At 58.9% G+C, this 115343-nt stretch carries 108 protein-coding genes, 7 tRNA genes and 1 pseudogene (1 of these 116 running past the window's edge); 46 read left to right on the top strand and 70 right to left on the bottom strand.

Annotation, left to right across the window (positions count from 1 at the left end):
• The 9 genes from M5J09_RS03865 to ruvC all read right to left on the bottom strand — a co-directional run.
• Positions 1 to 2156 carry the 5' portion of a bifunctional (p)ppGpp synthetase/guanosine-3',5'-bis(diphosphate) 3'-pyrophosphohydrolase gene (locus M5J09_RS03865; RefSeq protein ID WP_257157010.1) on the bottom strand. The gene continues 139 nt to the left of window position 1, outside the view, so only the first 2156 of its 2295 coding nucleotides appear in the window; it begins with the start codon at positions 2154 to 2156; its stop codon lies beyond the left edge, outside the window.
• Positions 2157 to 2191: 35 nt separating this feature from the next.
• Positions 2192 to 2746 (bottom strand): adenine phosphoribosyltransferase, encoded by a 555-nt coding sequence (locus tag M5J09_RS03860; RefSeq protein WP_257157009.1) that lies wholly within the window; start codon positions 2744 to 2746, stop codon positions 2192 to 2194.
• Positions 2743 to 4356, bottom strand: a complete 1614-nt coding sequence (locus tag M5J09_RS03855; protein WP_257157008.1) for an ABC transporter substrate-binding protein — start codon at positions 4354 to 4356, stop codon at positions 2743 to 2745. Before M5J09_RS03855 ends, M5J09_RS03860 begins: the two co-directional genes overlap by 4 nt.
• 3 nt (positions 4357 to 4359) lie before the next feature.
• Positions 4360 to 5496: a protein translocase subunit SecF gene (gene secF, locus M5J09_RS03850; RefSeq protein WP_042531105.1), complete on the bottom strand. Its 1137-nt coding sequence runs from the start codon at positions 5494 to 5496 to the stop codon at positions 4360 to 4362.
• Between the two features lie 3 nt (positions 5497 to 5499).
• Positions 5500 to 7401 carry a protein translocase subunit SecD gene (gene secD, locus M5J09_RS03845; protein ID WP_042531107.1) on the bottom strand — a complete coding sequence of 634 codons (1902 nt, stop codon included), beginning with the start codon at positions 7399 to 7401 and terminating at the stop codon, positions 5500 to 5502.
• A gap of 186 nt (positions 7402 to 7587) precedes the next feature.
• Positions 7588 to 7920: a preprotein translocase subunit YajC gene (gene yajC, locus M5J09_RS03840; RefSeq protein ID WP_257157007.1), complete on the bottom strand. Its 333-nt coding sequence runs from the start codon at positions 7918 to 7920 to the stop codon at positions 7588 to 7590.
• Between the two features lie 39 nt (positions 7921 to 7959).
• The gene (gene ruvB, locus M5J09_RS03835) at positions 7960 to 9045 is read right to left on the bottom strand and encodes a Holliday junction branch migration DNA helicase RuvB (protein WP_070537174.1); all 1086 of its coding nucleotides are present in this window, start codon (positions 9043 to 9045) and stop codon (positions 7960 to 7962) included.
• 13 nt (positions 9046 to 9058) lie between these two features.
• The gene (gene ruvA, locus M5J09_RS03830; RefSeq protein ID WP_257157006.1) at positions 9059 to 9667 is read right to left on the bottom strand and encodes a Holliday junction branch migration protein RuvA; all 609 of its coding nucleotides are present in this window, start codon (positions 9665 to 9667) and stop codon (positions 9059 to 9061) included.
• 9 nt (positions 9668 to 9676) lie between these two features.
• Entirely contained in the window at positions 9677 to 10291 is a 615-nt protein-coding gene (ruvC, locus tag M5J09_RS03825; protein WP_257157005.1) for a crossover junction endodeoxyribonuclease RuvC, read from the bottom strand.
• A gap of 136 nt (positions 10292 to 10427) precedes the next feature.
• Between ruvC and M5J09_RS03820 the strand changes: the two genes are divergently transcribed.
• Positions 10428 to 10556: a nitroreductase family protein gene (locus tag M5J09_RS03820; RefSeq protein WP_257157004.1), complete on the top strand. Its 129-nt coding sequence runs from the start codon at positions 10428 to 10430 to the stop codon at positions 10554 to 10556.
• Between the two features lie 103 nt (positions 10557 to 10659).
• Positions 10660 to 10815: a hypothetical protein gene (locus M5J09_RS03815; protein ID WP_257157003.1), complete on the top strand. Its 156-nt coding sequence runs from the start codon at positions 10660 to 10662 to the stop codon at positions 10813 to 10815.
• Between the two features lie 13 nt (positions 10816 to 10828).
• Here M5J09_RS03815 and M5J09_RS03810 read toward each other — a convergent pair whose 3' ends face one another.
• The gene (locus M5J09_RS03810) at positions 10829 to 11584 is read right to left on the bottom strand and encodes a YebC/PmpR family DNA-binding transcriptional regulator (protein ID WP_042531118.1); all 756 of its coding nucleotides are present in this window, start codon (positions 11582 to 11584) and stop codon (positions 10829 to 10831) included.
• Between the two features lie 84 nt (positions 11585 to 11668).
• The gene (locus M5J09_RS03805; protein WP_257157002.1) at positions 11669 to 12532 is read right to left on the bottom strand and encodes an acyl-CoA thioesterase II; all 864 of its coding nucleotides are present in this window, start codon (positions 12530 to 12532) and stop codon (positions 11669 to 11671) included.
• Between the two features lie 103 nt (positions 12533 to 12635).
• Between M5J09_RS03805 and M5J09_RS03800 the strand changes: the two genes are divergently transcribed.
• On the top strand, positions 12636 to 13118 hold the full coding sequence (locus tag M5J09_RS03800; RefSeq protein ID WP_257157001.1) for a DUF3817 domain-containing protein: 483 nt from the start codon (positions 12636 to 12638) through the stop codon (positions 13116 to 13118).
• The gene (locus M5J09_RS03795) at positions 13102 to 14367 is read left to right on the top strand and encodes a glycosyltransferase 87 family protein (RefSeq protein ID WP_257157000.1); all 1266 of its coding nucleotides are present in this window, start codon (positions 13102 to 13104) and stop codon (positions 14365 to 14367) included. The genes M5J09_RS03800 and M5J09_RS03795 overlap by 17 nt, the downstream gene beginning before the upstream one ends.
• Here M5J09_RS03795 and M5J09_RS03790 read toward each other — a convergent pair.
• From M5J09_RS03790 to M5J09_RS03715, 16 genes are all read right to left on the bottom strand, one after another.
• Positions 14364 to 14822, bottom strand: coding sequence for a hypothetical protein (locus M5J09_RS03790; RefSeq protein WP_070537179.1), 459 nt, complete (start codon positions 14820 to 14822; stop codon positions 14364 to 14366). The two genes, M5J09_RS03795 and M5J09_RS03790, sit on opposite strands and share 4 nt — an antisense overlap.
• Entirely contained in the window at positions 14823 to 15938 is a 1116-nt protein-coding gene (locus M5J09_RS03785) for a glycosyltransferase family 4 protein (protein WP_257156999.1), read from the bottom strand.
• A gap of 15 nt (positions 15939 to 15953) precedes the next feature.
• Entirely contained in the window at positions 15954 to 16883 is a 930-nt protein-coding gene (locus M5J09_RS03780) for a phosphatidylinositol mannoside acyltransferase (RefSeq protein ID WP_257156998.1), read from the bottom strand.
• A 32-nt stretch (positions 16884 to 16915) separates the two neighbouring features.
• Entirely contained in the window at positions 16916 to 17542 is a 627-nt protein-coding gene (pgsA, locus tag M5J09_RS03775; protein WP_042531131.1) for a phosphatidylinositol phosphate synthase, read from the bottom strand.
• Complete coding sequence (locus M5J09_RS03770) at positions 17535 to 18113, bottom strand: HIT domain-containing protein (RefSeq protein WP_257156997.1); 579 nt, start codon at positions 18111 to 18113, stop codon at positions 17535 to 17537. The genes pgsA (M5J09_RS03775) and M5J09_RS03770 overlap by 8 nt, the downstream gene beginning before the upstream one ends.
• 54 nt (positions 18114 to 18167) lie before the next feature.
• Positions 18168 to 20231, bottom strand: a complete 2064-nt coding sequence (thrS, locus tag M5J09_RS03765) for a threonine--tRNA ligase (RefSeq protein ID WP_042531135.1) — start codon at positions 20229 to 20231, stop codon at positions 18168 to 18170.
• A gap of 93 nt (positions 20232 to 20324) precedes the next feature.
• Entirely contained in the window at positions 20325 to 21590 is a 1266-nt protein-coding gene (locus M5J09_RS03760) for a Dyp-type peroxidase (RefSeq protein WP_257156996.1), read from the bottom strand.
• Between the two features lie 62 nt (positions 21591 to 21652).
• Positions 21653 to 22357, bottom strand: coding sequence for a copper chaperone PCu(A)C (locus tag M5J09_RS03755; protein ID WP_257156995.1), 705 nt, complete (start codon positions 22355 to 22357; stop codon positions 21653 to 21655).
• Positions 22358 to 22425: 68 nt separating this feature from the next.
• Positions 22426 to 23028 carry a copper resistance protein CopC gene (locus M5J09_RS03750; RefSeq protein ID WP_257156994.1) on the bottom strand — a complete coding sequence of 201 codons (603 nt, stop codon included), beginning with the start codon at positions 23026 to 23028 and terminating at the stop codon, positions 22426 to 22428.
• Between the two features lie 198 nt (positions 23029 to 23226).
• Positions 23227 to 25311, bottom strand: a complete 2085-nt coding sequence (locus M5J09_RS03745) for a VWA domain-containing protein (RefSeq protein WP_257156993.1) — start codon at positions 25309 to 25311, stop codon at positions 23227 to 23229.
• A gap of 163 nt (positions 25312 to 25474) precedes the next feature.
• Positions 25475 to 25550, bottom strand: a tRNA-Gly gene (locus M5J09_RS03740).
• Between the two features lie 44 nt (positions 25551 to 25594).
• A tRNA-Val gene (locus M5J09_RS03735) sits at positions 25595 to 25666 on the bottom strand.
• A 33-nt stretch (positions 25667 to 25699) separates the two neighbouring features.
• Positions 25700 to 25770: transfer RNA gene (locus tag M5J09_RS03730), tRNA-Cys, on the bottom strand.
• A gap of 31 nt (positions 25771 to 25801) precedes the next feature.
• Positions 25802 to 25877: transfer RNA gene (locus M5J09_RS03725), tRNA-Gly, on the bottom strand.
• A gap of 38 nt (positions 25878 to 25915) precedes the next feature.
• Positions 25916 to 25987, bottom strand: a tRNA-Val gene (locus M5J09_RS03720).
• A 39-nt stretch (positions 25988 to 26026) separates the two neighbouring features.
• A tRNA-Gly gene (locus tag M5J09_RS03715) sits at positions 26027 to 26102 on the bottom strand.
• A 306-nt stretch (positions 26103 to 26408) separates the two neighbouring features.
• Between M5J09_RS03715 and M5J09_RS03710 the strand changes: the two genes are divergently transcribed.
• The 4 genes from M5J09_RS03710 to msrB all read left to right on the top strand — a co-directional run bounded on the left by M5J09_RS03710 (position 26409) and on the right by msrB (position 28848).
• Positions 26409 to 26480: transfer RNA gene (locus tag M5J09_RS03710), tRNA-Val, on the top strand.
• A gap of 99 nt (positions 26481 to 26579) precedes the next feature.
• Positions 26580 to 27230: a dihydrofolate reductase family protein gene (locus M5J09_RS03705; RefSeq protein ID WP_257156992.1), complete on the top strand. Its 651-nt coding sequence runs from the start codon at positions 26580 to 26582 to the stop codon at positions 27228 to 27230.
• A gap of 11 nt (positions 27231 to 27241) precedes the next feature.
• Positions 27242 to 28438 carry a glycosyltransferase family 87 protein gene (locus tag M5J09_RS03700; RefSeq protein ID WP_257156991.1) on the top strand — a complete coding sequence of 399 codons (1197 nt, stop codon included), beginning with the start codon at positions 27242 to 27244 and terminating at the stop codon, positions 28436 to 28438.
• A complete protein-coding gene (gene msrB, locus M5J09_RS03695; protein ID WP_042531146.1) occupies positions 28435 to 28848 on the top strand; it encodes a peptide-methionine (R)-S-oxide reductase MsrB in 414 nt (137 codons plus the stop codon). The genes M5J09_RS03700 and msrB overlap by 4 nt, the downstream gene beginning before the upstream one ends.
• Positions 28849 to 28885: 37 nt before the next feature.
• On the opposite strand, the gene hemQ is transcribed toward msrB, so the two are convergent.
• Complete coding sequence (gene hemQ, locus M5J09_RS03690; protein WP_239178799.1) at positions 28886 to 29587, bottom strand: hydrogen peroxide-dependent heme synthase; 702 nt, start codon at positions 29585 to 29587, stop codon at positions 28886 to 28888.
• Positions 29588 to 29764: 177 nt separating this feature from the next.
• Between hemQ and M5J09_RS03685 the strand changes: the two genes are divergently transcribed.
• Positions 29765 to 30379 (top strand): DUF3000 domain-containing protein, encoded by a 615-nt coding sequence (locus M5J09_RS03685; RefSeq protein ID WP_042533289.1) that lies wholly within the window; start codon positions 29765 to 29767, stop codon positions 30377 to 30379.
• 39 nt (positions 30380 to 30418) lie between these two features.
• Entirely contained in the window at positions 30419 to 31651 is a 1233-nt protein-coding gene (locus tag M5J09_RS03680) for an HRDC domain-containing protein (RefSeq protein ID WP_257156990.1), read from the top strand.
• 15 nt (positions 31652 to 31666) lie between these two features.
• Here the strand turns inward: M5J09_RS03680 and dxs are convergent, their stop codons facing one another.
• The 5 genes from dxs to dut all read right to left on the bottom strand — a co-directional run bounded on the left by dxs (position 31667) and on the right by dut (position 37326).
• A complete protein-coding gene (gene dxs, locus M5J09_RS03675; RefSeq protein WP_257156989.1) occupies positions 31667 to 33619 on the bottom strand; it encodes a 1-deoxy-D-xylulose-5-phosphate synthase in 1953 nt (650 codons plus the stop codon).
• 100 nt (positions 33620 to 33719) lie between these two features.
• Positions 33720 to 34985: a class I SAM-dependent RNA methyltransferase gene (locus tag M5J09_RS03670; RefSeq protein WP_257156988.1), complete on the bottom strand. Its 1266-nt coding sequence runs from the start codon at positions 34983 to 34985 to the stop codon at positions 33720 to 33722.
• A complete protein-coding gene (locus M5J09_RS03665; RefSeq protein WP_374982098.1) occupies positions 34978 to 35646 on the bottom strand; it encodes a DUF3159 domain-containing protein in 669 nt (222 codons plus the stop codon). The genes M5J09_RS03670 and M5J09_RS03665 overlap by 8 nt, the downstream gene beginning before the upstream one ends.
• A gap of 198 nt (positions 35647 to 35844) precedes the next feature.
• The gene (locus M5J09_RS03660; RefSeq protein WP_257156987.1) at positions 35845 to 36783 is read right to left on the bottom strand and encodes a DUF3710 domain-containing protein; all 939 of its coding nucleotides are present in this window, start codon (positions 36781 to 36783) and stop codon (positions 35845 to 35847) included.
• A gap of 66 nt (positions 36784 to 36849) precedes the next feature.
• Positions 36850 to 37326 carry a dUTP diphosphatase gene (dut, locus tag M5J09_RS03655; protein ID WP_257156986.1) on the bottom strand — a complete coding sequence of 159 codons (477 nt, stop codon included), beginning with the start codon at positions 37324 to 37326 and terminating at the stop codon, positions 36850 to 36852.
• 148 nt (positions 37327 to 37474) lie between these two features.
• Here dut and M5J09_RS03650 point away from each other — a divergent pair, with 148 nt between their 5' ends.
• Complete coding sequence (locus M5J09_RS03650) at positions 37475 to 38005, top strand: DUF3093 domain-containing protein (RefSeq protein WP_070535578.1); 531 nt, start codon at positions 37475 to 37477, stop codon at positions 38003 to 38005.
• A gap of 84 nt (positions 38006 to 38089) precedes the next feature.
• Here the strand turns inward: M5J09_RS03650 and M5J09_RS03645 are convergent, their stop codons facing one another.
• Positions 38090 to 38380: a DUF4193 domain-containing protein gene (locus tag M5J09_RS03645; RefSeq protein WP_042531163.1), complete on the bottom strand. Its 291-nt coding sequence runs from the start codon at positions 38378 to 38380 to the stop codon at positions 38090 to 38092.
• 325 nt (positions 38381 to 38705) lie between these two features.
• On the opposite strand from M5J09_RS03645, the gene ppgK reads away from it, so the two are divergent.
• On the top strand, positions 38706 to 39491 hold the full coding sequence (gene ppgK / locus M5J09_RS03640) for a polyphosphate--glucose phosphotransferase (protein ID WP_042531165.1): 786 nt from the start codon (positions 38706 to 38708) through the stop codon (positions 39489 to 39491).
• Positions 39492 to 39692: 201 nt separating this feature from the next.
• Positions 39693 to 41171, top strand: a complete 1479-nt coding sequence (locus tag M5J09_RS03635) for an RNA polymerase sigma factor (RefSeq protein WP_257156985.1) — start codon at positions 39693 to 39695, stop codon at positions 41169 to 41171.
• A gap of 107 nt (positions 41172 to 41278) precedes the next feature.
• On the opposite strand, the gene M5J09_RS03630 is transcribed toward M5J09_RS03635, so the two are convergent.
• Positions 41279 to 41425, bottom strand: a complete 147-nt coding sequence (locus M5J09_RS03630) for a hypothetical protein (RefSeq protein ID WP_257156984.1) — start codon at positions 41423 to 41425, stop codon at positions 41279 to 41281.
• An 87-nt stretch (positions 41426 to 41512) separates the two neighbouring features.
• On the opposite strand from M5J09_RS03630, the gene M5J09_RS03625 reads away from it, so the two are divergent.
• Positions 41513 to 41635 (top strand): hypothetical protein, encoded by a 123-nt coding sequence (locus M5J09_RS03625; protein WP_257156983.1) that lies wholly within the window; start codon positions 41513 to 41515, stop codon positions 41633 to 41635.
• Between the two features lie 87 nt (positions 41636 to 41722).
• Here M5J09_RS03625 and dhaM read toward each other — a convergent pair whose 3' ends face one another.
• From dhaM to M5J09_RS03600, 5 genes are all read right to left on the bottom strand, one after another.
• Complete coding sequence (gene dhaM, locus M5J09_RS03620; protein WP_257156982.1) at positions 41723 to 42433, bottom strand: dihydroxyacetone kinase phosphoryl donor subunit DhaM; 711 nt, start codon at positions 42431 to 42433, stop codon at positions 41723 to 41725.
• Positions 42434 to 42435: 2 nt separating this feature from the next.
• Positions 42436 to 43092, bottom strand: coding sequence for a dihydroxyacetone kinase subunit DhaL (gene dhaL / locus M5J09_RS03615; protein WP_257156981.1), 657 nt, complete (start codon positions 43090 to 43092; stop codon positions 42436 to 42438).
• Between the two features lie 2 nt (positions 43093 to 43094).
• Entirely contained in the window at positions 43095 to 44096 is a 1002-nt protein-coding gene (dhaK, locus tag M5J09_RS03610; protein WP_239178777.1) for a dihydroxyacetone kinase subunit DhaK, read from the bottom strand.
• Between the two features lie 141 nt (positions 44097 to 44237).
• A complete protein-coding gene (locus tag M5J09_RS03605; RefSeq protein ID WP_257156980.1) occupies positions 44238 to 46043 on the bottom strand; it encodes a DEAD/DEAH box helicase in 1806 nt (601 codons plus the stop codon).
• Positions 46044 to 46194: 151 nt separating this feature from the next.
• A complete protein-coding gene (locus M5J09_RS03600) occupies positions 46195 to 46446 on the bottom strand; it encodes a DUF3039 domain-containing protein (protein ID WP_042531177.1) in 252 nt (83 codons plus the stop codon).
• A gap of 48 nt (positions 46447 to 46494) precedes the next feature.
• Between M5J09_RS03600 and M5J09_RS03595 the strand changes: the two genes are divergently transcribed.
• The 6 genes from M5J09_RS03595 (at position 46495) to galE (ending at position 52259) form a co-directional block, all read left to right on the top strand.
• The gene (locus tag M5J09_RS03595; protein ID WP_186302083.1) at positions 46495 to 46947 is read left to right on the top strand and encodes a DUF3099 domain-containing protein; all 453 of its coding nucleotides are present in this window, start codon (positions 46495 to 46497) and stop codon (positions 46945 to 46947) included.
• 66 nt (positions 46948 to 47013) lie between these two features.
• Positions 47014 to 48555, top strand: coding sequence for a class I SAM-dependent methyltransferase (locus tag M5J09_RS03590; protein WP_257157052.1), 1542 nt, complete (start codon positions 47014 to 47016; stop codon positions 48553 to 48555).
• Positions 48556 to 48599: 44 nt separating this feature from the next.
• Positions 48600 to 49073: a D-aminoacyl-tRNA deacylase gene (gene dtd, locus M5J09_RS03585; protein WP_042531183.1), complete on the top strand. Its 474-nt coding sequence runs from the start codon at positions 48600 to 48602 to the stop codon at positions 49071 to 49073.
• Positions 49074 to 49193: 120 nt separating this feature from the next.
• Complete coding sequence (locus M5J09_RS03580; RefSeq protein ID WP_042531184.1) at positions 49194 to 50198, top strand: sigma-70 family RNA polymerase sigma factor; 1005 nt, start codon at positions 49194 to 49196, stop codon at positions 50196 to 50198.
• Between the two features lie 394 nt (positions 50199 to 50592).
• Positions 50593 to 51273, top strand: a complete 681-nt coding sequence (locus M5J09_RS03575) for a metal-dependent transcriptional regulator (RefSeq protein WP_042531186.1) — start codon at positions 50593 to 50595, stop codon at positions 51271 to 51273.
• A 2-nt stretch (positions 51274 to 51275) separates the two neighbouring features.
• Positions 51276 to 52259 carry a UDP-glucose 4-epimerase GalE gene (gene galE, locus M5J09_RS03570; protein WP_042531188.1) on the top strand — a complete coding sequence of 328 codons (984 nt, stop codon included), beginning with the start codon at positions 51276 to 51278 and terminating at the stop codon, positions 52257 to 52259.
• Here galE and M5J09_RS03565 read toward each other — a convergent pair.
• Positions 52216 to 53391 (bottom strand): DUF4192 domain-containing protein, encoded by a 1176-nt coding sequence (locus tag M5J09_RS03565; protein WP_257156979.1) that lies wholly within the window; start codon positions 53389 to 53391, stop codon positions 52216 to 52218. The genes galE and M5J09_RS03565 overlap by 44 nt on opposite strands.
• Positions 53392 to 53770: 379 nt before the next feature.
• Between M5J09_RS03565 and M5J09_RS03560 the strand changes: the two genes are divergently transcribed.
• The 5 genes from M5J09_RS03560 to M5J09_RS03540 all read left to right on the top strand — a co-directional run bounded on the left by M5J09_RS03560 (position 53771) and on the right by M5J09_RS03540 (position 59903).
• On the top strand, positions 53771 to 54796 hold the full coding sequence (locus tag M5J09_RS03560; RefSeq protein ID WP_257156978.1) for a PAC2 family protein: 1026 nt from the start codon (positions 53771 to 53773) through the stop codon (positions 54794 to 54796).
• Between the two features lie 81 nt (positions 54797 to 54877).
• Positions 54878 to 57439 carry an RNA helicase gene (locus tag M5J09_RS03555; RefSeq protein ID WP_257156977.1) on the top strand — a complete coding sequence of 854 codons (2562 nt, stop codon included), beginning with the start codon at positions 54878 to 54880 and terminating at the stop codon, positions 57437 to 57439.
• Between the two features lie 182 nt (positions 57440 to 57621).
• Positions 57622 to 58647, top strand: a complete 1026-nt coding sequence (locus tag M5J09_RS03550; RefSeq protein WP_374982097.1) for a PTS sugar transporter subunit IIC — start codon at positions 57622 to 57624, stop codon at positions 58645 to 58647.
• 20 nt (positions 58648 to 58667) lie between these two features.
• Positions 58668 to 59045 carry a hypothetical protein gene (locus M5J09_RS03545; protein WP_042531195.1) on the top strand — a complete coding sequence of 126 codons (378 nt, stop codon included), beginning with the start codon at positions 58668 to 58670 and terminating at the stop codon, positions 59043 to 59045.
• Positions 59046 to 59192: 147 nt separating this feature from the next.
• Positions 59193 to 59903: a VIT family protein gene (locus M5J09_RS03540; protein WP_042531197.1), complete on the top strand. Its 711-nt coding sequence runs from the start codon at positions 59193 to 59195 to the stop codon at positions 59901 to 59903.
• 92 nt (positions 59904 to 59995) lie between these two features.
• On the opposite strand, the gene M5J09_RS03535 is transcribed toward M5J09_RS03540, so the two are convergent.
• Positions 59996 to 60526 (bottom strand): carboxymuconolactone decarboxylase family protein, encoded by a 531-nt coding sequence (locus tag M5J09_RS03535; protein WP_257156975.1) that lies wholly within the window; start codon positions 60524 to 60526, stop codon positions 59996 to 59998.
• 46 nt (positions 60527 to 60572) lie between these two features.
• Positions 60573 to 61166: a peroxiredoxin gene (locus M5J09_RS03530; protein ID WP_042531202.1), complete on the bottom strand. Its 594-nt coding sequence runs from the start codon at positions 61164 to 61166 to the stop codon at positions 60573 to 60575.
• Between the two features lie 159 nt (positions 61167 to 61325).
• Here M5J09_RS03530 and M5J09_RS03525 point away from each other — a divergent pair, with 159 nt between their 5' ends.
• Positions 61326 to 62285 (top strand): hydrogen peroxide-inducible genes activator, encoded by a 960-nt coding sequence (locus M5J09_RS03525; RefSeq protein WP_257156974.1) that lies wholly within the window; start codon positions 61326 to 61328, stop codon positions 62283 to 62285.
• A 90-nt stretch (positions 62286 to 62375) separates the two neighbouring features.
• On the opposite strand, the gene M5J09_RS03520 is transcribed toward M5J09_RS03525, so the two are convergent.
• A complete protein-coding gene (locus M5J09_RS03520; protein ID WP_257156973.1) occupies positions 62376 to 63470 on the bottom strand; it encodes a hypothetical protein in 1095 nt (364 codons plus the stop codon).
• A 94-nt stretch (positions 63471 to 63564) separates the two neighbouring features.
• On the opposite strand from M5J09_RS03520, the gene hrpA reads away from it, so the two are divergent.
• The gene (gene hrpA, locus M5J09_RS03515; protein ID WP_257156972.1) at positions 63565 to 67440 is read left to right on the top strand and encodes an ATP-dependent RNA helicase HrpA; all 3876 of its coding nucleotides are present in this window, start codon (positions 63565 to 63567) and stop codon (positions 67438 to 67440) included.
• Here hrpA and nrdR read toward each other — a convergent pair.
• The gene (gene nrdR, locus M5J09_RS03510) at positions 67437 to 67895 is read right to left on the bottom strand and encodes a transcriptional regulator NrdR (protein ID WP_042531210.1); all 459 of its coding nucleotides are present in this window, start codon (positions 67893 to 67895) and stop codon (positions 67437 to 67439) included. The genes hrpA and nrdR overlap by 4 nt on opposite strands.
• An 835-nt stretch (positions 67896 to 68730) precedes the next feature.
• On the opposite strand from nrdR, the gene lexA reads away from it, so the two are divergent.
• Positions 68731 to 69453 carry a transcriptional repressor LexA gene (lexA, locus tag M5J09_RS03505; protein ID WP_257156971.1) on the top strand — a complete coding sequence of 241 codons (723 nt, stop codon included), beginning with the start codon at positions 68731 to 68733 and terminating at the stop codon, positions 69451 to 69453.
• 375 nt (positions 69454 to 69828) lie between these two features.
• Positions 69829 to 70611 carry a DeoR/GlpR family DNA-binding transcription regulator gene (locus M5J09_RS03500; protein ID WP_042531214.1) on the top strand — a complete coding sequence of 261 codons (783 nt, stop codon included), beginning with the start codon at positions 69829 to 69831 and terminating at the stop codon, positions 70609 to 70611.
• A gap of 103 nt (positions 70612 to 70714) precedes the next feature.
• On the opposite strand, the gene ptsP is transcribed toward M5J09_RS03500, so the two are convergent.
• Positions 70715 to 72400, bottom strand: coding sequence for a phosphoenolpyruvate--protein phosphotransferase (gene ptsP / locus M5J09_RS03495; protein WP_257156970.1), 1686 nt, complete (start codon positions 72398 to 72400; stop codon positions 70715 to 70717).
• A gap of 233 nt (positions 72401 to 72633) precedes the next feature.
• On the opposite strand from ptsP, the gene pfkB reads away from it, so the two are divergent.
• From pfkB to M5J09_RS03480, 3 genes are all read left to right on the top strand, one after another.
• On the top strand, positions 72634 to 73605 hold the full coding sequence (gene pfkB, locus M5J09_RS03490) for a 1-phosphofructokinase (protein ID WP_257156969.1): 972 nt from the start codon (positions 72634 to 72636) through the stop codon (positions 73603 to 73605).
• Between the two features lie 22 nt (positions 73606 to 73627).
• Positions 73628 to 75748, top strand: a complete 2121-nt coding sequence (locus M5J09_RS03485; protein WP_257156968.1) for a fructose-specific PTS transporter subunit EIIC — start codon at positions 73628 to 73630, stop codon at positions 75746 to 75748.
• 73 nt (positions 75749 to 75821) lie between these two features.
• Entirely contained in the window at positions 75822 to 76091 is a 270-nt protein-coding gene (locus M5J09_RS03480) for an HPr family phosphocarrier protein (protein WP_239178749.1), read from the top strand.
• Between the two features lie 98 nt (positions 76092 to 76189).
• Here M5J09_RS03480 and M5J09_RS03475 read toward each other — a convergent pair whose 3' ends face one another.
• The 4 genes from M5J09_RS03475 to hflX form a co-directional block, all read right to left on the bottom strand.
• Positions 76190 to 77932, bottom strand: a complete 1743-nt coding sequence (locus M5J09_RS03475) for an FtsX-like permease family protein (RefSeq protein ID WP_257156967.1) — start codon at positions 77930 to 77932, stop codon at positions 76190 to 76192.
• 3 nt (positions 77933 to 77935) lie between these two features.
• Complete coding sequence (locus M5J09_RS03470) at positions 77936 to 78577, bottom strand: ATP-binding cassette domain-containing protein (RefSeq protein WP_257156966.1); 642 nt, start codon at positions 78575 to 78577, stop codon at positions 77936 to 77938.
• A 108-nt stretch (positions 78578 to 78685) separates the two neighbouring features.
• A complete protein-coding gene (locus M5J09_RS03465) occupies positions 78686 to 79966 on the bottom strand; it encodes a uracil-xanthine permease family protein (RefSeq protein ID WP_257156965.1) in 1281 nt (426 codons plus the stop codon).
• A gap of 44 nt (positions 79967 to 80010) precedes the next feature.
• The gene (gene hflX / locus M5J09_RS03460; protein WP_257156964.1) at positions 80011 to 81489 is read right to left on the bottom strand and encodes a GTPase HflX; all 1479 of its coding nucleotides are present in this window, start codon (positions 81487 to 81489) and stop codon (positions 80011 to 80013) included.
• A gap of 110 nt (positions 81490 to 81599) precedes the next feature.
• Here hflX and M5J09_RS03455 point away from each other — a divergent pair, with 110 nt between their 5' ends.
• Both M5J09_RS03455 and M5J09_RS03450 read left to right on the top strand, forming a co-directional pair.
• Complete coding sequence (locus tag M5J09_RS03455) at positions 81600 to 82388, top strand: hypothetical protein (RefSeq protein ID WP_257157051.1); 789 nt, start codon at positions 81600 to 81602, stop codon at positions 82386 to 82388.
• 52 nt (positions 82389 to 82440) lie between these two features.
• The gene (locus M5J09_RS03450; protein WP_042531230.1) at positions 82441 to 82959 is read left to right on the top strand and encodes a hypothetical protein; all 519 of its coding nucleotides are present in this window, start codon (positions 82441 to 82443) and stop codon (positions 82957 to 82959) included.
• Positions 82960 to 82996: 37 nt separating this feature from the next.
• Here M5J09_RS03450 and dapF read toward each other — a convergent pair whose 3' ends face one another.
• Genes dapF through M5J09_RS03435 form a run of 3 tightly spaced genes read right to left on the bottom strand, consistent with a single transcriptional unit; the run spans position 82997 to position 85388 of the window.
• A complete protein-coding gene (dapF, locus tag M5J09_RS03445; protein WP_042531232.1) occupies positions 82997 to 83833 on the bottom strand; it encodes a diaminopimelate epimerase in 837 nt (278 codons plus the stop codon).
• Positions 83834 to 83844: 11 nt separating this feature from the next.
• Positions 83845 to 84762: a tRNA (adenosine(37)-N6)-dimethylallyltransferase MiaA gene (gene miaA, locus M5J09_RS03440; protein ID WP_070535651.1), complete on the bottom strand. Its 918-nt coding sequence runs from the start codon at positions 84760 to 84762 to the stop codon at positions 83845 to 83847.
• Positions 84762 to 85388, bottom strand: coding sequence for a hypothetical protein (locus M5J09_RS03435; RefSeq protein ID WP_042533298.1), 627 nt, complete (start codon positions 85386 to 85388; stop codon positions 84762 to 84764). Before M5J09_RS03435 ends, miaA begins: the two co-directional genes overlap by 1 nt.
• Positions 85389 to 85519: 131 nt before the next feature.
• Here M5J09_RS03435 and M5J09_RS03430 point away from each other — a divergent pair, with 131 nt between their 5' ends.
• A complete protein-coding gene (locus M5J09_RS03430) occupies positions 85520 to 86836 on the top strand; it encodes a DUF349 domain-containing protein (RefSeq protein WP_070535654.1) in 1317 nt (438 codons plus the stop codon).
• A gap of 24 nt (positions 86837 to 86860) precedes the next feature.
• Positions 86861 to 87937 carry a GNAT family N-acetyltransferase gene (locus M5J09_RS03425; RefSeq protein ID WP_070535657.1) on the top strand — a complete coding sequence of 359 codons (1077 nt, stop codon included), beginning with the start codon at positions 86861 to 86863 and terminating at the stop codon, positions 87935 to 87937.
• Here the strand turns inward: M5J09_RS03425 and M5J09_RS03420 are convergent.
• The 3 genes and pseudogenes from M5J09_RS03420 to miaB form a co-directional block, all read right to left on the bottom strand.
• Positions 87919 to 89007 (bottom strand): annotated as a pseudogene (locus tag M5J09_RS03420) (alkene reductase). The gene M5J09_RS03425 and the pseudogene M5J09_RS03420 overlap by 19 nt on opposite strands.
• 40 nt (positions 89008 to 89047) lie before the next feature.
• Positions 89048 to 89701: a hypothetical protein gene (locus M5J09_RS03415; protein WP_070535658.1), complete on the bottom strand. Its 654-nt coding sequence runs from the start codon at positions 89699 to 89701 to the stop codon at positions 89048 to 89050.
• A gap of 21 nt (positions 89702 to 89722) precedes the next feature.
• On the bottom strand, positions 89723 to 91294 hold the full coding sequence (miaB, locus tag M5J09_RS03410; protein ID WP_144790184.1) for a tRNA (N6-isopentenyl adenosine(37)-C2)-methylthiotransferase MiaB: 1572 nt from the start codon (positions 91292 to 91294) through the stop codon (positions 89723 to 89725).
• A gap of 139 nt (positions 91295 to 91433) precedes the next feature.
• On the opposite strand from miaB, the gene gluA reads away from it, so the two are divergent.
• From gluA to M5J09_RS03390, 4 genes are all read left to right on the top strand, one after another.
• Positions 91434 to 92162, top strand: coding sequence for a glutamate ABC transporter ATP-binding protein GluA (gluA, locus tag M5J09_RS03405; RefSeq protein WP_168162169.1), 729 nt, complete (start codon positions 91434 to 91436; stop codon positions 92160 to 92162).
• 63 nt (positions 92163 to 92225) lie between these two features.
• Positions 92226 to 93113 (top strand): glutamate ABC transporter substrate-binding protein, encoded by an 888-nt coding sequence (locus tag M5J09_RS03400; protein WP_257156963.1) that lies wholly within the window; start codon positions 92226 to 92228, stop codon positions 93111 to 93113.
• Positions 93114 to 93196: 83 nt separating this feature from the next.
• Positions 93197 to 93883 (top strand): glutamate ABC transporter permease GluC, encoded by a 687-nt coding sequence (gene gluC / locus M5J09_RS03395; RefSeq protein ID WP_042531246.1) that lies wholly within the window; start codon positions 93197 to 93199, stop codon positions 93881 to 93883.
• Complete coding sequence (locus tag M5J09_RS03390) at positions 93883 to 94821, top strand: amino acid ABC transporter permease (RefSeq protein ID WP_257156962.1); 939 nt, start codon at positions 93883 to 93885, stop codon at positions 94819 to 94821. Before gluC ends, M5J09_RS03390 begins: the two co-directional genes overlap by 1 nt.
• Before the next feature lie 35 nt (positions 94822 to 94856).
• On the opposite strand, the gene recX is transcribed toward M5J09_RS03390, so the two are convergent.
• From recX to M5J09_RS03375, 3 genes are all read right to left on the bottom strand, one after another.
• Positions 94857 to 95450: a recombination regulator RecX gene (recX, locus tag M5J09_RS03385; protein WP_070535664.1), complete on the bottom strand. Its 594-nt coding sequence runs from the start codon at positions 95448 to 95450 to the stop codon at positions 94857 to 94859.
• A 14-nt stretch (positions 95451 to 95464) separates the two neighbouring features.
• A complete protein-coding gene (recA, locus tag M5J09_RS03380; protein ID WP_144790193.1) occupies positions 95465 to 96598 on the bottom strand; it encodes a recombinase RecA in 1134 nt (377 codons plus the stop codon).
• 248 nt (positions 96599 to 96846) lie between these two features.
• On the bottom strand, positions 96847 to 97335 hold the full coding sequence (locus M5J09_RS03375) for a hypothetical protein (RefSeq protein ID WP_257156961.1): 489 nt from the start codon (positions 97333 to 97335) through the stop codon (positions 96847 to 96849).
• A 111-nt stretch (positions 97336 to 97446) separates the two neighbouring features.
• Between M5J09_RS03375 and M5J09_RS03370 the strand changes: the two genes are divergently transcribed.
• The 3 genes from M5J09_RS03370 to M5J09_RS03360 are packed head-to-tail and all read left to right on the top strand — an operon-like array spanning position 97447 to position 99346.
• Positions 97447 to 98025, top strand: coding sequence for a biotin transporter BioY (locus tag M5J09_RS03370; protein ID WP_239178713.1), 579 nt, complete (start codon positions 97447 to 97449; stop codon positions 98023 to 98025).
• 9 nt (positions 98026 to 98034) lie between these two features.
• Positions 98035 to 98727, top strand: coding sequence for an ABC transporter ATP-binding protein (locus M5J09_RS03365; protein ID WP_257156960.1), 693 nt, complete (start codon positions 98035 to 98037; stop codon positions 98725 to 98727).
• A gap of 4 nt (positions 98728 to 98731) precedes the next feature.
• The gene (locus M5J09_RS03360) at positions 98732 to 99346 is read left to right on the top strand and encodes an energy-coupling factor transporter transmembrane protein EcfT (protein WP_257156959.1); all 615 of its coding nucleotides are present in this window, start codon (positions 98732 to 98734) and stop codon (positions 99344 to 99346) included.
• Between the two features lie 15 nt (positions 99347 to 99361).
• On the opposite strand, the gene M5J09_RS03355 is transcribed toward M5J09_RS03360, so the two are convergent.
• From M5J09_RS03355 to pgsA (M5J09_RS03340), 4 genes are all read right to left on the bottom strand, one after another.
• Complete coding sequence (locus M5J09_RS03355) at positions 99362 to 100198, bottom strand: PspA/IM30 family protein (protein WP_070535681.1); 837 nt, start codon at positions 100196 to 100198, stop codon at positions 99362 to 99364.
• 142 nt (positions 100199 to 100340) lie between these two features.
• Positions 100341 to 100691: a helix-turn-helix domain-containing protein gene (locus M5J09_RS03350; protein WP_070535683.1), complete on the bottom strand. Its 351-nt coding sequence runs from the start codon at positions 100689 to 100691 to the stop codon at positions 100341 to 100343.
• Between the two features lie 45 nt (positions 100692 to 100736).
• On the bottom strand, positions 100737 to 101213 hold the full coding sequence (locus M5J09_RS03345; protein ID WP_257156958.1) for a nicotinamide-nucleotide amidohydrolase family protein: 477 nt from the start codon (positions 101211 to 101213) through the stop codon (positions 100737 to 100739).
• Positions 101210 to 101800, bottom strand: a complete 591-nt coding sequence (pgsA, locus tag M5J09_RS03340; RefSeq protein WP_144790205.1) for a CDP-diacylglycerol--glycerol-3-phosphate 3-phosphatidyltransferase — start codon at positions 101798 to 101800, stop codon at positions 101210 to 101212. Before pgsA (M5J09_RS03340) ends, M5J09_RS03345 begins: the two co-directional genes overlap by 4 nt.
• A 112-nt stretch (positions 101801 to 101912) precedes the next feature.
• Here pgsA (M5J09_RS03340) and M5J09_RS03335 point away from each other — a divergent pair, with 112 nt between their 5' ends.
• Positions 101913 to 102203, top strand: coding sequence for a YciI family protein (locus tag M5J09_RS03335; RefSeq protein WP_042531269.1), 291 nt, complete (start codon positions 101913 to 101915; stop codon positions 102201 to 102203).
• A 24-nt stretch (positions 102204 to 102227) separates the two neighbouring features.
• Here the strand turns inward: M5J09_RS03335 and M5J09_RS03330 are convergent, their stop codons facing one another.
• From M5J09_RS03330 to dapB, 7 genes are all read right to left on the bottom strand, one after another.
• Positions 102228 to 103346 carry a TerC family protein gene (locus tag M5J09_RS03330; RefSeq protein ID WP_257156957.1) on the bottom strand — a complete coding sequence of 373 codons (1119 nt, stop codon included), beginning with the start codon at positions 103344 to 103346 and terminating at the stop codon, positions 102228 to 102230.
• 180 nt (positions 103347 to 103526) lie between these two features.
• Entirely contained in the window at positions 103527 to 106802 is a 3276-nt protein-coding gene (locus M5J09_RS03325; RefSeq protein ID WP_257156956.1) for a DNA translocase FtsK 4TM domain-containing protein, read from the bottom strand.
• Positions 106803 to 106879: 77 nt separating this feature from the next.
• Positions 106880 to 107518: a TIGR03085 family metal-binding protein gene (locus M5J09_RS03320; RefSeq protein ID WP_042531275.1), complete on the bottom strand. Its 639-nt coding sequence runs from the start codon at positions 107516 to 107518 to the stop codon at positions 106880 to 106882.
• A 42-nt stretch (positions 107519 to 107560) separates the two neighbouring features.
• A complete protein-coding gene (locus tag M5J09_RS03315) occupies positions 107561 to 109663 on the bottom strand; it encodes a ribonuclease J (protein WP_257156955.1) in 2103 nt (700 codons plus the stop codon).
• A gap of 2 nt (positions 109664 to 109665) precedes the next feature.
• The gene (gene dapA / locus M5J09_RS03310; protein ID WP_257156954.1) at positions 109666 to 110574 is read right to left on the bottom strand and encodes a 4-hydroxy-tetrahydrodipicolinate synthase; all 909 of its coding nucleotides are present in this window, start codon (positions 110572 to 110574) and stop codon (positions 109666 to 109668) included.
• 70 nt (positions 110575 to 110644) lie between these two features.
• Positions 110645 to 111394 (bottom strand): FAD-dependent thymidylate synthase, encoded by a 750-nt coding sequence (gene thyX / locus M5J09_RS03305; protein ID WP_257156953.1) that lies wholly within the window; start codon positions 111392 to 111394, stop codon positions 110645 to 110647.
• A complete protein-coding gene (gene dapB / locus M5J09_RS03300) occupies positions 111394 to 112140 on the bottom strand; it encodes a 4-hydroxy-tetrahydrodipicolinate reductase (protein WP_257156952.1) in 747 nt (248 codons plus the stop codon). The genes thyX and dapB overlap by 1 nt, the downstream gene beginning before the upstream one ends.
• Positions 112141 to 112641: 501 nt before the next feature.
• Between dapB and istA the strand changes: the two genes are divergently transcribed.
• A complete protein-coding gene (gene istA, locus M5J09_RS03295) occupies positions 112642 to 114249 on the top strand; it encodes an IS21 family transposase (RefSeq protein ID WP_257156951.1) in 1608 nt (535 codons plus the stop codon).
• 17 nt (positions 114250 to 114266) lie between these two features.
• Positions 114267 to 115025 (top strand): ATP-binding protein, encoded by a 759-nt coding sequence (locus M5J09_RS03290; protein ID WP_102234194.1) that lies wholly within the window; start codon positions 114267 to 114269, stop codon positions 115023 to 115025.
• Positions 115026 to 115343: the final 318 nt, after the last annotated feature.

The following is a 115343-nucleotide window of genomic DNA, read 5'->3' as shown; positions in this document are numbered from 1 at the left end:
ATGGACAGCACGTTGAGGCTTTGGTCACTGAAGATACGGGTGAGCTCGAAAAGTAAGCCTTGGCGGTCAAGCGCCTCGAGCTGAAGAGTGGCGGAGAATGCACCTGAGGACTTCGGGCCGCCAGCCCACTCCACCTTCATCATGCGTTCCGGCTCAGACTTGAGCTTCTCCGCGTTAGTGCAGTCCGCGCGATGAACAGAGACTCCACCGCCGCGGGTGACGAAGCCGAAGATGGCGTCGCCAGGCACGGGCTGGCAGCACTTGGCCAACTTTGCCATGACATCGGGGCTGCCTTCGACGAGGATGCCGGTGCCGGCAGCAGAATCCTTGGTGTGTTGTGCACGGGAGCTCTCAATCTCGCTGAGCGGGGTACGAGAGGCCAAGGCATCGACGGCGTCGTCCTGATCCCCGAAGAGCGCCATGAGCTGGTTGGCTACGTGCTGGGCTGAAACGTGGCCGGCACCAATCGCGGTGTAGAGGGCATCGACATCTGGGTAATGCAGCTGTTCGGCCACCTGCTTCATAGAGCTGGCCGTAAACAGACGATGCATAGGAAGGCCGCCGCGTTGAACCTCGGCGGCCAAAGCGTCGCGACCTGCCTCGAGGTGTTCCTCGCGGCGTTCCTTGGCAAACCACTGACGCACCTTGGTCTTCGCGCGCGGGGAGACAAGGAAATCTTGCCAATCGCGCGAGGGGCCCGCGTTGGGGTCCTTGGAGGTAAAGATCTCAACCTTGTCACCGGATTTCAGCTCGGACTCCAGAGCGACGAGCTTGCCGTTGACCTTGGCACCAATGCACCTGTGCCCCACCTCAGTGTGCACAGCGTAGGCAAAATCCACGGGAGTCGACCCAGCAGGAAGGTTGACCACATCGCCCTTCGGGGTAAAGGCAAAAATCTGCTTGGCGGTGAGGTCATACCGCAGCGAGTCAAGGAATTCGTTAGGATCGGCGGCTTCCTTCTGCCAATCCAGCAGCTGGCGCATCCACGCCATCTGATCCACTTCTTCCTGATGGCCCGAATTCTTGCCCTTAGTTTCCTTGTAGCGCCAGTGCGCGGCCACGCCGAACTCGGCGTTATAGTGCATCTCGTGCGTGCGTACCTGGACCTCCAGGGTAGAACCACCTGCGGCGATCACCGTCGTATGGAGCGACTGGTAGACACCAAAACGCGGAGAGGAAATGTAGTCCTTAAAGCGGCCGGGAAGCGCCTGGTAGAGCGAGTGAACCACACCGATGGCGGCATAGCAAGAGTTGATGTCATCGACCAAGATTCGGATACCAACGAGGTCGAAGATCTCCGCAAAGTCACGCCCGCGCACAATCATCTTCTGGTAAATCGACCAGTAGTGCTTCGGGCGGCCCATAACCTCCGCCTCAATTCCGTTCTCTTTCAGAGCCTGGCTCACCTGGGCCTTAATCTCTTTGAGGGCGCGGTCGCGGGAAGGCGCTCGGTCGGCCACCATGCGCACGATCTCGTCGTACTTCTTCGGGTACAGGATGGCGAAGGCCAAGTCTTCCAACTCCCACTTCACGCTCGCCATACCCAGGCGGTGCGCCAGAGGAGCGATGACATCAAGAGTTTGACGCGCTTTCTTCGCCTGCTTCTCCGGCGGCAGAAAACGCATCGTACGCATGTTGTGGAGGCGATCGCACACCTTGATGACGAGCACGCGTGGGTCGGTTGCCATCGCGACGATCATCTTGCGAATCGTCTCCGCTTCTGCAGCCGCGCCGAGGGCGACCTTGTCGAGCTTCGTAACGCCATCGACAAGCCGGGCAACTTCCGGACCGAAGTCGCGGGTGAGATCCTCAAGCGAATAGTCCGTATCTTCCACGGTGTCATGCAGCAATGCCGCAGCAACCGTGGTGGTGTCCATGCCAATCTCCGCAGCAATAGTGGCCACGGCCAAGGGGTGCGTAATGTAGGGTTCGCCGGACTTGCGGAACACCCCCTCATGAAGACGCTCCGCTGTGGCATACGCATTATTGAGCATCTCTGCGTCCGCCTTCGGGTGAAACTCCCGATGGATAGACATCAGCGGATCGAGTGCCGGGTTAATCTTCACCCGGCCACCAGTGAGGGACCGCGCGAGACGTGCGGACATGCCGCGCACGCCGCTCGGCCGCCACGCAGCCTTATCCTGCTTCTCAGTCATGTATGCCTTTCGCGAAGTAGCTTAGGCATACAAGCTTAGTCCGCCGCGCCCATCTGATTCAGCACAACCAGCGGAGTTCCTTCAAGGCGTTCACGACCCTGCAGTCCGTTGACTTCCAACACGACAACATTGCCCGCAACCTGAGCCCCAGCAGCCTCAAGAAGCAGCTTGGCACCGTAGAGGGTGCCGCCGGTGGCGAGGACATCGTCGACAAGCACGATGCGCTTGCCCTTAATGTCGATGCCACTATCGGGAATCTCCAGTGCCGCACTGCCATACTCCAGCTCATACTCTTGGGTGAGCACTGGCGGCGGCAGCTTGCCCTTCTTGCGGATGGCCAAGATTCCCATGCCAAGCTTGTACGCCACAGCAGATCCAAGAAGGAAGCCGCGAGCATCGAGGCCACCCACCATGTCGGCGCCGAGATCCTCACAGGCCTTGGCCAGACCATCAACCACTGCAGTGAAGCTTTCTGCATCCGCCAAAACCGGCGTCAAATCTTCAAAAAGTATGCCTTCTTCCGGGAAGTCTTGGACAAGGCGAACCTTGTCTTTCAAAGCTTGTGCTGCTGCAGCGTAAATCTCGCTCACGACTCTTCCTTTGCTTCGGTTTCTTCGTCTTTGGTGTCGGCCCAGCGGTCGAGGTTCCATCCGATGCCCGCAGGGCCAGTGTAGGGCACGACGCCAGTGACAGTGCGATCGACAATAAAGGTACGCGGCTGAGCGGCAACCGGAATAGAAGGTAATTCCTCCCACAGACGTTGTTCCAAGTCATGGAGGGAGCGGGAATTCTTCACGCTTGAGTTCGGCGCGGAATACTCATGCATCGGATCTACAGCACCGAGAAATACGTCGATGCCCGGCAGGCCCGTCGTGGGATCGGCATCTAATTGCTCGCGGGTAACTCGATCACCAGAGCGATCCTCGATCGAGATGCCTGAAGCCTCACACACAGCGCGCAGCTCCTCAACCATGGCCGCATAGCGCGGGTTAGGAGCGAGATACCCCACCCCGATGGTGGTTCCGGCCAGCCCTCCGGCAATGCTTGGCTCCACCGGCACCATGGTGAGCGAGGCCATCTGCGCCGCCACCGGATCATCGTGGCGCACGGTTCGCACCGTCACCGGCGGAACCTCCACCCCAGACTGTCGGCTCGCAGCTTCCGCCAGCCGCGGAGCATCAACACACGCGGCAAAGGCCTGGCGAGCCCACGGCTCTGCCAGGACACCGTAGTCAGAAAAGGTCAAGGTGTCGGTCAATGTTCCAACCATCGGCGTCACATCGAAAGGATTCCCCTCCGCGTTGCGATCCAGCCATGCGGGATCCTTAAGATGAGATTCGGCAACACGGAGCTCCCCAGACTCGCGGAGAGCGGCGGCATCGGCCGTATCCGGCCAGACAACGACCGTGTCGAGTTCGGGTTTATCACCGTAATACGACTCGTTGGCCTTGAGCACGATGGCCCCCGACTCCTCAACCTTGTCAATGACATAGGGACCAAAGGATACTTGCAGTTCAGGGTCAAAATGACCAGGCTCAGTGGAAAAGCCTTCCCGCCACGTGTTGGCCACGTCCACCAACACGCTGGGGTCTTGAGAGTGCAAGGCTGCGTTGAGCTCTTCCATGCTCATATCGACTCGGCGCGCGATGGTGTGTGCCGGGAGGACAGTGCCGGATCCGAAGAGATAACGCCACCGCGATCCGGAGTCAGGCTGGAACCAGACCGTGAACTTCTTCGAGCCTGGTGCGCACTCGAGCGCCGCAATATCGTTCATCAGCGGCAGATGCGAGCCAAATGTCTCGCTCAGCACGCCCGCGGTGAAAGTCAGAAGGTAGTCATCACAGGTCACGGGGACACCGTCGGAGAAACGCGCCTGCTCGGTCAACGTGAAATCAACATGCGCTCCGGGGTGCTCGGCATCTGCTGGAAAATATTGGGCATCGGCAAGATCAGAATTAGGGATGATCTGACCCGCCGGTCCGGGGACGTACATCGAGGGATAGATGCGGCTCGACAGCTGGGCCGCACCGACCGCTTCACCCCAGTGCGTAGCGGCGTTGGTGCTGGCAAGGCGGGCATCGGTGAGGAGGCCGAAGTCGGGGGTTGGGGGGACGTCGTCAAGCGCTGCTTCCTGGGTATCCCCGCAGGCGGAGGCGGTCACCGCGATCGCGAGCAGTGCCGCCCCTAGTGAGCGTCGCACGGCTTAGCGTCCTGGACGCCAAGAGGCGCTGCCGGTATCCTCGCTGCGCGGCTGAGACGGTGCCGCCGGAGACGTCACGGTGCGCACGGCCTTATCAGACGTGTGAGCACCGTTGGCAATTGCCGGACCAGCTGCGCGGTAGTCCGCAACAGCGGCATTGTGCTTCTTCACGCTCTTACGCTGGTTGGCCAAGGTAACCAACAGCGTGGTGGCGAAGAAGATAGAGGAGAAAATACCCTCGATGACGCCGATGAACTGGATCAGGGCCAAGTCGCGCAAGGTACCGATACCCATCAGCCAGATGGCGACGACGAACAGCGCAATAATCGGCAGCGCAGAAATCACCGAGGTGGAAATCGAACGCATCACAGTTTGGTTGATGGCCAAGTTGGTGAGCTCCGCGTACGTCTTCGATCGCTGACCCTCCAGCCCGGAGGTATTTTCATCAACCTTGTCAAAAACGATGACCGAGTCGTAGAGGGAGAAGGTCAGCACGGTCAACAGACCGATGATAACTGCCGGAGAGACCTCAAAGCCGAAGAGGGCATAGATGCCGGCGATGAAGACGCCGTCGAAGATGAGGGCCAGGATGGCGGCAAAAGCCATGTCGCGCTGCAGGCGCACAGCCACGTAGATAGTCGCGACTGCCAAGAAGATCGCCATGGCGATAATCATGCGCTTTGTGATGGACGAGCCCCACGATTCCGACACGGTAGAGGAACCGATAGCGTCAGGGCTTGGCTTGCCGTTCTCATCCTCGACCTGGAATTTCTCGAAGATTGCCAAGCGGGCTTGGTCGACCTGCTCGTGGGAAAGTCTCTCAGAGGTCACTTCCAGAGTCTCTGAGGAGCCAGCGCCAACGATTTGCACAAGCTCCGGTTCAACGCCGGTAGCTTCGGTGAACGTCTCCTCCACCTGTTCAGTGGTGAGGTCACCCGCCGGCATCGACAGCTTTGTGCCGCCTTCGAAATCAAGGGACAGAGTAAAGCCACGGAGTGCAATCGCCAGAATCGAGGCAACGAGGAGTACACCGGCAATGGTGTACCAGGTCTTGGAACGACCAACGAAATCGAATCCGCCCTCATCCTCATAGAGGCGGTCCATGCGGGAAATCTTGCGGGTGGTGGTATCGACAGCCATGGTTTACTTCTCCTCGTCCGTAGCGGCCGCAATGGGCTTGGCGACGCCCCTCGGGGCATCACCAGTGGCGGGCTTCTCCGTGTCCGCCTTCTTGGCGTAATAACCGCGCTCGCGGCGCTCTTCCACCAGGTTGTAGATACCGCCAAGACCATTCATGGAAGGCTTGGCGTACACCGGGCGACGGCCAATAATCTGCATGATCGGAGCCATCACCAGGAAGGAAACCAGAAGGTCGAAGACCGTGGTCAAGCCCATGGTGAAGGCGAAGCCCTTGACCTCACCGATGGCTAGGAAGTAGACGACGACGGCACCGATAAGGGTCACGGCGTTACCGGTGACGATGGTCGAGCGTGAGCGCTCCCACGCAGTGCGTGTAGCCGAGCGGAAAGTGCGGCCTTCCAGCAGCTCATCCTTGATGCGCTCGTAGTACACCACGAAGGAGTCGGCGGTCGCACCGATACCGATGACCAAACCGGCCATGCCAGAAAGGTCAAGGGAGTAACCAATCCAGCGGCCCAGCAGGACCAGGGCGCCGTAGGTCAGAATGCCCGTCACAATGAGCAGGAACAGGGAGACCCATGACAGGAGGCGGAAGTAGTAGACGGCGTAGGCGGCCACGAGAATGAAACCAACAATGCCGGCGATAAGGGCGGCATCGAGGGCAGCCTTACCCAGGGACGGCGGGACAGTCTCCACCGTGCCACCTGGCTCGCCGTTGGCGCCAGTGAAGGACAGCGGAAGCGCGCCATAACGCAAGTTATTGGCCAGGTTCTGGGCTTCCTCCTGGGTGAAGTCACCGGTAATGGAGGTCGCGGAGCCCACCGGGGTCGCACCCTGGATGACCGGGGCGGAAATGACTGCGGAGTCCAGGGTGATGGCGACCTGCTTCTTCAGGTACTCCTGGGTGAGGTCGGCCCAGGTCTGCGAACCGTTGGGGCCGGTGCCCGTCTTGAACGCAAAGCCAATCTCCATCTGACCGGTCTGCGGGTTAAGGCCTCCGGTAATCGGCGCGTCAGTGTCGATTTCGTTACCGGTAAGGCGGGTGCCCTTGGGGTCAGTGATGCCCGCCAGCAGCGGGGCCGGATTCAGTACATAGGGCTGCTGGTTGGAGTAGTCACACGCCACCAGCGGCTTAGCCGGGTCGTCCGTGCCCGCCAACGGGTCGGTTTCAGCGTCACACGTCAACAGGCCAAGCGCTGCGGTCTGAGCGGTCGGGTCCTCGGACTGGCGGTCCTTGAGGAGTACGTCATTGACCTCATCGCGGCGCTGGTTCTCCTCGACGGAGTTAGCCGGCTTCGGTAACGGCGTGGCGCTGACAGTCGGCGCCTTGGACTTCTTCTCGTCCTTCTTCTCTGCATCCTTGCCTTCGGCCGCGGCGGCTGGATCATTCGCCGAGTTGAGCGCTTCATGGATGGAGGCCAACGCTTCATTGGCGTGCTCAGGCGTAGTAATGCCGTACTTGACCCAGCGGTTGGCCATGTCGGTCATCGTCTTCTCAAGTTTCTCCAGTTCCGGCATCGGCTGCTCGCCTACCGGACGGAACAGCAGCTGGGAAGTCTGTCCCACTGCCTGCGCCTGGGAAGCATCCTCTCCTGGCACGGTGATGACCAGGGTGGAGCCGTTAATGACAACCTCGGAGCCGGACACGCCCATGCCGTTGACACGCTGCTCAAGGATGGTGCGGGCTTGCTGCAGCTGGTCCTGGGTGGGCTCGTCGCCCTGTGGGACGAGGGTGACACGGGTACCACCCTGAAGGTCGATGCCCAGCTTCGGCGTCGCCGACTTGTTGCCGGTCAAGAAAATGAGGGCATAAATCACAATGACAATGAGCGCAAAGAGCGCCAGAGCGCGCTTGGGCCATTGCCGTTGGCTGGTGCTGACACCACCACGTTTGGATGCGGACACAAAGATCTCCTGTGTTGTGAGGAACAGGGCTAAAACTCAAAGGTCATGGCGATGATAGCTACAGCGTAGCTGAGGACTTCACCGCACTATGACTAAAGCACAGTCCATCATCGTACGTCATAGACCGCCGATTCCCTTAACAGACTTAAGGTGCGGCGCTCATCATGTGACGAGCACAACTATTTCTTAGAGCTTGGGGAAGCGCTCGTCGGCATCGTCGGCCGCCGAGCCCTCAGCCTCCGAAGAGCCCTGGGAGACTGCTGCGAAGCGAACAATCGCCATCGTGTCGAACGTCATTACGGTGCCATCTTTGACTCGCAAATCAATCTGTTCACCGTGGGTTTCGACCACGGTGCCGTGCAGTCCACCTGCGGTGATGACGTCCTGACCCGGAGTCAGAGAAGACTGCAGCTCCTTCATTTGGTTCTGACGCTTACGTTGCGCGCGCATCGTCATGAAGCTCGGCAGAATAACAAGGACAGCGAGGACGAGGAGTAGAACTAGTTGAGTACCATTCATAGAAGGCTAGTGTGCCAGAAATCCCACCGAACGGGCCAATCAAAACAGGCCGCCGCCTAAGGCTCCGTCCGGAGCTTCAAGGCCTAGGTGCTGCCACGCAGCAGCAGTCGCCACACGTCCGCGCCCAGTGCGGGAAATCATGCCCGCACGAACAAGGTAAGGCTCGCAGACCTCCTCAACCGTGGATGGCTCCTCACCCACCGCAATAGCTAGAGTATTCACACCCACAGGTCCTCCCCCATGGCCTTTAATGAGCGCCTCAAGTACAGCACGGTCGAGGCGGTCGAGCCCGCGTTCGTCCACGTCGAAGACTTTCAAAGCACCTTGTGCGGCAGCCACATCGATGTGCCCATCACCATTGACCTCAGCGTAGTCCCGCACACGACGCAGCAGGCGGTTTGCAATTCGCGGCGTACCACGGGAACGCGAACCAATCTCCACCGCCGCATCGCTATCGATATCGACGTCCAAAATGGTGGCAGCGCGTGTAATCACCTTGGTGAGGTCCGAGGTGTCGTAGTACTCCATCTGCGCGGTAAAACCGAAACGGTCACGCAACGGCCCGGTGAGCATACCGGCACGGGTCGTGGCACCCACGAGAGTGAAAGGAGGAATCTCCAACGGAATAGAGGTTGCACCTGGCCCTTTACCCACGATGACATCGATCCGGAAATCCTCCATCGCCATGTAGAGCATCTCTTCGGCTGGGCGCGCAATACGGTGGATCTCATCAATAAAGAGGACATCGCCCTCCATCAAGTTGGACAACATCGCCGCCAAATCACCCGCGCGTTCCAGTGCAGGGCCGGATGTCATACGCAGGGACGTGCCCAGCTCCTGGGCGATAATCATCGCCATCGTCGTCTTACCCAGACCGGGCGGGCCCGACAGCAAAACGTGGTCGGGCGTCACACCACGATTCTTCGCGCCATTGAGCACCAGTGACAGCTGCTCCCGTACCTTGGGCTGGCCGATGAACTCGTCCAGGGACTTGGGGCGCAGCGAGCGCTCAATGTCATGCTCGCCCTGCTGCTCGGTAGCATCCACGTCCTGATTGCGCGCCGGTGGCGCGGTGAGATCAAGGCCATCGGGAAGCTTGAATTCAGTACGTTCTACATCGGACATTCCTGCCACTCTCCTACTTCTTAGAGCCCAGCTGGCTCAGCGCTGCACGCAAAACCATTGGCGTGGCGGCATCAGGCTGCTCGCTCGCCACGGCTTCCACGATGGGGCGCGCCGCTTTGTCCGTGAAGCCCAGCCCCACGAGCGCCTCCACAACGTCGTCTACGACAGGTCCGCTGGCAGCTGGGGTGGTGGCCGGTGAGACGCCGGAAAGCGCCGGCGTAAACCCCGCCACCTTGTCCTTCAGTTCCAGTACGAGGCGCTGCGCCATCCGTTTGCCCACGCCTGGGATCTTCTGCAGCCTCGCAGACTCCTCCCCCGCGATCGCCTGGGCCAAGTCACCAGCGCCCATCACGGACAACGCAGCAAGCGCCAGCTTCGGCCCCAAACCAGACACGGTTTGCAAGACGTGGAACATGTCGCGGTCATCTGTACTTGTGAATCCGTAGAGGGTCATGGAGTCCTCTTTGACCACCAGAGTCGTCATCACCCGCGCTTCCTCACCGCGCTGCAGGGTACCCAAGGTAGCCGGCGTAGCCAGCACCTTGTAGCCCACGCCCGCGCATTCAAGCACGACGTGATCGAGCTGGATATCGAGTACAGTTCCGCGCAAGGATGCAATCATGACTCTTCCTTAGTTTCTCGTGGACGGTGATGGACGGGACACAGATGCCGTACGCGGCGAGGAACCCCGAACCCCGCTTGTACGAGCGCCGGCCCCCACTCCGGTGCTGGGATCGCTACCGCTTACCCATGCTAGGGCAGGCGCTCTCCAGCAGTGGCACACCGCCAACGCCAAAGCATCGGCCGCGTCCGCGGGTTTAGGGGCTTCGCTCAGCCCAAGAATACGGGTAATCATAGCCGTCATCTGTTTCTTATCTGCGCGCCCGTTGCCAGACACAGCCTTTTTGACTTCAGACGGCGTGTACATATGCACCGGGATGTCCCGCTCAGCTGCCGCAAGAACAAGGACTCCCACCGCGTGGGCGGTCTGCATAACCGTGGACACTTCACCACGTTCGAATACGCGCTCGAGAGCCACAACGTGCGGCTGATAGTCATCCATCCATTCCCGCACAGCCACCGAAAGGCGCTTAAGACGCTCCCCCAAATCCTTGTCACTGGGCGTGCGCACCACACCAACGGCAATGGGGATAACTGCGCGACCACGCCCTGCTTGCACAACCGACAAGCCGCAACGCGTGAGCCCCGGGTCGATGCCCATGACACGCAAACCCTCCAGGTTCATCGCCGCCTCCTTGCCGTTTACTACCACGAGCTAGTGTACACACACGTGTTCTAGTTCGGGCAACGATACTGACCGGCCCCAGAGGATTCAGCCGCGCAGGCGTACAGTGGCCCGCATATCTACACATTCAAAAGAATTGTCAGAATTCATCCGATCCCGCCACTCCCCACGAGCATTTTTGCCGGACCCCATTCCGACTGACGTCATTGAGCAGGTGCTTATCGACGCCCAATCCGCCCCCTCCAATTCCAACACCCAGCCGTGAAACATCCACCTCGTAGGTGGCCAGACGCTGAAGGACCTGAGCGCTGCTCTCATCAAGGAGTTCGACACCAAGGGCATCACTCCGGACTTCACCACTGACTACGGTGAGGGCGTTCACCCCCAAGCGCTCGCAGCAGCTCGCCGCCATTACCTTTGGCAAGGCCGACGAGACCAGCCCGGTATTCAAGACCGATCCGGGCCGCGCGCCACTCTCGGAAACCGTGACGGTGCACGGCATCGACGGCCTCAGCTTGGCGTAGCTAGGACGCACCTCTAGTCAGCATCGAGCTCAGCGACGACCTCATCGCTGAGATCCATGTTGGTGTACACGTTCTGGACATCGTCAGAGTCCTCGAGCGCGTCGATGAGGCGGAAAATCTTACGTGCGTCATCGGCCTGCAGCGGCACCTCAACAGAGGCGCGGAAGTCGGTATCGGTGTCATCGACCTCAATATCGGCTTCTCCCAGAGCCTCGCGCACAGCCGGAATATCACCCGGGGCGCAGGTAATCTCGAACTTCTCGCCGTTATCCTTGACTTCTTCTGCACCGGCTTCCAGTACGGCGAGGAGAATGTCATCCTCGCTCTGCTCGCCCTTCTCTACGAAGACAAGGCCGGTGCGCGAGAACATGTAGGCCACAGAGCCCGACTCACCCAGGTTGCCGCCGTTCTTGGACATCGCCGTGCGAACGTCGGTAGCAGCGCGGTTGCGGTTATCCGTCAGGCACTCGATGAGCATGGCCACACCATTAGGGCCATAGCCTTCGTACATAATGGTTTCCCAGTCGGCACCGCCAGCTTCCTCGCCGGAGCCACGCTTGCGGGCGCGCTCAATGTTGTCATTCGGAACCGAGGCCTTCTTGGCCTTCTTAATCATGTCATCGAGGGTGGGGTTTGCCGCGGGATCGCCGCCGCCGGTGCGTGCCGCGACCTCGATGTTCTTAATCAGCTTGGCAAACTCCTTGCCACGCTTGGCATCGTTAGCCGCCTTCTTGTGCTTGGTAGTTGCCCATTTGGAGTGGCCTGACATGTCATCCCTTTCGACGTGGATGTGTGAAACTGTTGCAATTATACGGCCCCACCGCCGCCCCCATCACACGGGGTGCCCCGCTTTTTACACGTTCTGCCAGTTGCCGTTCGCTGTCGTTGCGTCGACGTCATCCCGAAGAGTGCGGGTCAGCCCTTCTTGCATGGCCACGGCGACGAGCTCACCGCGCTGGTTGAAAATCTTGCCTTGCGCCAAGCCCGTACCCGTCTGAGCCGACGGCGACGTCTGGGAATAAAGCATCCACTCATCCGCTCGCACAGGGCGCAGGAACCACAGCGAATGGTCCAAACTCGCCAACTGAATGCGGTCGCCTTGGTGAGGGAGGAGCGCGGTGCGGATGAGTGTCATGTCTGACATGTACAGAAGTGCCGCTTGGTGAAGGGACTGGGGGGCGTCGGCAAGCAAGGCCCCTGTGTTGCGGAACCAAATGTGGCGGAAACCCGCGCCCGTCGCTTCCGCGGCGGCGGCATCACGATCGTCCTCCGGAACTAAGCGAACGTCCCAATCCTCCCATTCCTTGAGGATAATGCGAGTGGAATAGGGTGATTCCGTGATAGTTTCCGGGGCGGGAACCACGGGCATGGGGCCCTGGTGGTTCGGCCCAGTGTCGCCTGATTTATGAAAACTGGCGATGAGCACAAAAATGAGCCGTTCGTCCTGATAGACGCGCACATGCCGGGTGGCAAAAGAGCGCCCATCGCGCACCCGCTCCACGCGGATAGTCGTAGGCTGGCTGGAATCGCCAGGGCCCACAAAATAGCAGTGCAGGGAATGAGCGAGCTTTCCCTCGACGGTGAGCTGCGCCGCATGAAGTGCCTGCGCCATCGTTTGGCCACCAAATGTTCGTTCAATGTAGGAGGGAACAACGGGGCTGCGGAACTCAACGTCGCTCACCTGCTGAATATTTACCGCCTGAGCCACCGATGCCATTATCCACTCCTCACTTTCACACCTTTATGGCACGTGCCACACTAACTTCGCCCATACTACTCATAGGCTGGTCTGCCCCCGGATCATGCGTAGTATGTTCCGCATGACTTCAACCACTCCGCATAGCGTGCACCGCGTGGCCGCCTACCTCGAGATGTTTACGTGGTCGCTGCTCATTGTGTCGATGATCCTCAAGTACTCCGGCACCACCGCAGCGCTAACCCCCTTTGCAGGCGGTATCCACGGCTTCGGCTTCCTGTGCTTCCTACTCATGACGGCCCTGGTGTGGATTAACAACCGCTGGTCATTCGGCGTCGGAGTCCTTGGCCTCGTGGTCACAGTCATCCCGTTTGCCGCGCTTCCCTTTGCCATCTGGGTGTCCAAGCGCGGCCTCGTTGACGGCCCGTGGCGCTTCGCTGATGATGCTGAGCCGCACGGTTTCTTCGACAAGATTCTGGCGCAAGCTGTTCGCCACCCAGCTCGCACTGCCATCATCGGCCTCCTTGTCGTAGCCATCGTCTTTAGCGTCCTGCTAATGCTCGGCCCACCCGTCGATGTCGAGTCCGCCATTGAAAATAATCGCTAAAGTCCCTGCTGTATGGGCCGGCTGGACTGCGGCCAGAGTCCTCCTCATCGCCTTGCTCCTCGGCAACACCATGCCCGCGGGGGATCTCTACTACTACTTGGAAGGCGTCTACGGTGAGGATCCCTCCGCCATGACGGAGTATCCACAGCCGGGAACGTGGCCAACCATTATCCTCGCGTGGCTTACGGGTGATAACGGCGACACGTATCGCGTGGCGTTTACGCTCATGATGCTGCTTGCTGACGCCCTCTTCCTCGCCCTTCTCCTTCGCAACAATCACCAACAGCGGTCTGTTTTTGCAGCCGCGTGGTTCTGGGTTTTCTTTGGAACGGCAGTCGGCCATGTCTTTGTCTGGCGCCTCGATTTGTATCCCGGGCTACTCGTTGCAGGTGCTGGTGCTCTGCTCGCCACTCGGCCCCGCATTGCCTCTGCTCTTTTGGCCTGGGCCACAGCGGTCAAACTGTGGCCGGGTGTTTTGGCCGCGGGCTTGGTCGGCCGTTCGACCTCGCGGTCGTCGTGGCAGCGCCTCGCGTCCTTCTTCGGCGCTTTCCTCGCGATCTGCGCGGCGGTCGCCTGCTTCAGCGGTGTGGAACGACTGTTCTCTCCCCTGACCTATCAGGGCGAGCGCGGCCTTCAGATTGAATCTCTCGCTGCCACGTTGTTTGTCTATCGGGCTCACCATCATCCAGGCGTGTGGGAGATGAACTACGCCGCCTCCAAGAGCTATGAAATCACCGGACCCGGTGTGGAGACCGCCCTAACCTTCAGCACCATTGCTCTAGCATGCGTCCTGGTGTGGATACTGGCCGTGGCTGCCGTGCGGTTTATTCGCGGCGGGTGGGATCCTCGTTCTACCGTGGTTTTCTTTCTTGCCGCCATTGTCCTGCTCATCGCTACAAACAAGGTGTTTTCCCCGCAATACATTGTGTGGATCGGCCCTATTCTTGCCGTAGCTATCCGCACGGAAGTGCCTCTAGAGTCCGAGGCAGATCGGCGCCTAGCGCCACAGCGCACTGTTCTGAGAACCAGCATGGCTGCTCTCACGATTGGGGCAGCAGCGCTGGGAGCATACATTTACCCCTATGGCTACGATTATGTGTGGTTCTACGTGGGCGAGCAGGCTGCCCCCGTCTACGCACTCGTTGCTCGCAACGTGCTTATCCTCATCATGGCCGTCCTCGCACTTGTTTGGCACCGCCTAGAGTTTGGCGCCGCACGGATCGCAGAACGAGCGCCGCAGGTGGCTTAGACCTCTATCTGGTTGAGCTCAAAGAACTCCGGAAGCTTTGCCGTGCCACCCAATCGCAGCCACTTCACCGCCGGACGCAGGCGCAGCGCACGAGTATCGCTCACCGCCTCGTTGTAGAAGCGGTGAGCAAGATGGATGCGCCCTTCGGCGTCGGCAAGCAACGCGGGGAGTGTGTCAAAACGCTGCGCAAGCGCTGTGGACAGCTCACGTTCCCGAGTCGTGCGCTCATCGAAGTGACCTTGGACTAGCTCCGTGGACTCAGCACGGCTAGCGAGCGGCGCCAATTCGGGGGCGAGCGCACTCACCACAGCTGCACGTCTATCCAGAGTCGCCTCCAGTTGTGCCAAGGCCGCATCAGTGCGGATATGGAGGGAATTGAGGCGCTGGGCGGTAAACAGCGCCCACATCGCGATGATGATCACCACGGCCAGAATGATGACTAGTTCAATGGCCACTTATTTCACCCGAACCTTCGTGCCATCAGCGACGGTTTCATACACACGCATGACCGCGGCGGCGACATGATCCCAGTCATAGTCACGCGCGCGTTGAGTACCCGCTTGCGTCAAGGCGGCGCGCTTGTCTGGACTCCTCACGAGCTCCTCCAATACCCGGGCCAAATCCGTGGCGTCACCATTCCGGAAGAGCACGCCAGCAGGTTCCTCGGACTCGCTGTTGCACACCGCCGCGAAGGCCTCCAGATCCGAGGCCACCACGGCGCAGCCAGCAGCCATGGCCTCCACGAGCACGATGCCAAAACTTTCTCCACCCGTGTTGGGGGCAACATAAATATCCGCCCGCCCCAGGATGGCTGCCTTTTCTGCATCACTAACGCGCCCCACGAAGTCCACGCCGGGAACGGTGCGCGGGTGCCCGCCCCCCATGACGGTTACGCGCACCTTGTCGGGAAGAAGAGTAAGTGCTTCGAGGAGAATGTCCAAGCCTTTTCGCGGTTCATCGAGGCGCCCCAAGAACACAATCTCCACAGGCTTCTCGCTGTCCACGTCGTCCCAAACGCGTGCGTTGGATTGTTGACGCTCACGGGCATACACCGACGTGTCCACGCCGTTTGGAATGAGGACGGGGTCACCTCCGAGTTGCTCCACCTGCCAGCGACGCGCCATCTCCGACACCGCAATCCCTCCCCGGATCTTCTCCAGGTACGGACGAAGGAATGGCTTGGCGAGGGTCAAGATGAGTGAGCTGGAGGCCGAAGCGTGATAGGTGGCCACGATAGGCCCGTGAACCATGGCCAAGGCCGCCATGGAGTAGCTCGGTGAGTTCGGCTCGTGAATGTGCAGGACATCAAAGTTCCCCTCACGGATGAAGCGCTTGACGTTACGGCCAACGTGCGGTCCCATGGCCAGTCGCGCGACGGAGCCGTTGTACGTCAGAGGGATCGCCCAGCCACCCTTACGCACGAAGCTGGGCACCTGCGTGCTTGACGACGCCGGCCCCAGCACCTCCACATCATGGCCCTGTTCGATAAACACTGTGGCCAAATCAAGGATGTGGGCCTGAACGCCGCCCGGCTCATCAAAAGAATAGGGGCAGACAATACCGATCCGCATGGTCGTCTCCTCTCCTTACTTTGTCAGCCTAGGCGGTCGGCGACGCTGCATCTGACGTAACTGGCGGCGCCTATCCACATCCTCATTCCACTGTGGCTGCAGCATGTGCCAATCTGTCGGGTGCTGACGAATGTTCTCGGCAAAACCATCGGCCATGCGCTGGCAGGTTTCCTGCAGCGTCGTAACCTCCACTTCTGGGCTGACAGTAAGGCCCCAGCCCTCACCATCGAAGAAGGAATGCACCACATGAAGTGCGGCCCCGGTTTCTATGGCGAGTTGCGCTGGACCGGCAGCAACGTTGGCCTCCTCCCCCATGAAATCCACAGTCACGCCCGTCCGGGTGAGGTCGCGGTCGGCCAGTAGGCAGACCACGCCACTACGCTCCAACGTTTCTTTGAGGCGCGGGTACGGCGAGGCGGAGCCTCCGGTCAAGGGCACGACGGTGAAGCCGAGGCTCTCGCGGTAATCCACGAAGGCGTCGAAAAGCACCTCCGGCTTCACTCGCTCGGCGACTGTAGTGAATCCGCCGTAGTGGTTCACACAAAACACGCCCGCCATATCCCAGTTGCCTGAATGCGGCAAGGCAAAGATGACCCCGCGCCCCGAGGCGATCGAGGCATCCGAATGCTCCTTGCCTCGCATGCCCGTCAGCAGGCGTTCATGGAGCCGAGGATCGGAATGAATCGCAGGAAGGCGGAAAGCCTCGAGCCAATAGCGCATGTAGGAGCGCATAGAATCCCGCACGAGTTCGCGGGTGACGTTTTCGGGTCCGACGACGCGGCTCAGGTTACGGCGCAACTGCTCCATGCCTTTGCCGTTATCACTGGCATAGTCAGCACCCCGCTCAAAGAGCCACGCAGCTAGGGGCCGCGGAAGGTAGCGCACAATACGCCAGCAGGCAATATATCCGGCGGCAGCAAGGCGCTCCCGATCCATGAATGCCATTGCGAGTCTCTCCCTCTCAGGTCAGAATTGCTTTAAAGGTCCTTCATGAAACGGGACTTGGTGTCCTGGCGCGCTGCTTGCCGCATCCTCTGATAGATGGTGAACAATGAGCCTACCGCCAGCAGCCACAGCGAAATTTCCAGGGCATACGGGACGCCGAGGCCTTCCAGCCCCACGCCGCCCAGACCAAGAATAAGGCGCTCAGGTCTTTCGACGAGCCCGCCAACCATGGTGAAACCGGAAGCCTCACCGCGGGCCTTGACATAGGAGATCACCTGAGAGCTGACCAACACCACCATGCAGGCGGCGAAATTCACGGGGTGAGCATGATCGACATACACCATCCAATAAGCAATCGCAGCGAAGAGTGCCCCATCTGTGATGCGATCACAGGAGGCATCGAGCGTTGCGCCAAACTTCGAACCACCCGTCGTCAGGCGCGCCATTGTGCCGTCGAGCATGTCAAAAGCGGCGAAAAGGCCTGACAAGACTGCTGCCGCAAAGAGGTGATCCAGCGGTATAAGGATGACGGAAATAGCGATAGTAACAATGGTTCCGACCACGGTCACTACGTTTGGCGTCAAGCCCATCTTGAGGAACAGCTTGGCCACGGGTACTACGACCACGGCGGCGGGCTTGCGCCCATGAACACTAAGCATGCGCTTCTCCTGGAATGAGTCCCTCGGCGGCGAGCTCCTCCCACCCCTGCGCCAGCAGGGAGCGGGTATCTTTGAGGAGCTGGGGCAGCACTTTGACTCCATCCACAATAGTCATGAAATTAGAATCTCCACTCCAGCGCGGCACAATATGCATGTGGAGATGCTGACCCACAGATCCTCCCGAGGCGCGTCCCAGGTTAAACCCAGCATTAACCGCGTCTGGGCCAGACACCTTCTTGAGAACCCGGATCGCCGCCTGGGCAAACTGGAAGAGTTCGCGCGACTCTGCGTCAGTCAGGTTCTCCAGCTCGGATTCCTGACGGTACGGGATGACCATCATGTGGCCAGCGTTGTAGGGGTACAGGTTGAGCACGCAATATACAAGCTCACCGCGGGCCACGATGAGGCCGTCTTCATCCGACATCTGCGGGATCTCCACAAACGGATTGTGGGCTGTCTTCGGCACGTCACCGGATCCGCCTTCCCGCTTGATGTAGCTCATGCGGTACGGCGCCCACAGGCGCTCTAGGCGGTCGGGGGTTCCCAGGCCGGTATCGACGTACTCTTCCACTCTTCGTTGTCTCCCTTCAGCGGTTCTTATGATGTCCTCTCAACCATGTCGCGTCTAGACGCGCTCGGCGATGGTGTCCTTGGTCGGCTGGTCATTGTTGCGCTCACGGACCCACGCCTCAATGACGTTCACCGCGGCATCCACCGGCACACCGTTGACCTGGGTGCCATCGAGGAAACGGAAGGACACGGCACCGGCTTCCACATCGCGTTCACCGGCCAGCAGCATGAACGGCACCTTGCCGGTGGTGTGGTTGCGAATCTTCTTTTGCATGCGGTCATCGGACGTATCGACGTCGGCACGTAGGCCGCGAGCGCGGAGCTGTGCACACACGTCTTCGAGGTGCGGCGCAAAAGTATCGGCAACGGGGATGCCGACCACCTGGTGCGGAGCAAGCCAAGCCGGGAAGGCACCTGCGTAGTGCTCAAGAAGCACGCCGAAGAAGCGCTCGATAGAACCGAAGAGCGCGCGGTGAATCATGATCGGGCGCTGCTTGGTGCCATCGGACGCGGTGTACTCCAGCTCAAAGCGCTCCGGCAGGTTGAAGTCCAACTGCACGGTGGACATCTGCCAGGTACGGCCGATGGCGTCACGGGCCTGGACGGAAATCTTCGGGCCGTAGAATGCGGCACCCGCCGGGTCCGGGACCAGGTCAAGGCCAGACTTTTCTGCCACCGACTGCAAGATCCGAGTAGAGCGCTCCCAAATTTCATCGGAGCCGACATACTTATTCGGATCCTTGGTGGACAGCTCCAGGTAGAAATCATCCAAGCCGTAGTCCTTGAGCAGGGAGATGATGAACTCCAGCACCTTGGTTAGCTCTTCCTCGAGCTGCTCGGGGGTGCAGTAAATGTGGGAGTCATCCTGGGTAAAGCCACGCGCACGAGTCAGGCCATGGATCACGCCGGACTTCTCGTAGCGGTAGACCGTACCGAACTCGAAGAGGCGCAGCGGCAGCTCACGGTAGGAGCGGCCGCGAGAGGCGAAGATGAGGTTGTGCATCGGGCAGTTCATCGGCTTGGCGTAGTAGTCCTGCGGCTGCTTGGTGCAGTTGCCTTCCTCATCCCATTCACCGTCAAGCTGCATCGGCGGGAACATACCATCGGCATAGAAATCAAGGTGACCAGACTTCTTAAACAGATCTCCCTTGGTCAGGTGCGGGGTGGACACGAAGGAGTAGCCGTCCGCGATGTGGCGGCGGCGCGAGTGCTCCTCCATTTCCATACGCACGGTAGCGCCGTTGGGGTGGAAGACCGGGAAGCCAGAACCGATCTCATCCGGGAAGGAGAAGAGATCCAGCTCGGCGCCGAGGCGGCGGTGGTCGCGCTTTTCTGCTTCTTCCACCATCGTCTTGTAAGACTCAAGCGCCTCCTTGGATTCGAAGGCGGTGCCGTAGATACGCTGCAGGCCAGCCTTGGACTGGTCACCTCGCCAGTAGGCAGCAGAGGAACGCGTCAGCGTAAACGCCGGGATGTACTTGGTGGTCGGCACGTGTGGGCCACGGCAAAGATCAAACCACTCCACCTCACCGGTGCGCGGGTTGATGTTGTCATAGTGGGTCAGGTCACCTGAGCCTACCTCAGCGGCCTCATCAGAATTCGGGTCCACGTTACCCTTGTCCTGCACTAGCTCCAGCTTGAAAGGTTCGTTCGCCAGTGCTTCTTCAGCTTCCTCAGTGCTGGCGTAAACGTGGCGCTCGAAGCGCTGACCACCCTTAATGATCTTCTTCATCCGCTTCTCAATCGCTTTGAGGTCTTCTGGGGTGAAGGGCTCTGCGGTCTGGAAGTCGAAGTAGAAACCATTCTCAATGGCGGGGCCAATGCCCAGTTTGGTGCCCGGGAATTCTGCCTGAACGGCCTGTGCCATGACGTGGCCACAGGAGTGGCGGATGACGGCACGTCCGTCTTCTTCGCAGGCGGCAACAGGCGTGAACTCGGCATCAGTATCCGGGGTGTGGGAGAGATCGTAGAGGGTGCCGTCAGCACCGCGGACAACGACGACTGCTTCGGGGCCCTTGTTCGGCAGCTCATGCTCGCGCATTGCTGCTCCCACGGCAGTACCGGCCGGGACCGTAATGGGCTCGTAGTTCACCGGGACTGCTGGAATCATTTCCGCCATGACCTGTTGCGCTCCTTTGCGCTCACGCGCCGCTCGACATACCTGGCCGAGCAGCACTCATCGAGAAAGTTACAGCGGCTTAGTCTACCCCTCTTAACTGCGGATGAGCGATTCGCCCCAGAAGGTTCCGCCATCAGTTCCGGCGGGTACATAGTAGACAGCGGAGCCAATATGGGTAATCCACTCATTGAGGCGATCCGCCTCATCAAGGCGAGTCTGAATGGGTTCAAACTGTTTCGACGGATCCTTCTGATAACAGATGAACACCAAACCTGCGTTGCTCAGCTCACCGCGGGCAGTGGTTTCTGGTGTGGGTGGAAGGTTGTAGTTAAACGCGCGGCGAAGGAGTTTCTGTTCAGGGTGATCCTTGGGCGGATGTGCACGGGCAACATGTGAGTTGGGGTCGATAGCTTTAAGCCCGAACTCATTGCGCGCATCCAAGTCCACGGGGTCGAATTCATCCTGAGCACCAATCGGCGCCCCAGTATCCAACGTGCGGCCGGTAGCCGTTTCGCGCGCGTCGCGGTCCAATTGCTCCCAGGTATCCAGATTCATATGGATACGGCGCACTACCATGGCGCTTCCCCCGGCAAAGGGCCCCTTCTCAATCCATACTTGTTCGGCGAAGTCCTTATCCTCGCGCGGATTCACGGTTCCATCTACTTGGCCGAAGAGGTTGCGCGCGGTGGTGCCCTTAGGGACGGAACCATAGGCGTGACTAAACCCTTGCTGCACCCACGCCACCTCGACATAGTCCTTGCCAGCGCGGACCATGTGCCGAAGAACATGGGCTGCCGTGAGGGGATCATCGCTGCAAATCTGCAACACAATGTCCGTCTGTCCCCATTCGGGGCGAAGATCATCGTGTGCGAAAGAGCGTAGAGGGCGCAGCCACTCAGGCTTCTCAGCACCTAGTACGTTGAACAAACCTTCACCCCAGCCACACGTGACGGTGAGGTTAGCTGGAGTCACGGCAAGTTCGGGTTCAAGGCTGCCTAGCGGGTTTTCACCTGTGCACAGACGACGAGCATCTTCAGTCCACAGCCTCATGAGTGCTGTTGCACCACGGGCGGAGGTTTCCTTCTTCAGCTTAAAACCCACCAGCTCCACGTGAGCTTGAATCGGGGTTTGGATTCCTGCTTGGTGCTGGCCATCAAAGGCGATGATGTCACCGCCCATGGTGTCTTCGACGCCTTCGGGACCCGTACTCCCGGCATCACCGGCTTGTGCTGAATCGGGGTTAGCCGCGATGCTGTCAGCGTCGTCTTGAGTACAGCTGGTCAAAGCCATTGCACTCGCGGCCACAGCACCGCCAGCGAGTAATCCGCGCCGGCTGACAGGTTCCTCGAACCCGCTCATTGTTCCCCTTTCTGTATGCGTCTTCTGCCCTATCGGGTTTCTACAGCCACGTGGCGGGCGTGTTAAGAGTGGTCAGCATGGCCAGCGTGCTCTGCATGATCGCCGTCGTCATGATGTTCGCCGTGATCTCCAGACTCCATGTGATCACCGTGGCCCATGTGGTCGCTGTGCCCGCTATGGTCCATGCCCTGCATGTCACCGTAGTTTTCATCACCGGCACCAATCGAACGAACAGGAATGTCACCAAGCTCTACTGAGGAACCGTCCTCGAGCTTGAGCGTCATCGTCACGGTTTCACCTGCCATGATTGGTTCGGCTACGCCCATGAGCATGAAATGGTAGCCACCGGGTTCGAGCTCGACAGACTCGCCGGCGGGGATGTCGAAACCATCGGCCTTTTCCTGCATGACACCGTCAACGACCTCATGAATCTGGTACTGCTTCGCCTCGATGGAAGAGGTAAAGCCTTCTACTTTGAGATCCTTGTCCGTGGTGTTGTGCAGCGTGCCGAAGATCGCAGTCATATCGGCACCTTCCTCCATTGCGCGCACGACGCCATCCTCAAAGGTAATGCTCGCGTCCTCGGAGCCGTCCTTCTGAGCAGCACTAGCATCCGCCGACGCCCCAGCGTCTGCGTCAGTAGTAATCCCAGCACTAGGAGTCGCTACGGTGGAATCTTCTTCGCTGTTCGAGCAACCGGACAAGGTCAGGCTAGCGGCGGCAAGAGCAGCCACGGAAGTACGAATAAAGGTACGGGATGTCAGCATGGGACATGCCTTTCTGAAGCGGGGTGTATGTAAGGAAAAGGGAAAAGTGCGAACGCCGAAACTGGCTCTTAGGATTCACCATTAGAACGTCGGGTCTTAGCGCCGAAGACGAAAACAACCGCTACCACGACGAGCACCGCACCAAGGCCAACGATCCACTTCGCTGGGCCAGACAGCGCGCTGAGCGGGGCGTCGGAATTTTCTTCTTGATTCTGACCGTTGCCTGCTTCGTCTGCGCCATCGGAGGAACTGCCTGCATCAGCGGTTTCCCCGGCGGAGGTATCACCATCTGAGGCAACGGTGAATTCAACAGATCCCAGCGTAGAGTGACCATCAGAGGACGTAATGCGAAAACCCACCTGGTAGTCGCCATCGCCGGGTTCAACGTCCTGGGGAACATCTACGGTGAGGTTGCGACCGTCAATGGTAGGTTCGGCGTCGAAAAGCACGGTTCCCGTGTCTTTCTCGCTGACAGCAAACGTGTTGAAGGTGTCCTTCGGGATGCCAGAGAACTCCAGCGTGATTTCCCGAGGGAACTCTTCGAGCGGAGCGTCACTCACCACGTTGCCACCAATAACCGAATCGTGGGCCACCGCCATCGGCGCAGAAAGGCCAAGCATGAGGCTTGTGGATCCGGCGGCGAGAGTGGTCATGACCTTACGCAGCTGCATCGTGTGGACAACTCCTTTGCTCGGATGAAACTTTTGATTGATGTTCCCTCATCCTATCGCCGGGAGGGACACGCTAGCCAATCCTTCCCCGCGCGGAATGCACGAGGTTACTCAGTAGTCGCTGAGACGAGGAAGAAAGTTCCCCGCCGCAGCGAAAGCTATTGAAAAAGGTTTCATCGCGAGCGTTTACTACACGTTTTACCTTCCACGGCCTCGGAGAAGAAATACCAGGAGGATGATGATGGCAAATAAGAGAATGAGTCCCGCCGCCCCCAAGGCGTAAAGAAGACCACTCATCATTTTGCCAGACTTGTCATCAGCACCACGGGCTTGGTCCTTCGTCTCTGTCTTGTTTTCGTCCGAAGGGCGTGGCTCTTCAGTCTTGTCACTGACAGGCTCATACTTCGGCCCCTGGATTGGGTCACCCAGCACCTTGGAGGTGAGGTAATACTTCATGGTGGCACGCTTGTCAGAGGGGTTATCTTCGCCCTCCCCCGATTCATCTCCCCTACCACTGTCCAAGGTCACCACAATGTAGTAATCACCCTCCAACCAGTTCGCGTTGCCATAGGAGTTCGCCGCATTTGAGCTGAAACGGTTGCTAAAAGCAACAGGCTTGGACGCCGAAGCTGACCCTTCGTCCCCCTCCTTGGGCCAGATTAAATTCTCAGGCTCCCCAGCTTCCTCCCGAACTGGATTGAGGATAGCCACGTCAAGGAATGAGTATTGGAGTGCCTGCTCGTCCGAGACCTCACCAGCTTTGATTGCGGCAGCCAACTGCTGGCCTTCCTTCATGGGGACCTTGTAGACGTGCGCTTCGCCCTGCACAATGTCGGTTTCGATGGTCTGTCCACTGCGAAGCTCCGCGGCATTGTTAAACCAGTTTCCGGGAGCCATCTGTTCAGCGCCGTTGGCGTTGGCATGGAGTTCACCGTCCAGCTCGCTGCTGAGACCGCTGACGAGTTCGTCCTTGTTGGATACTGGGTCAACGCGGTGAAGCAGGATCTCCACGTCAAAGGGCTCATCGACCTTGTATTCACCTGCTCGCATCGCGGTCAAAACCAAGTCGCCCTGGCAATTCTCGGAACCGATTTCGTAGGTATAAGCGCTAGCGCTAGGCAGGGCATCAGATCCGATACCAGGGAGCGCACTGTCCGAGTCAGCTGTGCACTCATCTGAGCCTTCGTCACCACCATGCGTGCCCGTCGGCGGTTTTGTGCCATCACCGAAAAACGTCTTCAAGTACAACCTATCCGGTGTTCCTACTGCTCCTTCGAGAGTCTTGTACATCGTCGCCACATAACGCTCGCCTGGTTTGACGGGGATAGACCATGACTCCGCGTGGAAGTCGGTGCGCGAATCCTTGCCGCCATTCGGCGGGGCATCCAACTCAGCCCGGAAGATGAAGTCCTCCCCGGACTCCCACCGCGGCAGCTCCGTAGGCGTTGAGATGTCTTCGCTACCCTCGATCTGTTCCACATTGGACTCATAAATGTTTGCCGCACGCCCAGCGGCCTTCTTAATCATTGCCGCCAGGGAATCTGCATCATCCGCGTCGAGATACTCGCCGCCTGCGGCATCTGCGATACAGGAAAGCTCCTTGCGAGCCTCCTCATCGACGTTAAAACCAATGGTGTTGATGACGAGGTCGATGCCCTTTTCATGGAGTTCTTTAGCCACCTCACATACTGGCGGCGGCGCGCAGGTGTCGATTCCGTCAGACACCAGCACGATGGTGCCGTGCTGGCCACCCAATTCCTCGGCTGCCTTTTTCAGGGAATCTCCAATCGGGGTATACCCCTTAGCCTGGAGTGCATCGATGGGACCTGTAAACGAATCCCCTACGTCCTTCTTAGGGCCGCTCACCACGTGAATATCGCGGCATCCTTCTTCTTGATTCTCCGGGGCCTCGTCGACCGTTCCGCCGTAGGTAACAAGCCCGAGCGGAATGGTTCCACCCAACTCATGTACAAAATTCTTGGTCGCGTCTTTTGCTGCATCCAGACGCGTCTGACCACCAGCATCTTGCGCGTTCATGGAACCAGAGGAATCCAACACCAACATTGTTGCACCACTGTTTTCATCCACGGGAGCGACTTCCTCAGAGCGCGGGACCGAAGATGTTTCAGAGGCGGAAGAATCCGAATCAGTTACACCAGTGGGGTTCTGTGCGCGGGCAGGAACTACGGCTGCCCCTAGTGTCCCCAAGAACACCAGCAGCGTAACAAAGATAAGAGCAAGCCAGCGCTGACCTGGTGCTGATCGTGTGGGCAGAGTTGTCATAGAGAGGTGTCCACTTCCTTGAAATGAGATGGTTGTGATAAACACCATAGACAAAAGACTCAGAAGCGTCCCTCGCTGTGGGGAAGGTTCCCCCGCCACCCGCCTGCGGCGTGATGAAAAGATTGAAGGGCGTCTTACCATTTGTGGAAAGACGCCCTTTTCGTGGAGCGGATGACGAGACTCGAACTCGCGACCCTCACCTTGGCAAGGTGATGCGCTACCAACTGCGCTACATCCGCGTGGCAAGCAGAAGCTTGCCGCGGGCTCCTCTAAGGAAACCCTGTGCGCGATACTGGGATTGAACCAGTGACCTCTTCCGTGTCAGGGAAGCGCTCTCCCGCTGAGCTAAACGCGCTCGCAGCACCCTAGAGTGGGCGCCAGCATTTTGAGGTGGAAACGGGAATCGAACCCGTGTGCACGGTTTTGCAGACCGTTGCCTCACCACTCGGCCATTCCACCGTGGCGATACCGCCTCACACACTACATGTGCTGGAGCGGATGACGAGACTCGAACTCGCGACCCTCACCTTGGCAAGGTGATGCGCTACCAACTGCGCTACATCCGCATTCGAAACCAGGCCCGGTTTCTAGGACAAAGTCCTTGTGCGCGATACTGGGATTGAACCAGTGACCTCTTCCGTGTCAGGGAAGCGCTCTCCCGCTGAGCTAAACGCGCTTATGGTGTTATCAAGGCCTGCCACACTAATGGAAGCCTTGGAGCGGATGACGAGACTCGAACTCGCGACCCTCACCTTGGCAAGGTGATGCGCTACCAACTGCGCTACATCCGCATTGCACGTTCCCGGCTGGTGTGCCGTGGTGCGAGTAGAAACATTATCGTGCGCCGCCGCAGTTTCCAAATCCGCAGCCCACGGCAACATTTCCGACCCTCCCTTACAGTCGCAGCTTACATCGTTGTGATTGGGGCTGTTGGTGCCCGCTGTTGCCCGCCCCCACGATACTGAGCGCCCCACGATACTGAGACTACGACGGCCGCACCGAGCCAGACCGAAACCAAGCTAATCCTCCGAAAGTATGGTTGAGCTGGACGATTAGGCCGTTATCTGACACGCGGTGTAGCTTAAGGGCTGCACCAAGGTTCTATAGCTCAGTGGGAGAGCGTTCCGTTCACACCGGAAAGGTCGCTGGTTCAATCCCAGCTAGGACCACAGCTTAAACCGCAGCCTAGCTGCGGTTTTCTCGTTTTCATACCCACCGAACATGACACCACACAAAAGGTTCCGCCCAAACACGTAGGCTGGGACATCATGAGTGACACCACATTGATTGACACGCTGCTTGGCCCCGACAGCGAGGGAGTTCGCCTCATCGCCGTCAGTACACTGCACGGCTCAGCCACTATTGATGGCACGTCCGACCCCATGGGCAACGAGGCCGATGGAGAGCTTTTTGCCGCGCTACGCGAGTGGGCAGATGTTGCTGTGGTGGGGTCGGGAACGGTGAAGGCGGAGGGATATGAGGCGGCGACAAGCACGCGCCTAGCCGTATTGAGCCAGTCACTCGACTTTGCAGGATTCGAAGAGTTCGTCGCCGGCGGCCCCATTATCCTGACCCCCGAGGAGCGCATGGCGTCCGCCGAAGCACAGCAATTAGCAGCTGCCGGCGCGGAGCTCGTGAGCACCGGAACCGGAAGCGTCACCGAAGTCATCGCTGCACTGCGCGAACGCGGCGCAACGCGCATCTCCTGTGAGGGCGGGCCATCCATCTACTCCGCGTTCATCGAATCCGGACTACTGGATAAGCTCTATCTGACCATAGATCCACATATCTCGCCATCCGTGGAGAAGCCCGTTGTGGACGGCACTGCCACCTCCCCGGCACTACGACTGGAGCTGGAGAACGCCACACCCGTCGACAGCACGGTGTTTCTGCGCTACCGGCGCATATCCACCCCGTAAACTCTCATGTCGTGACTTCTCTGGCCCCACCTTCCCCGACCACTGCCCGCCTGTGGACAGCCGCCGCGTGGCCGGCCGCCGTCATACTGGTGCTTCACCGAGTCTTCGTGCTCGCGTTTACCGGCACGGTGACGGATGATTTCGGCACGGTTTACCGCGCTATTCGCCGCTTCTGGGAGGGCATTCCTGTGTATGAACAGGACTACTCCTCCGTGGAGCCGCTGTATCTCTACAACCCTGGAGCAACGCTCCTCCTCTCCCCCATGGGGGCAGTGTCCGAGGAATACGCGCGCTACGCCTTCATCCTCGCCAACGCAGCAGCCATCATCGCAGCCTTAGCGCTCCTGACGCGCTACGTGGGGCGCAGTCTGCGCGGGCCCGTATGGCCGGTCAGCATCGCAGCGGCCTTCGCCACAGAATCTGTTGCCAACACCCTTGTTTTCACTAACATCAACGGCCTGTTATTACTCGCCATGGCCGCGTTCCTCGTGCTGCTAGATCGGCACAGCTGGGCCGCAGGTCTCTGCATCGGGCTGGCCATCCTTGTTAAGCCCCAATTCGCACCCCTACTTTTCCTCGCGCTCATTCACAAGCGCTGGTGGGCACTGGGCCTCGGCATAACCGTTCCTGTAGTTACCAACCTGATTGCTTGGCCACTTGTTCCTGGCACGGAAGGCTTCCGCGCGCACCTTCTCCCTTACCTAGCCACCACCCGCGACTACGCGAACGCGTCTTGGCCGGGCGTACGAGCTTACTTTGATCTGCCAGGTACGCTTTATTACCCCATCTGGCTGTTCTTCGCCCTGCTCTGCGCTGCAGCCATCCTTGGGCTTCTACGCTGGCGAGACTCCGAGCCCGAATTCTGGGCACTGAGCACCACCGGAATCATCATGGTCGGTATTTTCTTTCTCTCCTCCCTGGGCCAGCAGTACTATTCCATGTGGCTCTTCCCCATGATGTTCACGGTGCTGCTAACGCGTTCGGCATTTCACTCGTGGGGTGCATGGCTAGCAGCAATTTTATTCTTGGGGCCGTTCGAGTGGACGTCGTCAAGCATGCCCACCGCAGCACAGTGGATGAGCGTCTTCATCGCCACTATCGGCTGGGGATTGCTCATTATTGTCACCGCGTCGTCCGTCGCCGGCTGGTGGACAGCAGAGCGCAGTACTGGCCCGCGGCCTAGAGCGGACGATAAAATCCGAGCATGACCAATTTTAAGCTCATTGCAGATACCGAATGGCGCAAGCGGCTTTCACCCGAAGAGTATTACGTCCTGCGCGAAGCCGGCACCGAACCGCCACACGTTGGCGAATACACCAACACCACCACCGAGGGCGTGTACTCCTGCAAAGCGTGCGGCGCAGAACTTTTCCGCTCGACCGAAAAATTCGAGTCGCACTGCGGCTGGCCGTCGTTCTTCTCCCCGCTTGCCGGCGACACAGTCATTGAGCGCGAGGACAACTCACTCGGTATGCGCCGTATCGAGGTGCTCTGCGCGAATTGCGAGTCACACTTGGGCCATGTCTTTGAAGGCGAGGGGTACGATACTCCGACCGATCTTCGCTACTGCATCAACTCGATCTGCCTCGACCTTGAAGAAAAGCCGGTGGAAGACTAAACCTCCCACCGGCTTCGCACGGTAGCCTTCGCGCACCTTAAGGCAAGATTTCCATCAGCTCGGCGACGTCCTTAACACGGCGGCCGGTGTGGAACGGAATCTCCTCGCGCACGTGGTGACGGGCCTCGGTGTAGCGCATGAGATACATCAGATCCACGATGCGGTGCAGCTCCGGGGCTTCAAAAGCGAGAATCCATTCATAATCCCCCAAGGCGAAAGCTGGCACGGTGTTAGCGCGCACATCCGGGTAGTCGCGCGCCTGCATACCGTGCTCCATAAGGATCCGGCGGCGCTTCTCCTCATCCATGGTGTACCAATCATAAGAGCGCACGAATGGGTACACTGAAATCCACTCGCCCGGCTCCTCGCCCATGATGAAGGACGGCAGATGCGACTTGTTGAACTCGGCTGGGCGGTGTAGCGCGTTACCAACCCACGTCACTTCGGAAACCTGCCCCAGGACGGTCTCACGGCGGAAGTCAGCAAAGGCCTTCTGAATATCAGCAAACTCCTCCGCATGCCACCAAATCATAAAGTCAGCGGACTCACGCATGCCGGACAGGTCATAGATACCACGCACGGTAACCACACCGGTCTCTGCCAGATCAGAAAAGAACTTCTGCGCCTGTGCGATAGCGTCTTGACGCTCCGAGCCCAATGCACCAGGGATGACCTGAAATACCGCGTGCTGCGAATACCGCTGGACCTTGTTGAGCTCGTTGAAGTTGACCTTCGACATGCGTAATCTCCTTGCTCGGAAGCGACTGAATTTCTTATCCATCATAAGTTGTAGGCCCAGCCTTGCGCCACTAGCCTACGGCGCGCCTTCCCCCTCCACGGGCGTAGAGCTAATACCTTGTTCCCCGTGAGCAATTCTGACGTTTCTTCGCGCACCCGGGCAGGGGCACCGACCAACCTGCATGATCGTGCCACCTCCGCCCCAGGTTCTCAGACTACAGAGCCCACGACTCCGGCTGCTTTCACTGAAGCCGTTGAGTCCCTTCATGCCGCGCAGCTTCGCCCTGAAATCACCCTGGGTACCATTCGTCCACCGCAGCGCCTTGCGCCGTTTAGCCACGCCATTGGTCTAGAGGTCTCGCGCGCGGGTCAGGACGCAGACATCGTTCCTACGGACTCCGAGGGTGACGCCTTCGGGCGCCTTATTCTTCTCCATGATCCAGGCGCTGAGGAAGCCTGGGAAGGCGCGATGCGCCTCGTGGCCTACATCCAAGCCGACTTGGACGATGCGGTTGCCGGGGATCCGCTTCTTCCCGACGTCGCCTGGGAATGGCTCACCGAATCCCTTGAGCTGCGTGAGGCTAGCCACACCAACTTGGGTGGCACGGTGACCTCGACCGCCTCTGTGCGCTTCGGCGAAATTGGTGGTCCGCCGCACGCCTACCAACTCGAGATGCGCGCCTCGTGGACCGCTGAGGGTCTCGACCTGGCCCCTCACGTGGAGGCCTTCGCACAGGTCCTGGCTCTTGTTGCCGGCCTTCCACCCGAAGGCGTGGCCGAGCTCGGCCGCTAAGCACTGCGCTTCGAGAAAGCTCACCAAGGAGGTCCAGGGATGACCGAACTGCGCCGCGTTCCTCGCGACGGCACGCCGAAGGTGTTGACGTCCCCGCGCGATTTCCAGGCCGCCGCGGCCCGCTTGGAGGCCGGCAGTGGGCCCTTCGCCATCGATACCGAACGCGCATCAGCATATCGCTTTGATGACCGTGCCTTCCTCGTCCAGATTCGACGAGAAGGCGCAGGTACTGTCCTGCTCGCCCCTGAACATCGCCGCCCTGATTTCACGGCAGCGCTCGCCCCAGTCCTCAATGGACAAGAGTGGGTCATTCACGCCGCGCCATCTGATCTTCCCTCCTTGGCATGGCTAGGCCTTTACCCGGGGACGCTCTTCGACACAGAGCTCGCCGCTCGCTTCGCTGGCTTCCCGCACCCCAACTTGGGAGCCATGGTGCTGGAGCTTTTCGACGTCGAACTGGAAAAAGGCTACGGCGATTCTGACTGGTCCGAAACCCCCATTCCGCGGCAGTGGCGCAACTATGCAGCGTTGGACGTAGAGCTCCTTAACGAGCTTGCTGTGACGCTGCGCGATATTCTCGCCGAGGAAGAAAAGCTGGATTGGGCCTACGAGGAGTTCGACCACATCGCAGCAGTACACGCCGACATCACCGCCCCAGAGCCGCGTTCGTGGCGTGATCTCAAGGGCGTGTCCTCACTCAGGTCACGTGAGCAACTCGCTGTGGCACGTGAACTGTGGCAGCGCCGCGAGTCCATCGCACGCTCGCAGGACGTTGCGCCCAACCGCCTCCTTCCCCACCGTGTTCTCGTTGAGATCGCTCGCCGGGTTCCTCGCACGCCCAGTGACATCAACAAGATCAAGGGCTTCCCGCGCCGCCGCGGTGGCGCCACCGTGCAGTGGCTGGATGCTGTCACCACGGCCACGTCGAGCCCCAAAGAAACCTGGCCCTCCCCGTTGCGCAGCCCCCGCCCAGTGCCGTCCAAGTCTGTCTTCACCCGCGAGTTTCCGGATCTCTGGGGGCTCTACCAGGAGATCCGCAGCGACGTCGAAGCACTGGGTGAGGAACTCACCATGAGTTATGAACTTATTCTCAAACCCAGCATCGTGCGCGCGGCAGTGTGGGCAGCTTTCGGCCCTGAGGGCGGTATTGCCGGCGAGATACGCGATCTGGACGATATCCCCGGATTCCTGCACGCTCAAGGTGCGCGCAACTGGCAAGTGGACTTAGCGACGCCGCTCATCGCTGACGGGCTCGACTCCTTCCGCGGCTAGCGCGAACGCACGAGGCTAGGCTTCGTTCGACGTTTCTTCTTCCTCGCTGCGTACTGCAACCCACTCGCTGATGGACGTCGCGATGCCCTGCGGGGTGAGACCAAATTCCTCGAGTAATTCTCCACGGCTAGCGTGCACTGGGAACACTCCCGGAACACCGAGGCGGTGGAGCGGAGTATCCACGTCTGCGGCATCGAGTGCCTCGGCCACCATCGAGCCAACCCCACCGCGGAGCAGGCCGTCCTCGACGGTGACAACAAGGTCATGGTCGGCAGCCAGCGCCACGATGGACTGCGGTACCGGCACTGGCCAGCGAGGGTCTACAACGGTCACGTTGAAGCCTTGCGCCTCCAGCAGCTCGGCAGCGCCCAAAGAGCGCGTGCTCATCGCGCCAATAGAGACGATGAGGACGTCAGTTGCCGTGGTTTCATGGGGGGCATCGCCAGACTCCTCAGTGCTGTCCGTCGCGTCGGAATAGCGCAGGATATCCACGCCGTCATCCAGGCGCTTCAGTTCGTCGGTATCATCCAACAAATTGCCTTTGGGGAAACGCACGACGGTAGGGCCATCATCAATAGCAATGGCCTCGTTGAACAGCTCACGTAGGCGGGCACCATCGCGCGGTGCGGCAATGCGCATACCAGGAACGATACTCATGAGTGCCATGTCCCATACACCGTTGTGTGATGCGCCGTCAGAGCCCGTCACGCCTGCGCGGTCTAGCACGATGGTAACCGGCAACTTGAGCAGCGCGATGTCCATGATCACTTGGTCCACCGCACGGTTGAGGAAGGTAGAGTACACCGCCACCACCGGGTGCATACCGGCCAGTGCGAGACCAGACGCGGAAGCCATAGCGTGCTGTTCCGCGATGCCAACATCGAAGAATCGTTCCGGGAACTCATCCTGGAATGGTGCCAAACCTGTAGGTCCAGCCATGGCGGCAGTGATAGCGACGATGTCCTTGCGTGCGTGGCCGGCCTTGATGAGTTCTTCAGAGAAGGCTGCGGTCCAGCCCGGCTGCTTCTGACCCTTGGACACGCCTGTGACCGGGTCGATCGCTCCCGTAGAGTGCATCTGGTCCTTGGGCTCATTAACCGCGGGGGCAAAGCCGTGCCCCTTCTCCGTCACGGTATGGACGATAATGGGGCCCTCGTAATCACGGGCGTAACTCAGCGCACGCACGACGGCATCAATATCATGACCGTTGATTGGGCCGACATATTTGATGCCCAGCTCGGGGAACATCTCAGTGGGCATAACAGTGGACTTCACGCCCTCTTTCATAGCGTGAAGAGCATCAAAAGTACGCTCACCTACCCAGCCCATAGACTTCAGGCGCTTTTTGCCCAACTCCATGAATTCGTCATAGCCATGCTGGGCTCGGATGCGGCCAAGGTTCTCAGACAGACCACCAATGGTGGGCGAATAAGAACGGCCGTTATCGTTGACCACGATGACAACGTTGCGGTCCTTATCCGCAGAGATATTGTTCAATGCTTCCCAGCACATGCCGCCGGTCAAAGCACCATCGCCAACAACTGCCACGGCGTTGCGGTGGGATTCCCCACGAATCTTAAAGGCCTTGGATAGCCCGTCGACAGTGGATAGCGCAGCCGACGCGTGTGACGATTCCGTCCAGTCGTGTTCAGACTCCGCTCGGTCGGTGTAGCCGGACAGCCCGCCTTTCTGGCGCAGAGTGTCGAACTGTGCGGTGCGGCCAGTCAGCATCTTGTGAACATAGGACTGGTGTGACGTATCGAAAACGATGGGATCCCGCGGGGAATCGAATACACGGTGAATTGCCACGGTGAGCTCGACCACGCCCAAGTTCGGGCCAAGGTGGCCGCCGGTAGCGGAGACCTTCTCAATTAGGCGCTGGCGGATATCCGCCGCAAGCTCAGCCAACTGCGTCTTGCTCAGAGCCTTGAGATCGGCTGGCGATTCAATGGAATCCAGAATGCTCATAGAGCTGCCGTCAACCCCTTCATCGTTTGTTCTTTTCTTTACCACCGTACCCGCTTACACGAGCATGACGGCAATTGTCCGATGTTCCTCCGCGCCCCGGTTAGGCTTGGGGAACCAGCAGCGCCAAGGTCTCAAAGTGATGCGTCCCAGGAAAAGCATTGATCATGGCCAGGCGGTGCAGGTGGTAGCCGCGCTCGGACCAGTAAGCGAGATCACGGGCGAAGGTTGCCGGGTCGCATCCCACATGCACGACCTTGCGCGGCGAAGCGGAGGCCACAGCTGTAATAACGTCTGCGCCTGCGCCCGTGCGAGGCGGATCCAACACCACTGTGGTCGGCTGTGGCAGCTGGTCCGCAACTTGCTCAACCTTCGCGGTGCGGAACTCAACATCAATGCCGTCAAGGCCCTGCTGCGTCCCCGAAGCAGACGGCGAATAATCCACGGAATAGACCGTGGTGTGTCCACCCTTCGGGGCCGTGACCTCTGCTAGCGCCGGCACAAATAGGCCAACACCGCCGTACAGGTCCCATGCTGCGCATTGCCCCGTGTTCGCAGCATCCGTATCCTCCGCGGCTAACCATTCGCGCGCAATGCGTGTGTACATATCAGGGGCGGCAACATGTGCTTGCCAAAAGGCTGTCGGCGGGAAGCGGAATTCATGGCCGTCAGCACGCTGAACCACGTCTGCAGTGGGAGCTTCGATGACCTCACGGACCGTTTCCACTCGGCGTCCACGCGACGCCTTACGGGATTCGACGACGTGGCGGTTACCATCGCTGTCGATGACGGCAATAACTTCCGCACCTGGAGTGAAGGTGCGTGCGTTGGGGCCCACGAGGCCGTCGACAAGCCCTTCTGCTAACTGCGTACACGCCACATCCGTGATGAGTTCAGTGGAACCGCGCTTGCGGGTTCCGGCTCGCCCGTGCTTGTCGACACCCAGCCTTACCCGCGTACGCCATCCCCTCTGGGGCTCCAGGTCGATGCTGTCAACCTCCGGGGTGGTTTCGATGCGTGCAACACGGCGCAACTGGTCGAGCAAGACCTCAACTTTGATTTCAGGCTCTACGGCCGGATCCAATTCGGCAAAATCGCAGCAACCGGCACCGCGCTCTGCTGCAGGGCAGGATGACTCAACACGGTGGGGCCCGGGCTTCACGACGGCGGTGAGGTCAGCCTCCACGAAAGACTTCTTCACCTTGCGAGCAGTGACAGTGAGGAGGTCTCCAGGAAATCCTCCCGCGACGAAACACACTCGACCGTCTGGGGCTGAGCCAATTCCCACCCCGCCGTGTGCCATGCGCTCAATGGAGATGTCAAAGGATTCTCCCGTGCTTACGTTCACGGCAGCCTCAGTTTCACTCATCGACGGTCTCCTTACCGTTGGTACCGCTTTCCTTCACGTGGTCGACAACGGTGGAGTCTTCTGCAGTGGTGTCTTCCGCTGCCGTGTTTGTTTCATCCTCAACAGCGGCGTTGGCACGGCGCACCATCCAGATGGTGAGAAGGGTCACTACACCGGTCAATGGCCAGCCCATGAGGATTCGGACTATACCTAGGGTGGTCGTTGCGTCGGCGGCGTAGAGCGCACGCTGCACCACAAAGCGGGCGATGAACACCACGGCCCAGCCAGCCGTGGCCCACGCGTAAGCATGACGGGCCTTGCGGACCGTCCGCCAGCTCATGTCATCGCCGTTGAGGCCTTTCCACACAACGCCAACGAGCGGCCAGCGCGCAACAATGGAGATGACCGCAATGATGAACAACACAAGCGACATCCAAATGCCGTACAGGAAGTACCCCTTAGCATCCCCGGTAAACCAAGCGATTGCGGCACAAATACCCACACCCAGCAAGCCAGAAAGCGCCGGCTGCAGGGTTTCCTTGCGCACGAGGCGCCACACGCTGATGAGCAGAGCGACGCCTAGCGCCGCAATAAGTGCCGGCCCCAGCCCCCACACATTGTTGACGGGGATAAGAACAAGCACCGGAAGAGTTGCTGAAACGAGGCCAGTGAGACCTCCCATCTGCTCTAACAGCGAGGGTTCTTCCTCGGTCTCCCCCGTAGCGTTGTCTGCTTCTAAGCCTTGGGCAGCGACCGATGACGTCGCTTCCTCGTGAGACTCTGCCGGTTCACGGTGTGCGTTCGGCTCGCGCTCCGGCGGCGACCCGCCCAAGCCAGGATTCGGTGTAGTCACGTGTGTGAGTAATCCTTATCGGTGGAATTAGTTCTTGTCAGTACCGTCGAGATCGCGCAGCTGCTCGCGAGCCTGTGCTTCTGCCGGACTTTCGTTCTCAGCGTGTGCTGCAGCCTCCTGGGCTGCGCTGTCACTAGTGCTAGCAGCGTCCGCCTCTTGCTGGCGCTGCTGGAGCGCCTGCTTTACCTGATCAGCCAATTGCTGCGGCAGCATCACCGGCAAGGAGCTTCCGGCCAGAATAGGATCCTCGCCACGGTAGATGAACGTACGCGCAACAACCTCGCGGCCTAGCTGCGCGAGCTCCTCTTCCTTGCCTGCCGGTGCGGCCAGAGTCAGGCGGTACATCCAGCGTGGCCCCTCCACACCAATGATGCGGATACCACCCTTGTCGCTGGTCCCCACAATTTCAGAACCCCATGGGCCATCCTCCAGCTGCGCCTTGAACCCATCAGATTCCAAGCCATTGATGATGTCAGATGCGGACTCTGCCCACTGCCCCGGAGTGCGGGGCGCAGCAAAGGCAACTGGCGTCATGCGGCCGTGCGGGGTGAGAATGTGGAGCATGCGAGGGCCATCCTGCCCCATCTCCACCTGAACCTGAGATGCCTTCGGCAGCGGGATACGCATTGAACCAAGGTCCAGTAAACCTACCGAAAAATCCTCAAAGTTAAAGTCGGCGATATCGACGGTATCGCCATCGTAGGGGCCCATCTCGCCATTGACGGCGTCGTGAGCCACAGCCTTGATGGTTGGGCCCTGTGCATCATCATCGTCACCAAGCGACCCGGTGGAGCTTGCTGCGCTTGTCGCAGCAGTGCCGGCCGTCGCCGCGGAAGATTCCTGGGAAGCTGCAACGTCGGCCTCCTCTGCTACTGGGACTGCTGCTTCTTGGGCAGCCTCCTTCTGCTGAATGCCAGCGTCCTTTTCGTCGTCCTTGTTTTTCTTGCCAAAGGGCCACATCGCCATTCTCTGCGCCTTTCTGTTTTCCGTGTTGTCTCGAACTGTGATCGTGTGGGGCGTGTAGGAAAATCTCTAGTTCACGCCGGTGGAGCCGTAGCCGCCGTCGCCGCGCGTGGTGTCATCAAGCTTCTCGACCTCGCTGAAGCCCACGAGTTCCACGCGCTGGATGACAAGCTGCGCAATGCGCATGCCGCGCTCGACCTCGAAGGTCTCCGCGGGATCGTGATTAATGAGGCACACCTTAATCTCGCCACGGTAGTCAGCATCAACCGTGCCAGGAGTGTTCACTACGGAGATTCCATGCTTGGCAGCAAGACCGGAGCGCGGATGGATCAAACCTACCGTGCCAAGTGGCAAAGCAAGGGCAATACCGGTGCTTACGAGAGCGCGCTCACCTGGACGCAAGGTGACGTCGTGAGCTGCGTACAGGTCAGCGCCTGCGTCACCGCGGTGTGCGCGCTTAGGCAACGGCAGTTCCTTGTCCAGGCGCTTGACCTTGACATCACCAAAGGGACTTGTCGGATCTACGAGAGGATGTTGCTCATTCACTCGGCCCAGCCTACCTTGTCCCACGTGCCTGGGCCCCACGTGCTAGGGGCCTCGGTGTTCTATTGTTCCTCTTCTCTCGAGCTACACCATGCAGTACTGCCCGGGGGTGTTAGGCCGCACCACCGTGGAATGACTAGAATCTGTGGCCATGACTTCCAGTTCCTCGCCTGCCGAGCAGACTTCGTCTACTGATTCCCCGACCGTTCTTTACCGCGAGCGCCAGTGGGTGCCGTGGTATTGGTGGCTGATGGCCGCCTTCGTTGTGGTGATCAGCGTCGCCACGGTTAGCTTAAACCGTGGCATTCTGTGGGTGATTATTCCCGCCATTCTGCTGTCCGCCATCGCTGTGTGGGTTCTGCTGACATGGTCAAATACCGTCGTCCAAGTGGAACGGGATACCGACGGCACGCGCTGGTTGACTGTCAAAGATGCACAACTGCCGCACGACGTGGTCTCACGCAGCACCACGGTTCCGGCTACCGCGCGTCGCAATGCACTGGGACCACAGCTGGATCCAGCCGCATTCATTGTCACCCACGGCTGGGTACCAGAACACGTCATGCTCGTGCTCGATGACCCCGAAGACCCCACCCCTTATTGGCTCATCAATTCAAAGAACCCAGAGCAACTGCTTGCTGCGTTTGTTCCCGAGCAGGCACGCCCCACGGCAGCGAACTAGTTCTCGCCGCTCCTCCAACGGGCCTGGAACATAGCCGCTTCGCCTCAGCAACGAACGACGCGGGGACTGGGAACTAAACGAAGCTTAGGCGCAGTCCATGCAGATAAGCTCGCCGTCCTCTTCGTGATCCAAGCGCTTGTTGGACTGGACAAGGAAGCACACCGAGCAGGTGAACTCGTTTTCCTTGCGAGGAACGACGGTGACGTTAAGTTCTTCACCGGTGAGGTCTACTGACGGCGGCTCGAAAGCCTCGACAATCTCGCCGTCATCATCCATGCCGTTGTTGTCATTTTCCGCTGCCTTCAGGCCCTCGAGAGAATCAGCCTCGAGCTCGTCTTCAGCGCGGCGACGCGGTGCGTCGTAATCGGTGGCCATAGTGTTTGCCCCTGTGAGTCAGATCGATAGGAATGTGTATTTATCGACGGCATACTAAACCACGAGCGCCCCTGTGTCACACTCGCCTCGCCGCGGGGGAGGCAATCTCTCCACCCCCGCCCTGCTCACACAGAACATTACCCCAGCGTATCGGTTATAAAAGTGGCCTTTAATGTTCACAGGATATTTCCCTTGATCCACCTCACAGTGGAGGATGTTCCACGTTCACTGTCGCCTTTCACTATCGATTTTCACTGTCGTCGATACCACCACTGCGGATACCATCTGCACACATCTGCGAGTCCACGTGCCTAAACTAGAAATCATGACTGCGCAACACTCAGAGCACGACGTACCTCACCATGAAGGCCACTCTTTCGGAATCGACGTCGGAGGCTCCGGCATTAAGGGGGCGGAGGTCGACCTCGCCACAGGTGAGTTCGTGGGCGACCGCCTCAAAATCGCCACGCCCAAGCCTGCTACCCCGCAAGCTGTGGCCGAAGTTATCGCCCACATCGTCTCTGAGAAAGGCTGGGATGGCCCTGTAGGCATCACTATGCCGTCCGTAGTCAAGAATCAGGTTATTCGCAGTGCCGCAAACATTGACAAGTCGTGGATTGGCATCGACGCTCAAGAGCTATTTGGTGCATACCTTGATGCTCCTTTCACCGTACTTAATGACGCTGACGCAGCCGGTCTCGCCGAAGTTGCCTACGGCGATGACATCGCACGTACCGGCCCGGTCATCTTCCTCACCCTCGGTACCGGCATCGGCTCGGCATTCCTCCTTGATGGTCAACTCTTCCCCAACACGGAAATTGGCCACCTGATCGTGGGAGAAAAAGAAGCAGAACAACAGGCATCGTCCGCAGTGAAGGATCGTGAGGAACTAAAAACCAAACAATGGGCCAAGCGCGTTAACCGCGTCCTCCACGACTACGAAGCGTTGTTCAACCCTTCGGCCTTCATCATCGGCGGTGGAATCTCCCGAAAATTTGACAAGTGGGGCGAGTACCTCAGCATCGACACCCCAGTTGTTGCAGCTCAGCTCCGCAATCGCGCCGGCATTGTTGGCGCCGCTATGGCCGCAAAGGAAGGAATCCGACCATAACAAGCACTGCCTGTAACTTTCTCAGTTGACCCCAGTCACCGCCTATAAGCGGAAATGATCTATACTGGGCTGTCGATTACCCATTATTCAGCGGCGCGCCTCTCCTGCTCATCGTGGAGGCGGGCTAGCATCGGGGACTAGTTGCGATGACTTTGCGCTTCCCCATATTTTCCACCTAGAGAGCAAGTCGAAAGGGCGTACGTGGCAGCCACTGATTCTTCAGACCAGGTACTCGGTGAAGGCGAGAGCACCTCCGAGGCATCTGCACCTGCACAGAAGACCGCCAAGAAGACGGCAAAAAAGACCGCTAAGAAGACGGCAAAGAAAACGGCTAAAAAGACTGCGAAGAAGACAGCCAAGAAGACGGCGAAAAAGACGGCTAAGAAAACCACTCGCAAGTCTGCGCAGAAGGCGACAAAGAAGACAGCCAAGAAGACTGTCCGTAAGTCTGCGGCCAAGAAGGCAACCTCGCCAGAGGACAACGCTGACACTGAGGCACTCGAGTCTTCGGATGACCTCCTCGAGGATCAAACCGACGAACTGGATACTGATGCGGCCGATGACGCCGACATGGACTTCGACCCGGACAGCGATGACATCGATGATGATGACGAGTTCGGCGATGAAGGTGAAGACCTTGACGGTGAGGACTCCGATGAGGACGAGGACGATGGATCCTCTGTCTGGGATGAAGACGAGTCTGCTGCTCTGCGCCAGGCGCGCAAAGACGCAGAGTTAACCGCTTCTGCAGACTCGGTTCGTGCCTACCTCAAGCAGATCGGTAAGGTTGCCCTGCTGAACGCTGAGCAGGAGGTCTCCCTGGCAAAGCGTATCGAGGCTGGACTTTATGCCCAGTACCGCATGGAGCAGATGGAAAAGGCGCGAGCTGAGGGCGACAAGGGCGCCAAGCTCTCCCCTATGGAAAAGCGTGACATGCGCGCCATTGCTCGTGACGGACGCAAGGCGAAGAACCACCTCCTCGAGGCCAACCTCCGCTTGGTCGTCTCTTTGGCCAAGCGCTACACCGGCCGCGGTATGGCATTCCTGGATCTCATCCAGGAAGGCAACTTGGGCCTCATCCGTGCCGTGGAGAAGTTCGACTACACCAAGGGCTACAAGTTCTCTACCTACGCCACCTGGTGGATCCGTCAGGCCATTACCCGCGCTATGGCGGATCAGGCCCGCACCATCCGCATTCCGGTTCACATGGTGGAAGTCATTAACAAGCTTGGCCGCATTCAGCGCGAGCTGCTGCAAGATTTGGGCCGTGAGCCAACTCCGCAGGAGCTGGCCAAGGAAATGGACATCACCGAGGAAAAGGTGTTGGAGATCCAGCAGTACGCTCGCGAGCCTATTTCCTTGGACCAGACCATTGGTGATGAGGGCGACTCCCAGCTGGGTGACTTCATCGAGGATTCTGAGGCTGTGATTGCAGTCGACGCAGTGTCGTTCACCTTGTTGCAGGACCAGCTCCAGGACGTGCTCACTACCCTTTCCGAGCGTGAGGCAGGCGTTGTCCGTTTGCGCTTCGGCCTCACCGATGGCATGCCGCGCACTTTAGACGAAATCGGTCAAGTCTACGGCGTTACTCGCGAGCGTATTCGCCAGATCGAATCAAAAACCATGTCGAAGCTACGCCACCCATCGCGTTCCCAGGTCCTGCGCGATTACCTGGACTAGACAAGCACGACAATCAAAAATTTTGCGGCGAAGATGCGACTGCTTCTTCGCCGCTTTTCGCATTCCCTCACGAGTACCGAGGCTCGGTGGTCAATGGGCACCAGGGCTCACATCTGTAACCCCAACAGCCCAATCATGAACATATGGGCAAAGGGGTCAATCGCGGTCCAACCCAGCCTAATGGACAATGCCAGCATCGCCATGAGTAGTGGCGTGTCCTCGGGGCGACGGCCTTCGGCAGGGAGCAGGGTCATGACAGCTAGCGCGGCAGCACCCACTCCTGGCCCAGTTGTGAGCGCTGAGATCAAACTCCCAACAACAAAAATCCCAACGACAAGGAGATGAACACAAGCACCAGCGCCTGCAACGACCACGGATTCGGAGCTGAGTACGCATCCTCCTGCGGCGGCGCGTTGGTTCAGCACCTGCAAGAGAACGCTGCTGGGTTACGCATCACGCCTTAGGTAAATATGCAGGAGGTCTCCTTCTTTGCGGGGGACGGTGTCCACTGTTCTGGTTCTCCCCTGCAGATCCGATGTCGCGTCGTGAGCCTAATCGTCGAGACCAGCTGCGATGGCATCGGCAATCTGATCGATGATTTCCTTGTCCCCTACAGCACCGCTCACCGTGATGGAAGCACCTTGAGTGGCACCGAGCGACATCAGCATCATCGCCGAGTCTGCCTCAGCTTCTTCACCGCCGAAGGCAATGGTGATGTCGCCCTCAGCCTCCGCGGCGATCTCAGCGACCTTCGACGCGGGACGGGCGTGGAGTCCTGCCTTATCGGTCACCGTCACTGCGCGGGAATACTCACCGTCACTGTTCGTTTCACGTTCACTATCCGCTTCTGCAGATTTGGCGTCCTGTGGCGCAGCGAAAACCTCGATTGCCCTTCCTGCGGCCGCGGACACAGCGTCTAGATCGTCACCTTGCTGGGCGGTGGTAGCAGCAGCGATGGCTGCTTCCACCAACGGGGCATCAACAAACCGAACCGGGTCATCCTCTAGAAACTCAAGTACAGATTCCACAGTCATCGTGGCCGATCCCAAGTCAGTGAGCACAACCACACCTAAGTCTTGCCCAAGGACTTCGTTAATGGCTGCTTCAATGAGGTCATACGACGTGCCGATTCCGCCGCCCTCGAGACCGCCGGCAGCGCGGATTGTGACATCGGCCGCCATTTGGGCCGAAAGCTCCGCCAAGCCTTCTGCGAGCTTTGCCGAGTGTGACACCAGCACAAGTCCTACTACTGGCTGGGCCATGGCTACGTCTCCTGTCCCGCGGTCTCGGCAGCATCGGCCGCCGCGGCAATGAAGAGAGCCGTGGATGCGGCACCTGGATCCTTATGCCCAACCGAGCGCTCGCCCAAGTAGGATGCTCGCCCCTTGGTGGCAACCATCGGGACAGTGGCCTCCGCGCCCTCCGCTGCAGCCTCGGCTGCAGCACGCAGAACCTCCGCGGGGTTGTGGCCGGCGTCGGCCGCGTGACGGGCGGCGCGTGCGGCTGGTGCCCACGCGTCCACCATGGTCTTTTCCCCTTCTGCGGCCTTGCCGCGAGTTGTGATTCCCTCCAGCGCAGCTTCGATGATGCTTGCTGTTGTCGGAGCGTCGAGGTCACCGGTACCAGCGGCTTTGGCAGCACGCAGGAAGGCTGTGCCCAGTAACGGGCCGGATGCACCGCCGACCGTGGACATGAGGGTTTTAGCGGTGAGTTTGAGCACTTCAGCGACGGTGGAGCCGTCCGCGGTGGTCTCGTCGGTCACTGCTCCAACGACGGCTCGGAAGCCACGGTCGACGTTTTCGCCATGGTCACTATCACCAATCACGCGGTCAAGTTCGATGAGCTCCTCGCGGTGCTCGTGGGCAGCGGCAGCACAGTTATTTATCCAGGACCGTGCCCAGTCAGTTGAAAGGTTGGTCATGGTTACACTCCTTGGCGTAGAGCAGCGGTGTGGCAGGGGGCGTCGAAAAGGGCAAGGTCGTCGTCGTCAGCGCGCATGATGCTGACAGAACAGCCCGCCATGTCAAGGCTAGTGACGAAGTTGCCCACGAGAGAGCGCTCAATTGTCACGCCGATCTCCGTCAGGCGCTGAGACACGCGGCGATAGACCACGTAGAGCTCGGAGGCTGGAGTGCCGCCCATACCATTCACTACGACGATGGTGCGCTCGCCTTCCTTGAGTTCTAAGTCCGCCACGATCGGGTCCAACAGGTGGTCAGTGACATCATCAGCCGAAACAAGCGGGATTTCCTTGCGTCCGGGTTCGCCATGGATGCCAACGCCAAGTTCAACCTCGTCATCACTCAAGTCGAAGGACGGCTTGCCCACGTGCGGGACGGTACAGGCCGTCAGTGCTGCGCCCATGGTAGCGGTGTTCTCCACCACCTTCTTTGCCACCTCAGTCACCGCAGCGAGGTCATCACCGCGCTCCGCCGCGGCACCGGCAAGCTTTTCCACGAGGAGGGTGCCGGCGACGCCACGGCGACCGGCGGTGAACGTGGAGTCTTCAACAGCCACGTCATCATCAACAATGACCTGGCTAACCTCAATGTCATCGAACTCTGCAAGTTCGGCAGCTGTGTCAAAATTGAGGACATCGCCGGTGTAGTTCTTCACGATGTACAGCACGCCCGCGCCTGCATTGACCGCTTCGGTAGCAGCTTGGATGGCATCGGGAGTCGGTGAGGTGAACATGGCCCCCGGTACAGCGGCATCCAGCATGCCGTGCCCCACAAATCCTGCGTGGAGCGGCTCGTGCCCAGAGCCACCTCCCGATACAATCGCGACCTTGCCGTCGTTCTTCTTGTCTTTACGGGCAACGAAAAGCGGATCCGTCGCGCGCGTGACGATGTCGCTGTGTGCGAGGGCAAACCCCTCAACCGATTCAGCAACGACGTTCTCAGGTGAGTTGATGAGCTTTTTCATCATCCATCTCCTTGGAGTTTCTTTGCCCTGAGGCACATGTTCAGGATGATGCCGAGCTTACACGCGATACAATAAGTAACACCGTTCACTTCGTGGGGCCTGAGATACCTCTGCACCATCTTCCAGTGCCTTAGATAGGCGTCACCACTTCCGCAGATAGTCAATTCGCTCGCGTAACTGGTCTGCGTCGCACAACGCGGTGGGCGGCCCACCGCAGGCCTTGCGCGCCTCCGTGTGAATCGCGCCGTGGGGACGGCCAGTGCGCTGAGCGGTGATCGACACGACTGTGTTGAGCTCCTTACGAAGGGCCGAGATCTCGTCAACAACGCCAGCGTCGGAACCCGCAGTGCTTGGCGACGTCCCCCCAGCACCCCCTGCTGCCCGATTCTTCGGGGCATGCGGAGTGCCATAGAGCTTGCGACGCTGCTCCGCGGCAGCCTCTGCAGCCCGGCGCGCCTTCTCCTCTGCCTCGCGGCGGTCCATTTCTTCCGACTGCTTCTTGCGAAGGAGATCCTTGACCTGGTCAGCGTCAAGGAGTCCCGGAATTCCGAGGAAGTCCTCGTCCTCATCGGTGATGGCCCCTGTGTTGAACTGGGAGCCGTTGTAGAGCAGACCCGAGAATTCTGCTTCGGCGCCAAGGGATTCGTAGGAGGGTTCGAGCACGTCAGGTTCGGACTTCTTCTGGTTGGCCTCTTCGAGTAGCTCATCGTCCCAGCCTTCCTTGTCGGGGTTCTTCTCCCCTCCCAGGACGTGATCGCGTTGTTTCTCCATGTTCTCGGCCAAGCCCAACAAAACGGGCACGGAGGGCAGGAAGACGGAAGCGGTTTCGCCCGGCATGCGGGAGCGCACGAAGCGACCGATGGCCTGGGCGAAAAAGAGCGGGGTCGAGGCGGAGGTGGCGTACACGCCCACGGCGAGGCGGGGAACGTCAACACCTTCAGACACCATGCGCACAGCCACCATCCACTCATCGGTGGACTCAGAGAATTCAGCAATGCGTGCCGAGGAGCCCGGGTCATCAGACAGAATCACCGAGACCGGTGTGTTGGAGATCTGTTTGAGGATCTTGGCGTAGGCACGGGCTGTCGTTGTGTCGGTAGCGAGGACGAGTCCACCGGCGTCCGGCATATTGCGGCGCATCTGCATCAGCCGGGTGTGCGCAGCGTGTAAGACGGTGGGGATCCATTCGCCCTTGGGGTCGAGGGCCGTGCGCCAAGCGCGGGCGGTCTGCTCCGGGTTGAGGATGTCCCCTAGGCGCGCTGCGTGTTCCTCGCCGGCGCTATCGCGCCAACGGGATTCGCCCGAGTAGCTGAGGAAGACAACGGGGCGCACGACGCCGTCGGCAAGCGCATCGCCATAGCCATACGTGTGGTCGGAGCGGGAGACAAGGTGGCCTTCCCCATCTTCCTCATAACGCACAAACGGAATCTGCGAATCATCTGAGCGGAAGGGAGTACCCGTCAAGGCCAGGCGGTGTTCGACGTCGTCATAAGCCTCGCGCACACCGTCACCCCAACTCTTCGCGTCACCTGCGTGGTGAATCTCATCGAGGATCACCAACGTGCGCCGCGCCGAGGCCACCGCGCGGTGTTTGTAGGGGTGCATACCCACCTGTGCGTAGGTCACCACGACTCCATCCATGGCAGGATTCACGCCGGAAGAGTTGGTGAATTTCGGGTCTAGCGCCAGCCCCACGCGGGAGGCAGCTTCGGACCACTGCACCTTGAGGTGTTCCGTTGGTACGACCACGATGACGCGCTCGACGGTGCGGTCCGCCATGAGTTCGGTGGCTACGCGCAGGGCGAAGGTGGTCTTACCTGCGCCCGGTGTTGCCACCGCCATAAAATCCTTCGGCTTGGTGGCAAGGAACTTTTCCAGTGCCGCGCGCTGCCACACACGCAAAGAACCGTTATTGGCAAATCTTTGTGCTGATGACTGTGTTGACACGGTCAGCGACTATCCCCCTCTAGTTATCCCAGAATCCCGAAACTGTGTTGATTTTTCTGCGCAGGTGTAAGCCTCGTGTGGACTGCTTAAACCCGAAGCGCGTTCCCTCGTACCTGACAACCAGATGCTCCGTGCAGGGAACGGAGGCGTTCTAGCGGCGGCGCAGGCTCTTGTATTCGCGCTCGCAGTCAGGGCACACGGGTGAACCAGGCTTGGCTTGCTTGGTCACCGGGAAGGTCTCGCCGCACAGGGCAACGACGTACTTTCCGTTGACCGCGGAATCGAGGATCTGGTTCTTCTTGACGTAGTGAAAGAACTTCGGGGTGTCATCACCCGTGGACGTATCCTCACGAACATCTGGGCGTTCAATAGTCTTAGTCGTCGTACTCACGCCCCCTATCATGCCGTATCGGTATCGAAGTTGGCGAGTCCTCCCGCTACCCTAGTGAGCATGACCCCAACGAACTCGCGCGATAACGCAGACCTATCCCCACAATCGGGGCGGAAACGTGGCCGAGTGTTTGGGCGTGAAACCCACCTCATCACCTCGGCCAAACTCGCCCCTGGGCAGGATCGGCATCGCCGCGAGGTTATCTATTTTGTGCTGCAGTTCTTGCGTATTCCTTCCCTTATCCTTGCGGGAATTATGGCCTACGCCTGGCAATGGTGGATTCCGGCCGCGATTGTCGTAGCCGTTACTTTTCCCCTGCCATGGATTGCCGTCGTCATTGGCAACAGTCGCGGACAGAAGAAAGACAAGCGTGAAAAGTCGGTGTACAAACCTGCTCTGGCACGCCAGATGGCGCAAGCTCAGCGGGAGCAACTGGAGCAGCGTGCACGCGGAGCGCTGCCTGACGCTCAGCAGGCCTCGACACCGGACACGATTGACCATGATGATGAATAGCCAGCTCGTTACTGAATGTAAGGATTGATCTTGACCACGCATGATTCCTCACCCTTCGGCCCAGCCATGAATCCGGATCACCCCGTCGCGGAGGTGGCCACGGAGCTGACCCACGCGCTTAGCAGCGCGGGTTTTACGGCCGACGGCATCGCTGGGCACCTAGGCCCTGAGTACACCGAAGCTTTACACCGCGGAGAGCCTGCAGCTGTAGCACTAGGCACGAGCGGTGATTCTGACCTAGATCACCTCATCCGTATCTTCGTACTGCACGAGCACGTGCCAGCGACTCTTCTGTCTGATGTCCTTGGGGCCCGCTTGGCCGCCAAGCTTCTGGATTCGGGGGTGGCCGAAACCGACGAACACGGAACCGTGTTCGTGGCCTACGACATCCGCCCGCATGTCATCGTGGGACGCAACCGTCTGGTGTTCTCTGATGTTGATGCCTCCCTTGTTGATCATGTTCCGGGGCCCGATCATGTGCTGGGAGTAGGCTCGGCCAGCCTCTCCCTGCTGCATTCAACGCCGACGTCCCCTGTGAGCTCTGTGCTGGATCTGGGCACCGGTTCTGGAGTGCAGTTGTTGGGTCAGCTGGATTCTGCCGAACGCATTGTGGCCACGGATGTCCATGAACGCGCCCTCGACCTAGCACGCGCCACAGTCACGGCTGCCGGGGCGACTCAACGCGTGGATCTGCGGGGTGGTTCCTGGTTCGAGCCCGTAGCTGGCGAGCGTTTCGACCGGATTGTGGCTAACCCACCCTTTGTTGTGGGCCTGCCGGAGGTCGGCCATGTCTATCGCGATTCGGGGCTTAACCTCGATGGTGCAAGTGAACTTGTCGTTTCGCAGGTTACCGAGCACCTCAACCCGGGTGGCACGGCCCACCTGTTAGCCGCATGGGTGCACCAGGGTGAGGAGTCCTGGCAGCAGCGCGTCGCCTCGTGGCTGCCGGACACCGGAGTGGCAGCGTGGATCATTCAGCGTGACGTTGCCGATCCCGCACTGTATGTCTCCACGTGGCTCACCGATGAGTCCGTCGATGTCCGCAGTGCTGAGGGCCGAGCCCGCTCGCGCGAATGGCTGCAGCATTTCCACGACAATGAGGTCACTGGTATCGGATTTGGTTTCGTGGCTATCCAGCGCATTGGGGATGATGAGCCTTCGGACATTTTGGCTGAAGATATGTCCCAGCCCGTCGTCGATCCGTTGGGCCCGGAGGTTGAGGAATACTTTGCCCGTGTGGAGTGGCTGCGCGGTCTGGTGCCTGGTGAATTGGAAACCAAACACGTGCAGCTACGCCCTGGCGTGGCCCGTGAGGACATCGCCCTACCCGATACCGAGATAGGCATGGGTTTTGAGCGCGCCGCGTTGCGCCTTACCCGGACCGATGGCCCACGCTGGCAGCATGACATCGATGAGCACCTGGCCGCCATCGTTGCAGGCTTGAACCCGCAGGGCTTGAGCATCGGCGAAACCATCGGGCTCTACGCCGCGGCGCAAGGCTATGACGAAGCTGCGCTTGTCGACGCCGCCCTTCCCGCCATCGTCGACCTCATTCGTCACGGCTTGCTCATCCCCACAGAACTGCTGGCTTTTAGCAACACCGATTAGGCCCCGGGCTGAGTGAACACCAAGGTAGAAAGGAACCTTAAAGTATGCGCGCTGTACTGACCCGCGTGTCCGAAGCCTCCGTCACCGTCGACGGTGACATCGTAGGCGCCATTAACTGTGCAGACACCGGAGGAATTCTGGCTCTTGTTGGTGTATCCCGTGAGGACGTGGAAGCCGATTCGAGCACTGACGCCACTGGCCCGTCCTTGGCCGAGCGTATGGACACCATGGCCCGCAAAATTGCGGAACTGCGCATCCTCGACGGTGAAACTAGCGTCATCGACGCGGAGGCTCCGGTACTTCTGGTGAGCCAATTCACGCTGTATGGCCGCACCGCCAAGGGCCGTCGCCCCTCTTGGTCCGATGCGGCACCTGGCGATGCCGCTGAACCTGTCATTCAGGGAGTGGCTCAGCGTCTGCGCGATCGAGGCATTCACGTCGAAGAAGGACGCTTCGGCGCACTGATGCGAGTCTCCTCAGTCAACGAAGGTCCCTTTACCGTGCTGGTTGAAGTGTGATTTACACCCCCAAATGGGCCTAGTGCGGCGGGTGTCCTAACAAATTTTCGCTCTCGGGAACTAACCGCGCTTAAGCGTCGTTGTAGGGGGTGTACCAGGCCGCAACTTAGGAGGCATGAGATGGCCACATCATCCGCTGCTAGCACTGCTACCGCCCAGGACGAGGACGGACAGGACGTTGACCGCGGCTCACGCCGTAACCAAACCAATGACAACCCCTCTGCGGACCTTGTCCGCGTTTACCTCAACGGAATTGGTAAGACTGCGCTGCTGAGCGCAGAGGACGAAGTTGAGCTGGCCCAAGCAATTGAGGTGGGCCTCTACGCCGAATACAAGCTGGCCAATGCCGAAAAGCTGACCCGCGCGGAGAAGCGAGACCTCAAGATCCTTGCCCGTGAAGGCAAGAAGGCGCGCTCCCATCTGCTGGAGGCCAACCTGCGTCTCGTGGTCTCCCTTGCCAAGCGCTACACCGGCCGCGGCATGCCACTGCTGGATCTCATTCAGGAAGGCAACCTAGGCCTCATTCGCGCAATGGAGAAGTTTGATTACGCTAAGGGCTTCAAGTTCTCCACCTACGCCACGTGGTGGATTCGCCAGGCCATTACCCGCGGCATGGCTGACCAGTCCCGCACTATCCGTCTCCCCGTGCACCTAGTGGAGCAAGTAAACAAGCTCTCCCGCATTAAGCGTGAGATGTACCAATCCCTCGGCCGTGAGGCGACGAATGAGGAACTGGCAGAGGAATCTGGCATCGAGGAATCCAAGATTGAAATGCTGTTGCGCCAGTCCCGTGACCCAGTTTCCCTCGACATGCCGGTCGGCACCGATGAAGAGGCCCCACTGGGTGACTTCATCGAGGACGCCGAGGCTACCGACGCAGAAACTGCCGTGGTTGCGTCCATGCGCCATTCCGATATCCGCTCCGTTATCGGTTCCCTCGAAGAGCGCGAGCAGGATGTCATCCGTTTGCGCTACGGCCTCGATGATGGCGTGCCACGTACCTTGGACCAGATCGGCCGTAAGTTTGGCCTGTCCCGTGAGCGCGTGCGCCAGATTGAGCGAGAGGTCATGGCCAAGCTCCGTGACGGCAACCGTGCCGACCGCCTCCGCGAGTACGCGCTGTAAAGACCAACGGCAAAGAGTGAGCTGACACAGAGCTAGCTCTGGCCGATAACCAGAGATCTGGCGTGAGCCATCGAGACATCCCTCCTGCCCCGCAGAGCAGAACTGTAGGGCCATGGAGGTTGACCGCTCGGTGGCTTTCGTCGTTTCCACATCCATCGAGTGATTCCGCGAAAACTCCTGACTTCACTGCCGGGAACTGCCACTCTGTGAGCTACGGAATACGCTATTATTTAAGTTATTCTCTTAATAGTCTGTTATTACCGCGCCTAAACCTATGTGGGCACGGTCAGCCTGCGGACAGGTTCATACCTTGTGGCTCCATCGAACACACTCCCGCCCGTAGATTGCTGCTCGTGTCCACGCTGACCGCTATGACGCAGAAAGGTATACCCACGTGAGGGACCTAGTCGACACTACGGAAATGTATCTGCGAACCATTTACGAGCTCGAAGAAGAGGGCATTACCCCATTGCGCGCCCGCATCGCGGAGCGCCTCGAACAATCCGGACCTACCGTGTCTCAAACCGTAGCCCGTATGGAGCGTGACGGTCTCCTTCACGTGCGCACTGACCGCAGCCTTGACCTCACCCCCGAAGGCCGCGAACTAGCAACCAACGTCATGCGTAAGCACCGCCTCGCAGAACGTCTGTTGACGGATGTGTTGGGGCTGGACATCCACCAGGTCCACGATGAGGCCTGCCGCTGGGAGCACGTTATGAGCGAAGAAGTAGAAAAGCGCGTTGTCGCCGTGCTCGACGATGCCTCCCGCTCGCCTTTCGGAAACCCCATTCCAGGCCTTGCGCAGCTTGGCGCGTCTCCGGCAGAACTCGACCTCGGCATCCGCGCTATTGATCTCCCCTTAGGCGAGGAAACCAAGGCCACCATCGTGCAAATCAATGAGGTCCTTCAAGCTGACAACTCCACGTTCCGTGCCCTACACACCTCTGGCCTGCATGTCGGGTCGCCGGTAACAGTGGTGAACAACAATGGCTCTATCACGCTGAGCACTGGAGACGGGGAGACAATCGAGCTCGTCGACGATCTTGCACATGCTATCCGCGTGGAGGTGAAGTAGACATGAAGCTTCTCGTTACCGGTGGTGCCGGATATGTGGGTAGCGTTTGCGCTGCTGTCCTCGTCGAAAATGGCCACGACGTCACCATCATCGATAATTTCTCCACCGGCAACCGCGAGGCTCTCCCTTCCCAAGCACGCCTTGTGGAGGGCGACGTGGCCGACGTGGCTCACTCTGTACTCTCGGAGGGTGGATTTGAAGGTGTTATCCACTTCGCTGCACGTTCGCTTGTAGGCGAGTCCGTAGAGGAACCTGCGGACTATTGGCAGCACAACGTGGTAACCACCTTGACGCTGCTGAACGCCATGCGGGAGTTCGGCGTGAAGAACCTCGTGTTCTCTTCTACTGCCGCCACGTACGGCGAGCCGGACCAGGTTCCGATTACGGAGGCGATGCCTACGCAACCCACCAACCCCTACGGCGCCTCGAAGCTGGCTATTGATTACATGATCACCTCGTATGCCAAGGCCTACGGTTTGGGAGCGACCTCTCTGCGTTACTTCAACGTGGCCGGCGCCTACGGCAACATCGGTGAGAACCGTGAAGTAGAAACTCACCTCATCCCACTCGTCCTACAGGTGGCGTTGGGCCACCGCGAGAAGATCTTTATTTTCGGTGATGACTATGACACGGCTGATGGCACCGCGGTGCGCGACTACATCCACATCCGTGACCTTGCCGATGCCCACGTGCTTGCGCTGACCACCAACACGGACGGTACTCACCGAATTTACAACCTCGGTTCCGGCGATGGATATTCAGTCAAGCAGGTCATCGAGACCTGTCGTGCCGTCACCGGGCACCCCATCCCGGCTGAGTTGGCGCCCCGGCGCGCCGGCGACCCAGCAACGCTCGTGGCCTCCTCGGACAAAATTAAGTCTGAGCTCGGCTGGAACCCGAGCCGTACTGATCTCACCACCATCGTTACCGACGCATGGAACTTCACCCGGCAACTCGGCGAGCGGGCTCACTCGGCGCATCGCTAGACGCCGTAGTTCTAGGGACACCGCTCACAGTCGCCGATTCTTCTTCCCTTCCAATGGCAGAGTTATAGGCTTCTCGTGCACCGCGGACGATCGTCTCACGCATCTTGTCATGGAGACCGTATCGATAGGCTTGGCATAGCAATGACCCCAAGCGGTGGCTCGGGAACTCTTCTGCCACCGTTTGTAGCGCCGGTCCGGCAAGAATGTCCCACTCCATCTTTAGGTGTGTCAAGGCAAAAACTGTTAGAGCGTTAGCGCGAATTTCCCCATCGTAGGTTCGTGCCGTCGCCAGCAAGAGCTGTGCGGCCTGTTCACCTGCGTCCGTGCAGCTAGCGATTACCAAATCGCGCGTCCAGGTGGTGGACATCCACACCGCGCAGGTCTTCAGTAGCTCAGTGTTGGTCTCCGAGTCCTCGATGCTTCCTGCTGTAGAAAGGGCCCAGCGGACATCATCGATGAAGTTATCGACTAGTTCTTTTCGCTTATCCCCTTTTTCCGAAGCTACTCGGGCGCGGAACCTCGTGGCGCTTTCTCGCGCTTCACGTCCCAAAGCCTCGGCCTCAAGCGCATCACAGTGTTGGTTGTTGCGGGCAAAGGTGGCGAAGAACTCCTCACGACTGAGTTCTGGGACGACGTCGTGGTCGACGCATGAGCGCATCGTCGGTGCGTCGGTCAACGCGGGGATTGTCCCGTCAACCCAGTTTTTCATCGGACCGCGGCCGTCAATACTCACCGCCCCGTGGAGCAAGGTATAGGGCTCATCGCGGGCGATCTCTCCCACGTACCACGCGGCGTCAATATCGATACCGTCGCGCCCTCGGTCAAGGGTGTATAGCCAACAAGCAACCTGGCTCAGATCCGACACAGGACGGTGAGATACGAGGAAGGCAAAGATCCCTTCGCGGGCTTCTTCCGCCAACATCGCGGCTATTTCAGGAAGAGTTTCTTCGGCATCCTCAATGTCAACGCGAGCGACAGGCCCCATCGCGGGGCCACGCGGAGTGGTATCAATAGCCATGAAAATGACGGATTCAGTTGGGTAAAAGCCCAACAGGCCGGGAATGTTCGCTAGAAGGTGGCCGGGGGTTGTGATTGGTGGTGTGTTTTCTGTCTGCGCTGTGTATGAACTCATGTCTTTAGACTGAGGCAGGAGCCACCGGTTCGCTAGAGCCTTACTAAGGTGAGCGACAGATCTGTGGATAACGAGTCCGGACTCGCCTTCTTAACTGTGAAAGTTCACTAGTTATCCACATGCTGGGTCATGTATTCCGGAGAGCGGCTGCGCGCGCACATGGCAGAAGCGTCTCCTCTATGGCATGCTGGATCGATTATTACCGGTTTTCACTAGCCTTCGGCTCCCCGCCCTCGCCATGAGCTCGGCAGGGTAATTGGGATTAGGCGAAAGGGGCTGGGAATAGGCAGTAAGTGCACAGCGTTGCACGCAACAGAACGCTGATTTAGTCCGTACGCTCTACACTAAGCGTCGGACGCGAAGGAGGAGTCACTACATCATGCAGGAAGAACAGCGCCGCATGTATGAGCTGGAATACCCCGCTCCGGTGGTCAAGGACGATTCCGTAGAAGGCAGCGGGCCCACCATGATCGTGGCCATGAATGGTTACGCTGATGCCGGACAAGCGGTCGAGGCCAGCGCGGATCATCTCAAAGCTGCTTTGGATAACCGTCAGTTGGCATCCTTCAACAACGACGAGTTGATTGATTATCGTTCGCGCCGCCCTGCCGTCACCATTGATCATGACCGCACCGTCGAGATCGAAAACAGCGACCTTGGTATCAAGGTCCTCCGCGATAACTCTGGTAAGCCCTTCCTGCTGCTTTCTGGCCCAGAGCCAGACCTGCGGTGGGAGGCGTTTACCAATGCGGTGGTGAATTTGGTGGAGAAGTTCGACATCAAGAACACCATCATGCTCTATTCTGCCCCGATGCCAGTGCCCCATACCCGCCCGACGGTGGTTACAGCGCATGGCAATTCCCCGGAGCTGTTGAACTCCATGGTGCGCATGGAGTCGACCATGATGGTGCCAGGGGCCGCCGCGCTCTACATTGAGCGAGCTCTGGATAAGAAGGGCCGCCGTGTGGCCGGTTACACCGCGCACGTTCCCCACTACTTGGCTGCCTCGTCCTATCCTTCGGCCACTCTGCGGCTTCTGGATTCTGTAGCCTCTGCTGCGGATCTCAATATCCCGTTGGGAAGCCTCGAAGCCGATGTGGCACGAGTGCATCAGCAGTTGGAAGAACAGGTCGCCGACTCAGATGAGATTTCCGGTGTGGTCAACCAGCTCGAAGAGCAATATGACGCCTACATGGAGCGCTATCGCAAGCGTCACCCACAGGCCATCATGCCAGGCGAAGAACATATGCCCACGGGCGAAGAGATCGGAGCGGATTTCGAGGCCTTCCTCGCTGGGCTCGATGATGACCCCGATATCCTCTCTGAGAACATCGATGACCGTGAGGACAACTACGGCAAGGACGAAGGCAAAGACGAAGACACTGACATGGGAGATGACGTCTAGGTACTCATCACCTAAGTCCAGCCCGCACGAGTGACCGGCCCACCTGCATGGCCACTCGTGCTTTCGCCTAAGGTGGGATGGGTGAACCTTTCTCAGATGTTGCCCGATCTCGCCGAAGTCCCTGAGTCGATGGTTGATGAGGCCATCTGGGACACTTTTCAATCATGGGCTTCCGGCCGCGGTATTTCGCTTTACCCCGCCCAGGAGGAAGCCTCGCTCGGTATCTTGGCCGGCGATAACGTCATTTTGGCTACCCCTACTGGTTCCGGTAAGTCCATGGTGGCTAATGCAGCTCACTTCATTGCACTGGCCCGCGGGCAGCGCAGTTTCTACACGGCGCCAATTAAGGCCCTCGTGAGCGAAAAGTTTTTCGCGTTGTGTGAGATTTTTGGTCCCGAGAACGTCGGCATGATGACCGGCGATGCCACCGTCAATGGCTCTGCCCCCATCATCGCAGCCACCGCTGAAATTGTGGCAAACATCGCGCTGCGTGATGGCGCGGAAGCTGCGATCGATCAAGTCGTCATGGATGAGTTCCACTACTACTCCGAGCCTGACCGCGGCTGGGCCTGGCAAGTTCCGCTGCTCGAGTTACCCAAGGCACAGTTCCTACTCATGTCCGCCACACTCGGTGACACCGCCTGGCTGGAAAAAGACCTCACTGAACGCACCGGCCGCACCACCACACTCGTGGCCGGGACAACACGCCCGGTTCCCCTTGACTTTTCGTATGTCTTTTCTGCGGTGCACGAGACCATCGAGGAGCTCCTCGAATCCGGCAAGGCGCCCGTCTATGTTGTGCATTTCTCGCAGCGCGAAGCCTCTGAGCGTGCCCAGGCGTTAACCTCTCTGTCAAAAATCATCACTCCGGAAGAAAAGGAAGCAATCGCAGCCGAGCTCGGCTCCTTCCGTTTCACCACGACTTTTGGCAAGGATCTGTCCAAGCTGCTGCGCAAGGGTATCGGCGTCCATCACGCGGGCATGCTGCCCAAATACCGGCGCCTGGTCGAGCGTCTGGCGCAGAAGGGGCTGCTGAAGATTATTTGCGGTACCGACACGTTGGGAGTCGGTATTAATGTCCCGATTCGCACGGTACTCATGACGGGCCTAGCCAAATACGATGGCACCCGGCAGCGCATCCTCAAGTCGCGAGAATTCCACCAAATTGCTGGCCGTGCGGGTCGCGCAGGCTACGACACCGAGGGCACGGTCGTGGTCGAGGCCCCGGAACATGAGATTGAGAACGCTAAGGCACGCCGCCGTCTCGGGGATGACCCGGCGCGCCTCAAGAAGCTTAAGAAGAAGTCCGCGCGCGAAGGTGAGGTTTCGTGGTCGGAGAAGACCTACGCACGGCTTATCGACGCCGAACCGGAGCAACTCACTTCCCAGTTCCGGGTGTCTAACTCGATGTTGCTCAATGTGCTGGCTCGCCATGGCAACGGTTACGAGCACTTGAAGCATTTGCTGCGCACAAGTCACAACACTCGGACGCGACAGAACGAGGACATTTTGACCGCGTTGAGTCTCTTCCGTGGCCTCCTCAATTCGGGAGTGGTGCAAAAGTCCACCAAGGGACTCGATATTTACGGCCGCCCCTATCACGTGGTCCGAGAGATGCCGCGCGATTTTGCGCTCAACCAGCCGCTCGGCCCCTTTGCATTGGCGGCTTTGACGCTGCTTGATCCGGAATCTGAAACGTATGCTCTGGATGTCATCTCCGTTTTTGAATCGGTTCTCGATGATCCCCGCCAAGTCCTCATAGCTCAACAAAAACAGCGCCGAGGCGAAGAGATTGCAGCTCTTAAAGCTGAGGGCGTGGACTACACCGAGCGCATGGCCATCGTGGAAGACATCACATGGCCGAAACCTCTTGAGGACTTGCTCGAACAATCCTATGAGACGTTCTGCCAGACCAACCCATGGGCTAAGGAGTTTGAGCTGCGTCCCAAGTCGGTTGTGCGGGACATGTTGGAGAGCGCAATGACCTTTTCCGACCTCGTGGCAACCTACGGTCTGGCCCGCTCTGAGGGCGTTATCCTGCGTTATCTCACCGATGCTTGGCGCACGCTTAAACAATCCATCCCGGAGGAGTACCTCACCGAGGAACTCGAGGACATCATCGTGTGGCTTGGGGAGCTTATTCACCAAGTGGATTCCTCGCTTGTTGACGAGTGGGCAGAAATGGCTGGTGAAGACTCTCCGATCTCCCAGAAGGATCTCGACCGCGAGTTGGCGTTCGGTGTGGAGGACCCCACCGCTCTTACCGCTAACCAACGTGCCTTCGGCATCATGGTGCGAAATTACTTCTTCCGCCTTGCCCAGCTTTTCGCTTTGGAAAAGGAGGACCGCTTGGCCGAGCTTTTGGACTACCTCGACGAAGTTCCCGACTTTGGTCAGGCCCTCGATGACTACTTCGACGATTATGACGATATCGATGTCGGCCCGGCAGCGCGCGGGCCAGAGTATTTCGTGCTCGACAAAGGTAAGGAGGGCACTCAGGCCTCCTCACGCTCGTGGACCGTGCGTCAGATTCTCAAGGATCCTGAGGACGACAATGCCTACCAGATAGTGGGAATCGTGGACTTAGATGCCTCCGATGAGGCTGGTGAGGTGCGACTCTCTGAGCTTCGCGTGGAGCACTGACGAAGGCTGTCAGGAACATTAATGCTCATTCCTCCGACTAATATTTTCCATTCTCCGAATATTATTCCTATGCTTGAGGGATGAGCACGCAACCCCCAGAGAAGCTAGAGCAGAAGCCCGCTGATTCTCCCGACGCTAGCGAGACGTCCTCCGTGGAACACCTCACCCCTGGTTCCTTCACCATGAAGGTTCTCAACGGCATTTCCATTGCGGTGGTTGTTTCCCTCGTCCCACAAGCGCTCCTTGGTGAACTTGCCAAAGCTCTGCTTCCATACTGGGATGGCGCGGCCACCGTGCTCACCCTTACCGGGCTTGCTGCAAGCCTGCTTCCGGTGATGATTGGCATCCTCGTGGCCATTGAGTTCACGTTGACTCCCATCCAGACCGCTGCCGTAGGCATAGCCTCCTTTTGCGGTTCCGGTGTCGCCACCACCAATCCTGATGGCGGTTTCTTACTCAAAGGAACCGGACTCGTCATCAACTCCGGACTGACTGCCGCCATGGCTGTGGGGCTGTTGCTCCTCATTGGCGGGCGTTTAAAGAACTACTCCATTTTGTTGCTCTCCACCATCGTCACGCTCGTCGTCGGCACTATCGGCTGGGTAGTCACCTATCCCATCGTCAAGATTTTCACGGTGTGGCTGGGTGGCCTCGTCAATGGCGCTACTACGCTCCAACCCATCGTCATGGGTGTTGTGCTCGCCGTGCTCTTTGCCGTGATGATCGTGTCTCCAGTGTCTACCGTGGGCATCGCCACCGCCATTTTTATGGACGGAGTAGCATCCGGCACCGCCAACCTAGGCGTGGTGGCCGCCAGCTTTACCCTTCTTGCCGCCGGCTGGCGCGCCAACGGCTTCGCCACCTCCATCCTGCACGTCCTCGGTTCCCCGAAGGTGCAGATGGCCAACATGCTCTCGAAACCCGTCACTTTTCTGCCCGTCATCTGCACTGCCGCCATTGTTGGCGGCGTAGGAGGAGCCTTCGGCATCTCAGGTACTCCAATCTCTGCTGGTTTTGGCATCTCTGGACTCATGGGGCCGCTGGCCGCATTGAACTATGAAGGCTGGGGCTGGACCACAAGCAACGTCCTCATCATCCTTTTCGTCTACGTTGCTCTCCCCTTGGCCCTTGGCCTGCTCTTTTCTTGGCTCTTCGAGAAGGTTCTGCGCCTGACAAAATCGGAGTACTACGCTCTGAATTTCGAGTAAGGCGTACAGTAGGGGCCGCTATGACTCGACCAGATTCTTCAGCCACCACTATCCGCCTCGCCGGGGTGCATTTCGATGTCCATGACGATGCCGTCACCGTCCACTGGCTCCTTGGTGGGCTGCCACACTACCGAGATGTCACCTACACTCTCCATACCCGCGACCTCGAACTCACCATCCTCTTCAACAAGGACGAGCTGAACTCCATGGAGATCGCGTCCTTTGGCGAGGACACTCGTGACATTCACCGCACTGTGAATTATGCCTACGCCTACACTCCAGAAGCTCTTGCCGTCACCATCCCTTCCTCCCATTTTGAATTGCATGACGAAGTTTTCACCATGGCGCTCTACGTGGACGGCACGTCCTGCGGCGAGTGGACCGGGACGGTTATCTAAGGCTGCCTAAACCCATCCAATCTAAGGCTGCACTGCGCCCGCTCAACTAAGCCTATACAAGCTTTACAAGCGCGTGACCAGCGATGATAATCAAGTACTAGAAGTTCTCTAGACAATTGAGAACCTGGTTAGTATAAGGAGCGGGCCATGACTCTTCATGACGATGAGCCTCACGGTGCTTCCCACAACGCGCGGCTGAATTCGCTACGTGCCGGTGTGCTTGGCGCTAACGACGGAATCGTCTCCGTCGCCGCGCTTGTGTTAGGCGTGGTGGGCTCGGGGGCGTCGGCAAGCGCAATTCTCACAGCTGGACTCGCTGCCACAGTGTCAGGCGCAGCATCAATGGCATTAGGTGAATACGTATCCGTTTCCGCACAACGTGATTCCGAAAGAATGATGATTGCCAAAGAGACCCGCGAGCTTGCCGAGCTCCCAGAACCGGAGCACGAAGAGCTGGTCTCGATGCTCTCTAGTTATGGAATGAACACAACGACGGCTGAAACTGCCGCACAGGAAATCGCTGCCAAAGACAGACTCCTCGAGGCTCACTTGCGCTTAGAGATGGGCATTGATGGCGAGGACCTCACCAACCCGTGGCATGCAGCGTTCTGGTCAGCCGTGTCCTTCTTGGCGGGTGCTGCCCTGCCGCTCATCTCGGTTTTCTTCGCGCCAATGGAGATGGCAGCAGCCGTCGTTGCTATCATCACGCTCGTCGCGTTGGCTGTGACAGGCTACGTTTCTGCACGTCTGGCAAACACTGATGCAACCCATTCCATGCTGCGTCTCGTTTTCGGCGGCGCCTTGGGCCTGGCGATCACCTACGGTATCGGCGTTGCCTTCGGTGGAGTCATAGGATAAGCACCAACGGCGCGCGCTACTCCGCACACACCACCGCCCCACGCCGCTGATGCAGTCGTGGGGCGGTACGGTGTGAGCATGAGGCCAAGCAGTTACGCAGTTCGGACGGACTCTGCCTGGAGTGCTTGGGCTACAGCCTCGACAACGCCGGCGACCTTAATGCCTTCCCAAATCTGCTCCTTGGTCACGCCCTCCTCGAGAAGGGTGTTGGCATGGGCAGACAGGCAGTGCTCACAGCCGTTGATCGCAGAAACAACCGTGCTCCACAGCTCAAACGTGGCCTTGTCCACGCCCGGCTTGGAGATGATGTTCATGCGCAGGCCGAATTTAACTTGGGCGAAGCCATCACCCAACCAGCTCTTGGCGCGGTAAGCCACATTGTTCATGGCCATTACCGTGGCAGCGCCGAGGGCTGCGTCAAGCGCCGCCTCACTGAGGTGCTCGCGGGCGTCCTCAAGAATCTCCTTGAGTACGAGGTCATTGCGGGTAGCTGCAGCGGCGGCAACCAGGCTGCCCCACAGCTGTTCCTCGTTCAGCTCGGTAGTACGGGACAGCGTGCCGAGGTTGAGCTTCTGGTCCTTGGCATAGGCCGGAAGTGCGGACTTTAGGTTATCGATAGACACTGGCGGTCTCCTTTCGCGGACTTTCCTTATCAGTCACCGCCCTTAATTAAAGGGCAGACTTAACGACGTCCAGTTTGTTGATGTTCTTCGTCGGGTCGTTGGCCTCCCAGTTGCAGGCGCAGACCTCCTCCGACTGCAGCGCATCGAGCACGCGCAGAACCTCATCAACGTTGCGGCCAACGGCATCCGGAGTGACGGAGACGAACTGGATGACACCATCTGGGTCGATGATGAAGGTGGCGCGATCGGCGACGCCGTCAGCGTTCTCCACGCCGAGGGCACGGATCAGGTCGTGGCGGATGTCAGAGAACATCGGGAACGGAACTTCCTTGAGCTCTGGGTGGGTAGCGCGCCAGTTGAAGTGGGCGTACTCGTTATCGGTAGAGCCGCCAAGAATCTGAGTATCGCGATCCTGGAACTCTTCATCCAGCTTGCCAAAGGCCGCAATCTCGGTCGGACACACGAAGGTGAAATCCTTCGGGTAGAAGAACACAACCTTCCACATGCCGCGGTACTTATCCAGGGAAACCTGCTCGAAGTAATCCTCCGGCTGGTTCGCGTTGACGTCGTGGAGGTCACCACCCTTCAGCGCAGTTAGCTCGAACTCTGGGAACTGTTCGCCGACGGTCAGGATAGGCATAGAAAGAGTCAACTCCTTGCAGAAATTGTGATGCAAATCTCTGTAGCTATATGTCAGTGCGCCATTACGCTGGCATGTAGCCACTCAGTTGCTAAGTATGCCAACAGCACCTTCGCAAGTCAATAGTTTGACTTATTTATAAGTGTTAGAGTTATAGGCATGAACAATAAGGAGTATCGGCCGACGCTGGCGCAGCTACGCACCTTCGTCACTATCGCGGAGAACAAGCATTTCGGAACCGCAGCCGCCAAGCTCGATATCTCCCAACCCTCCCTTTCCCAAGCCCTCGTGGCCCTCGAACAGGGCCTTGGCATCCAGCTCATCGAGCGCTCTACCCGCAAGGTGATCGTCACGTCCGCAGGCGAAGAACTTCTTCCTTTCGCCAAGGCTGCCCTCGAGGCCGCGGATGCCTTCCTCGCTCGCGCCAGAGGCACCAACGGTACGTTGTCTGGGCCTCTGACCATTGGCATAATCCCCACAATCGCCCCCTACATACTTCCCGCACTGCTCCAGTCCATCACGGACTCCTACCCAGAGCTCGAGCCCCGCTTCGTCGAGGAGCAGACTCAGCACCTACTTACTAAGCTGCGCGAGGGCACAATCGATCTGGCGATCACAGCTCTACCCACGGAATCTTCCGGAATGGTGGAAGTCCCTCTCTACACCGAAAGTTTCACGGCCGTCACGCCCACCGACCACCCCCTCGCGGGACGCGAGGACCTCACGCTCGAGCAGCTTGACGCCCTTGATCTTCTGCTTCTCGATGACGGCCACTGTCTGCGCGACCAAGTCCTTGATCTGTGCCGACGTGCCAAGATCAATCCCTCCGAGGCCACCAATGCTGTGACTCGCGCGTCCTCTCTCACCACCATTCTTCAACTCGTCATGGGCAGCCTCGGCACCACGCTGGTCCCCGAATCAGCGTTGGCTACCGAGTGCACACACCCACAACTCGCCGTGGCACGGTTTGCCCCCACTGTCGCCGCCGAGCGCCAGGTAGGCCTCACGTTTCGCTCATCCGCGGCCCGCGCCGAGGAATTCCGTGCCTTCGGCTCTCTGGTCACATCCTCCTACCGTGCTGCGCTGAAGCGTTCCCGCGAACTTTTCCCCGTCCCCTAGCAGACAGAGAGAAGCCCCTTCCCTTACCCACTCGGTGGAGAGGAATAGAGGAAAGGGGCGACGCCACGCACGAAGCGAGAGTTTTAGGCCTTACTGCACGGCCGGGGCATAGCGACCCTGGCATTGACGAGACAGATGCGCAGTAGCCAACTGCATAGCCGGAGCAATGACCACCAGCGCAAGGCCCAGCGTGATGATCGAGGCCGCAAACAGCAGACCAGAAAGAACCATAAGCAGCAAGAGGTGACCGTAGTTGTCCTTACCCAGCTTCAGTCCCTTCGAGAATGCCTCACCGATGGAGGAAGTATCCGCAGCCAGCCATGGCATGAGGACGAAGAAGGGCTGAATGAAAAGGGCGACAAGAAAAACTACGAACAACAGGCCCAACACGGAGCCCACCAGAGTCATCATCTGGCCTTCAGAAAGCTCGTCCAAATTCTGCACATCGAGCCCCGCTAGGCTACCGAAACCAACGAGGATCGCAGTAAGCACAACAACGAAAATCGCAAGAGCACCCAAAAGAAGCAGTACAAGGCTCACTACCAGCGGCTGCACCCAGCGAACGCCGTGGAAGAGAGTTCCCCACGTCGGCTTTGGCGTGTCAATCTCACGGTAGGCCAAGCGGTAGACCACAAGTCCAATGACGAGAGAAAGAATGCTCGTCACGAAGGAGAGGAGGTCGAAGACAACGCTGACTCCATCACCTTCGGCATTCTGCGCTGCGTTGACCCCTGCCTGGCTAACAAGCTGAATAAGACCAACGACGACAGCGCCCAGAATCCACAGCAACGGGTTCTTCAGGGTGGCGTTGAATCCCCACTTGATGGCTTCAACAGCGCTCACCGGACCGGTATAAGCTGGGCCAGCCTGCGGGCCAGGACCACTATAACTGCTGTCACCCCCATAGCCTGCGCCCGCGTAGCCCTCCTGGCCAGCGTTATAGGCACCGTAGCCGCCGTAGTCCTGGCCAACGCCAAAGGAGTCGCTGCCAGATGAGCTGCCTCCGTAGGCGCTTCCGCCGAATCCTTCGTTGGAGCCATAGCCACCAGGCTGGCCGAAACCCGCTTGGTCTTCTGGGTGGTTGGTCGGCTCATAACGCGGCAAGCCACCATTATTATTGACACCACCACCGAAGCCGTTCGGGGAGGAATTGTTCTCTGAATTAGGGTCAAAGGGATTGGTCATCACTTGTGTCCTTTACATCTTTGGTCACATAGACAACACGAGAGTACCAACAACTTCACGTTAATCGGTGAAAGAGTAAGCTTTTAGAGCGATTATGACTGCCACTCGCGATGAACTCTATAGCGCTCTCACCAATGTCTCGTTGAGTGATGAGCGAGCTTTCCGCCGCCGCCTCCGCAAAGCCCGCGCGCCCCAGGCTCTCGAGGCCATCGGAGCCGATATTGCTGCAGCCCAAAAGCGAATAAGGGCTATCGACGCTGGGGTCCCCGACATTAACTACCCCGAGCAGCTTCCTGTCACCGCACGGCGAGACGACATTGCTGAGGCCATTGAGAACAACCAAGTGGTCATTATTGCCGGTGAGACCGGTTCCGGTAAGACCACTCAGATCCCAAAGATCTGTCTGGAGCTCGGCCGCGGACGTCGTGGCCTCATTGGCCATACGCAGCCGCGCCGTCTGGCTGCCCGCACTGTGGCCGAGCGCATTGCGGATGAGCTCAATCAGTCGATCGGGGAATCGGTAGGCTATGCCATCCGCTTTGATGACCGAGTCTCTGCCACCACTGCAGTAAAGCTCATGACGGACGGCATTTTGCTTGCGGAGATGCAACGAGACCGCTTCCTTAACGCGTATGACACCATCATCATCGATGAGGCTCACGAGCGCTCCCTTAATATCGACTTCCTGCTGGGATATCTCAAGCGTCTGCTGCCCAAGCGCCCGGATCTCAAGGTGATTATTACCTCCGCAACTATTGACCCAGAACGCTTCGCAGAGCATTTCGCCAACGCGGAAGGAGAACCTGCTCCCATCATCGAAGTCTCTGGCCGCACCTACCCGGTAGAAATCCGCTACCGCCCCCTTGAGGTGGAGTCCGGTGGTAAGACCATTGACCTCGACCCCTTGGACGCCTTGTGCGAAGCCATTGAGGAGCTCATGGCCGAAGGCGAAGGAGATATCCTCTGTTTCTTTCCTGGCGAGCGCGATATTCGTGATGCGATGGAAGCTATCGAGGGCCGACGATGGCGCGGCGTGGAGGTCACCCCCCTCTTCGGCCGGCTCTCCAACCAGGAGCAGCACCGCGTCTTCAGCTCGCACCGCGGTCGACGTATCGTTCTGTCCACCAACATCGCCGAGACATCACTGACCGTGCCCGGTATCCGCTATGTTGTTGACACCGGTACGGCACGTATCTCGCGCTATTCCACCCGAACCAAGGTTCAGCGCCTGCCCATCGAGCCTATTTCTCAGGCCAGCGCCAACCAGCGTTCGGGCCGCTGTGGCCGTGTCGCTGATGGTATTGCTATTCGCCTCTACAGCGAGCAGGATTTCCTTTCTCGCCCAGAATTCACGGATCCGGAAATTCTGCGCACCAACCTTGCCAGCGTCATCCTGCAGATGATCTCGCTGCGCCTCGGCGATATTTCCGAGTTCCCCTTTGTCCAGCCTCCCGAGCCCAAGGCCGTTCGCGATGGCCTTCTTCTTCTCCACGAACTGGGCGCACTCCAAGGCAAAGAAAAGGACGGCCTTCCGGTTCTCACCCGCGTAGGCCGCGACCTCGCGCGAATTCCTGTCGATCCACGTATGGCCCGCATGCTCGTAGAAGCCAACAGCTCTGGATGTCTGACGGACGTCATGATCATTGTCGCTGCGATGACGATTCAGGATGTGCGCGAACGTCCCATGGACAAGCAAACCCAGGCTGATCAGTCGCATGCCAGGTTCAAGGACAGGACCTCCGACTTCCTGTCCATGCTCAACTTGTGGGACTTTGTGCAGGAAACCCGCGAAGAAATGAGCGGCAACGCCTTCCGCAAGCGCATGAAGGCGGATTTCCTGCACTATATGCGCATCCGTGAGTGGTTCGATCTTGTACGCCAACTGCGCGATGTGGCCAAGCAACTCGGATGGAAAGCCCAGGAAGGTACCGAACGCCGTCCGGATGATATCCACATGTCCCTGCTGTCCGGACTGCTTTCCAATATCGGTGCCCGTGATGGAAACTCAAAGGAATTCATCGGCGCCCGCAACACGCGGTTCCTTGTTTTCCCCGGTTCTGCCCTGGCAAAGAAGCCACCGGAGTTTCTTATGGCTGCCGAACTTGTGGAGACCTCTAGGCTTTGGGCGCGCGACGTCGCAGCTATCGATCCAGCGTGGGTGGAAAAGTTGGCGAAGGACCTTCTAAAGCACAACTATTCCGATCCGACATGGTCACGAAAGCGCGGTTCCGCTGTGGTCACCCAGCGCTCGACCCTCTACGGTGTCACCGTAGTGGCTGACCGTACTGTGCCTTACCACCGCGTCGACCAAGCAGCGGCCCGCGATATGTTCATCCGCAATGCGCTTGTCGACGGCGACTGGACGACCCACCACCACTTCTTCCACGACAATAAGCGCAAGCTTGCTGAGGCCTCCGAATTCGAGGAGAAGGCTCGTCGCCGCGGACTTGTCGTCGACGACGATACCTTGTTCGACTTCTATGACCAACGCATTCCGGAGACGGTCACCACGGCTCGGCACTTCGATTCATGGTGGAAGAAGCAAAAGAACAAGCATGCCCTCGATTTCGATCCAGAGAAGCTCCTTGAGGATGACCATGACGTCACCGAGGAGGCTTTCCCCGACCGTTGGTTGAAGGGCAGCATCGACTACGACCTCTCCTACAAGTTCGAACCTGGCGACCCGCTCGATGGCGTCACGCTCATGGTTCCCGTGCCGCTGCTCGCGGGCCTCGACACCGAGGGTTTTGACTGGTTGGTACCGGGCCTGCGGCTTGAGCTGGTCACGGAACTTATTCGGTCCCTTCCTAAGGCACTGCGCCGCACAGTAGTGCCGGCCCCTGAGTTTGCGGAACGTGCGCTCCCTAAGCTTCTTCCCTACGAGGGACGCCTCACCGAACAGCTGGCTTCCGTGCTGCAGGAGATGGGTGGCCAAGGCATTAACGCCACTGATTTCCGCCCCGATCAACTTGATCCACACTTGCGGATGAACTTCGCAGCGGTGGATAAGCGCGGCAAGGTGATCGATTCCGACCGCGACCTCAAGGCTCTAGTCCAGCGTCAAGCCGGGCACATCTCTTCCTCTGTGTCCCGAGTCGGCCGCAAATCAGAATCCAAAGCAGTCAAGGAATGGTCTGACGATACCCTTGGCAGCATCGACGAAGAGGTCACCACCGTAGTGGATGGCCACGAAGTCACGGCCTACCCTGCTCTTGTGGCCACCAAGGACGGTGTGGCCCTCAAGGTGCACCCCACGAAGGCAGCTGCCGATGCCTCCATGATCACCACCACTCTCACACTTTTGTTGCGGGAGATTTCCGTCAATACCCAGCAGATGGTCAAGGGCCTGCCGTTGCAGCAGCGAGTGGCTGTCGATGCTTACCCGCATGGCGGAGCTGAGGGACTCATCAACGACGCTCGAGTCGCAGCGGTTCGAGACATCATGATGGAGAAAGGAGGCCCGGTCCGTAGCCCCGCTGAATTCACCGCGTTACTCAATGCGGTGAAACCAGAAGTACCTGGCCGAGTCCGACAAGCTGTCGTGGCGATTGCCCCCGGTTTGGCTGAGTATTCGAACCTCTCCGCGGAGCTGAAGCAGTGGGAGGGCCCAGCCATCGACGATATTCGTTCTCAGCTTGAGTTCCTCTTGCCTCCGAACGCGCTCACGGTCCATGGTATCCAGCACCTGCGTCATCTTCCGCGCTATATACAGGCCGCGCGGATTCGCCTCGAGGACATGAACCTCGATCCAGACCGTGATGCCGACCGTCAGGCAGACGTGGACGAGGCCAAGGCTTATCTGGCTAACCGTCTGCGGGCCCTACCCCCTGGCCGCGAAAAGACGCGTGAGGTCAAGGACATCTACTGGATGATCGAGGAACTGCGGGTCTCACTCTTTGCCCAACGCCTGGGAACCGCCCACGCAGTTTCCCTTCGCCGAGTGCAGAAGGCCGCCGACAAAGTGCGCTAGAAGTAGTCTCGATCGCGTCGACGCATAAGGCGAATCTCAGATTCGAAGTCATCCGCGCTTTCGAAAGACTTGTATACGGACGCAAAACGTAGATAGGCCACCTCATCGAGGTCACGCAACGGCTCGAGAATGGCTAGGCCAATGTCGTTGGCATTCACCTGGGAGGATCCATGGCTGCGCACTGTTTCCTCTACCTCTTGCGCCAGCTTCTTCAGTGCATCATCGCTCACGTCACGGCCTTGGCATGCACGTTGCACGCCACGAATGAGCTTGTCGCGACTAAACGGCTCAGCAAGACCATTGCGTTTGACTACCAGGAGGACCGCTTTTTCAACAGTGGTAAATCGGCCTTTACAGGCTGAGCATTCGCGGCGCCGACGTATCGACGTACCGCTGTCCACCACACGGGAGTCAATAACTCGTGATTGTTCGTTGTGACAGAACGGGCAATACACGGCGCGGTATCCTTCCTCACGGTGACTTGAGCTGCGCCCTTCTTACTCACCCCAAGGTGGGTTTAGCACTGCAAGAAACTCGGACGCGGAGTATCGCCCCGTAGTTTACTCACTGTATCGCCCCGCCCAGTATCGGGAGTAGAGGTTACCGGAATTCTACTGGGAGGCCGCGGCCACGTCTTGAGTAGCGGAGGGTGCGGACGGAGCTTGTCCGTCGATGCTCAACCCGCCCCATACCGTGCCGATAAACACCGCAGCGCCGAATACTGCGCCAAGGACATAGTTACCTACGTTCGATCCACCGTGAAGACGATTCTCACCCCTGCATCGCGCAACTGCGGCGCTTTCAACCCGTCGTACATCACGCCTCTGTGTTCTATCTATCGGTGATAAAGTTCGAACATGTTCCGTTGGTGAGATTCGGCGCGCGGAGTCATTACCAAGCGCAGAGGGCTCCCACACCGACGCCGGTGGCACTACTGAAGGACGCGAAAAACTTTCGCCGCGAGCCGAGAAGCTGTGGTCACGGGAGGTATTGAGGGCGATAGCCATGTTGTTGCCTTTCGTTGGTTGGTCACTAGGTGATGGCGATAGCTGAAGTGTAGAAAAGCACTCCGACACCATCGAACACTTCCATCGCTAAATAGTTCGAATTGATGCGTATGTTCGATTTATAACACCTCCTCGAAAGTTTGTCCACATCTGCGCGCCGACTCTCGAACATTTTTTCTTTACGTGATACAAAGGAACCAGGCGACAACACAATCTGCCCCAGATACATCACCCAATAGAACGCATTTCCCCGACCACCCTCCAAGCCTTCCTAGGAGTTGACATGGCCCGTAAACCCAAAAAGAACGACCAGCCCACTCTCGAATCTCTATCTCCACGCCAACGACGCATTCTCGAGGTCATCCACGATGCCGTAATGCTGCGCGGATACCCGCCAAGCATTCGTGAAATTGGTGACGCCACTGGACTTCAGTCCACCTCTTCAGTGGCATACCAGCTAAAACAGCTCGAGGAAAAGGGCTTTTTGCGCCGTGACCCTAACAAGCCGCGCGCCGTAGACGTTCGCCACTTCCCTAGTGCCGATGATTCTAAGAAACCAGGCCGCAAAACCGGCTCATCCAAGGAAACTGTTGAAGCCGTCACTGGTGACATTCCGGAAGAGGCATCCGCACCGACTTATATCCCGGTTGTCGGTCGCATCGCAGCGGGCTCCCCCATCACCGCCGAAGAGAATATTGACACCTATTTTCCTATGCCCGATGACATCGTTGGCAATGGTGAGCTCTATATGCTGCAAGTCGTCGGTGATTCCATGCAGGACGCGGGCATCCTTAATGGCGACTGGGTCATCATTCGTTCGCAATCAGTCGCTGAGGAGGGCGAATTCGTTGCAGCACTCCTTGAGGGAGAGGAAGCCACGGTCAAGGAGTTCCACCGCGATTCCTCCGGCGTGTGGCTGCTTCCGCACAATGAGGCTTACTCCCCGATCAAGGGTGACGAGGCCGAAATCATGGGTAAAGTCGTCTCAGTCTTCCGCAAGCTTTAGACAGTCCCCGCCCCACGTCGCATCTAGCGCCTCTTTCCCTGCTCAATCTCCCCTCCACACTCCACACGGTGCGGGCGAATCGAGCGGGGAGTTTTTCTTTTTCCACCCCCTTGTGTGTGTATGTGCCCGATCTGCACCCAATCAGCGTGCTAAATCACAGAATCCCAAATGTGCAGGCCAACGCAAGACTTGGAGATGAATCTTATGGCATTCTATGTGTTTTGATTTGTTTAGTTCCGCTTTGCCCGCACTTAATGCGAGAATGGAGACATCGCCACAACATTCGTTGCTTCGTTCGCTCGCCGCTTCGAGACTTTCTCCGAGCACAGTCCGGCGCAGCGACCGTCCCCATGGAGCCCCTCAAAGGGAGGAACTATGTACGCAGAAGAACGTCGCCGTCAGATTGCCTCGCTAACCGCCGTGGAAGGCCGGGTTAACGTCACTGAATTGTCCGAACGCTTCGACGTCACTGCCGAAACTATTCGCCGTGATCTTGCCGTCCTCGACCGTGAGGGAGTTGTCCACAGAGTTCACGGCGGCGCTGTCGCCTCCCAATCTTTCCAAACCGCCGAGTTCACCCTAGATACCCGTCAGCGTTCTGCAACTGGAGCGAAGATGGCTATTGCCCGTGCCGCCCTGGATCAGCTTCCAGACGGAGGAAGTATCTTCCTCGACGCGGGTACAACGACTAATGCCCTCGCCGACCTAATCGGCCAGCGCTATTCAGCAGGCCAGTTCAACATCGTGTCGAATAGTCTGCCAATCGCCCTCTCTTTAGCTAACAATGGTGTATCCGATGTCCAGTTGTTGGGTGGCACCGTTCGCGCTATTACCCAAGCGGTTGTGGGCGATACGGCACTGCGAACAATGGCGCTGATGCGCGCCGACGTCGCCTTCATCGGCACCAACGCCTTGACCGTTGACCACGGTCTATCTACTGCAGATTCGCAAGAAGCTGCCATCAAGTCCGCTTTCGTTACCAATGCCCATCGCGTAGTCGTTCTGTGCGATTCGTCGAAGTTGGGTAACGATTACCTAGTCAGCTTCGCTTCTCTCGACGACATTGATGTTGTCATCACCGACTCTGCAGCTCCAGAGACATTTGTCGAGGCGCTCAAGGAGCATGGCATCGACGTCATCATCGCCCCCGAACATTAGTTCCCGGCTGAGGTCTCTGGCTCTACTTAAAAGAACAATCACCCCTGACCCCTCATAGGATTGAGGTGTCAGGGGTGGTTTTCGTTAAGGCATGAAGGGGTCTTTAAAACTCCTCAAGCAGCGCAATAACTGCAGAACGGGCCTCAGATGGGCTCTCTGCATTGACAGCAGCTTCCGCCATCTTTTCACACTGCTCAAAAGTAAGTTCAGCCAGTTGTGCGCCCACTCCAGCAACTGCAGTCGACGCTGCGGACAACGAGATCACCCCAAGGCCGGTTAGTACGCACGCCAGCATTGGATCAGCAGCTGCCTCACCACACACGCCGACCGGAACGTTGTTATCGCGGCCAACCACACAGGTGTGCTGAATGAGGCGCAGAACTGCAGGCTGCCACGGATCCGTCAGGTAGGCCAGCTGCGGGGACAGGCGGTCAGCAGCCATCGTGTACTGAGTGAGATCGTTGGTGCCAATAGAAACGAAATCGAGGTGCGGCATGATGGTGTCTGCCATCAGTGCGGCAGCGGGAACCTCAATCATGGCACCGGCGGTCAGGCCACGCTCACGGCACAATCCCGCAAACCATTTTGCCTCAACCGCAGTGGCCAACATCGGGGCCATGACCCACGTGGTGGAATCCTCATCACGTTGAGCGGCCGCCTGCGCGATGGCATCGAGCTGGCGGGTCAACAGTGCCTCATTGTCGCGCGCGACTCGCAAACCTCGCACGCCCAACGCAGGGTTCTCTTCGGAGTCCAGGGTGGCGTAAGAAATCGGCTTATCCGATCCAGCATCGAGTGTGCGAACGACCACCTTGGCGCTGGGGAACGAGTTAAACACCTTGCCGTAGATACGTGCCTGTTCATCAACGGTAGGTTCCTCGCTCGCAGAAAGGAAGGACAACTCCGTACGGTAAAGTCCAATGCCTTCCGCTTGGGAATCCGAGGCAATACGCGCAGCGTTGCCATCAGCCACGTTGGCCAGCAGCTGCACGCGGTGACCGTCCTTGGTCTGTGCCGGGCCACGCCACTCGGCAACACGGGCTGCCTTCTCACGGTACTCCTCAACGGCCTTGAGCGAGCTCTCACGGTCTGCACCGAGGGACACCGTGCCCACGGAACCATCAACGAAGACCTGCGTACCGGCGTCAATCGTGCGCAATTCCGCTCCAACCGCCACGATGCATGGGATGTCCAGTTGGCGGGCGATAATCGCAGTGTGGCTAGTCGGGCCACCGAGCTCAGTCACCAGTGCCTTGATGTGGGAGGTGTCGAGGGTAGCGGTATCTGCGGGGGCTAGGTCATCAGCGAGCAGAACCGCTTCACCGTCGACCATGGGAAGACCCGGTTCCTGCTCCCCACGAAGCTGCGAAATAACTCGGTCTCGCACGTCCTTTAGGTCCGTGGTGCGTTCCGCCATAATACCGCCAGCGGCCTCAAACATGGTGACGAATTTGTCCGTTGCACCAACAGTCGCGTATTCAGCATTTTTACCACCGCGAATACCCTTACGGACCGCCTTATGCCAGCCACGGTCCTTCACCATTCCAGCGGTGGCTGTCAACACCTCCGCAGCCTGGCCATCAGCACCAGCAGCGCGCTGTTCTAAGCGGCTGGCGACGATATCGACGGCTTCGAGGAAACGGTCGTATTCTGCATCGCGGTTTTCCTCCGCGATGGTTTCTCCGGCAGTAGGTAGCTCTGGGCGGGGACGAACCCACACCGCTTCGGCATAAGCAACACCGGCAACAACTCCGGTTCCTTTGATGGTGGATGGGGATGCGTTTTCCATGACACAAATCCTTAACGGAGACGATTTTTCCTTAACCCAGAACACCACATGTTGCCCAAAAATTCAATGAAAACCAGAGTGATCCTATTGACAACCAGACACAATCGGGCAACAATCGGAAATGAAACAACATTCACTGTCCAATGGCCGAGACTACCTCAATGTGGCAGGTACGCCACGATGACTGGTGGCTCTCAATATGCGCACGCCGCGAAAGGGGACGACTCTCCAGAATGATCCTTACTTTGACCCCGAACCCCAGCATCGACGCCACCATTACGCTCAAGGAAGCGGTACAGCCCGGCTCAGTCCACCGAGCCGCGTCGGTTACCCACGTAGCCGGTGGAAAAGGCGTCAACGTCACCCATGCGGTGACGAAAGCAGGCGCCGACAGCCTAGCTCTCCTGCCGGCAGCTCCAGGTGATCACTTCCTCGCACTCACTGCGGCAGACTCCATCCCCGTCCACGCGGTGGAGATTGACGGTGCTGTGCGAACCAACACCACGTTGACGGAGCCTGGTGGCCGAACGACCAAACTCAACGGCCCCGGACCCACGCTCAGCGAAGGAGATCAGAAAGCTATCGCCGCAGCGCTCGCCGAGTACGCGCCTCGTGCCGAGTGGCTCGTCATGGCTGGGTCCTTGCCCAAGGGCGTTCCTGCTGATTGGTACACACACCTCATTACCGTCGCCCGCGAGGCCAACCCCCAGCTCCACATCGCCGTCGATACGTCCGACGCCCCTATGGTCGCGCTCGGTGAAAACCTCGATACTGCCGCCCCCGATCTCATCAAGCCCAACGGTCTTGAGCTGGGGCAGCTCGCTGGTGTCGACGGCCAAGCCCTAGAGGTATCCGCTGAGAACGGTGACTTTGAAGACGTTGTGAAGGCCGCGAGGGACGTCGTCAAGCGCGGCATCTCCGAGGTCCTAGTCACGCTAGGCAGCGCCGGCGCGGTTTTGGTCACCGAAGATGAAGCCTGGGCCGCTACTCCCCCGCCAGTGACCGTGAAGTCCACCGTAGGCGCAGGTGATTCTTCCCTGTCCGGATACATCCTGGCTCGCCGTCGCGGCGCCTCGAGCGCAGACGCCTTGCGTAGCGCTGTGGCCTACGGCTCCGCAGCCGCCGGCCTTCCCGGAACACAACTCCCCACCCCCGAAGAACTTGATATCGAAGGCACTGCAGTCAGTGCAGTCCCCGCCCACTAGCACCTGTTAGGAGTGCACCCACATGGCATCCGATCTCATCACCACCGACCTCGTCGCTCTCGACGCTGACTTCGGTGACAGCATCGAATCCGTCATTACCAACCTCGCCACGCTGGTCCACAAGACCGGACGAGCAAGCTCTGTCGACGAACTCGCAGCACCCGCCATCGCCCGTGAGGCAAAAGCTGGTACTGGTGCCCCCGGCGGCGTAGCTATCCCGCACTGCCGTTCAGCGGCAGTCAGCGAACCCACCTTAGCTTTCGCCCGACTCTCCCGCGGCGTGGACTTCTCGGGGCCCGATGGCGACGCACAACTGGTCTTTCTCATCGCGGCTCCCGAAGGCGGTGGCAAGGCACACCTTAAAATTCTGTCCAAACTCGCCCGAGCACTCGTTAAGAAGGACTTTCTTGAGTCGCTGCGCACCGCAAAGACCACGGACGAGATTGTGACACTGGTCCTGGACGTCGTCAACGCCGAAAAGCCTAAGAAAAAGACCACCGACACCGCTCCAACTACTGCGGTTGCAGCAGGAGCAGCTTCTGCCGGCACCGCTGTTCCCGCCTCGGAATCTCGCCCCGCGCAGAGTGCCTCAGATGCAACAAAGACACGCATCGTCGCCGTCACCGCCTGCCCAACCGGCATCGCACACACATACATGGCTGCCGATGCCCTGACACAGACCGCCGAGGAACGCGATGACGTCGAGCTAACTGTCGAAACTCAGGGCTCCTCCAATAACACTGCTGTCTCCGCCGACACCATCGCGGCTGCCGACGCCGTCATCTTCGCTACCGACGTTGGTGTCCGCGACCGCGAGCGGTTCGCAGGCAAGCCAGTCATTGAATCTGGCGTCAAGCGCGCCATCAACGAACCAGGCGTCATGATTGATGAGGCCATCACCGCCTCCACCAACCCGCATGCCCGAAAAGTCGCGGGTACCGCACGCACCGAGCACTCCGACTCAGCAGAAGAAGGCGAAGGGCTGAGCTGGGGCAAGCGCATCCAGCAAGCCATCATGACCGGCGTGTCCTACATGGTGCCGTTTGTCGCAGCTGGCGGCCTTCTGTTGGCGCTGGGATTCTTGCTTGGCGGCTACGACGTAGCCAACGGCTGGCAGGCTATTACCACCGAATACTCCCTGACGAACCTGCCAGGCCATGACGTAGTGGTCGACGGCGCAACGATGACCTTCAAGTACTCGGGCCTTGGCCTTTACCTCGGCGCGGTACTCTTCGCCATTGGCCAAGCGGCGATGGGCTTCATTGTCGCAGCTCTCTCCGGCTTTATTTCCTTCGCACTGGCAGGCCGCCCTGGCATCGCGCCGGGCTTCGCTGGCGGCGCCATTGCTGTCACTGTGGGTGCGGGCTTCATCGGCGGCCTCGTCACCGGTCTCATTGCGGGCTTCGTTGCCATGTGGATTGGAAACTGGAAGGTGCCGCGCTGGATTGGCTCCCTCATGCCTGTCGTCATCATTCCGTTGCTTGCCACTATGATTACTGGCCTGCTCATGTTCCTGCTGCTCGGTGCCCCGTTGGCCGCTATCATGAACGGTCTGCAGAATTGGCTGGCTTCCATGTCTGGCTCTTCTGCTGTTCTGCTGGGCATCATCCTCGGTCTCATGATGTGCTCTGACCTAGGCGGCCCAGTCAACAAGGCCGCTTACCTCTTTGCCACCGCGGGCCTGTCCACTGGTGACGAGGCTTCCATGAAGATCATGGCCGCCGTCATGGCCTCCGGTATGGTCGCCCCCATCGCACTGTCTATCGCTACGTTCGCGCGTAAGAACCTCTTCACCCCGGCGGAACAGGAGAACGGCAAGTCCGCGTGGCTGCTGGGCCTGTCCTTCGTCTCCGAAGGCGCTATCCCGTTCGCTGCGGCCGACCCGCTTCGCGTCATCCCGTCCATGATGCTTGGCGGTGCGGTCACCGGAGCACTGTCGATGGCGCTGGGTGTCATGTCCCGCGCTCCGCACGGCGGCATCTTCGTTATCTTCGCCATCGAGCCTGCATGGGCTTACTTCGTAGCCATCCTCGCTGGCGTGGCGGTGGCCGCGATCGCTGTCATTGCCATGAAACAGTTCTGGCCCAATAAGACGGCTGAAGAGGCTGCTGCCAAGGCTGAATCAGCTGCGGCTGCCGCGTAATTCCGGACGTCCAGTTCGGAACCCGCGTACACTTGTCATTACGAAAATTCTTTAAGTCGAAAGGACTATCACTATGGCTTCTAAGACCGTTAAGGTTGGTTCCTCCGTTGGACTGCACGCACGTCCTGCCTCCATCATCGCTGACGCTGCTGCGGAGTTCGATGAGGACATCTTCCTGAACCTCGTCGGTGATGAGGACGAGGATGAGACCGATGCCGCTTCCTCGCTCATGATCATGGCGCTAGGCGCCGAGCAGGGCGACGAAGTCACCGTGACCTCAGAGAACGAGGACGCCGTTGAGAAGATTGCTGGCCTCATCGAGCAGGATTTGGACGCCGAATAGAAGGTCCTAAAGCTGCGGCCCGTAATCTGCAGTAATTAGCAAAAAATCCCGTCCACGCGGCGGGATTTTTGCATCTTTAGGCGCCGGCACGCCAGTGTCTAGGGCGCATCTGCGCCACGCTCGTCCTTGTCTGGAGTTGGCAAGAAGGCAGTCGCACTCGTACCTAAGAAGACGAGGACAAAGAGCACCCATAGCCCTGGGGGAAGGTAAGGCAGCAGCGCCCCTGGGTACGCCGAGACTGCGACATGGACGGCGACCGTGTACCAGATGCCCACTAGGAGCGCTGTCAGCATGGCAACACAGTACGGAAAGAGGATTGCCCAGAACTCTGCTTGCTGGATCGCGCCTTGGGTACGGCCCAGAAGACGCAGTGGTGAGAAGAACGCATGCAAATTGGCCCGCTTGCCCATCACAGAGACCGCGAGGACCAGGCAGATCGCCAGCAGAGTGTAGGCCGCGGTGGGGACGAAGCCGGCGGTTCCGTCGCCGTGGGGCCCGTACATGATCTGGCTATCCATATCCACATGCCGTACCCAATCCTGCGCGGACTCCACTCGGAGATGATCCGGTGCGCTAGCCGATTCTGCGACCACGGGAAGCCCCCATTCCGGTTTGACCGGAGACTCGCTAGAAATACCGGAGAACGGCACCATGAAGTCTGGGTAGAAGGGGCTGTGAGCTTTCACCGGCGCCGCCGGCGAGAGTAGCTGCCCTATCACGTGGTCATTCGATCCGGCCAGAGAATAGTCATTCGCCTTCTCCATCGGTACGGAGGTCTCCCCCGCGGATTCGAAGTCCGAAGGCTGCCAGTAGACGACCCCACGGCAGTCGTCGCCGATCTCCTCACATACACCGTCTGCTTCCTGCGCTTCCAGTAGGCGAAAATCTTGGCCAACGACGACTGGGACCGTTTGGAAATTCTGGGAGCCTACGTAATTTGCCGCCCATAACGAGGTCTGTGCACCTGTGAAGCCTGCCAGCGGAATGGCTACGAGCGCGGTAGCAAGCCCCACCCTCGAGGTCGTCCCGACGGTTTCGGAGGAGCGGATGCCTAGCGCGGGTGCCGACCATCCGCTCACCTTTTTGAGCGCTGCGGCTGCCCAGCGAGCTAGCGCCCGGGCGAAGGGGCCGGCAAGTGTGACAGCGAGGAACGGCAAGGTGAAGACGAATATCAACACGACAGGCCCTGGCGGAGTCGTCACCATACACCAGATACCCGCGGCAATATTGACCACTGCGAGCACTAGGCCAACCAGCCCCACCAAGGATTTGGACTTACCTACTGTTGCCGCTCCCCGATCCCCGGTTTTGGCCAGCACCTTGTCGACGTTGAGAATCCCCACGCCGAGGAGGTACAGGGGGACTAAGACCAGCAGTGACGACCAGGCAACGTCAATGGGCGAGCCCCAGTGATCTGGCAGTTGCTTGTTGAGCCCTAGCAGAATCACCTTGAAAAGCGGCGTCGCCAACAACCGTCCCAACACGACCGCCGAAATGCTTGCTAGAAGCGCCAGGCACGCCCCTTGCAGGAGCAGGTGCCTAGTGAAAAACGCCCTGCCTATGCCAAGAATCCTCAGCGCTTGCACGGTATTTCGGTGGTCAGCGATAAAATTCTGATGCGCCAACCGGACCCCGGCGAATGCCGGGATGATCGCAATCAGGCTCATATTCGTCACGCCGGCCTTGAAGTCGCTGCTTCCGCCAGTCGAAAATGCGACGTAAAGGATGGTGCCGACGAGCGTGCCGATTACTACCGCAGCCAGTACGATTCCCCCGATGAAGGGGCGCGCCGTCACCGACAGCTCTCTCCGGTAGGCGGCGGTGGGAGTCATGGTCTTCATGAGCTATGCCCCCATCTGCAGCAGCGTTTCTGCCTGCCCGTCGAAAAGCTCGCGGTGGGAGCAATAGACCACTATCGCTCCCCGCTTCGCCGACTGGCGCAACAAGTCCTCGACCACGGTGACATTCGCTCCATCAAGCGCGCTGACGGGCTCATCCATGAGCACCAGGTCCGGTTGGGAAGCTAGTGCCTGGGCCACCGCAACGCGCTGGCGTTGACCCCCGGATAGCTCCGCCGGCAGGGCTTCTGTGAAAGGCTGCATGCCCAACGTGCCAAGCAGCTCTTCCCTGCCGTGGGCGTCGAGGCCCCGTCCGGCGACGTGAACTGCAAGCTCGAGGTTCTCCCGGCAGCTGAGGCTAGGCAGGAGGGTCGGTGCCTGTGGTGCGTACCCGACGTGCGTGGCTCGCCACGAGGTTAGCTTCTTGGCCGCGCCCTTTCCGAACCGTTTACCGTCGATGGTTACCCTTCCTTCACTGGGTGCGCGCAGACCGGCTAACAGATCCAGAACCGTGGATTTACCGCTTCCCGATGGGCCCCGGACTTCGTAGATGCCAGGCCGGGACAACGACAGCGCGGCATCCCGCAGAATATATGGCCCATATTTCGAGTATCGATAAGAGATTTTATTCCAAACTATTGCAACCACCACAACTCCTATCTTGTTAAAGGGCATACGCTACCCGAGCACCAAAACATTATCGGCAATTGCACGAACACGTTTATCGTGAGTGACAATTACCCAAGTACGGCGCCCTTAATTCTTCGCGTTCTGCCCTTCCCCGACTTGGTCGTAGAGGTGCTTCATAACTGGGTAGAGCACGATGATGCCCACCGAGCCCCAGGCGATTCCCTCGAGCGTCACGCCAAAGATGTCCAGCGTCAGGTTGCCAATGCCGGCGATGAGAGCCACGGCGGCGGCCGTTAGGTTGACTGGGTTGTTGAAGTTCACCTTGTTGTCCATCCAGATGCGCACGCCCAGCATGCCGATGAGGCCGTAGAGTACCAGGCACGCACCACCCAGCACGCCCGTAGGAATGGTAAAGATGAGAGCACCGAACTTTGGGATGAAGGCCAGCGCAATAGCGGTGATGGCAGCAACCCAGTAAGCAGCCGTGGAATAGACTCGGGTCGCGGCCATCACACCGATGTTTTCGGCATACGTCGTGGTACCGGAGCCACCAAAGCCACCGGCCAGGGAGGTCGCTAGTCCGTCAGCAATGAGAGCATCACCGGCGAGGTCATCGAGGTCACGCTTGGTCATCTCGGAGACTGCCTTCACGTGGCCGACGTTTTCCGCAATGAGGACGACCAGCACCGGAAGCGCCGCCAGAATCGCAGACAGGTGGAACTCTGGGGCATGGAACTGTGGGAAGCCAATCCAGGCTGCCTGGCGAATCGACTCCACAGCGCCCTCACCGAGGTTGCCCGTTATCGCAGCAAAAGCCCAGCCCACGACGACACCAATGAGGATGGACAGACGCGAGACCATGCCGCGCCCAGCTACCGTCGCCAGGATAATGACCGCCAAGGTTACGGTCGCCACGAGCGGCTGGCTGGAGAAATTGGAGGCAGCGTTCGGCGCCAGGTTCAATCCGATGAGCGCCACGATGGCGCCGGTTACTGCAGGCGGCATGACCGCGTCCAGAACCTGACGGCCCGCCGCCTTTACTCCGAATCCGATAGCGACCAGCACCAGACCCGTCACCAGGACCGAGCCGGCCTGTGCACCAATGCCATACTGCTGAGAGGCAGCTAGTGGGGCGATGAATGCAAAGGACGAGCCCAGATAGGAGGGCAGGCGGTTGCGCGTCATCACGAGGAACAGAATCGTTCCCAGACCAGAGAAAAGCAGTGTCGTGTTAACCGGGAATCCGGTCAGGGTAGGCACAAGCAGCGTAGCGCCAAACATGGCCACCACGTGCTGCATGCCGATGCCGATGGTGCGGCCCCAACTCAATCGTTCCTCGGGTGCAACAACTGCACCCGGCTTAATAGTTTTTCCGTCTCCGTGGACGTCCCAGCCAAAGTTACTCACGAGCTCTCATTATGGCCCACCAGAGCACGGAAACCTAAGCGAGACTAGGCCTGTGAATCCTCCACTCGGAACTCAGCTAGTTCGGCGGCGACGGAGGCGGGCAAGCGAACGTCGACAAGCGTGCCCTCCCCCGAGTACTCCTCGCTGCGCACGGTACCTTCCGCGTGGAGACGTGCCACCACGTCCCCGCGGGTAAACGGAATGAGCAGCTGCACGTGCTCATCGCGGGAATTGAGGAAAAGCTCCACGCGTGCGGTGAGCTCATCCACTCCCTCGCCCGTTTTCGCCGAAACGTAGACAACATTGTCGCGGTCGAGGACATGGCGCAGCTCCGCCAGCACGAGGGGATCGGCCTGATCGATCTTGTTGATGACGATGATTTCCGGTGGGGCTTCCTCGCCCGTCTCCTTCACGATGTCGTAGATGACGTTGTTCACCGCTTCAATCTGCTTGAGCGGGAACGGATCAGAACCGTCGACCACGTGCAGCATAAGGTCAGCCGCGAGCACCTCCTCAAGGGTGGACTTGAAAGCCTCCACCAACTGCGTGGGAAGGTGACGCACGAAGCCGACGGTGTCGGTGAAGACGACCTGGCGGCCGTCGGCAAGCTCGGCGCGGCGAGTGGTCGGATCAAGCGTGGCGAACAAGGCATCCTCCACGAGCACGCCAGCACCGGTCATCGCGTTGATGAGCGAGGATTTTCCGGCATTGGTGTAGCCGGCGATCGCAATCTGCGGCACGGTGGAGCGCTGACGCTTCGAGCGCTTAACCTCACGTGCGGTCTTCATCGCCTTCAGTTCCTTGCGCAACAACGCCATCTGGGTACGGATGCGGCGACGATCCGTCTCAATCTTTGTCTCACCAGGACCACGCAGGCCGACTCCGCCGTTGGACCCCGCACGACCACCTGCCTGACGCGAGAGGTTGCCGCCCCAACCACGCGTGTGCGTGTAGAGGTACTCCAGCTGTGCCAGTGAAACCTGGGCTTTACCCTCCTTGGACTTTGCGTGCTGCGCAAAGATGTCCAGAATGAGCATGGTGCGGTCAATGACCTTGGTGTTGAGCGCACGTTCAAGGGCAGAGAGCTGGCCGGGGGTGAGCTCACCATCGCACACCACGGTATCCGCGCCTGTGGCGGCGACGATGTCCTTGAGCTCCGCGGCCTTGCCTGAACCAATGTAGGTACCGGGGTCTGGCTTCTCTCTCTTCTGGTACAACGCCTCAACGACTTCGGCGCCAGCAGTTTCCGTCAGCGCGGCAAGCTCCGCCATCGTGGCCTCTACTTCGGCCACGGTTCCCTCGGTCCACACGCCGACGAGGATCACTCGCTCCAATCGGAGCTTTCGATACTCCACCTCATATCCGTCAGTGGTGTCCTCGGCACGGATGGTGGTATCCCGCGTCACACGGCGGAAGGCGTTGCGCTCGGCAAGATCCAAATCACCCGTCGTCGGGTCCTGCGAAGAAGGAGCAGGCTCTCCGAAGGCCTGCGCGAGGAGTTCATCATGCGTCTGTTTCGTCATATGTTCCCTATTCTTCCACGTCGGGGCCGTAATGCGGGAATTGCGGTCCTTTCGATCCGGTGACAGGAGGTGCCTGGGGCCATTGTTGCCTCCCATTGACTGGGGATACAATGGTGGCCATGACCGTCAACCACAAGACCCATCCAGAAATGCGGGCCATCGGCCTCAACTATGAACGCTGGCAGGACGCCGTTGAGGCAGCGATTTCCACCAACCAACTGGCGGTGACCGGCGAGGTACGGGGTGGACAGCTCATCCAGTTTGCGGATGCCTCCGGCGCACAGATCAACATCTTGGCGGTCGAGCCTTTTGCCACCTTCATTGGTTTTGAGTCCGTGACCCAGGGTTTCGCCCACGTATCCATGATCAATGACGTCCTAGCTTATCTCGACATTATCGATCCCTTTGGCACTGTTGTGGCGCAGGCTACGGCAAACTTGGCACAGGGTCCGCTGCTTGTCGACGAAGACACGCAGCAGTGGCAACAAGTGGAACTCACCGCCCTGGGCCTCGATGTCGCTCGCTTTGACAGCACCGAAGCCTATGAAGCGGAGAAAGGCTCCTTCCCCGCTACCTTCGAGTCGGAAGGTGCTCAGATCGTCGCCTCCGGATCTGGTGCTGCGGCTCCTACCCCTGGTTGCACGTTTGCTGCCCGCGTTATGGAGTCTGAGTGGCGCCACAACCAGCTCACGGGACAGCGCTTCATGCACCTTGTCATGGATGGTGTTTTCCCCTTCGACCTGTGCCTTCCGGAAAGCTTCGGAGAACTGCCGGACAAGGATTCTGTCCTGGCCGGCACGGCCATGCTCACAGCGTCTATCGCCATGCCGACTGGCGGCTGCGGTGGTGAAGGCGGTTGTGGCTGTGGGTCCGGCGGCTGCGGCTGCGGCGGTCACTAAGGCTCAACTCTAGAGGGTTCATCTCTAGGGCTTTTGCCGTAAAGTTGAAACTATGAACTTTTCTGCATCTCAGCGTCGTGGGTTCGCCCTGCTCCTCGCCGCGGTCACGGCCGTGGTGCTGGTAGTGACGCTGAAGCTGCAGGGAGTTATCCTCGCTGTTCTCGTCTGCGGAGCGCTGTGGCTCTTTGCAGATTCCCGCCCGAATGCTTCCGAACACGCCGCCCTGCGCGCATCAATTGCGCTGACGGTAGAGGACATCACCGACGTCATCGAGGACTACACCACGTTCGCAACGAGTGAGGATTCTGATGCGCTGGCGGATCGCACGCTACACCGCCCTGCGCTTGTCGACGTTGACTGTACCAACCCATCCATCGAAGCCTTCCACTATGAGATGCACGGCGCGCAGCGGTTCCTTCGTCGCCTCAATGCCCGAGTCAACGCCCCGGACATCGAAACGGGCGAGTTGGAGTCTTTGCTCAAGGTTGCAGATGAGCGTGCAGCCGAACTCAAGGAATGCTGGCTGTCCGCGCGCCGCGCCGCACTGGCATTAGGCACAGACTACAAATAAGCGCCAAGCTTCGTTCACGCTGAGCCCGCCTCAGCCACTACAGCGTGGTCTCGCCGGTGGCCACGATGCGCGACGGGCCAGTGAGTGTCGAGCCTTCCTCAGTGATATCAACCGTCACCTCGCCACCAGGAACAATGACGCGCACGGAGCCGGTGGCATGGGAGGCATCGGCAAGCGCGGCGCATGCCGCCGCCACCGTACCGGTACCGCAGGAGCGGGTCTCCCCCACACCGCGCTCGAACACGCGCATGTGGATGACACCGTCCTGCAGGGGCGTCACGAGTTCGACATTGACACCTGCTGGAAAAAATTCAGTATCAATGACCGGTTGCTCCAGTGTCTTCTCCGCCAACGCCTCTGGACTCAGGCCCGGAAGCACTGCGGCCAAGTGGGGATTTCCCATGTCCACGCCTAGTCCGGCGAAGCTCTCCCCCGCCATCGATGCGGTGGACACTCCCGTCACCGTTGCCGGGCCCATCTCCACGCTCACGTCCGCCTCGGCCTCCGTGCACGAATGCACAGTGACCTGCTTCGCCCCAGCGCGGGTTCCTACGGTGAAGGTGTCCTCCCCGACCAATCCGCGGGAGCGTACCCAGTGGGCGAAGACGCGCGTTCCGTTACCGCACATCTCCGCTACCGAGCCATCGGCGTTGCGGTAGTCCATAAACCAGTCCTGGTCATCGATTCCCGGCGCGAGTTCTTCAATTTCACCGGCTGCGAGCAGCTCTCCCGCACGGATGACGCGCAAAACGCCGTCACCGCCGATGCCGGCACGGCGATCACACAGTGCCCGCACCTTTTCCGCCGAAAGCGGCTGGGTTCCCTCAACAATGACGAAGTCGTTTTCGGTTCCGTGTCCCTTGGCAAAGTTCATGCTTTAAGAGTCTAACGGCTCGCGAGGACGCGCAAGGCCTCGTCCCGCGTATCACCCAGCGCATCCAACCATGAGATGCGCTTATCCCGGTTGAACCAGGCGCGTTGGCGGCGCACATAACGCCGTGTGCCGGTGATGGTGCGCTCCACGGCTTCCTCCCACGTGAGCTCTCCGCGCTGGGCTTGGAGCACTTGGGCGTAGCCGATGGCGCGCCCAGCGGTAGAGTCCGCGATAAGGCCCTGTGTTTGCAGCCGTTCCACTTCCTCCACGAGGCCTTTGTCAAACATCCGTCGGGTGCGCAATTCAATGCGAGGGTTGAGCCAGCTTGCTTCGGTGCGTAGGCCCAGGATGCGCGTACCCCAGCGCGGCGGTGCATCTTTGGGAGGCTGGCTGGCTTTGAATGGCTTGCCGGTGAGCTCGATGACTTCTAACGCTCGAACGGTGCGGCGAGGGTCCTTGTCCTCGATGATGTCTGCGGCGGCGGGATCGACCTCGGCGAGTTCGGCATGCAAAGCATCCGTCCCAATGTCGCGGCGGCGTGCTTCGATGCGAGCGCGCACCTCTGGGTCCGTGGGCGGGAAGTGCCAATCATCGACCAGCGACTGAACGTAGAGCATGGATCCACCCACAAGGATGGGGGTCTTGCCGCGTGCGAGGATGTCCTCGACATCAGCAATAGCAGAGGCCTGATATCGGGCGACCGAAGCTGTCTCGGTCACATCCCAGACATCTAGCTGGTGGTGTGGAATTCCCTCGCGCTCCTCCAAGGTCAGCTTCGCGGTTCCGATATCCATCCCTCGGTAGAGCTGCATGGAATCAACATTGACCACCTCTCCGTCCAGCTCGTGGGCCAAAGCCACGCCCAGCGCTGACTTTCCAGAAGCGGTGGGTCCCACCACCGCAATGGGGGTACGCGTCGACGTTGTCATCAGCGTTGCCACCCCGCCACATAACGACCTACCCCCAGGGTGGAATCGGCTGCCCGCAGCTCCGCATAATGCGGATGCACGGTAGCTAGTTGCGCCCACAACGACGTTTCGAGAACTCCGGCGTCGTGCAGCTTCTCCTCATCACAGTGGCTATCCGCCCCTGACAACACTGACTCACACCACAGGTGAGCATCACGGGCACCGTCCACCAGTGCGAGAGGAGCGCGGTCGGTGAGCCCTGCAGAGCCATCGACACACACCACGGTAAGTCGCCCTTCCTCAATGTCCTCAATGTCGGCTCGAGAATCTGTGACTTCAAAGCCCTCGGCTCCTACTGCCGCGGTGAGCACATAGCGAGCCATCAGCTCAGGGAGATAGTTGCCGCCGCCCACCGTGACCTGCGGGGCGCCCCAAGCCTGCAGGCTACCGGTGAGCTCCGTGCGCCAACGCGCATCCTGTGAGCCTACGATGTCCACCTGAAGTGGCACGGACCCGCCGGTGATAACGCGTGCGGCGTCACGGACTAGCTCGCATGCCGCCCTGAGGAGTGCTCGGGAGGCATCGTCGCTCGGTGAGAGTTCTTCCGCTAGCGCCGGTGAAGCCGGCATAATCATGAGATTCTGCATCATTCCCCATCTTATAAGGTCAAAAGTTTGGGGTTAACACGCGGCTGCACGGCTCAAACGGTAGTGTTGTGTGACATAAGTTCTGGCAGCCGTGTCGCGCGGCGCGATTGTACCGAAGGTGGTTTCCTACCATGTCCGCTATCCCTACTCCTGGAGCAATGCCCCGCAAGGGCGCCCGTCCCGGCCCTAAGCCCTCTGCACCAGCGGCACGCCCCGCTCAGCCCCTGAAGAATGACCCCGCACAGTGGGGCCGCGTCGATGCTGATGGTTCGGTCTTTGTCAACGCCCCAGAAGGCGAACGCAAAATTGGTGAATGGCAGGCCGGCACCCCAGAAGAGGGCTTGGCACACTACGGAGCACGTTATGACGATCTTTCTACCGAGATCGAACTGCTCGAATCCCGCCTTAAGGCTCACCCGGGCGATGCTTCCTCCATCAAAACCACCGCGGCAGAGCTGCGCGAATCTCTTCCTACGCAAGCCGTCATCGGCGATATCGCTGCTCTTGACACGCGCCTAGCAGCGGTCATCGAGCACTCCGTTGAGGCCGGTGAGCAAGCTCAGGCAGACAAGGCCCGCCGCCGCGAGGAAGCGATTGCGAAGAAGGAAAAGCTGGCCGCTGAAGCGGAGGAGATAGCTGCGAACTCCACCGAGTGGAAGGCCGCCGGTGACCGTATCCGCGCCATCCTGGAGGAGTGGAAGCAGATCCGCGGCATCGACCGCCAGACCGATGATGCCCTGTGGAAGCGCTACTCCCGCGCCCGTGATTCTTTTAACCGCCGTCGTGGTTCCCACTTTGCCGAGCTGGATCGCAACCGCGCTGCTGCCCGTGCAAAGAAGGAAGAGCTGGTCGAGCGCGCCGAAGCCATTAAGGACTCCACCAACTGGGGAGAAACCGCCCGCGCGTACCGCGATCTCATGACGGAGTGGAAGGCCGCCGGCCGTGCCCCGCGTGAGGTGGACGACAAGCTGTGGGCGAAGTTCCGTGCCGCCCAGGATCACTTCTTCAACGCCCGCAATGCGGTCAATGACGAGCGCGATAAGCAGTTCGCTGAGAATGCCGCTGCCAAGGACGCACTCATTGCGGAGTATGACGCCCAGATTGACCCCTCCAAGTCCATCGACGCTGCCAAAGCCAAACTGCGCGAGCTGCAGGAGAAGTGGGAGGAAATTGGATTCGTACCGCGCAATCAGGTTCGCGAGTACGAGGCAAAGATTTCTGCACTGGAGAAGCGCGTAAGCGATGCCGAAGAATCCGAGTGGCGCCGTACCGACCCAGAAGCCCAGGCACGTGTGGCACAGTTCCAGTCCAAGGTAGATGACCTCAACGCCCAGGCAGAGGCCGCGGAGGCCAAGGGCAACGCCAAGAAGGCTGAAGATCTGCGCGCCCAGGCCTCGCAGTGGCAGGAGTTCGCGGACGCAGCCGCGGCTGCTGTGAACGACAAGTAGAACGTTTCGCAGCTCCACACTGAGGTGTTTGTCCAGATTGTCGCCCCGCCGGGCTCGGCCACCGCTGAGCCGGCAGATTGCCTTCGCAGCTTCGTCTTTGATGCCAACCTCGCTGCACAAGAAGCCAGCGGCGACCCTGCCGCTAGTGGTTCACCGCGCCGAGTTCTTCAGCGTCTGCAAGGCTCAACAGAGTCCCGCACACTGCTCTTTGGCTTGACCGACTCCGCTCTCGGAGAGGCCGGTGAACTCGGCCTTCCTGTCATTTCGGCGGCCGAGCCTAGCCCGGAAATTGATTTCGATGGTTTTATCCACATCTCTCTCCCACTATTGGAAGAGACGGAAAACGCCGACATCGAGTGCGTTCTCGCTGCTGACCTTTTACCCATGCCCGGTGAAGATCTTGAGCCCGAGGCCCTCGAAGTAACTCGGGCGCTGGCCAAGGAAGCCCTTCTCTTAACCCGCCATCTGGGGCGCAGCACCGTCCAGGTGGGCATGCTCTATCCACCGGATGCGGACTATACCTATGACCCGATGTCGCAGGCCTACCTCGAGCTCGGGTTTAAGCAGAAGCACGCAGAGCACCAGATGTACGTCGACATCAGTCCTACTCCCCCGGTTCTTGGGGCCCAGGTGTGGGCTGATTATGACATCCCAGACGAGATGCTCGATGATGTCCTTCGTCTGCTCACCCTTGCCTCCACCGACGCCATTTTCGGCGACTTGAGTGTGGAGCCCATTGTCTGGACGCGACAGCGCCTCGCTGAAGCACACGCACGACTGCGCTCCCGGGGCGCACATACGTTGCTGGTCGGGATCATTGACAACGGACGTGTCGTTGCGCTTACCGAACTCTCACGGCACGGTGATGCCGACCCTGAGGTCTGCGAGTGGACGTTGACGGTAACGGACCGCGAGCATCGCCGACAAGGACTTGCTACCAAGGCCAAGCAGCATGCCCAGTATGCAGTGGCCGAGCATTGGCCCATGGTGCGCCGTGCTTATTGCTCCGTCGCGGATGCTGATCCCGCCATGAACGCGCTCTATGCACGGCTGGGCGCCCACGCTATCTCGGCCAGCAGCGCCTACGAGCTCACCCTGTAAAACGGGTAATCGGTGTAGCCTTTTTCACCACCCGTGTAAAAGGTGGACTCGTCCGGCGCCGTGACTGGTAGCTCTTCTTTCCAGCGGCGTACCAGGTCAGGGTTGGAAATGGTGAGGCGGCCAACAGCAACAGCGTCGCCGTGCTGCATGAGTTCCGCAGCTTCCTCGTGCTGGGTTACCTGCCCGAACCCAGAGTTGAGGAAGACGCGGGTGCGCCCATTCGCGCGCGCACGCGTCACCAGCTCGCTCACCAGCTCACCCGTGGGATCCGCGTGAAGGAAGGAAACATAGGCAAGGCCAAGGTCTGAGGTGGCGTCGAGAAGCCCGCCATAGGTGGCAAGCACGTCAGCGGGGCCCATCTCCTCAATGCCTTGGATGTTGTTCTGCGGGGACAGGCGAATCGCCACTCGGTCTGCCCCAATCTCCTCTGCCACGGCTCGCACAATTTCCTCGACGAGTCTAAATCGATTCTCTGGTGTACCACCACAGGCGTCATCGCGGTGATTGGAGCTCGGGGCTAAGAACTGGTGAAGGAGGTACCCGTTGGCACCGTGAATTTCCACGCCGTCGAGGCCAGCATCGATGGCGTTACGTGCACCTTGACGGAACTCATTGATGATGCGAGGAATCTCATCACTCTCAAGTGCTCACGGCACAGGGCACTCCTTCCGAGATTCGAAGTCGCGCACCGCAGTGCCAGATGCCAGCGCCGATGGCGCGACCGGCTCAGCACCCTCTAGAAGGCTCGTGTGGGACAAGCGCCCGCCATTCATCACCTGCATGAAGATACGCCCACCTGCCTTGTGAACGGAGTCTGCAACCCGACGCCAACCGGCACTCTGCTCTGGGGTTTCGATACCTGGCTGGCCGGGGAAAGCACGGCCGCTCACTGCCGAAAAGACACCTTCGGTGACGATGAGACCGAGCGAGGCTCGCTGCGTGTAGTAGGTCTCATGCAACTGCGTGGGAATACCGTCACGCCCAGCGCGGGAGCGAGTCAGCGCTGCCATCGTCACACGGTTAGGGAGGGTCAAGGCTCCCAGCTCAAGGGAATCAAAAAGTGTAGCCATGCACTCCACAACGCGGAGATATCAGCGACCATTCCCCGTATTATTCCACGTCGTTGGAGTCCTTGGGCTCGTGAAGGCTACGGCGATGGCGGGAGGCTGCCTGGGAACGGCGATTATCGATGAGCAGCGGGTTCTGCTCGGCAGGGACATCTGTGGCGGCCTCGGACTGCAGGATTCCTATCTGATCGAGTTTTCCGGAGGCCTCTCGCACGCGCTCTTGCGCGGCAAGCTGCTCAGGACTGCGACGAAGGGCCACTTGGCAGTAGACGAGGAAGGCCACGAACGTCGCCAGCGCGCCTACGTACATTCCGATGGAGGCCCCGTCCGCCGCGCTGCCGCGGTACCAGAAGCCCCACAGGTTAGAGAAGAAAGAGATGGTCACCATCATCCACGCTACGAGCGCCAGCGTGGTACGCCGCGTCATAACCGTGGCGGTGGTGAACACACCGATGCCCACCAGCGCCAGCCACGCGCTGATGGCCTCAACGATGGACATTTTCACGCCCTCAGCTGTTGTTCCCATCAGCAAAGCTTCCCATCCGCGAGCCGCTCCGGCGTACGGAAGTAACAGATAGGCCACCCACAGGACAACCGCTGCAATCAGCGCATAGCGGTGTGCGCCCAGTTCGATGGTCTTGGCCGCGCGGCGCTCGGCTGCGATGGCATCCTGTGCGGTGGTCACATCATCACTCATGTCTTCGGAGCCTACTCTTCGCTAGCAGCCACAGGCATCCGCTGGTCCAGCAGGCGCACTTGGCTTGCCGACGCCCGGCAGGCCCAGCCCCACACCAATCGGCGCTGTAGTCGGGGTCTGACCAGCGGCCGACATATCCCCGGCCTTGGTACGACGATGCTCGGTCACTCCAGAATCAGCAACGAGGAAGAAGGAGCCCGAATCCGTCACCGTAGTGTGTACAACATCGCCAGGGCGGATTTCGGCGGAGATGTCCTTCCCGGAGGCGTCGACAGGCGCAAAGTGAACGAGGCGTCCATCGCGCGCGCGACCAGACATGCGGTGGGTTTCATCGTTCTTGCGGCCACCTTCTGCCTGAACCAAAAGTTCAACGTCTGTGCCAACCAGCGTGGCATTTTCCTCTGCTTGGATAGAATCCTGCAGAGCCACGAGACGCTCAAAACGCTCTTGGACGATCTCCTTAGGGATCTGATTGTCCATCTCCGCTGCAGGGGTGCCCGGACGAGGCGAATACTGGAACGTGAATGCCGAGGCAAACCGGGCGCGGCGCACCACGTCCATCGTGGCTTCGAAGTCTTCCTCGGTCTCACCGGGGAAGCCCACGATTATGTCGGTGGTAATCGCCGCATGCGGCATTTTCTCGCGCACCTCATCGAGGATGCCGAAGAACTTCTTCGTGCGGTAGGAGCGGCGCATGTCCTTGAGCACCTTATCCGAACCCGATTGCAGGGGCATGTGCAGCTGTGGGCACACGGACGGAGTCTCTGCCATCGCATCGATAACATCTGAGGTGAACTCAGCCGGGTGCGGGGAGGTAAAGCGCAGGCGCTCCAGCCCTTCAATCTTGCCTACCTCGCGTAGCAGCTTAGAGAAGGCAAAACGGTCACGCGGCATATCCGGGTCAGCGAAGTTCACGCCATAGGCGTTGACGTTCTGCCCCAGCAACGTGACCTCAGAAACGCCTTGGTCCACCAGAGCCTGAACCTCCGCAAGGATGTCACCGGGCCGACGGTCTTCTTCCTTGCCGCGCAGGGAAGGAACGATGCAGAACGTGCACGTGTTGTTGCAGCCCACCGAGACCGACACCCAGCCAGCGTATGCGGACTCGCGCTTCGCCGGGAGCACGGACGGGAAAGCTTCAAGCGAGTCAACAATTTCGACCTGAGCTTCGTCATTATGGCGAGCGCGCTCGAGCAACGCAGGCAATGCCGCCATATTGTGCGTGCCGAAGACGGCATCGACCCACGGGGCATGGTCCAATACGGTGTCTTTATCCTTCTGTGCTAGGCAACCACCAACGGCGATCTGCATCCCCGGGTGGTTTTCCTTGGTCTTCTTGAGGGCGCCGAGAGTGCCATAAAGACGCTTGTCGGCGTTTTCTCGTACTGCGCAGGTATTAAAGACAACGAGGTCCGGCTCAACGTCGGCAGGCGCGGCCGTGTAGCCGGCTTCTTCAAGCAGGCCGGAAATGCGCTCGGAATCGTGCACGTTCATCTGGCAGCCAAAAGTGCGCACCTCGTAGGTGCGCGGCTGGTTTTCAGTTACAGGGGTGCTCACGTGGGGACATTCTAACGGCCCTGTGCAGCTACTCATAATGAGAGAAGGCTTGCCAAGCGTTATGTATTCGTTACACAAAGTTCCTCCATCACTCTCTCCCCGCACCTTATTCTTCTAACTATGATTCAGTTCACGTATACCAGGGTGGTGTGGCATGGATGACACTTCGCGCCCCATGATTGAAATCTCCGGAGCCAACAAGTACTTCGGCGATTACCACGCACTCCGCAACATCAACCTGGAGATCGGCCGCGGCGACGTGGTGGTTGTGCTCGGCCCGTCCGGATCCGGCAAATCTACACTGTGCCGCACCATCAACCGCCTTGAAACCATCGAGGAAGGGAGCATCTCCATCGACGGCACCCTCCTCCCCGAGGAAGGCCGCGACCTAGCCAAACTGCGCGCGGACGTGGGCATGGTGTTCCAGCAGTTCAACCTCTTTCCGCACAAAACCATCAAAGACAACGTCACCTTGGGCCCCATCAAGGTGCGCAAGATGAAGAAGGCGGAAGCCGAAGAGCTGGCCATGCAGCTTCTTGAGCGCGTCGGCATTGCCAACCAGGCAGAAAAGTATCCCGCTCAGCTTTCTGGCGGCCAGCAACAACGCGTGGCTATCGCCCGCGCCCTAGCGATGCGCCCCAAGGTCATGCTGTTCGACGAACCTACGTCGGCACTCGACCCCGAAATGGTCAACGAAGTCCTCGATGTCATGACGGACCTTGCCAAGGAAGGCATGACCATGGTCGTGGTTACCCACGAAATGGGCTTCGCGCGCCGCGCCGCTGATCGCATTCTCTTCATGGCAGACGGAAGCATCGTCGAAGACACCGATCCTGATTCCTTCTTCACCAACCCACAGTCAGACCGCGCCAAGGACTTCCTAGGCAAGATCCTTCAGCACTAAACACCACGACCACCTCGCTCTTTTTCAACTCATCCACCCACTGTTCTATCTAAGGAGAACCTCATGTCTCGTTCCATTTCCCGCATCACTGCCACCGTTGCTGCTCTCGCTGCTTCAAGCTCCTTGCTCGTTGCCTGTGGCGGCGATTCCTCCGACTCTGCCGGCGGCGGCGAGGGTTTGCTCACCCACATTGAGTCGGGCAACGTCACCCTAGGCACCAAATTCGATCAGCCGGGACTCGGCCTACGTGAAGGCGACGGTTCCATGACCGGACTCGACGTTGACATTGCCACCTACGTGGTCAATCACATCGCTAAGGAGAATGGCTGGGAAGAGCCGGAGATCGAGTGGCGAGAGACCCCGTCTGCACAGCGCGAGACTCTCATTGAGAACGGAGAGGTTGACCTCATCACCGCGACCTACTCGATCAACGCGTCCCGCGCCGAGAAGGTGAATTTCGCCGGCCCGTACCTCATCACTCACCAGGCACTGCTGACTCAGGAAGACAACAAAGAGATCACCGGCCTCGATGGCCTCGACGGCAAGATTCTCTGCTCGGTCACCGGATCCACCCCGGCCCAGAAAGTCAAGGAAGCCCTACCGAGTGTTCAGCTACAGGAGTACGACACCTACTCCTCCTGTGTGGAAGCTTTGAGCCAGGGCAACGTTGACGCGATGACCACAGACGCGACCATCCTCAACGGCTACGCAGCGCAGAACCCGGGCAAGTTCAAGGTCGTAGAGCTGGAAAAGGACGGCAAGCCCTTCACGGACGAGTACTACGGCGCGGGCCTGAAGAAGGATGACCAAGAAGCAACCGACGCCGTGAACAAGGCATTGGAGGAGCTGCACTCCTCTGGCGAATTCGACAAACTCGTTTCCGCAAACCTGGACAAGGGTGAGGGCATCGACGAGGCCACCATCGGTGACCTGTCCTTCCTCGATTCCTAAAGGCCAGAAGCGACCTGTCACATCCACCGCATAGTCTGCGCCGGGGCTACTCCTCGGCGCAGACTCGTTAGTAGGAGAATTTTATGGACTCCATGTGGGCTACACTCGGCCCCGAGTTATGGCCAGCCTTTTGGCTCACCATCCAGCTGACTTTCTGGTCCGCACTAGGCGCAATGATTGTGGGCACCATCCTTACAGCCATGCGTGTTTCCCCAGTAGGCATCTTGCGCTGGATTGCCACCACGTACATCACCATAGTGCGCAATACCCCGCTCACACTTATCATCCTGTTCTGCTCCTTCGGCTTGTACCAGAATTTGGGCTTGACCTTGGCAAGCAGGGATTCTTCGACCTTCCTCGTGGACAACAATTTCCGCCTCGCTATTGTTGGCTTCATTCTCTACACCTCAGCCTTCGTTGCGGAGTCACTGCGATCCGGCATTAACACGGTGGACTTTGGTCAGGCTGAGGCAGCTCGTTCATTGGGGTTGAGTTTCTCGCAGACCTTCAACACAATCATTTTTCCCCAGGCAGTCCGCGCAGCCATCGTTCCGTTGGGCAACACGCTCATCGCTCTGACAAAGAACACAACCATCGCTTCCGCTATCGGCGTCGCGGAAGCCTCCCTGCTCATGAAGTCGACGATTGAGATGCACGCGAGCCAGCTGTTCCTCATCTTCTTCATCTTCGCGGTGGGCTTTATCATTCTGACCCTGCCCATGGGCCTTGGCCTGGGCAAGCTTTCTGAGACCTTGGCGGTGAAGAAGTAATGGCTGTACGCGCAACTGTGCTTTATGACGCACCTGGTCCGAAAGGTAAGCGTCGAAACCTTATCTACACGATCCTCACCTTGGTGCTGGGAGCAGCAGCGCTGTATTGGGTAATGTCCACGTTGGCTGGGCGCGGTCAGCTCGCGTCTGAGTTATGGACCCCGTTTCTCAACAGCCAAACATGGACGACCTATCTGCTCCCCGGCCTTCGCGGCACCATCTTCTCGGCGGTGGCCTCGATTATCTTCGCGATCATATTCGGTGTGATTTTTGGCCTTGGCCGTTTGAGCGAGAATGCCATCATCCGCGGCGTGTGCGGTGTGGTTGTGGAATTCTTCCGCGCCATCCCGGTGCTTCTGCTCATGATCTTTGCCTATCAGCTCTTTGCCATCTACAACGTGGTGCCGTCTAAGCACTTGGCTTTTAGCGCCGTGGTTTTCGCTCTCACGTTGTACAACGGCTCTGTCGTGGCCGAGATCCTGCGCTCGGGAATCAAGTCACTACCGAAGGGACAAACGGAAGCGGCGCGCGCGTTGGGTCTCTCGCACAACCAAACAATGGTGACGATCCTGCTGCCCCAAGCCGTAGCCGCGATGCTTCCGGCCCTGATCTCGCAGATGATCATTGCGCTGAAGGACTCGGCCTTGGGCTATCAGATCGGCTACATCGAGGTGGTGCGCTCCGGAATCCAGTCAGCGTCCTACAACAAGAACTACGTAGCCTCGCTCGTCGTTGTGGCAATCATCATGATTCTCATCAACTGGGGCTTGAGCCTTCTTGCTGAGCGCATCGAGCGCCAGCTACGTGCTGGCCGTGCCCGCAGAAATATCGTGGCAAAAGTTCCTGAGCAGCGAGACCAAGGCCTCGATACCAAGGACAACATTAACGTGGACTGGCACTCGGAGAGCTACAAAGAAATCCGCAACCCCGCCGAATAAGGACTCTACACAGACATATTCAGGAGAACTGACACTCAAGAGAGCTCGGCGATGCGGGCATCCAGCACCTCAATGGACACCCGCATCGTCAGCCCTTGGCTGTAACCGCGGCGCGCCAACGTCCCCACGATGCGCCGCAAGAACTTGTCGCGCTCATGACGATCCGCCGGCACCTTCTTTAACGTTCGGGCCTTCTTCTCCGCCACCTGGCGAGCTACGCTTTCCTCGGAATCCTCGGTGACCTGTTCCAAGGCCGCGGCACGGTCTGCGGCCTCCACGCCCTTATCCTTGAGCTCCAAGTTCAAAGCTCGTGCGGATTTACCACGGCGCACATGCCGCTGGCGTACCCACTCACGCGCGAAACTTGCATCATTGATGAGGCCAACTTCTGCGAGGTCATCAAGCACCGCATCGATCACATCTGGCTCGAATTCAGCTGCGATGAGTCGGTCATGAAGTTCCTTACGGGAGCGCGCTCGCTGGTCCAAAAGACCAAGTGCACGTGACCTCACGTCGGCCTTAGACTCTTCAGCCTCAACGTCGATGAGATGCCCACCAACAGCACCTGATTCATAGTCTTCAAGTGCGCGGCGGAGCTTCTCTATTTTCTCGGGCGACGGTTGAACCATCTATATCTCTGGGCCTAGTCGTCGTCGAAATCGACGTTCGGAACCAAATCCACTGCCTCATCAGTCAGCGGATCGTCTGCGCCGGGCACATCCATGGCAACATCCTCCCCTGCCTCAGCAGCAGCGGAGCCCACTCCAAGCTTGACGAAGATCTTCTTCTCAATCTCATCCGCCAAATCCGGATTCTCCTTGAGGAAGTTGCGAGCCTTTTCCTTGCCCTGGCCCAACTGGTCGCCTTCATAAGTAAACCAAGAGCCAGACTTCTTGATGAAGCCATGCTCAACGCCCAAGTCAATGATGGAGGACTCGCGGGAGATTCCTTCGCCATACATGATGTCGAACTCAGCGATCTTGAACGGCGGGGACACTTTGTTCTTCACGATCTTGAGCTTGGTGCGGTTGCCAATGGCGTCCTGGCCGTCCTTGAGAGTCTGAATACGGCGAATATCGCAGCGCACGGACGCATAGAATTTCAGCGCTTTACCACCGGTGGTGGTCTCCGGCGAGCCGAACATCACACCGATCTTTTCACGCAGCTGGTTAATAAAGATGGCGGTGGTACCGGAGTTGTACAGCGCGCCAGTCATCTTACGCAGCGCCTGGGACATCAACCGAGCCTGCAGGCCGACGTGGCTATCACCCATCTCGCCCTCGATCTCTGCCTTCGGCGTCAGTGCCGCCACGGAGTCAATCACAATGATGTCAATAGCACCGGAACGCACCAGCATGTCCGCAATCTCCAGCGCTTGCTCACCCGTGTCAGGCTGGGACACCAGAAGATTGTCCGTATCGACACCCAAAAGACGTGCATATTCCGGATCAAGCGCGTGCTCAGCATCGATGAATGCCGCGATGCCGCCTTCCTTTTGTGCAGATGCGATGGCGTGGAGGGCCACAGTGGTTTTACCCGAGGACTCTGGTCCATAAATCTCCACGATGCGTCCGCGCGGGAAGCCACCCACACCCAATGCGATGTCGATCGCGGTGTTACCGGAGGAAATGGCTTGAATTGGCGGGCGTTCATCGTCCCCCAGACGCATGACCGCGCCTTTGCCGAAATCCTTTTCAATCATGGACATCGCGGCGTCAAGGGCCTTCTGACGATCGTCACCCTTGTTTGCTGCCGAGGACTTCTTCTTAGTAGCCATTTACTTCCTCACTATGTCGAGCGTTCTAACTGTGGTGTAATTCTTGCTTTTATCGGACCCGTGACGAATGCACGGGAGTTACTTATTTAGACTGCAGTGCGAGGGAATCGGTTCCCAGGCCTGTCAACAAGTGCGATTCCGCCCTTGTTCCAAGCCACGCCGAAACTCTATCGCCCCTGCCGGACTCCACCCACACAATACACACACATGTGTTCGATTTCCCACTTCCCCGATGGTGTGTCGAACGGCTACTGCTTCACCCAAGGGCCATCTTGTTCGGATCGCACAAAGGTCACCTGTTCATCCGCAGGAAGCACTGCCACAACGCCACCCATGGTCCCACACACATCGAGGTCTTTCTGCGAAGCCTGAGTCGTCACATATTTCGAAAAGCCTGGCTCGTTGACGTCACGATAGATTTCCACCTGGCCCCGCGATGGCGGACTCCATTTATCCTCGTCGTCGGAGCCACCCTGCCACGTGCCGCCACTTGCCTCATCTACATCCCATTCGGTGGCACCTGAGCAAATAAAGATGACACACTGATAGGACGAATCGAAGATATCGCCGACCGCCATTGACACCCTGCCAGGTTCCCCATCCTCTACGCCCGCAGCGGCGTCGATGTTATCGATAATGTTTGAAGAGTTGAACATGAAACAACCCGTCAACACGGTACTGGCAACGCAGGCAGCCACACCTTTCCCCAAAACTCTTAGCGGTTGAGCTTTATTCATGCCTCAAGACTACCCCTTTTGGGGTAGTTCCGTTTTCCGAAAGCAAAGCTTGAACAGTGTTCAAAAGTGTCCGTTTGCTGCACACTTATCACTCTGGATAAGCTTTGGTCCATGAAAAAGAATTCCGTCGCTCTCGACATTGCGTACGTCGCCGTCTTCACTGCGCTCATCATTGTCTTCGCCTTTGTCTCCATCCCAACGCCGACCGCCGGTGTGCCCATTGTTTTGCAGAATGCAGTAATCATCCTCGCGGGCCTCGTTTTGGGTGGGCGCCGAGGCCTTTTCGTGGGACTCCTCTTCATGGTGCTGGGCCTCGTCGGCCTGCCCATCCTTGCAGGTGGGCGTAGTGCACTGAGCGCCATTGCAGGACCGACGGTGGGTTACCTCGTGGGCTACATCATCTCCCCAGCGATCACCGGCCTCATCGCCTACCGCGCTCCGCGCAATAAAACGGGTATGACCGTCACGCTCGCCATCGCCGGTATCGTCGGCCTGGCCATCCAGTATTTCTGTGGCAGCATTGGACTTATGGTCCGCTCTGGGATGTCCTTCGGTGCGGCCATCCTGGCCCAAGTCCCCTTCATCGTCCCGGATCTCATCAAGGTCGTTGTCATGGTCGTTATCGCCATCGGTGTCCACGCCGCCTTCCCAGATCTCATGGGACGCCGCGCTCAGTCGACGCATCGCTAGAGCACTGCCGTGCCACAGATTGAGTTCCGCGACGTATCCGTCGCCTTCGATGAGAAGCAGATTCTTGACGGCATCTCGCTTACCCTGAACGAACAGCGAATTGGAATCATCGGCGCCAACGGCGGCGGCAAGTCCACGCTTGTGCGCCTCATCAATGGTCTCGGAGAGCCTACAACAGGGGAAGTCCTGGTAGATTCAATGGACGCCGCCAAGCACGGCAAAGACATACGCCGAAAAGTAGGCTTCGTTTTTTCCGATGCCGAGAACCAAATCGTTATGCCCAATGTGCGTGATGACGTGGACTTTTCTCTGCGCCGGCTCAAGCTACCTAAAGACGAACGCGCGGCGCGCGTTGACGCCGCGCTCGAGCGTTTTGGCCTCACCCCGCTCGCTGACCAATCGCCGCACACACTCTCCGGTGGACAAAAACAACTGCTCGCACTGGCCGCAGTTCTCGTCATGGAACCAACGGTCATCATTGCCGACGAACCCACCACGTTGCTTGATCTGCGCAACCGCGACCGTATTCGCCACGAATTCGCCCGACTTGAACAGCAGCTCATCGTGGTGACGCACGATCTTGATTTCCTCTCCGACTTCGACCGTGTCCTGTGCATCGATAACCACAAGGTCGCCGCCGATGGATCCCCAGAGGAGGTCATCCCCTTCTACACCGACCTCATGGCCTCCCGCCCGCTTTAGCATCATGCCAAGAAACATCCCCCTCGGCTTCTATGTCGACGCTGACACCGTCATTCACCGCCTCCCAGCAGCGGCGAAGTTCATCGCACTCGTCACATTCGTTCTTGTGACTACCTTCGGGGTGCGCACGATACCGTGGGCAGTAGTGAGCCTTGTTCTTCCCCTCCTGTTCGTCCCCATAGCGCGTATCCCCCTGCGCGTCGCAGCAGGACAACTTGCGCCCCCGCTTTACTTGCTCGTAGCACTCGCAGCTTTTCAGTGGTGGCAAAAGGATTTCACATCGGCGGCCATCATGTTTCTCACGGTCTACGCCGCTGTGACCGCAGCCATCCTCCTGACGCTTACCACGAAGGTTTCCGAAATGATGGATTCCTTTGACCGCGCCCTTGCCCCCTTAGGCCGGTGGGGAGTCCCCGTGGAGAACATCACCCTTGCAATGTCTCTGACCATTCGCCTACTCCCCCTCATGTTAGGCACGGTGCTCGAAGTGCTCGACGCACGAAAAGCCCGGGGCGCCACGGCCTCACTGACCGCATTCGGCACCCCGGTGATTATTCGTTCCATTCGCCGCGCCCGCGCCATGGGCGAGGCCCTCCAAGCACGCGGCGTAGGCGACTAGAACCTCAAGGCACCTTTATTCGCCGCGCAGCTCACGCAGACGAGCCTGGACAGCGTCATCCGCGGCGCTCGACTGTGCGTTGTTCCCGTTCGCACCGATAGCCTGCTGGGAGTTACCCTCCACGGCCTTCGGATTATTCATCTCCGCACGAATCTGCTCAAGACGTGAGTGGCCAGCTAGCTGCACACCAGCCTGCTCGATCTCCTGCATACGGTTCGACACAGAGTTCTCTGCCAGCTCAGCCTGGCCCAGAGCCTTGGAGTAGCGGCGCTCAATCTTGTCACGAACGGCATCGAGGGACGGAGTGTTTCCATTGGCCGTAAGCTCATTCATGGAGCTGAGGGACTCAGAAACCTTCTCCTGCATCTTTGCCTGCTCAAGCTGGGACAGCAGCTTCGAGCGCTCGTTGACCTTCTCGCGCAGAGCCATGCCGTTGCGCTCAACGGCCTTCTTGGCCTGCTCGGCCTGCTGCAGGGCTTGGTCATGCAGCTTCTTAGTGTCCTCCACGGACTGCTCAGCAGTCACAAGCTGAGCAGCGAAAGCCTCAGCGGCGTTCTCGTACTCAGTCGCCTTCTGTGCGTCACCTTCAGCACGAGCCTTGTCAGCCAAGTTCAGGGCATTGCGGGTGTTCTGCTGCAGCTTCTCAATTTCGCTAAGACGGCGGTTGAGCTGCATCTCCAGCTGGCGCTGGTTACCAATCACGGCGGCTGCCTGTTGGGAGAGTTCCTGGTGCTGGCGCTGCGCTTCCTCGATGGCCTGCTCAATCTGGACCTTCGGGTCGGCGTTCTCCTCGATCTTGGAATCGAAGAGAGCCATCAAGTACTTCCACGCCTTTACGAATGGGTTCGCCATGTCAGAAGGGGCCTTTCTCAGCAGTTGGGAATGTTCACATTAACGGTTAAACCACTCTGCACGAGTGTTTTCTACCCGCTCAATAGTAGCGAAGTGGAATGAATTACGTCAGAGTTTATGGTCGAGGCTGAGCCACAGCCCACTAAAGTTCGGATGCCGCAGGCGCCGTGGACGCCAGTTCCTCATCCATCGAGGGCAGCGCCATGAAGCCAGCGGCCTCAATGAGGACATCGGACACGCTCACGTCCAGCGCATGACATACGGATGCAAGAAGTTCGGAGGACACCTCTTTGCGGCCGCGCTCCAATTCCGAGAGGTATCCCGGGGACACACGCGCAACACCGGCGAGTTCACGCAAGGTCACGCCTTTGTCCGCGCGGAAGGCGCGGAGGGTGATCCCCAAGGCCTCACGCAGCAAAGGCTCTGGGGTCCGCTCTGCGGACCGCACGGTGGTCTGAGTGGGCTTGTCAAGAAGTGCAACTGAAGTGTTCATCACCCCGTATAACGCATGAGCAGCCGCGCTTGTTCCCGAGTTCTCCTACTTTTCTTGGATAGTTGATAGAAGTAGGCTCAAGGCTGCGTTAACGGCCGCCTCACGTACCACATTGCGCCCAGCATTCTCGAGTTCGAAAAGAACACCACGCTTCGCCCCGCCCCTCCGGCACATCCCCACAAAGACAGTTCCGGCCGGCTTCCCTTCCTGTAGATCGGGCCCAGCTACTCCTGTGAGGCTTATTCCCCAGTCAGCACCGGTCTCCTCACAAGCGGCCCGCGCCATCTCGATAGCCGTCTCTGCGGACACAACCCCCTGCTTCTCCAGGTGCTGAACACTGGTGCCGAGGAAGTGCGCTTTCACCTCAGTCGCATACGTCACCAATCCGCCCCGCAGGACCGTTGAGGCTCCAGGTACGCTCGCTACAGTGGCGGCTGCTAGACCTGCGGTCAGCGATTCGCAGAAAGCTACCGTCTCACCTCGATCTCGCAGGGCTGCGACAACCTGCGCCGCTAGACTCACTGATTTTCCTTGCGTCCATCGACGAGATACTGAACACCCGTCACCACAGTCACAATGACGGCCGCAAGCATCACGATGAAGCTAGGGATGTCCATCCAGCCCGGAAGCGGGCACAGGTAGAGAGCCACAGCCACAGTCTGCAGCGCAGTCTTAAGTTTCCCGCCCTGGGAAGCAGGTACCACCTTGCCCTGGCGCAGCAAAAAGAAGCGCCAGATGGTGATTCCAAACTCGCGGACGAGAATGAGAACGGTCACCCACACTGGCAAGGCCCCAGTGATATTGAGACAGACAAACGCTGCGGTCATCAAGGCCTTGTCTGCAATGGGATCAGCAATCTTGCCAAAGTCTGTGATGAGCCCCCGCGAACGCGCGATATCGCCGTCCAACTTATCCGTGATCATGAGAAGCACGAAGCAGCCGAACGCCCACCAGCCGTGCCCAGTAAGCACCAACCAAGCAAAGAGTGGGATGAAGAGAATTCGCAGACTCGTCAGGATATTCGGCAGGTTCCAATTAGACACCTCGGGGTTAACATCCGTGGCATGAGATTGGTTTCGCGCATCCTGAGACTTGTTCACACGGCTCATCTTACCGTGTACACCCGTCACGAAGGGCCGTGACGCCATGGCTCATGTCCCGCATCGCCCCTACGCTTTAAACAGACCACAGATCCCCGCACTGCGCACTAGCATTATCAGCATGAAGTACTTTGCAGTGTCCTACGACTACAATCCGTCCAACCCGATCATCGCCCAGGCCCGCCCCAAGCACCGCGAATTCATCGGCGCTCTTCATGCGAAGGGCCAGGTATGCGGTTCTGGCCCCTTCACTGATTCCAAGGGAGGCGCGCTCATTGTCCTGCAGTTTGAGGACGAGTCTGTCGAGGTTGCCCAGGTCATCGAAATTATGGATCAGGATCCCTTCTACACGGAAGGCGCGGTCACTGCCCGCGCCTTCCGTGAGTGGAACCCCGTCATCAACTCTTTCTAAAACACCCCCACCAGCTGCTTAGGTTTACGGCAGCTGGTTCTCTGGTAGTTCCTCCGCCTTACCGAGGAACTCACCCTTCTTGTTGCGGACGATCTTGTTGCCAAAGTCATCCCAGTCGTAGTGATTGTGGGAAATGACTACACCACCTTGCGCTTGGTCGCGCTTGTCTTTCCACAGGGAAAGCACAACCGTAATGACAAGCACACCCACAATGACGAGCAGCGACATCAGCGTGGAAATCTCCGGTATGGCGCTGACATCCTCACCACCATTGATGAATGGCAGATTGTTCTCGTGCAGGGCGTGGAAGAGCAACTTCACACCGATGAAGAGCAAGATAATGCCCAGTCCATAGGGCAGGTACACCAGGCGATCAAGCAGGCCGTCGATGAGGAAGAACATCTGGCGCAGACCCATCAGCGCGAAAGCATTCGTGGTAAAGACCAAGAACGGCTCCGAGGTAATGCCGTAGATGGCTGGGATGGAGTCGAACGCAAACATCACGTCGATGAGACCGATGGCAGCCAGCGCCACGAACAACGGCGTCAGCGCAAACTTTCCCTTTTTCTCACCAGATTCCTCACGGTGCGTGAGTTTGTCACCGTGGTAGCGCGGGGTCACGTGGACAACCTTGCGCAGCCACTTCACCACCACCATGTCGTTGGGGTCAGTCTCAGGAGCGTCATTGATCTCATCAATGAGCAGCTTCACCGCGGTGTAGATGAGGAAGATAGCGAAGAGATAGAACACATCAGACCAGGCTGCGATAATAGCCGCACCCAACATGATGAAGATGAGGCGGAACACCAGCGCTAGGACGATGCCGATAAGCAGTACTTTCTGCTGGTACTTGCGTGGAATCTTAAACGAGCCCATGATGAGCGAGAAGACGAACAGGTTGTCCACGCTCAAGGCTTGCTCAGTAATCCAACCCGTATAGAACTGTGCGGCATGTTCATGGTCCCACAACACCCACACGACACCACCGAACACGACGGCGATGGCCATGTAGAACAACGTCCAGCCACCGGACTCTTTGAGACTCGGCTCGTGGGGTGAGCGTACGTGGCTATAAAAATCGAAAATAAAAAAGCCCAGGATCACTGCAATGGTGATGACCCAGACCCATACAGGTACATGCATAGCGCACTATCCCTCCGGTCGGCATAACAACAAAGACCGGAGGTCTCCCCCGCTAGCTAAGCTCACTCATGACTCAGCTAGCCGGCGCGACCGGGAACTGTCGTGCAGTTGCCGTGTTGACGATCAGCGCCGAAACAATGGGGTACTCCCCTCCAGGACCTGTCCTATCCTACACGGAATCTAGAACGCGCCGGCGGAGGGGTTGGCGTTGATCTGGACGGTCCGGGTGTCGTCGCCAAGCACTGCCCCATCTCCCTCAGCAGTAGCGTCCGCGGATGCCTCAGCGCCCTCAGCGTCCTGGATTTCCTTCGGGGCCTCTGCAGGATCCGCGCCCTTAATCATCCAGATGATGGTGTCGAGCTCCTCCGGTTTCACCAGAACTTCACGCGCCTTTGATCCTTCGGAGGGACCCACGACGCCGCGCGATTCCATAAGGTCCATGAGGCGACCGGCCTTGGCGAAACCGATACGAAGCTTGCGCTGGAGCATCGATGTGGAGCCCAACTGGGAGGTAACGACAAGGTCAACGGCCTCAAGGAGGTCGTCCATGTCCTTACCGATCTCTTCGTCGATCTCCTTCTTCGCTTCGGACGTCTTATCGTCGGTAACGCCCTCGGTATAGTTCGGGGTGCCTTGGGCCTTTGCGGCGTCGACAACCGCCTGCACCTCGTCGTCGGACACGAACGCTCCCTGCATACGTACCGGGCGGCCACCCTGCGGGATAAAGAGACCATCACCCATACCAATGAGTTTCTCCGCACCGCCCTGGTCCAGGATGACGCGAGAGTCGGTCAAGGAGGACGTGGCGAATGCAAGACGGGACGGCACGTTAGTCTTGATGAGACCTGTGACGACGTCGACAGACGGGCGCTGGGTTGCCAGTACCAAGTGGATACCGGCCGCACGCGCCTTCTGCGTAATACGCACGATGGAGTCCTCAATTTCCTTCGGCGCCGTCATCATGAGATCGGCGAGCTCGTCGACGACACACACGATGTAGGGGTAAGGGCGCATCTCCCGCTGGGACCCTGCCGGAGCCTGGTACTCGCCGCTGCGGACCTTGCGGTTGAAGTCCTCAATCTTGCGCACGCGAGCAGCCTGCATATCCATGTAGCGCTGCTCCATCTCCTCCACAAGCCACTGCAAGGCGGCCGCAGCCTTCTTTGGCTGCGTGATAATGGGAGTGATGAGGTGCGGGATACCCTCGTAAGGGGTGAGCTCGACCATCTTCGGGTCAACCAAGATGAGGCGAACATCCTCCGGTGTTGCGCGCGTCAGCAGCGACACCAGCATGGAGTTCACAAATGCCGACTTACCAGAGCCGGTAGCACCAGCCACGAGCAGGTGCGGCATCTTCTTCACGGAGAAAGAGGTGTACTGGCCCTCGATGTCCTTGCCCAAACCGATGAGCATCGGGTCATTGTCCGCACGCAGCGCCGGGGAATCCAGCACATCACGCAAACGCACCATCTCACGGTCGGCATTGGGAACCTCAATACCCACAGCAGATTTGCCCGGAATCGGGGTCAGCAGGCGCAGGTTGTCCGTAGCGACGGCATACGCCAAGTTGGACTGCAGGTTCGTGATTTTCGAAACCTTGACACCTGGTCCTAGCTCAATCTCGTAGCGGGTCACTGTGGGGCCACGGCTAAAGCCAGTGACCTGGGCGTCAACCTTGAACTCCTCAAAGACATCAGTGATGGCTTCGATAATTCGGTCGTTGGCCTCAGTCCGAGCCTTTGCGGGCTTACCCGCGGTGAGAAGCTCCGTGGTCGGGACATCGTAGCCACCGCCCAGAGCGGTATCCTCCGCACCAGTAGGTTCCACGGGGGCTGTCTGCGCTTCGGTCCGGGCTGGCTCGTCCACCTTGGCACCGGTCGTCGCATCACGCCCGGAGCGCTGCTGGAACAAGCGCACGGCTTCGGAGTGCGCAGCGGAAACAACATCGTCGCTGGCTGCACCAGGTTGAGCTGCGCTTGCCGACGCCCCCGCTGCCGCCGCACCCAGTGCCGCACCAGCCGCCCCACCGACGTCGACACGCGCACGCTTAGGTTGAGGTTTGGGCTGTGGCTTGGGTTCTGGCTCTGGTGTGGGCTCGCGCTTTGCTTGGGGTTCGGTGGGTTCCGGCACGGCTGGGAACTCGTCAGTGTCACCAAGCTTGGTTGTCGGCTCACTGTCGAAGGACGGGCGTCCATGCTGCACCGGCTCGTGGTGAACAGGCTGAGCAGCAGCCGAGTCAAAAGACACCGTAGCGTTCTCACCGGGCTCCGCTACCGGGTAAGTCTTCGCTGGGCGCGGGCGGGGACGTGGAGTATAGGATTGACGGACCGGCCGCTCACGACCTTCAGCAATAGCATCGATATCATCGCTGACGTAGCCGTAATCGTCCTCCGAATCGCCGACAAGCAGCTCTTCTTCCCCGCCTCCCTTACGATCACGCAGGCCGCTTACCAAGGCGGAGAACTGTGCCGCCACAAAGTCATAAGCTTCACGCAGGGTAATTCCCGTAATGTTGAGCGCCCCGTAGACGATGAGAAGGAACAGCAATGGAACCGCGACATAACTGGAAAATGCCGCGACGAGCAACTCACCAATCGCAAAACCAATAGCGCCACCGGCCTCACCAGCAGCATTATCCTTCCAGGTCAAGTCCGGAAGTCCAGCAAAAATATGTATGAGGCTTAGCATGCACACCACAATGAGCGAGGTGCCGCCGACAACACGCGGCTTGAAATGCCCAGCTGGCCCGGAGAGATCCATCATGAGTGCAATGGCTACTACCAGCAACGCCACCGGAAGAACATAGGCGCCGGCGCCAATGACATAGCGCACGGCGTCAGTGAGGTATTCACCAATAATGCCGGCAATCTGGAACCAGGTAGCGCATGCCAAGATAATGGCGACGCCAATCAGAACGAGAGCAACCGCATCCGGATTGGATACCCGAATGCTCGCTTCCTGGCGGGAAGGGCGCTGCAGAACGGTCGTGGCGGCATCCTCATCGAAGCCCCGTGCGCGGGTCACCTTGCTCTTCTTCTGAGGGACCTTACCTGCAAGTTGCTCAGTTGTGGTGTGTGTAGCCTTCTTGTTCTTCGCGCGCCCAGAAATTTCCCCTGGCTCCCTCAACTCGTCGTAATCCTCGTACGCCTCTGCGTCATAGGCATCATAATCATCGTCGTAGACATCCTCGTCCCGACCGCCCTGCCCCACGGGCTTGAGCCCTGCAAGGCCATGCCCGACGCCCCGGGCCATACCGCCCATGCCGCGAGCAGTTGCGCCAAAAACCGCTCCAAACCCGCGCCCCACGGCACGAAAGGCGCTGCCGGTCCTCTCATCAGAGGTCTCGGCAGCGCGATGAGCAGACGTCAACGAGTAAGTGCTTCGGCCGGACGGCCGCGAACGATCAGCGGCACGACCTCGACCAGAAGCGCGAGACGGAGCGTTTTTGACAGACATGTCTGCCACTCTAGTAGCAAACACACCATTAACAACATAAGCCACACGCGTGTGGCGATCTTTTTGTCGAGTTCAGGCTATAGACTTGACCTAACGATCGCGGACTCATCACCCACAATCTGCACCTGTGCAGCATCGCGACCAAAAGCCCACAGCAGAACCTCGGACACCGTTCCGCGAACCCGCACCACTGCATCGCCTTTATCGGCCACACCGTGCTTATCCGCCGTCACGATGGGCGGGAAACCCTCTGCCTCCAGCACTACCGGCAGCGTCGACTTCGACAGAAAACTCGGCCCCATCATTTTCAAAGGAAGGTGAAGTTCGTTCTGTGTCGCGGCAGAAAAGTCCCGCGCTTCGGTGCGTCCATTTGCCCGACGAATGTCCTCGTGATGAACAAAGTGCTCTGCTGAATTAAGAACCTTATCTACATAGCGAAGTGGGTTGAACTTATGTGCGCCCTTCCCCCAGTCATCAACAACCTCATCGTAATCACGCTCGAGTACTTCCTCGGTCACCGTGTCCAAGCGTGGCTTCAGCGCCGGAATGAAGAGACCTGCAGAGGCATCCAGTCTGTTTTCGCGCACCCACAGGTGTGCGGCGAGGTCACGGGTAGTCCACCCCTCACACAATGTCGGCGCATCGGGGCCTAGCTCATGAAAGAGCGCCACCATCTTGGTGCGCTCAGCAGATGAAAACGACATGCACCCCAGCATACCTGCCTGGAGTAGGAACGCTGGGGTGCAGTCACAGACGCTTTAGAGCGACTCGCGGGAGGCTTCAACCTCGTCATCATCCGGGAGCAGGATATCCGAGTTGGTCGGGACAATCGTGGGCAAAATGACCGGCTCACGCTTGTACTTCGAGGACATCAGCTTGGCTACCTTGCGGCGGATCTTCTGGACCATGCGGTAGGTGTCATTCTCACCTTCAGCGGCGAGGTCATTCATGGAATTCTCGACCATCTCCGCAACCTCCGGTACGATGCCGCGGTCATCATCGGAGAAGCCCGTCGTGGAGACCGTCGGGTGCTCCAGCAGGCGGGACGTGCGGTTGTCAATGACACAGGTAATGGACACAACGCCACCGGCACCAAGGTTGGTGCGGTCTGCGAGGGTATCTGCGTCGACGTCACCCATGGACACACCATCAACGTAAAGATTGCCCACTGGCAATTGGCCGACTACCTCAGCGCGTCCATTGCGCAGATCGACCACAACACCGTTCTGTGCCAGGACTACGCGGTCACGGGCAACACCCGTGGAGATCGCGAGCTCCTTGTTGGCGCGCAAGTGACGCCACTCACCGTGAACCGGCATGGCGTTCTTTGGACGTGCTGCGTTGTAGAGGAACAGCAGCTCGCCGCCGTAGCCGTGACCAGAGGCGTGAACTTTAGCTTCCTTATTAGTGATGACCTCAGCACCAATCTGGGACAGCATGTTGATGACGCCAAACACGGCCTCCTCGTTACCCGGAATCAGGGAAGAGGAGAAGACGATGAGGTCACCATCACGTACCGTGATCTGACGGTGCTCGCGGCGTGCCATACGGGACAGCGCTGCCATCGGCTCTCCCTGAGTACCGGTAGTGATGAGCAGCACCTTGTGCGGAGCCATCTTGGCGGCTTCATCGATCGGGATGATCGTGCCGCGTGGAACCTTAAGGAAGCCCATCTTCTCCGCGATTTCCATGTTGCGCATCATCGAGCGACCGTTGAACGCAACCTTACGGCCGGCGGCGACGGCCGCGTCGATAGCCGCCTGTACGCGGTAGACGTTAGATGCAAAGGACGCGATAATCACACGCTGCTTAGCACCCGACACCAGACGACGGAAGGTTGCCGGAATATCGCCCTCAGAGGCCGACACGCCAGGAATATTGGCGTTAGTGGAATCACACAGCATGAGGTCAACGCCTTCATCGCCATAACGCGACAGTGCCGGAAGATCCGTCGGACGGTTGTCCAGCGGAGTCTGGTCCAGCTTAATGTCACCGGTGTGGATGATGTTGCCGGCTGGGGTGCCTAGCATGACACCGAGCGCATCCGGGACGGAGTGGTTAACGGCCCAGAAGCGGCAGCGGAATGGGCCATAATTCACGTCAGATTTCTCGTTGACCTCAACAAACTTCGGCTTCTGACGGTGTTCCTTACACTTCGCAGCGATGAGCGCGATGGTGAAACGCGAAGCGACAATCGGGATGTCAGGTCGCAGCTTGAGCAGCCACGGAATAGCACCAATGTGGTCCTCGTGCGCGTGGGTGACGACGAGGGCCTTGACCTTGTGAATCTTCTTCTCAATCGGGCCAAAGTCCGGCAGAATTAGGTCCACGCCCGGCTCTCCAGAGGATGGGAAGAGCACACCACAGTCAATAATGAGCAGCTCATCCTGGTACTCGAAGACGGTCATATTACGGCCGATCTCGGAGATACCGCCCAAGGCGTAGATGCGCAGGGCATCCTTCTGCTGCTTCGGCGGCTCCGGCAGGCGCTTAGTCAGGTCCGCGCCCTGCATGGACTTAGGCACATTGCGGCGACCACGGTTGTTATTGCGGTTGCGACCGTTGTTGCGGCCGCCGTTGTTGTTATTACCGTTGTTGTTATTGCCATTATGGTTGCCGCCATTGCCACCGCGGCCACGACCACGGCCACCGCGGGAACCACGGGAACGGGAGCGGCGATTGCCGTCTTCAGAGTTCGAATCGTTCGAGTTGCCGGATTCGTTTGCGGTGTTGCCAGAAGCAGCCGCATCATTCGGTGCTTGGAAAACCGGCGAAGCCGCCTCATTCGAGGCGGTCTCAGTCTCCGAAGGCGGACCCGCCTTACGGGTCACCTTGCGGGAACGGTTACGGGGTTCAGTCATTCTTAAAGGACTCCAGCCTTCTCCAAATCGTGGCGGAGGGCCTCGACCTCATCCGCGTCTGCCGCGGATACGGGGAGGCGAGGATCTCCTACTTCAATGCCCTGCAGGCGCAGGGCAGCCTTAACAAATGTTGCTCCGCCCAGTCGGCCTTGTGCCTGAATGAGCGGGGTTAAAGTTTTCGCGTTGATCTCACGTGCGCGTGCAATATCACCTTCATCGAAGGCGACGTAAAGATCAGCCAGGGCGCGCGGTGCGATGTGACCAATCACGGAGATGACACCTGAGGCACCGAGGGCAAGCCACGGCAGGTTCAGGCCGTCATCACCGGAGTACCACGCCAAACCGGTCTCCTGGATAAGCGGTGCGGCCGCAACAAGATCGCCTTTGGCGTCCTTAACGGCCTGGATGTTCGGCACCTCCGCGAGGCGAAGAAGTGTCTCCGTCTCAATTGGGATACCCGAGCGGCCAGGGATGTCATACAGACAAATGGGGAGGTCTACGGCGTCCGCTACGGCAGTGAAGTGCGCATACACACCAGCCTGGGAGGGCTTGGAGTAGTACGGGGTGACGACCAAGAGGCTGTCCGCCCCAGCATCTGCAAAAGCGCGGGCTGCCTCGATACTCGTAGCGGTGTTGTTGGTTCCTGCACCAGCGCACAGCTTGGCGCGGTCCCCCACCTCGTCCTTCACAACTGTAAACAGTTCCAGCTTCTCATCCAGTGACGTTGTCGGCGACTCACCCGTGGTACCTGCCAGGATGAGTGAATCGATGCCATTGTCAACGAGATGAGCTGCTAGGCGACGCCCCGCAGACACGTCCAGCGCACCAGCCTGGTCAAAGGGAGTGACCATGGCTACGCCCACGCGTCCGAAGATGTCGACGCCCGTCTGTACTGCCATACCTGTGCTCATAGGCGTCAAGATTACCCGCTTTGCGCCCTGTTAGCTGAATCGGGGCCGCGCGCGAGTCTCAAATTTCCTCTTAGGCGTATGGACTGGATGCCATTTCGGTGCCGTCAGCGAGGGTGGTGATAGTGAAATCGTCGAAAAGCACTGGCGATTGCTCCCGCAACAACTTCAGACACGTCACGGCAAGCTGGCGCAACTCGGTGTCTGCCTGTTCCGTTGCCCGTGCGCCAATGAAATGCCGCCACGCACGGTAGTTTCCGGTCACTACGATGCGCGATTCTGTGAGATTGGGCAGAACGGCTCGGGCAGCCTGCCGCGCTTGCTTCTTACGCAGAAGCGCGTTGGGCTCTTGATCGAGTTTGGACTCGAGGGCATCAAGAAGCTCTTCGTAGACGAAGCGCGCATCATCCGCGGCCTGCAAAGTCAGGCGAGTAAGCTGTTCATCCTCCGCGATGAGTTTCGGCAACACCACCTCGGTCTCCTCGGGGTGAACAAATCTCTGCGAGAGTTGTGAAAACGAGAAATGGCGGTGTCGAACCAGCTCGTGAGTAGCTGAACGCGACAGGCCGCGGATGTAGAGCGTAGCCGTCGCATGCTCCAGCAGTGCATCGTGACCGACTTCCAAGATGTGGTGCAGATAAGCCTGATTGGAGGCCGTCCGGGGGTTCGGCTTGTCAAAGGACTCGTAGCAGGCACGTCCGGAAAACTCGACAAGAGCCTCGCTGTCCGACGCCCCCTCATCCACCTCCCACTCCACTCCCCGTGGCGCGTGAAAGGATGTCGCCGCGATGAGCTGAACATCAAGCTCGGTAACTTTTGCCATTACAGCCCCAAGTACTGCTCAAGACCCACGGTCAGGCCCGGATGGGAGGCAATCTCACGCACGCCAACGAGTACGCCAGGCGTAAAGGAGGAACGGTCATAAGAATCTTGACGGATGGTCAGGGATTGGCCTTGAGTACCGAAAATAACCTCTTCGTGCGCCACCATTCCCTGCATACGCACTGCATGTACATGAACGCCGTCGACGTCTGCGCCACGCGCTCCGTCAAGCGACTGCTCAGTCTTGTCCGGCATGGCATCAAGGCCTGCTTCCTTGCGCGCATTCGCAATACCTTGGGCAGTGTGAACAGCGGTACCTGAAGGAGCATCAAGCTTATTGGGGTGGTGGTATTCCACAACCTCAGCGCTATCAAAGAACTTCGCAGCTTGGGCCGCGAAGACCATGGTCAGCACGGCCGAAATGGCAAAGTTGGGAGCGATGAGCACGTGCCCAGCGCCGTCCTTTTTCGTCCATGCCTCAACCTGAGCAAGACGCTCGGCATCGAAGCCCGTGGTGCCGACGACAGCATGAATACCGTGCTGAATACAGAACTCTAGGTTCTCCATGACAGTCGCCGGCTGGGTGAAGTCAACAGCCACTTGGGCGCCGGACTCAACCAGCTCTTCTAGCGAAGAGTCACGGTTAATCTCAGCGACGAGCTCTAGATCCTCTGCAGCAGTAACGCCTTCCACGATTGCCTGTCCCACGCGCCCCTTCGCGCCGAGAACGCCCACCTTGATAGTCATTCACAATCCCTTCATCCGTGTTCGTGCGGTCAATTGTGTCCAGTCTATCCCTGAAGATATGCAGCGCTCAGAAAGGGGCATGTGGCGCCATCTTTCTTCGATTGCACCATTCACCTACCCCCGTTGTTGTGTATCAGTAAAACCTATACCCCCAGCTCGACAAGAGTCGAACACACAACCTAAAGCATTACTCAACACCCCCATGCTTCTTGGTTTGTGAAGTTTATCCCCGCAGGCTATAGACCTTGGTTTGTGCCGGCACTAAGATTAGTTGTAGAACACTTCTTCTAACACTCTTTTCTCGGGGGATACGCCAATGAGCACCACCATCCTGCCGGACGCCTTCTTTAGCATCAGGACGCTTCAGTTGTCGATTTGGGGTAGTTGGTACCGGTGTTCCACGTACCCGGTACTGCATGGGGTTTTCTTTCATAGTTGATGTTGGCGACACCACAATCCGCTGGTGTTGCGTCAACTTCTACTTGGAAGGAGCTGGTCCTTGTGGCCAACTTCAAACAGATCATCGCGATGTGCCTTGATGGTGCTAGCTACGCGCAGATCACACACGCATTGGGATGTTCACGACGAGAAGTATCCCGAGCAAAGAAAGTCATCAACGATGAGGCACTAACTCCAGAGCGTTTCCGTCAACTCCCACCGGGATGGTTCGACGATCGATTCAGCGACGGCCGGAGTAAGCGGACGATGTCCTACGACCAGCCTGATTTTCATGCTCTTGCACACAAGCTGAAAAGTACGAAGCACGTGACCAGGCACAAGCTGTGGATGGACTACGTGTCGCAGCCGTGTCCGACGGACAAGACAAAGTACCAGTACTCCCAGTTCTGCAGTGGGCTCAATGAATTTCTCCGTGCCAACGATCTCGTCGAAGTTGTCACCCATGAGCCAGGGCAAGAGCTTTATGTCGACTGGGCCGGTGACAAAGTGCCTGTAGTAGATCAGGCCAGTGGTGATACCGCGTTCAAGGCGTCATTGTTTGTCGCGGTCAGCCCGTACTCAGGGTTGATGTACGTTACTGCTGCTGCGAATGAGAAGATGCCGGCGTGGATTGAGTGCCATGTTAAGGCGTTGAATTATCTTGGCAAAGTACCAGCGGTCATCGTGCCAGATAATGCTTCTACGGCGACGTATCGGCCGAAGAAGACCTCTACATACCGGATGGTCACTGACCGCTACGCAGCGTTTGCTGACTATTACGGCGTCACGATCGTGCCGACTAGGCCCGGCAGGCCTCGTGACAAGGCAGCAGTAGAGCGTGCCGTGAAAATCGCCTACACCAAAATCCTGGGCTACTTCAGCAATGAGGTCTTCTACAACCTCGATGAGCTTAATGAGGCGATCGCGGAGCGTCTTGCTGATATCAACGGCGCAATGACGCGGCCTGATGGCACAACACGGCAGATGCGCTTTGATCAAGAAGAAGCACCAATGATGCGGGATCTTCCGCCGACGCCGTTTACGGAAGTGTCTTATAAGCGGCTTAAAGTCGATCGCAACTGGCACATCACCTGTGACTACCAGTACTACTCAGTGCCATTTCAGCTGGTAGGAGAATCGGTAACAGTCAGACTCACCCCGCAACTGGTGAGCATCTTCAACGGGGAGCAGCTTGTTGCTGAACACACGCGCCTTCACGGATTCAAATACCGGTATTCCACCAACCCTCAGCATGCACCGCGTGGCGATGATGAAGGCCACAAGGCGCTTACCCGTGATGAGCTTTTGGCCTGGGCCTCGTCGTTTGGGGCAGCAACGCACGCAGTCATAGCGATGATCCTCGACCGCAATAGTGCCGCCGTACCCCGCGGACTCATCCAGGCACGCAACGTGCTGGCCAACCTGGGCAAAAAGCACAACAAAGCCACCCTCGAACCTGCCTGCCAGCAGGTCGTGGACAAGAAGCTGGCCCCCACGATGGCAGTGATCAAACGCATCCAGACTGACATTGCCCACGCCCAACAACATCCCGGGGCACCAGGGCCGAAAACACAGCCCGTGGCCAAGCGCCAACCACGCCCAAGCACCCCGCTTACCGGCGACGTGGCCGATGCCGTCTTTATCCGGCCTGCTGACCACTACGAAAACTAGAAGGAGTGTGAAAAATCATGAGCAGCATCGATGACGAGATTGTGCGGGCGAAAATGCGCAAGCTTCGCGTATCAACCTTCGCTGACATCTTCTACGAGGTTGTCAACGACGAGGCCTATGCGGATGCGCTACCAGAAGACATCTTCCTCGCCGCAGTCGAAGAAGCCTACACACAACGACAACAGCGCAACATTGCCAAGGCTATAACCCAGGCACAATTCCGATACCCAGATGCAAGCCTGGCTGAAATCACCCGGGCAGAACAACGCGGTATCAACATGCGCCAGCTGAAACGAATCGCAGCAACCAACTGGCGGGAAAACCCGACCAATATTCACATCCTCGCCCCGACCGGAACAGGCAAGACATACATTGCCTGCGCCATCGGCATCGCCGCATGCAAGGCCGGATATTCCGTGGCGTACTACCGGCTGGATCAACTTGTAGACATGCTGGCGGTCTTCTCACCGACTGACCAAAACTACCTCGATAAGATGCGGAAACTGATCAACGTCGATGTCCTTATCATCGACGACTTTATGACCATCAGCATCAACCAGCGCGGGCAAGAAGACCTAACCAAGATCATATTCGACCGCGACGGAAGGCTCCCAACACTGATCTCCTCCCAATCAGCTGCCGCCTACTGGGTTGAAACACTGCCAGACAGAGTCGGAGCCGATTCACTTGTAAGCCGCCTCAACAACGGCCACCGAATCCATATCGGAGACTTCGACATGCGCAAAGCCACCGCACCCACCACCCCAGACGACTAAGACAAACGGTCCGGGCCGACGCACCCCTCGGCCCGGTACCAACTACCCGGAACACGACAGTACCGAGTCCCCAGAATGTAAAGTGTCAGCACCTCGTGCACGGTGAGTGTCATCAGGTTGTGCACACTGGGTGTCAGGAGGTTGTGCACACTGTGTCCCATGGGTGTGTGCACAGTCCTGCGTGTTTAGTGGAGTTGGGGTTGCCCGCAAATCGTGGACACGTAGTGGAGCTACCTAGTGGTTAGGCAGCTATTTCTTTTCTACTGGTGGTTAGACCAATGTGGTTTTCGAAGTCGACGGGGCTGACCATCCCGAGTG

The sequence above is a fragment of the Corynebacterium sp. BF-R-2 genome (genome assembly GCF_024586525.1).
Taxonomy (GTDB): Bacteria; Actinomycetota; Actinomycetes; order Mycobacteriales; family Mycobacteriaceae; genus Corynebacterium; species Corynebacterium singulare.
The sequence above is the reverse complement of the archived record's forward strand: the minus strand, read 5'-3'. Positions and strand labels throughout refer to the sequence as shown.

Coding starts and splice junctions, on each gene's coding strand:
- secF (WP_042531105.1), bottom strand. CDS start 5,496: ATGGCTGTCGATACCACCACCCGCAAGATTTCCCGCATGGACCGCCTC.
- yajC (WP_257157007.1), bottom strand. CDS start 7,920: ATGAATGGTACTCAACTAGTTCTACTCCTCGTCCTCGCTGTCCTTGTT.
- ruvB (WP_070537174.1), bottom strand. CDS start 9,045: ATGTCCGATGTAGAACGTACTGAATTCAAGCTTCCCGATGGCCTTGAT.
- ruvA (WP_257157006.1), bottom strand. CDS start 9,667: ATGATTGCATCCTTGCGCGGAACTGTACTCGATATCCAGCTCGATCAC.
- ruvC (WP_257157005.1), bottom strand. CDS start 10,291: ATGAACCTGGAGGGTTTGCGTGTCATGGGCATCGACCCGGGGCTCACG.
- M5J09_RS03810 (WP_042531118.1), bottom strand. CDS start 11,584: ATGTCAGGCCACTCCAAATGGGCAACTACCAAGCACAAGAAGGCGGCT.
- M5J09_RS03805 (WP_257157002.1), bottom strand. CDS start 12,532: ATGGCATCGGTGGCTCAGGCGGTAAATATTCAGCAGGTGAGCGACGTT.
- M5J09_RS03800 (WP_257157001.1), top strand. CDS start 12,636: ATGACTTCAACCACTCCGCATAGCGTGCACCGCGTGGCCGCCTACCTC.
- M5J09_RS03785 (WP_257156999.1), bottom strand. CDS start 15,938: ATGCGGATCGGTATTGTCTGCCCCTATTCTTTTGATGAGCCGGGCGGC.
- M5J09_RS03780 (WP_257156998.1), bottom strand. CDS start 16,883: ATGGCATTCATGGATCGGGAGCGCCTTGCTGCCGCCGGATATATTGCC.
- pgsA (WP_042531131.1), bottom strand. CDS start 17,542: ATGCTTAGTGTTCATGGGCGCAAGCCCGCCGCCGTGGTCGTAGTACCC.
- thrS (WP_042531135.1), bottom strand. CDS start 20,231: ATGGCGGAAATGATTCCAGCAGTCCCGGTGAACTACGAGCCCATTACG.
- M5J09_RS03760 (WP_257156996.1), bottom strand. CDS start 21,590: ATGAGCGGGTTCGAGGAACCTGTCAGCCGGCGCGGATTACTCGCTGGC.
- M5J09_RS03755 (WP_257156995.1), bottom strand. CDS start 22,357: ATGCTGACATCCCGTACCTTTATTCGTACTTCCGTGGCTGCTCTTGCC.
- M5J09_RS03750 (WP_257156994.1), bottom strand. CDS start 23,028: ATGCAGCTGCGTAAGGTCATGACCACTCTCGCCGCCGGATCCACAAGC.
- M5J09_RS03745 (WP_257156993.1), bottom strand. CDS start 25,311: ATGACAACTCTGCCCACACGATCAGCACCAGGTCAGCGCTGGCTTGCT.
- M5J09_RS03705 (WP_257156992.1), top strand. CDS start 26,580: ATGAGTGACACCACATTGATTGACACGCTGCTTGGCCCCGACAGCGAG.
- msrB (WP_042531146.1), top strand. CDS start 28,435: ATGACCAATTTTAAGCTCATTGCAGATACCGAATGGCGCAAGCGGCTT.
- hemQ (WP_239178799.1), bottom strand. CDS start 29,587: ATGTCGAAGGTCAACTTCAACGAGCTCAACAAGGTCCAGCGGTATTCG.
- M5J09_RS03680 (WP_257156990.1), top strand. CDS start 30,419: ATGACCGAACTGCGCCGCGTTCCTCGCGACGGCACGCCGAAGGTGTTG.
- dxs (WP_257156989.1), bottom strand. CDS start 33,619: ATGAGCATTCTGGATTCCATTGAATCGCCAGCCGATCTCAAGGCTCTG.
- M5J09_RS03670 (WP_257156988.1), bottom strand. CDS start 34,985: ATGAGTGAAACTGAGGCTGCCGTGAACGTAAGCACGGGAGAATCCTTT.
- M5J09_RS03665 (WP_374982098.1), bottom strand. CDS start 35,646: ATGGGAGGTCTCACTGGCCTCGTTTCAGCAACTCTTCCGGTGCTTGTT.
- M5J09_RS03660 (WP_257156987.1), bottom strand. CDS start 36,783: ATGGCGATGTGGCCCTTTGGCAAGAAAAACAAGGACGACGAAAAGGAC.
- M5J09_RS03650 (WP_070535578.1), top strand. CDS start 37,475: ATGACTTCCAGTTCCTCGCCTGCCGAGCAGACTTCGTCTACTGATTCC.
- M5J09_RS03645 (WP_042531163.1), bottom strand. CDS start 38,380: ATGGCCACCGATTACGACGCACCGCGTCGCCGCGCTGAAGACGAGCTC.
- ppgK (WP_042531165.1), top strand. CDS start 38,706: ATGACTGCGCAACACTCAGAGCACGACGTACCTCACCATGAAGGCCAC.
- M5J09_RS03630 (WP_257156984.1), bottom strand. CDS start 41,425: ATGACCCTGCTCCCTGCCGAAGGCCGTCGCCCCGAGGACACGCCACTA.
- M5J09_RS03625 (WP_257156983.1), top strand. CDS start 41,513: ATGAACACAAGCACCAGCGCCTGCAACGACCACGGATTCGGAGCTGAG.
- dhaM (WP_257156982.1), bottom strand. CDS start 42,433: ATGGCCCAGCCAGTAGTAGGACTTGTGCTGGTGTCACACTCGGCAAAG.
- dhaL (WP_257156981.1), bottom strand. CDS start 43,092: ATGACCAACCTTTCAACTGACTGGGCACGGTCCTGGATAAATAACTGT.
- dhaK (WP_239178777.1), bottom strand. CDS start 44,096: ATGAAAAAGCTCATCAACTCACCTGAGAACGTCGTTGCTGAATCGGTT.
- M5J09_RS03600 (WP_042531177.1), bottom strand. CDS start 46,446: ATGATAGGGGGCGTGAGTACGACGACTAAGACTATTGAACGCCCAGAT.
- M5J09_RS03595 (WP_186302083.1), top strand. CDS start 46,495: ATGACCCCAACGAACTCGCGCGATAACGCAGACCTATCCCCACAATCG.
- M5J09_RS03590 (WP_257157052.1), top strand. CDS start 47,014: ATGAATCCGGATCACCCCGTCGCGGAGGTGGCCACGGAGCTGACCCAC.
- dtd (WP_042531183.1), top strand. CDS start 48,600: ATGCGCGCTGTACTGACCCGCGTGTCCGAAGCCTCCGTCACCGTCGAC.
- M5J09_RS03580 (WP_042531184.1), top strand. CDS start 49,194: ATGGCCACATCATCCGCTGCTAGCACTGCTACCGCCCAGGACGAGGAC.
- galE (WP_042531188.1), top strand. CDS start 51,276: ATGAAGCTTCTCGTTACCGGTGGTGCCGGATATGTGGGTAGCGTTTGC.
- M5J09_RS03565 (WP_257156979.1), bottom strand. CDS start 53,391: ATGAGTTCATACACAGCGCAGACAGAAAACACACCACCAATCACAACC.
- M5J09_RS03560 (WP_257156978.1), top strand. CDS start 53,771: ATGCAGGAAGAACAGCGCCGCATGTATGAGCTGGAATACCCCGCTCCG.
- M5J09_RS03550 (WP_374982097.1), top strand. CDS start 57,622: ATGAAGGTTCTCAACGGCATTTCCATTGCGGTGGTTGTTTCCCTCGTC.
- M5J09_RS03545 (WP_042531195.1), top strand. CDS start 58,668: ATGACTCGACCAGATTCTTCAGCCACCACTATCCGCCTCGCCGGGGTG.
- M5J09_RS03540 (WP_042531197.1), top strand. CDS start 59,193: ATGACTCTTCATGACGATGAGCCTCACGGTGCTTCCCACAACGCGCGG.
- M5J09_RS03530 (WP_042531202.1), bottom strand. CDS start 61,166: ATGCCTATCCTGACCGTCGGCGAACAGTTCCCAGAGTTCGAGCTAACT.
- M5J09_RS03525 (WP_257156974.1), top strand. CDS start 61,326: ATGAACAATAAGGAGTATCGGCCGACGCTGGCGCAGCTACGCACCTTC.
- M5J09_RS03520 (WP_257156973.1), bottom strand. CDS start 63,470: ATGACCAATCCCTTTGACCCTAATTCAGAGAACAATTCCTCCCCGAAC.
- hrpA (WP_257156972.1), top strand. CDS start 63,565: ATGACTGCCACTCGCGATGAACTCTATAGCGCTCTCACCAATGTCTCG.
- lexA (WP_257156971.1), top strand. CDS start 68,731: ATGGCCCGTAAACCCAAAAAGAACGACCAGCCCACTCTCGAATCTCTA.
- M5J09_RS03500 (WP_042531214.1), top strand. CDS start 69,829: ATGTACGCAGAAGAACGTCGCCGTCAGATTGCCTCGCTAACCGCCGTG.
- ptsP (WP_257156970.1), bottom strand. CDS start 72,400: ATGGAAAACGCATCCCCATCCACCATCAAAGGAACCGGAGTTGTTGCC.
- pfkB (WP_257156969.1), top strand. CDS start 72,634: ATGATCCTTACTTTGACCCCGAACCCCAGCATCGACGCCACCATTACG.
- M5J09_RS03485 (WP_257156968.1), top strand. CDS start 73,628: ATGGCATCCGATCTCATCACCACCGACCTCGTCGCTCTCGACGCTGAC.
- M5J09_RS03480 (WP_239178749.1), top strand. CDS start 75,822: ATGGCTTCTAAGACCGTTAAGGTTGGTTCCTCCGTTGGACTGCACGCA.
- M5J09_RS03475 (WP_257156967.1), bottom strand. CDS start 77,932: ATGAAGACCATGACTCCCACCGCCGCCTACCGGAGAGAGCTGTCGGTG.
- hflX (WP_257156964.1), bottom strand. CDS start 81,489: ATGACGAAACAGACGCATGATGAACTCCTCGCGCAGGCCTTCGGAGAG.
- M5J09_RS03455 (WP_257157051.1), top strand. CDS start 81,600: ATGGTGGCCATGACCGTCAACCACAAGACCCATCCAGAAATGCGGGCC.
- M5J09_RS03450 (WP_042531230.1), top strand. CDS start 82,441: ATGAACTTTTCTGCATCTCAGCGTCGTGGGTTCGCCCTGCTCCTCGCC.
- dapF (WP_042531232.1), bottom strand. CDS start 83,833: ATGAACTTTGCCAAGGGACACGGAACCGAAAACGACTTCGTCATTGTT.
- miaA (WP_070535651.1), bottom strand. CDS start 84,762: ATGACAACGTCGACGCGTACCCCCATTGCGGTGGTGGGACCCACCGCT.
- M5J09_RS03435 (WP_042533298.1), bottom strand. CDS start 85,388: ATGCAGAATCTCATGATTATGCCGGCTTCACCGGCGCTAGCGGAAGAA.
- M5J09_RS03430 (WP_070535654.1), top strand. CDS start 85,520: ATGTCCGCTATCCCTACTCCTGGAGCAATGCCCCGCAAGGGCGCCCGT.
- M5J09_RS03415 (WP_070535658.1), bottom strand. CDS start 89,701: ATGAGTGATGATGTGACCACCGCACAGGATGCCATCGCAGCCGAGCGC.
- miaB (WP_144790184.1), bottom strand. CDS start 91,294: ATGAGTAGCTGCACAGGGCCGTTAGAATGTCCCCACGTGAGCACCCCT.
- gluA (WP_168162169.1), top strand. CDS start 91,434: ATGATTGAAATCTCCGGAGCCAACAAGTACTTCGGCGATTACCACGCA.
- M5J09_RS03400 (WP_257156963.1), top strand. CDS start 92,226: ATGTCTCGTTCCATTTCCCGCATCACTGCCACCGTTGCTGCTCTCGCT.
- gluC (WP_042531246.1), top strand. CDS start 93,197: ATGGACTCCATGTGGGCTACACTCGGCCCCGAGTTATGGCCAGCCTTT.
- M5J09_RS03390 (WP_257156962.1), top strand. CDS start 93,883: ATGGCTGTACGCGCAACTGTGCTTTATGACGCACCTGGTCCGAAAGGT.
- recX (WP_070535664.1), bottom strand. CDS start 95,450: ATGGTTCAACCGTCGCCCGAGAAAATAGAGAAGCTCCGCCGCGCACTT.
- recA (WP_144790193.1), bottom strand. CDS start 96,598: ATGGCTACTAAGAAGAAGTCCTCGGCAGCAAACAAGGGTGACGATCGT.
- M5J09_RS03375 (WP_257156961.1), bottom strand. CDS start 97,335: ATGAATAAAGCTCAACCGCTAAGAGTTTTGGGGAAAGGTGTGGCTGCC.
- M5J09_RS03370 (WP_239178713.1), top strand. CDS start 97,447: ATGAAAAAGAATTCCGTCGCTCTCGACATTGCGTACGTCGCCGTCTTC.
- M5J09_RS03360 (WP_257156959.1), top strand. CDS start 98,732: ATGCCAAGAAACATCCCCCTCGGCTTCTATGTCGACGCTGACACCGTC.
- M5J09_RS03355 (WP_070535681.1), bottom strand. CDS start 100,198: ATGGCGAACCCATTCGTAAAGGCGTGGAAGTACTTGATGGCTCTCTTC.
- M5J09_RS03350 (WP_070535683.1), bottom strand. CDS start 100,691: ATGAACACTTCAGTTGCACTTCTTGACAAGCCCACTCAGACCACCGTG.
- pgsA (WP_144790205.1), bottom strand. CDS start 101,800: ATGAGCCGTGTGAACAAGTCTCAGGATGCGCGAAACCAATCTCATGCC.
- M5J09_RS03335 (WP_042531269.1), top strand. CDS start 101,913: ATGAAGTACTTTGCAGTGTCCTACGACTACAATCCGTCCAACCCGATC.
- M5J09_RS03330 (WP_257156957.1), bottom strand. CDS start 103,346: ATGCATGTACCTGTATGGGTCTGGGTCATCACCATTGCAGTGATCCTG.
- M5J09_RS03325 (WP_257156956.1), bottom strand. CDS start 106,802: ATGTCTGTCAAAAACGCTCCGTCTCGCGCTTCTGGTCGAGGTCGTGCC.
- M5J09_RS03320 (WP_042531275.1), bottom strand. CDS start 107,518: ATGCTGGGGTGCATGTCGTTTTCATCTGCTGAGCGCACCAAGATGGTG.
- M5J09_RS03315 (WP_257156955.1), bottom strand. CDS start 109,663: ATGACTGAACCCCGTAACCGTTCCCGCAAGGTGACCCGTAAGGCGGGT.
- dapA (WP_257156954.1), bottom strand. CDS start 110,574: ATGAGCACAGGTATGGCAGTACAGACGGGCGTCGACATCTTCGGACGC.
- thyX (WP_257156953.1), bottom strand. CDS start 111,394: ATGGCAAAAGTTACCGAGCTTGATGTTCAGCTCATCGCGGCGACATCC.
- dapB (WP_257156952.1), bottom strand. CDS start 112,140: ATGACTATCAAGGTGGGCGTTCTCGGCGCGAAGGGGCGCGTGGGACAG.
- M5J09_RS03290 (WP_102234194.1), top strand. CDS start 114,267: ATGAGCAGCATCGATGACGAGATTGTGCGGGCGAAAATGCGCAAGCTT.